The sequence below is a fragment of the Stenotrophomonas sp. Ps181 genome (genome assembly GCF_025697425.1).
Classification (GTDB): domain Bacteria; phylum Pseudomonadota; class Gammaproteobacteria; order Xanthomonadales; family Xanthomonadaceae; genus Stenotrophomonas; species Stenotrophomonas sepilia.
This window is the reverse complement of record NZ_JAHWBI010000002.1, coordinates 563870-677377: the sequence shown is the minus strand read 5'-3', so window position 1 is coordinate 677377 and position 113508 is coordinate 563870. Positions and strand designations below refer to the sequence as shown.

At 67.1% G+C, this 113508-nt stretch carries 104 protein-coding genes (2 of these 104 only partly in view); 35 read left to right on the top strand and 69 right to left on the bottom strand.

Annotation, left to right across the window (positions count from 1 at the left end):
- From KXV01_RS06800 to KXV01_RS06775, 6 genes are all read right to left on the bottom strand, one after another.
- Nucleotides 1–270 carry the start of a GGDEF domain-containing protein gene (locus KXV01_RS06800; RefSeq protein WP_049415267.1) on the bottom strand. 1176 nt of this gene lie to the left of the window's left edge, so the window shows 270 of its 1446 coding nt (coding positions 1–270); it begins with the start codon at nt 268–270; the stop codon falls past the left edge of the window.
- A gap of 309 nt (nt 271–579) precedes the next feature.
- On the bottom strand, nt 580–1410 hold the full coding sequence (gene fghA, locus KXV01_RS06795) for an S-formylglutathione hydrolase (RefSeq protein ID WP_099485818.1): 831 nt from the start codon (nt 1408–1410) through the stop codon (nt 580–582).
- 22 nt (nt 1411–1432) lie between these two features.
- A complete protein-coding gene (locus KXV01_RS06790; RefSeq protein WP_164284402.1) occupies nt 1433–1780 on the bottom strand; it encodes a YqcC family protein in 348 nt (115 codons plus the stop codon).
- Between the two features lie 8 nt (nt 1781–1788).
- Nucleotides 1789–2898, bottom strand: a complete 1110-nt coding sequence (locus tag KXV01_RS06785; RefSeq protein ID WP_049415260.1) for an S-(hydroxymethyl)glutathione dehydrogenase/class III alcohol dehydrogenase — start codon at nt 2896–2898, stop codon at nt 1789–1791.
- A 58-nt stretch (nt 2899–2956) separates the two neighbouring features.
- Nucleotides 2957–3232, bottom strand: coding sequence for a formaldehyde-responsive transcriptional repressor FrmR (gene frmR / locus KXV01_RS06780; RefSeq protein ID WP_005411009.1), 276 nt, complete (start codon nt 3230–3232; stop codon nt 2957–2959).
- Nucleotides 3233–3468: 236 nt separating this feature from the next.
- Nucleotides 3469–4146, bottom strand: a complete 678-nt coding sequence (locus KXV01_RS06775; protein ID WP_099495297.1) for an SMI1/KNR4 family protein — start codon at nt 4144–4146, stop codon at nt 3469–3471.
- A 114-nt stretch (nt 4147–4260) separates the two neighbouring features.
- Here KXV01_RS06775 and KXV01_RS06770 point away from each other — a divergent pair, with 114 nt between their 5' ends.
- Nucleotides 4261–4677, top strand: a complete 417-nt coding sequence (locus tag KXV01_RS06770) for a VOC family protein (protein WP_049438547.1) — start codon at nt 4261–4263, stop codon at nt 4675–4677.
- A gap of 125 nt (nt 4678–4802) precedes the next feature.
- Here KXV01_RS06770 and KXV01_RS06765 read toward each other — a convergent pair whose 3' ends face one another.
- Nucleotides 4803–5687, bottom strand: coding sequence for a LysR family transcriptional regulator (locus KXV01_RS06765; RefSeq protein WP_049415256.1), 885 nt, complete (start codon nt 5685–5687; stop codon nt 4803–4805).
- A gap of 108 nt (nt 5688–5795) precedes the next feature.
- On the opposite strand from KXV01_RS06765, the gene KXV01_RS06760 reads away from it, so the two are divergent.
- Nucleotides 5796–6854, top strand: coding sequence for an NAD(P)-dependent alcohol dehydrogenase (locus KXV01_RS06760; RefSeq protein WP_049415254.1), 1059 nt, complete (start codon nt 5796–5798; stop codon nt 6852–6854).
- A gap of 92 nt (nt 6855–6946) precedes the next feature.
- Here the strand turns inward: KXV01_RS06760 and KXV01_RS06755 are convergent, their stop codons facing one another.
- On the bottom strand, nt 6947–8311 hold the full coding sequence (locus KXV01_RS06755) for a glutamate--cysteine ligase (protein WP_099495298.1): 1365 nt from the start codon (nt 8309–8311) through the stop codon (nt 6947–6949).
- Nucleotides 8312–8463: 152 nt separating this feature from the next.
- Between KXV01_RS06755 and KXV01_RS06750 the strand changes: the two genes are divergently transcribed.
- The 3 genes from KXV01_RS06750 (at nt 8464) to KXV01_RS06740 (ending at nt 11616) form a co-directional block, all read left to right on the top strand.
- On the top strand, nt 8464–9168 hold the full coding sequence (locus tag KXV01_RS06750; RefSeq protein WP_049415248.1) for a VIT family protein: 705 nt from the start codon (nt 8464–8466) through the stop codon (nt 9166–9168).
- Nucleotides 9165–9989, top strand: coding sequence for an AraC family transcriptional regulator (locus tag KXV01_RS06745; RefSeq protein WP_049438546.1), 825 nt, complete (start codon nt 9165–9167; stop codon nt 9987–9989). Before KXV01_RS06750 ends, KXV01_RS06745 begins: the two co-directional genes overlap by 4 nt.
- A 652-nt stretch (nt 9990–10641) precedes the next feature.
- Nucleotides 10642–11616, top strand: a complete 975-nt coding sequence (locus tag KXV01_RS06740) for an MBL fold metallo-hydrolase (RefSeq protein ID WP_263467620.1) — start codon at nt 10642–10644, stop codon at nt 11614–11616.
- A 98-nt stretch (nt 11617–11714) separates the two neighbouring features.
- On the opposite strand, the gene yihA is transcribed toward KXV01_RS06740, so the two are convergent.
- Nucleotides 11715–12317, bottom strand: a complete 603-nt coding sequence (yihA, locus tag KXV01_RS06735) for a ribosome biogenesis GTP-binding protein YihA/YsxC (protein ID WP_049414655.1) — start codon at nt 12315–12317, stop codon at nt 11715–11717.
- A 156-nt stretch (nt 12318–12473) separates the two neighbouring features.
- Between yihA and KXV01_RS06730 the strand changes: the two genes are divergently transcribed.
- The 4 genes from KXV01_RS06730 (at nt 12474) to KXV01_RS06715 (ending at nt 15765) form a co-directional block, all read left to right on the top strand.
- The gene (locus tag KXV01_RS06730) at nt 12474–13274 is read left to right on the top strand and encodes a cytochrome c4 (protein ID WP_263467619.1); all 801 of its coding nucleotides are present in this window, start codon (nt 12474–12476) and stop codon (nt 13272–13274) included.
- Nucleotides 13275–13380: 106 nt separating this feature from the next.
- Entirely contained in the window at nt 13381–14031 is a 651-nt protein-coding gene (locus KXV01_RS06725) for a thiol:disulfide interchange protein DsbA/DsbL (RefSeq protein WP_263467618.1), read from the top strand.
- Between the two features lie 106 nt (nt 14032–14137).
- Nucleotides 14138–14974, top strand: coding sequence for a thiol:disulfide interchange protein DsbA/DsbL (locus KXV01_RS06720; protein WP_049414651.1), 837 nt, complete (start codon nt 14138–14140; stop codon nt 14972–14974).
- A 53-nt stretch (nt 14975–15027) separates the two neighbouring features.
- A complete protein-coding gene (locus tag KXV01_RS06715) occupies nt 15028–15765 on the top strand; it encodes an endonuclease/exonuclease/phosphatase family protein (RefSeq protein ID WP_181453911.1) in 738 nt (245 codons plus the stop codon).
- Between the two features lie 110 nt (nt 15766–15875).
- Here KXV01_RS06715 and KXV01_RS06710 read toward each other — a convergent pair whose 3' ends face one another.
- Nucleotides 15876–16745 carry an EamA family transporter gene (locus KXV01_RS06710; protein ID WP_099495799.1) on the bottom strand — a complete coding sequence of 290 codons (870 nt, stop codon included), beginning with the start codon at nt 16743–16745 and terminating at the stop codon, nt 15876–15878.
- Between the two features lie 72 nt (nt 16746–16817).
- On the opposite strand from KXV01_RS06710, the gene KXV01_RS06705 reads away from it, so the two are divergent.
- The 3 genes from KXV01_RS06705 to fhuE all read left to right on the top strand — a co-directional run bounded on the left by KXV01_RS06705 (nt 16818) and on the right by fhuE (nt 20274).
- Nucleotides 16818–17300: an Lrp/AsnC family transcriptional regulator gene (locus KXV01_RS06705; RefSeq protein WP_049414645.1), complete on the top strand. Its 483-nt coding sequence runs from the start codon at nt 16818–16820 to the stop codon at nt 17298–17300.
- A gap of 77 nt (nt 17301–17377) precedes the next feature.
- Complete coding sequence (locus KXV01_RS06700; RefSeq protein WP_099495797.1) at nt 17378–17929, top strand: M23 family metallopeptidase; 552 nt, start codon at nt 17378–17380, stop codon at nt 17927–17929.
- Nucleotides 17930–18114: 185 nt separating this feature from the next.
- Nucleotides 18115–20274 carry a ferric-rhodotorulic acid/ferric-coprogen receptor FhuE gene (fhuE, locus tag KXV01_RS06695; RefSeq protein WP_099495796.1) on the top strand — a complete coding sequence of 720 codons (2160 nt, stop codon included), beginning with the start codon at nt 18115–18117 and terminating at the stop codon, nt 20272–20274.
- 132 nt (nt 20275–20406) lie between these two features.
- On the opposite strand, the gene KXV01_RS06690 is transcribed toward fhuE, so the two are convergent.
- The 3 genes from KXV01_RS06690 to KXV01_RS06680 form a co-directional block, all read right to left on the bottom strand.
- On the bottom strand, nt 20407–23268 hold the full coding sequence (locus tag KXV01_RS06690) for a TonB-dependent receptor (RefSeq protein ID WP_263467617.1): 2862 nt from the start codon (nt 23266–23268) through the stop codon (nt 20407–20409).
- Nucleotides 23269–23539: 271 nt separating this feature from the next.
- Nucleotides 23540–23947, bottom strand: a complete 408-nt coding sequence (locus KXV01_RS06685) for a biopolymer transporter ExbD (protein WP_263467616.1) — start codon at nt 23945–23947, stop codon at nt 23540–23542.
- A gap of 57 nt (nt 23948–24004) precedes the next feature.
- Nucleotides 24005–24412, bottom strand: coding sequence for a biopolymer transporter ExbD (locus KXV01_RS06680; RefSeq protein ID WP_099495794.1), 408 nt, complete (start codon nt 24410–24412; stop codon nt 24005–24007).
- Between the two features lie 151 nt (nt 24413–24563).
- On the opposite strand from KXV01_RS06680, the gene KXV01_RS06675 reads away from it, so the two are divergent.
- Together KXV01_RS06675 and KXV01_RS06670 are read left to right on the top strand one after the other, a co-directional pair.
- Nucleotides 24564–26549, top strand: coding sequence for a transglycosylase SLT domain-containing protein (locus KXV01_RS06675; RefSeq protein WP_099495793.1), 1986 nt, complete (start codon nt 24564–24566; stop codon nt 26547–26549).
- 206 nt (nt 26550–26755) lie between these two features.
- Nucleotides 26756–27976: a multifunctional CCA addition/repair protein gene (locus KXV01_RS06670; RefSeq protein ID WP_263467615.1), complete on the top strand. Its 1221-nt coding sequence runs from the start codon at nt 26756–26758 to the stop codon at nt 27974–27976.
- Between the two features lie 43 nt (nt 27977–28019).
- On the opposite strand, the gene KXV01_RS06665 is transcribed toward KXV01_RS06670, so the two are convergent.
- The 6 genes from KXV01_RS06665 to KXV01_RS06640 all read right to left on the bottom strand — a co-directional run bounded on the left by KXV01_RS06665 (nt 28020) and on the right by KXV01_RS06640 (nt 30922).
- A complete protein-coding gene (locus tag KXV01_RS06665; protein WP_139727662.1) occupies nt 28020–28217 on the bottom strand; it encodes a hypothetical protein in 198 nt (65 codons plus the stop codon).
- Nucleotides 28218–28319: 102 nt separating this feature from the next.
- Nucleotides 28320–28754, bottom strand: coding sequence for an SseB family protein (locus KXV01_RS06660; protein ID WP_005419309.1), 435 nt, complete (start codon nt 28752–28754; stop codon nt 28320–28322).
- 84 nt (nt 28755–28838) lie between these two features.
- Nucleotides 28839–29198 (bottom strand): transcriptional regulator, encoded by a 360-nt coding sequence (locus tag KXV01_RS06655; RefSeq protein ID WP_049414635.1) that lies wholly within the window; start codon nt 29196–29198, stop codon nt 28839–28841.
- Nucleotides 29195–29497: a type II toxin-antitoxin system HigB family toxin gene (locus KXV01_RS06650; RefSeq protein WP_064239187.1), complete on the bottom strand. Its 303-nt coding sequence runs from the start codon at nt 29495–29497 to the stop codon at nt 29195–29197. Before KXV01_RS06650 ends, KXV01_RS06655 begins: the two co-directional genes overlap by 4 nt.
- Nucleotides 29498–29546: 49 nt before the next feature.
- Nucleotides 29547–29885 carry a hypothetical protein gene (locus KXV01_RS06645; RefSeq protein ID WP_049414632.1) on the bottom strand — a complete coding sequence of 113 codons (339 nt, stop codon included), beginning with the start codon at nt 29883–29885 and terminating at the stop codon, nt 29547–29549.
- The gene (locus tag KXV01_RS06640) at nt 29882–30922 is read right to left on the bottom strand and encodes a S41 family peptidase (RefSeq protein WP_049440309.1); all 1041 of its coding nucleotides are present in this window, start codon (nt 30920–30922) and stop codon (nt 29882–29884) included. Before KXV01_RS06640 ends, KXV01_RS06645 begins: the two co-directional genes overlap by 4 nt.
- Before the next feature lie 373 nt (nt 30923–31295).
- Here KXV01_RS06640 and KXV01_RS06635 point away from each other — a divergent pair, with 373 nt between their 5' ends.
- Nucleotides 31296–31730: a hypothetical protein gene (locus KXV01_RS06635; RefSeq protein ID WP_263467614.1), complete on the top strand. Its 435-nt coding sequence runs from the start codon at nt 31296–31298 to the stop codon at nt 31728–31730.
- A gap of 155 nt (nt 31731–31885) precedes the next feature.
- Here KXV01_RS06635 and KXV01_RS06630 read toward each other — a convergent pair whose 3' ends face one another.
- The 6 genes from KXV01_RS06630 to KXV01_RS06605 all read right to left on the bottom strand — a co-directional run bounded on the left by KXV01_RS06630 (nt 31886) and on the right by KXV01_RS06605 (nt 40841).
- Nucleotides 31886–34912: an autotransporter outer membrane beta-barrel domain-containing protein gene (locus KXV01_RS06630; RefSeq protein WP_099495789.1), complete on the bottom strand. Its 3027-nt coding sequence runs from the start codon at nt 34910–34912 to the stop codon at nt 31886–31888.
- Between the two features lie 278 nt (nt 34913–35190).
- Nucleotides 35191–36258, bottom strand: a complete 1068-nt coding sequence (locus KXV01_RS06625; RefSeq protein WP_099495788.1) for a heparan-alpha-glucosaminide N-acetyltransferase domain-containing protein — start codon at nt 36256–36258, stop codon at nt 35191–35193.
- Nucleotides 36258–37406, bottom strand: coding sequence for an N-acetylglucosamine-6-phosphate deacetylase (nagA, locus tag KXV01_RS06620; protein WP_263467613.1), 1149 nt, complete (start codon nt 37404–37406; stop codon nt 36258–36260). The genes KXV01_RS06625 and nagA overlap by 1 nt, the downstream gene beginning before the upstream one ends.
- The gene (locus KXV01_RS06615; protein ID WP_111190637.1) at nt 37406–38434 is read right to left on the bottom strand and encodes an SIS domain-containing protein; all 1029 of its coding nucleotides are present in this window, start codon (nt 38432–38434) and stop codon (nt 37406–37408) included. The genes nagA and KXV01_RS06615 overlap by 1 nt, the downstream gene beginning before the upstream one ends.
- 7 nt (nt 38435–38441) lie before the next feature.
- Nucleotides 38442–39509: a LacI family DNA-binding transcriptional regulator gene (locus KXV01_RS06610; RefSeq protein ID WP_005411045.1), complete on the bottom strand. Its 1068-nt coding sequence runs from the start codon at nt 39507–39509 to the stop codon at nt 38442–38444.
- A gap of 39 nt (nt 39510–39548) precedes the next feature.
- Nucleotides 39549–40841: a sugar MFS transporter gene (locus KXV01_RS06605; protein WP_049414623.1), complete on the bottom strand. Its 1293-nt coding sequence runs from the start codon at nt 40839–40841 to the stop codon at nt 39549–39551.
- Nucleotides 40842–41216: 375 nt separating this feature from the next.
- On the opposite strand from KXV01_RS06605, the gene KXV01_RS06600 reads away from it, so the two are divergent.
- From KXV01_RS06600 to KXV01_RS06590, 3 genes are all read left to right on the top strand, one after another.
- Nucleotides 41217–42233 (top strand): glucokinase family protein, encoded by a 1017-nt coding sequence (locus tag KXV01_RS06600; RefSeq protein ID WP_049414622.1) that lies wholly within the window; start codon nt 41217–41219, stop codon nt 42231–42233.
- 143 nt (nt 42234–42376) lie between these two features.
- Entirely contained in the window at nt 42377–45040 is a 2664-nt protein-coding gene (locus tag KXV01_RS06595) for a TonB-dependent receptor (RefSeq protein WP_099496216.1), read from the top strand.
- Nucleotides 45041–45151: 111 nt separating this feature from the next.
- Complete coding sequence (locus KXV01_RS06590) at nt 45152–47509, top strand: family 20 glycosylhydrolase (RefSeq protein WP_099496217.1); 2358 nt, start codon at nt 45152–45154, stop codon at nt 47507–47509.
- Between the two features lie 119 nt (nt 47510–47628).
- Here KXV01_RS06590 and KXV01_RS06585 read toward each other — a convergent pair whose 3' ends face one another.
- Nucleotides 47629–48021 (bottom strand): VanZ family protein, encoded by a 393-nt coding sequence (locus KXV01_RS06585; protein ID WP_099496218.1) that lies wholly within the window; start codon nt 48019–48021, stop codon nt 47629–47631.
- Nucleotides 48018–49202: an SAM-dependent methyltransferase gene (locus KXV01_RS06580; RefSeq protein ID WP_049440323.1), complete on the bottom strand. Its 1185-nt coding sequence runs from the start codon at nt 49200–49202 to the stop codon at nt 48018–48020. The genes KXV01_RS06585 and KXV01_RS06580 overlap by 4 nt, the downstream gene beginning before the upstream one ends.
- A 59-nt stretch (nt 49203–49261) precedes the next feature.
- Between KXV01_RS06580 and KXV01_RS06575 the strand changes: the two genes are divergently transcribed.
- Nucleotides 49262–49999: a pteridine reductase gene (locus KXV01_RS06575; protein WP_263467612.1), complete on the top strand. Its 738-nt coding sequence runs from the start codon at nt 49262–49264 to the stop codon at nt 49997–49999.
- 31 nt (nt 50000–50030) lie between these two features.
- On the opposite strand, the gene folK is transcribed toward KXV01_RS06575, so the two are convergent.
- Complete coding sequence (gene folK / locus KXV01_RS06570) at nt 50031–50516, bottom strand: 2-amino-4-hydroxy-6-hydroxymethyldihydropteridine diphosphokinase (RefSeq protein ID WP_049414615.1); 486 nt, start codon at nt 50514–50516, stop codon at nt 50031–50033.
- Between the two features lie 92 nt (nt 50517–50608).
- Here folK and KXV01_RS06565 point away from each other — a divergent pair, with 92 nt between their 5' ends.
- Complete coding sequence (locus KXV01_RS06565; protein ID WP_049440329.1) at nt 50609–51352, top strand: 20S proteasome subunits A/B; 744 nt, start codon at nt 50609–50611, stop codon at nt 51350–51352.
- A 255-nt stretch (nt 51353–51607) separates the two neighbouring features.
- On the opposite strand, the gene KXV01_RS06560 is transcribed toward KXV01_RS06565, so the two are convergent.
- From KXV01_RS06560 to KXV01_RS06545, 4 genes are all read right to left on the bottom strand, one after another.
- Nucleotides 51608–53119, bottom strand: coding sequence for a hybrid sensor histidine kinase/response regulator (locus KXV01_RS06560; RefSeq protein WP_111191249.1), 1512 nt, complete (start codon nt 53117–53119; stop codon nt 51608–51610).
- Nucleotides 53120–53123: 4 nt separating this feature from the next.
- Nucleotides 53124–53564 carry a response regulator gene (locus KXV01_RS06555; protein ID WP_005411057.1) on the bottom strand — a complete coding sequence of 147 codons (441 nt, stop codon included), beginning with the start codon at nt 53562–53564 and terminating at the stop codon, nt 53124–53126.
- The gene (locus KXV01_RS06550) at nt 53561–55378 is read right to left on the bottom strand and encodes an ATP-binding protein (protein ID WP_049410580.1); all 1818 of its coding nucleotides are present in this window, start codon (nt 55376–55378) and stop codon (nt 53561–53563) included. The genes KXV01_RS06555 and KXV01_RS06550 overlap by 4 nt, the downstream gene beginning before the upstream one ends.
- A 231-nt stretch (nt 55379–55609) precedes the next feature.
- Complete coding sequence (locus KXV01_RS06545) at nt 55610–55996, bottom strand: BON domain-containing protein (RefSeq protein WP_049410577.1); 387 nt, start codon at nt 55994–55996, stop codon at nt 55610–55612.
- Between the two features lie 171 nt (nt 55997–56167).
- Between KXV01_RS06545 and KXV01_RS06540 the strand changes: the two genes are divergently transcribed.
- Entirely contained in the window at nt 56168–57211 is a 1044-nt protein-coding gene (locus KXV01_RS06540; RefSeq protein ID WP_049410575.1) for an oxidoreductase, read from the top strand.
- A 147-nt stretch (nt 57212–57358) separates the two neighbouring features.
- Here KXV01_RS06540 and gnd read toward each other — a convergent pair whose 3' ends face one another.
- The 7 genes from gnd to KXV01_RS06505 all read right to left on the bottom strand — a co-directional run bounded on the left by gnd (nt 57359) and on the right by KXV01_RS06505 (nt 64773).
- Entirely contained in the window at nt 57359–58264 is a 906-nt protein-coding gene (gene gnd, locus KXV01_RS06535) for a phosphogluconate dehydrogenase (NAD(+)-dependent, decarboxylating) (RefSeq protein WP_049437930.1), read from the bottom strand.
- Between the two features lie 10 nt (nt 58265–58274).
- On the bottom strand, nt 58275–59528 hold the full coding sequence (locus tag KXV01_RS06530; protein WP_263467611.1) for a hypothetical protein: 1254 nt from the start codon (nt 59526–59528) through the stop codon (nt 58275–58277).
- A 2-nt stretch (nt 59529–59530) separates the two neighbouring features.
- Nucleotides 59531–60121, bottom strand: a complete 591-nt coding sequence (locus KXV01_RS06525; RefSeq protein ID WP_099488348.1) for a DUF2242 domain-containing protein — start codon at nt 60119–60121, stop codon at nt 59531–59533.
- A gap of 233 nt (nt 60122–60354) precedes the next feature.
- Nucleotides 60355–62532 carry a carboxy terminal-processing peptidase gene (locus tag KXV01_RS06520; protein WP_049437926.1) on the bottom strand — a complete coding sequence of 726 codons (2178 nt, stop codon included), beginning with the start codon at nt 62530–62532 and terminating at the stop codon, nt 60355–60357.
- A 234-nt stretch (nt 62533–62766) separates the two neighbouring features.
- Nucleotides 62767–63777: a lipoyl synthase gene (lipA, locus tag KXV01_RS06515; protein WP_049410563.1), complete on the bottom strand. Its 1011-nt coding sequence runs from the start codon at nt 63775–63777 to the stop codon at nt 62767–62769.
- A gap of 19 nt (nt 63778–63796) precedes the next feature.
- Complete coding sequence (lipB, locus tag KXV01_RS06510) at nt 63797–64507, bottom strand: lipoyl(octanoyl) transferase LipB (RefSeq protein ID WP_099488350.1); 711 nt, start codon at nt 64505–64507, stop codon at nt 63797–63799.
- Nucleotides 64495–64773: a YbeD family protein gene (locus tag KXV01_RS06505; RefSeq protein WP_005411067.1), complete on the bottom strand. Its 279-nt coding sequence runs from the start codon at nt 64771–64773 to the stop codon at nt 64495–64497. Before KXV01_RS06505 ends, lipB begins: the two co-directional genes overlap by 13 nt.
- Before the next feature lie 350 nt (nt 64774–65123).
- On the opposite strand from KXV01_RS06505, the gene KXV01_RS06500 reads away from it, so the two are divergent.
- Nucleotides 65124–66182, top strand: coding sequence for a lipid A deacylase LpxR family protein (locus tag KXV01_RS06500; protein WP_080352985.1), 1059 nt, complete (start codon nt 65124–65126; stop codon nt 66180–66182).
- Between the two features lie 169 nt (nt 66183–66351).
- Here KXV01_RS06500 and KXV01_RS06495 read toward each other — a convergent pair whose 3' ends face one another.
- The 9 genes from KXV01_RS06495 to KXV01_RS06455 all read right to left on the bottom strand — a co-directional run bounded on the left by KXV01_RS06495 (nt 66352) and on the right by KXV01_RS06455 (nt 78408).
- Nucleotides 66352–67572, bottom strand: coding sequence for a D-alanyl-D-alanine carboxypeptidase family protein (locus tag KXV01_RS06495; RefSeq protein ID WP_099496221.1), 1221 nt, complete (start codon nt 67570–67572; stop codon nt 66352–66354).
- A gap of 100 nt (nt 67573–67672) precedes the next feature.
- Complete coding sequence (locus KXV01_RS06490) at nt 67673–68944, bottom strand: septal ring lytic transglycosylase RlpA family protein (RefSeq protein WP_049410553.1); 1272 nt, start codon at nt 68942–68944, stop codon at nt 67673–67675.
- A complete protein-coding gene (gene mltB / locus KXV01_RS06485; RefSeq protein ID WP_058982400.1) occupies nt 68941–70086 on the bottom strand; it encodes a lytic murein transglycosylase B in 1146 nt (381 codons plus the stop codon). The genes KXV01_RS06490 and mltB overlap by 4 nt, the downstream gene beginning before the upstream one ends.
- A 1068-nt stretch (nt 70087–71154) precedes the next feature.
- On the bottom strand, nt 71155–72249 hold the full coding sequence (gene rodA, locus KXV01_RS06480; RefSeq protein ID WP_049415527.1) for a rod shape-determining protein RodA: 1095 nt from the start codon (nt 72247–72249) through the stop codon (nt 71155–71157).
- A gap of 100 nt (nt 72250–72349) precedes the next feature.
- Complete coding sequence (rodA, locus tag KXV01_RS06475; protein ID WP_263467610.1) at nt 72350–73462, bottom strand: rod shape-determining protein RodA; 1113 nt, start codon at nt 73460–73462, stop codon at nt 72350–72352.
- Nucleotides 73459–75537: a penicillin-binding protein 2 gene (mrdA, locus tag KXV01_RS06470; RefSeq protein ID WP_049415531.1), complete on the bottom strand. Its 2079-nt coding sequence runs from the start codon at nt 75535–75537 to the stop codon at nt 73459–73461. Before mrdA ends, rodA (KXV01_RS06475) begins: the two co-directional genes overlap by 4 nt.
- A gap of 3 nt (nt 75538–75540) precedes the next feature.
- A complete protein-coding gene (gene mreD, locus KXV01_RS06465) occupies nt 75541–76026 on the bottom strand; it encodes a rod shape-determining protein MreD (protein ID WP_005419400.1) in 486 nt (161 codons plus the stop codon).
- Nucleotides 76023–77240: a rod shape-determining protein MreC gene (gene mreC, locus KXV01_RS06460; RefSeq protein ID WP_111096208.1), complete on the bottom strand. Its 1218-nt coding sequence runs from the start codon at nt 77238–77240 to the stop codon at nt 76023–76025. Before mreC ends, mreD begins: the two co-directional genes overlap by 4 nt.
- Nucleotides 77241–77361: 121 nt before the next feature.
- A complete protein-coding gene (locus KXV01_RS06455) occupies nt 77362–78408 on the bottom strand; it encodes a rod shape-determining protein (protein ID WP_005419402.1) in 1047 nt (348 codons plus the stop codon).
- Between the two features lie 283 nt (nt 78409–78691).
- On the opposite strand from KXV01_RS06455, the gene KXV01_RS06450 reads away from it, so the two are divergent.
- Complete coding sequence (locus tag KXV01_RS06450; protein ID WP_005411078.1) at nt 78692–79630, top strand: carbohydrate kinase family protein; 939 nt, start codon at nt 78692–78694, stop codon at nt 79628–79630.
- Between the two features lie 186 nt (nt 79631–79816).
- Here KXV01_RS06450 and KXV01_RS06445 read toward each other — a convergent pair whose 3' ends face one another.
- The 4 genes from KXV01_RS06445 to ubiE all read right to left on the bottom strand — a co-directional run bounded on the left by KXV01_RS06445 (nt 79817) and on the right by ubiE (nt 84169).
- Nucleotides 79817–80449 carry an HAD family hydrolase gene (locus KXV01_RS06445; RefSeq protein ID WP_099495348.1) on the bottom strand — a complete coding sequence of 211 codons (633 nt, stop codon included), beginning with the start codon at nt 80447–80449 and terminating at the stop codon, nt 79817–79819.
- A complete protein-coding gene (locus KXV01_RS06440; RefSeq protein WP_049415538.1) occupies nt 80437–81168 on the bottom strand; it encodes a lipoprotein in 732 nt (243 codons plus the stop codon). The genes KXV01_RS06445 and KXV01_RS06440 overlap by 13 nt, the downstream gene beginning before the upstream one ends.
- Nucleotides 81169–81295: 127 nt before the next feature.
- Nucleotides 81296–83224 (bottom strand): M1 family metallopeptidase, encoded by a 1929-nt coding sequence (locus tag KXV01_RS06435; RefSeq protein ID WP_263467609.1) that lies wholly within the window; start codon nt 83222–83224, stop codon nt 81296–81298.
- Between the two features lie 183 nt (nt 83225–83407).
- Entirely contained in the window at nt 83408–84169 is a 762-nt protein-coding gene (gene ubiE, locus KXV01_RS06430) for a bifunctional demethylmenaquinone methyltransferase/2-methoxy-6-polyprenyl-1,4-benzoquinol methylase UbiE (protein ID WP_005419407.1), read from the bottom strand.
- An 81-nt stretch (nt 84170–84250) separates the two neighbouring features.
- Between ubiE and KXV01_RS06425 the strand changes: the two genes are divergently transcribed.
- The 5 genes from KXV01_RS06425 to KXV01_RS06405 all read left to right on the top strand — a co-directional run bounded on the left by KXV01_RS06425 (nt 84251) and on the right by KXV01_RS06405 (nt 86627).
- A complete protein-coding gene (locus KXV01_RS06425; RefSeq protein ID WP_005419409.1) occupies nt 84251–84703 on the top strand; it encodes a nucleoside deaminase in 453 nt (150 codons plus the stop codon).
- Between the two features lie 199 nt (nt 84704–84902).
- A complete protein-coding gene (locus KXV01_RS06420; protein ID WP_099495722.1) occupies nt 84903–85163 on the top strand; it encodes a hypothetical protein in 261 nt (86 codons plus the stop codon).
- Between the two features lie 75 nt (nt 85164–85238).
- A complete protein-coding gene (locus tag KXV01_RS06415) occupies nt 85239–85574 on the top strand; it encodes a hypothetical protein (RefSeq protein WP_005411085.1) in 336 nt (111 codons plus the stop codon).
- Nucleotides 85575–85644: 70 nt separating this feature from the next.
- Nucleotides 85645–86067 carry a low affinity iron permease family protein gene (locus KXV01_RS06410; protein ID WP_099485376.1) on the top strand — a complete coding sequence of 141 codons (423 nt, stop codon included), beginning with the start codon at nt 85645–85647 and terminating at the stop codon, nt 86065–86067.
- Between the two features lie 107 nt (nt 86068–86174).
- Nucleotides 86175–86627, top strand: coding sequence for a transposase (locus tag KXV01_RS06405; RefSeq protein WP_099485375.1), 453 nt, complete (start codon nt 86175–86177; stop codon nt 86625–86627).
- A gap of 108 nt (nt 86628–86735) precedes the next feature.
- Here KXV01_RS06405 and smeF read toward each other — a convergent pair whose 3' ends face one another.
- From smeF to smeD, 3 genes are all read right to left on the bottom strand, one after another.
- Nucleotides 86736–88136 carry a multidrug efflux RND transporter outer membrane subunit SmeF gene (gene smeF, locus KXV01_RS06400; RefSeq protein ID WP_141653560.1) on the bottom strand — a complete coding sequence of 467 codons (1401 nt, stop codon included), beginning with the start codon at nt 88134–88136 and terminating at the stop codon, nt 86736–86738.
- A gap of 91 nt (nt 88137–88227) precedes the next feature.
- The gene (smeE, locus tag KXV01_RS06395; RefSeq protein WP_100478785.1) at nt 88228–91350 is read right to left on the bottom strand and encodes a multidrug efflux RND transporter permease subunit SmeE; all 3123 of its coding nucleotides are present in this window, start codon (nt 91348–91350) and stop codon (nt 88228–88230) included.
- Nucleotides 91351–91362: 12 nt separating this feature from the next.
- Nucleotides 91363–92547, bottom strand: coding sequence for a multidrug efflux RND transporter periplasmic adaptor subunit SmeD (gene smeD, locus KXV01_RS06390; protein WP_049414357.1), 1185 nt, complete (start codon nt 92545–92547; stop codon nt 91363–91365).
- A gap of 207 nt (nt 92548–92754) precedes the next feature.
- Here smeD and smeT point away from each other — a divergent pair, with 207 nt between their 5' ends.
- Complete coding sequence (gene smeT / locus KXV01_RS06385) at nt 92755–93414, top strand: efflux transporter SmeDEF transcriptional repressor SmeT (RefSeq protein WP_049414358.1); 660 nt, start codon at nt 92755–92757, stop codon at nt 93412–93414.
- Nucleotides 93415–93459: 45 nt separating this feature from the next.
- Nucleotides 93460–94452 (top strand): Gfo/Idh/MocA family oxidoreductase, encoded by a 993-nt coding sequence (locus tag KXV01_RS06380; RefSeq protein WP_263467607.1) that lies wholly within the window; start codon nt 93460–93462, stop codon nt 94450–94452.
- 97 nt (nt 94453–94549) lie between these two features.
- On the opposite strand, the gene hslU is transcribed toward KXV01_RS06380, so the two are convergent.
- The 8 genes from hslU to KXV01_RS06340 form a co-directional block, all read right to left on the bottom strand.
- Complete coding sequence (gene hslU, locus KXV01_RS06375) at nt 94550–95923, bottom strand: ATP-dependent protease ATPase subunit HslU (RefSeq protein WP_263467606.1); 1374 nt, start codon at nt 95921–95923, stop codon at nt 94550–94552.
- Nucleotides 95924–96026: 103 nt separating this feature from the next.
- Nucleotides 96027–96578, bottom strand: coding sequence for an ATP-dependent protease subunit HslV (hslV, locus tag KXV01_RS06370; RefSeq protein ID WP_005411093.1), 552 nt, complete (start codon nt 96576–96578; stop codon nt 96027–96029).
- A gap of 85 nt (nt 96579–96663) precedes the next feature.
- Nucleotides 96664–97560, bottom strand: coding sequence for a tyrosine recombinase XerC (gene xerC / locus KXV01_RS06365; protein WP_049438989.1), 897 nt, complete (start codon nt 97558–97560; stop codon nt 96664–96666).
- Nucleotides 97561–97576: 16 nt separating this feature from the next.
- Complete coding sequence (locus KXV01_RS06360; protein ID WP_049414366.1) at nt 97577–98251, bottom strand: DUF484 family protein; 675 nt, start codon at nt 98249–98251, stop codon at nt 97577–97579.
- Entirely contained in the window at nt 98248–99099 is an 852-nt protein-coding gene (gene dapF / locus KXV01_RS06355) for a diaminopimelate epimerase (RefSeq protein WP_049414367.1), read from the bottom strand. Before dapF ends, KXV01_RS06360 begins: the two co-directional genes overlap by 4 nt.
- The gene (locus KXV01_RS06350; RefSeq protein ID WP_061479704.1) at nt 99092–99364 is read right to left on the bottom strand and encodes a lipoprotein; all 273 of its coding nucleotides are present in this window, start codon (nt 99362–99364) and stop codon (nt 99092–99094) included. The genes dapF and KXV01_RS06350 overlap by 8 nt, the downstream gene beginning before the upstream one ends.
- Nucleotides 99365–99446: 82 nt before the next feature.
- Entirely contained in the window at nt 99447–99875 is a 429-nt protein-coding gene (locus KXV01_RS06345) for a YbaN family protein (RefSeq protein WP_099495716.1), read from the bottom strand.
- 54 nt (nt 99876–99929) lie between these two features.
- Nucleotides 99930–102041, bottom strand: coding sequence for a S9 family peptidase (locus KXV01_RS06340; protein WP_099485379.1), 2112 nt, complete (start codon nt 102039–102041; stop codon nt 99930–99932).
- 206 nt (nt 102042–102247) lie between these two features.
- Between KXV01_RS06340 and KXV01_RS06335 the strand changes: the two genes are divergently transcribed.
- Entirely contained in the window at nt 102248–103441 is a 1194-nt protein-coding gene (locus tag KXV01_RS06335; RefSeq protein WP_134709719.1) for a pyridoxal phosphate-dependent aminotransferase, read from the top strand.
- Between the two features lie 74 nt (nt 103442–103515).
- On the opposite strand, the gene KXV01_RS06330 is transcribed toward KXV01_RS06335, so the two are convergent.
- The gene (locus KXV01_RS06330; RefSeq protein WP_005419457.1) at nt 103516–105612 is read right to left on the bottom strand and encodes a prolyl oligopeptidase family serine peptidase; all 2097 of its coding nucleotides are present in this window, start codon (nt 105610–105612) and stop codon (nt 103516–103518) included.
- A gap of 69 nt (nt 105613–105681) precedes the next feature.
- Nucleotides 105682–105981, bottom strand: a complete 300-nt coding sequence (locus KXV01_RS06325; RefSeq protein ID WP_263467605.1) for a hypothetical protein — start codon at nt 105979–105981, stop codon at nt 105682–105684.
- A 128-nt stretch (nt 105982–106109) separates the two neighbouring features.
- Here KXV01_RS06325 and KXV01_RS06320 point away from each other — a divergent pair, with 128 nt between their 5' ends.
- Nucleotides 106110–106709, top strand: a complete 600-nt coding sequence (locus tag KXV01_RS06320) for a lipocalin family protein (protein WP_164284258.1) — start codon at nt 106110–106112, stop codon at nt 106707–106709.
- 95 nt (nt 106710–106804) lie between these two features.
- Here KXV01_RS06320 and KXV01_RS06315 read toward each other — a convergent pair whose 3' ends face one another.
- The 3 genes from KXV01_RS06315 to KXV01_RS06305 form a co-directional block, all read right to left on the bottom strand.
- Nucleotides 106805–107494 carry a methionine ABC transporter permease gene (locus KXV01_RS06315; protein WP_049435613.1) on the bottom strand — a complete coding sequence of 230 codons (690 nt, stop codon included), beginning with the start codon at nt 107492–107494 and terminating at the stop codon, nt 106805–106807.
- Nucleotides 107491–108498: a methionine ABC transporter ATP-binding protein gene (locus tag KXV01_RS06310; RefSeq protein WP_033834529.1), complete on the bottom strand. Its 1008-nt coding sequence runs from the start codon at nt 108496–108498 to the stop codon at nt 107491–107493. Before KXV01_RS06310 ends, KXV01_RS06315 begins: the two co-directional genes overlap by 4 nt.
- Nucleotides 108499–108690: 192 nt before the next feature.
- On the bottom strand, nt 108691–109587 hold the full coding sequence (locus tag KXV01_RS06305) for a DMT family transporter (RefSeq protein ID WP_263467604.1): 897 nt from the start codon (nt 109585–109587) through the stop codon (nt 108691–108693).
- 120 nt (nt 109588–109707) lie between these two features.
- Here KXV01_RS06305 and KXV01_RS06300 point away from each other — a divergent pair, with 120 nt between their 5' ends.
- From KXV01_RS06300 to KXV01_RS06290, 3 genes are all read left to right on the top strand, one after another.
- Nucleotides 109708–110190 (top strand): YajQ family cyclic di-GMP-binding protein, encoded by a 483-nt coding sequence (locus KXV01_RS06300; RefSeq protein WP_049411069.1) that lies wholly within the window; start codon nt 109708–109710, stop codon nt 110188–110190.
- Between the two features lie 100 nt (nt 110191–110290).
- Nucleotides 110291–110857, top strand: coding sequence for a DUF1415 domain-containing protein (locus KXV01_RS06295; RefSeq protein ID WP_049411072.1), 567 nt, complete (start codon nt 110291–110293; stop codon nt 110855–110857).
- Entirely contained in the window at nt 110854–111657 is an 804-nt protein-coding gene (locus KXV01_RS06290; RefSeq protein ID WP_263467603.1) for an SDR family oxidoreductase, read from the top strand. The genes KXV01_RS06295 and KXV01_RS06290 overlap by 4 nt, the downstream gene beginning before the upstream one ends.
- Nucleotides 111658–111759: 102 nt before the next feature.
- On the opposite strand, the gene KXV01_RS06285 is transcribed toward KXV01_RS06290, so the two are convergent.
- Nucleotides 111760–113508: the 3' portion of a M3 family metallopeptidase gene (locus KXV01_RS06285; protein WP_263467602.1), read on the bottom strand. It continues 282 nt past the right edge of the window; 1749 of the gene's 2031 nt are visible here — the last part of the coding sequence; the start codon falls outside the window, past its right edge; its stop codon occupies nt 111760–111762.

Below are 113508 nucleotides of genomic sequence, written 5' to 3'. Positions count from 1 at the left end.
GCTGGCGTGGGGAGTGAAATCGGCCCGCCCGGCGCCCAGCGCGTCGATCATGTTGAACGCCATGCCGCCGGCCCACAGCAGCAGCGCCAATGCCATGGCCCGCCACCCCAGCGCCGCGCGGTCGCGGCGGGCCCGCCACAGGCAGGCCACCGCAGCCAGCAACGGGGCGCCGGTCAGAAAGACGAAGGAGCCCGCCCCGGCGGGACCGGGCCACAGGGCCAGCACCAGCCCATGGCACAGCACATACAGCAGCGCCAGCACTACCGGCATGCATCCCCCCGATCCGCGAGGCCGTCTGAGCGCACGATAGCGCGCCGGCACGCCACAGCGGCGTGATCCACTGCGGCAAAACGACACTCCGCGTGCGTCGCCGTTGCCGGCCAGCGGCCGGCACTACCGGAACGCCCTCAAGCGTGCAGGGCGCGGGCGTGGTGGGCCAGCACGCCGCAGCGGCGTGATTCGTTGCGGCAAAACGACAGTCTGCATGCATCACCATGGTAGTGCCGGCCGCTGGCCGGCAATCCCAGGGAATCGCAGGGCTGCGGTTGCCGGCCAGCGGCCGGCACTACCGGAACGCTCTCAGGCGTGCAGGGCGCGGGCGTGGTGGGCGATGTGCTCACCGATGAAGCTGGCGATGAAGTAATAGCTGTGGTCGTAGCCGGGCTGCAGGCGCAGGGTCAGTGGATGACCGGCGGCCGCGCAGGCCTCCTGCAGGCGCTGCGGCTGCAGCTGGGTCTGCAGGAACTCGTCCGCCTCGCCCTGGTCGACCAGCAATGGCAGGCGCTCGCTGGCCGCCTCCAGCAGCGCGCACGTATCCCACTGCGCCCAGTCGGCCGGATTGTCACCCAGATAAGCCGTGAACGCCTTCTGCCCCCACGGTACGTGGCTGGGCGCGACGATCGGCGAGAACGCCGACACACTGCGGTAGCGCCCCGGGTTGCGCAGCGCGATCACCAGCGCACCGTGGCCGCCCATTGAATGGCCGCTGACAGCACGCGCGCCGGTGACCGGAAAATTCGCTTCGATCAGCGCCGGCAGCTCCTGCGCCACATAGTCGTGCATGCGGTAGTGCTTCGCCCACGGTGCACGGGTGGCGTTGAGGTAGAACCCTGCGCCCTTGCCGAGGTCGTAGCCTTCGGCATCGGCCACATCATCGCCGCGCGGGCTGGTATCCGGCGCGACGATGATTACGCCGTGCTCGGCTGCATAGCGCTGCGCACCGGCCTTGGTGATGAAATTCTGCTCGGTGCAGGTCAGGCCGCTCAGCCAGTACAGCACTGGCAGCGGCTGCACTTCCGCCTGCGGCGGCAGGTACACGGCGAACTGCATGTCGCAGCCCAGCGTGGTCGAACGATGGCGGTAGACGTCCTGCCAGCCGCCGAAACAGGCGCGGTGTTCAATGCGTTCCATGGTGCTCTCCTGCGTGCCGGCGTCAGCCGTCACGTGTGTTGATCAACTCATCCAGCTGCGACAGCAGGCGCAGAAGCGATTCGACGCCAGGCTGGCCACCCAGATTGCGGTACGCCGCCACCGCCACGTCGCTGCGCGGTGGCCATTGGCCGTCAGCGCGGGCTTCGTGCAGGCGCGGCAGGAATACCTGCGCAAGCCACTGCTCGAACGGCATGCCATCGTCGCTGCCGAAGGCCGAAGTCACCGCACGCGGTGGCCCCACCTCGCCGTCGACCCAGCCCAGCGAACGCAACGCCTGCTCGATCGGGTCGACCAGGGCCGCGCGCGGGTCTTCCGCACGCGGCCTGCGAAGGGCGTCGAACCAGCCCACGCCGCCGCTCAGTAGTGGACCACCGAACGGATCGACTTGCCTTCATGCATCAGGTCGAAGGCGTCGTTGATCCTGTCCAGGTCCATGGTATGGGTGACGAACGGGGCCAGTTCGATATCGCCCTTCATCGCGTCTTCCACCATGCCCGGCAGCTGGCTGCGGCCCTTCACGCCACCGAAGGCGGTGCCCATCCACTTGCGCCCGGTCACCAGCTGGAACGGGCGGGTGGAGATCTCCTGCCCGGCACCGGCCACGCCGATCACCACGCTCTGGCCCCAGCCACGGTGCGCGCATTCCAGCGCCGCGCGCATCACGTTGACGTTGCCGATGCACTCGAAGCTGTGGTCCACGCCCCAGGTGGTCATCTCGACGATGACCTGCTGGATCGGCGTGTCGAAGTCCTTCGGGTTGACGCAGTCGGTGGCGCCGAATTCGCGCGCCAGTTCGAACTTGGACGGATTGGTGTCCACCGCGATGATGCGGCCGGCCTTGGCCTGGCGCGCACCCTGGATCACCGCCAGGCCGATGCCACCAAGGCCGAACACCGCCACGCTGTCGCCCTCCTGCACCTTGGCGGTGTTGTGCACCGCGCCGATGCCGGTGGTGACGCCGCAGCCGAGCAGGCAGACGTGTTCCGGGTTGGCGTCCGGATTGATCTTCGCCAGCGAGACTTCGGCCACAACGGTGTACTCGCTGAAGGTCGAGCAGCCCATGTAGTGATACAGCGGCTCGCCGTTGTAGCTGAAGCGGCTGGTGCCATCGGGCATCACGCCCTTGCCCTGGGTGGCGCGCACCGACACGCACAGGTTGGTCTTGCCGCTCTTGCAGAACAGGCATTCGCCGCACTCGGCGGTGTACAGCGGAATCACGTGGTCGCCCGGCTTGACGCTGGTCACGCCCTCGCCCACTTCCACCACGATGCCCGCGCCTTCATGGCCCAGCACCACCGGGAACAGGCCTTCCGGATCATCGCCGGACAGGGTGAACGCATCGGTGTGGCAGACACCGGTGTGGGTGATCTTCACCAGCACTTCGCCCTTCTTCGGCGGGGCGACGTCGATCTCGACGATCTGCAGCGGCTGGCCGGGACCAAAGGCGACGGCGGCACGGGACTTCATGGTGGCTTCTCCAGAGACGGGCAATGACAGGATGGGCGGCGCAATGTTGCGCCGTCGTCTATTTCAGGTACGAGCGGATCAACGCGCTCATGTCGCGCACGCGTTCGGCGCGTTGTTCGTCGGAGGCGGCGGGCTGGCCGAATTCCTCGCGCAGATGGGCCTCCATCACCTCGGACATCAGGCCGTTGACCGCACCACGGATGGCGGCGATCTGCTGCAGCACCGGCCCGCAGTCGGCGCCGGCTTCCAGCGCACGGTCCAACGCATCGCACTGGCCGCGGATGCGGCGCACGCGGGCCAGGACCTTCTTCTTTTCTTCGGGGGAGTGCGGCATGGCGGGCCAGCTCGGAACTATACTGGGGGATAGTATATATGCAAAAACAGAAGGGTTGGCGCAATAGGCTGCTTGGCAGCTCTACGCCGGGTGCCTGCAGAAACCAGATGCAGCCACCGCGCTGTCCTAGATGCACGTCATCCGCCGCGAGCTGGCCCAGCTGCCGCCATGCCATCTGGTCGTTCGATGATAGGTAGCTGGAGCACGACCGATGGCGGCGCTCCGGCCTACCGGATTCAGGCATCCTCGCGCACGTAGGCGAACGACTCGTCCAAACGCTCGAAACCGATCACTTCAGCGACGATGGCCTGTGCGTCGTCGTCGCTGATGTTTCCTTCCTCAATATCGTCAACGCGGGCGAACAGCCGCTGCAACGCCGCGAACTGGTCGCCGCGCAGGAACGACTGGTGGCTCTGCAGCCAGCGCTGCAGGTTGCTGGCCAGCTCGCCGTGCGACAGCAGCGTATACGGCGCTTGGTAGTCGGCAACCGCTTCAACCATCTTGCGGAACAGGAAATCCTGGTAGTTGGCGGCCAGCACATCGGCACGATCATCGTCATGCCACACCAGCACGACGGGCGGCTCGGCAGAACCGGGCGCGTTGCTCCAGAAGCAGTAGCTGTCGCCGCCGCCGGTCCGCGCAAACGGCAGGAGCTGCAGGTCGGGACGCAGGGGATTGTAATGATCCTCGGCGGTCAGCTCCTGCCACGCTTCGAGCAGCTCATCGTGTTCCAGTGGTTCGTATTCCTGCGCGTACAGCAGCACCGGCGGATCCGCCTGCAGCGTCGGGAACACCACCTCGGACCATTCCGGATGCGGACTGCCCCAGCTCAACCGGCCTGCTGCCTGCAGCTGCTTGAACAAAGGGGGGAAGGCCTGGCCGGTGGCCTGTTCGATGTCGGATAGTGCGCTCATGGAAGTCCTTGTCGATAGAGGTCGCCCAGCTTGCCCGAATCCGCGCAGGAGATGAACCGGCCGCAGCAGGTGGCGGGACTAGACTGCAATCACCGGATGCAGGAAATCACTGCCATGAACGCCACTGCCCGCAACTTCATCGTCAACATCGACGTGCCCGACCTGGCCGCCGCCGAAACGTTCTACCTGGCCGCGTTTGGATTGCGCATCGGTCGTCGGCTCGGTACCGGCGCGGTGGAACTGCTCGGCGGGCCAACACCGCTCTACCTGTTGCAGAACGAGGCTGGCAGCGCCGCCACCGAAGACGGCGACGTGCGTGACTACGAGCGCCACTGGACCCCGCTGCACCTGGACTGGGTGGTGGAGGACATTGATGCCGCGTTGATGCGTGCGGTCGCGGCCGGGGCGATGCTCGAGCAACCGGTGCGCGAGCGCCGCTGGGGCCGTATCGCCGTGCTGGCCGATCCGTTCGGGCACGGCTTCTGCCTGATCCAGTTCAGTGGCGAAGGCTACGACGCGCTGGTCGAATGAATTGCCGGCTGCTTTGCGGGCGCCAATCACGCATGGCGCGGATCTACTGATCCGCTTCAAGCAACGCGTGGCGGCTGTCATTCGGGAGTAGATCCACGCCATGCGTGGATGCGAACCACCGCACCTCACTCCCGCAGCATGTCCACGAACGCGCGCAGCGCACCGGGCATCTGCCGCTGCTTCGGGTAGTACAGCGCGAACCCGGCGAACGGCTCGCTCCAGTCTTCCAGTACCGCCACCATCTGCCCCGATTCGATATACGGCCGCGCGGTGTCTTCCAGCACGTAGGCCAGGCCGATGCCATCAAGCACTGCACCGACCACGGTGCCCTGCTCGCTCAACGTGAGCCGGCCCGGCACGTCGATTTCCAGCGCCTGCCCGCTACGCTCGAACTGCCATTTGTACAGATGCCCGCTGGCAAAGCGGAAGCGGATGCACTCATGCGAGGCCAGGTCGCGCGGATGCTGGGGCGCCGGATGCCGCCGCAGGTAATCCGGCGAGCCGACGATCAGCCCACGCAGCGGCGGCCCCATCGGCACCGCCACCATGTCCTCGGGCACGAATTCGTGCAGGCGCACGCCCGCGTCGTAGCCCTCGGCGACGATATCGACCAGCCCATCATTTTCGGTCAGCTCGACGCGCACATCAGGATGGGCATGCAGGAAGCGCGCCAGCCGAGGCCGCAGCTGGGTCGCCACCGCCGCCCGGGTGGCGTTGATGCGCAGCAGGCCGGCCGGGGCGGCGCGGAAGTGGTTCATTTCTTCCAGCGCGTCATGCACCTGCCCCAGCGCGGGCTGCAGGCGTTCCAGCAGGCGCTGCCCGGCCTCGGTCAGGGCCACGCTGCGGGTGGTGCGATGGAACAGGCCCACGCCCAACCGTTCCTCCAGCGCGCGGATCGCATAGCTCACCGCCGAGGTCGACAACGCCAGCTCGGCACCGGCGCGGCGGAAGCTGCGGTGGCGGGCAACCGCCGCGAACGCGGCCAGGTGGGAAAGGTTGTCAGTGGCCATGATTGTGCAGTTTTACTTGATGAATCATGCCGATATCCACGCTTCTTGCCATTGGGAACGCGGCGTATTGTAAAGCGCCTTTCGATAAACCCTGCCAAGGATTCCCCCATGTCCCTCGCCCGTGGTTACGCCGCCCATTCCCATACCGCCCCGCTGGTCCCCTTTGAGTTCGAACGCCGTGCGGTCGGTCCCGACGATGTGCGCATCGAGATCCTCTACAGCGGCATCTGCCACTCCGACCTGCACCAGGCCCGCGATGACTGGGGTGGCTCGATCTACCCGATGGTGCCGGGCCACGAGATCATCGGCCGCGTCACCGAGGTCGGCAGCAACGTCACCCGCTTCAAGGTCGGCGACCACGCCGGCGTGGGTTGCATGGTCGACTCCTGCCGCCACTGCGACGCCTGCCAGCACGACCTGGAGCAGTACTGCGCCGAGGGCGCGACCTGGACCTACAACGGCCGTGAACGCGAAACCGGCGCACCGACCTACGGCGGCTATTCCGACCACGTGGTGGTCGAGCAGCGCTTCGTGGTGAAGGTGTCCGACACCCTCGACCTGAAGGCGGCCGCACCGCTGCTGTGCGCCGGCATCACCACGTGGTCGCCGCTGCGCCATTGGAAGGTCGGCCCGGGCCAGAAGGTCGGCGTGATCGGCCTCGGCGGCCTGGGCCACATGGGCGTGAAGTTCGCCAAGGCGCTCGGTGCGCACGTGGTGATGATCACCACCACCCCGGAAAAGGGCGCCGATGCCAAGCGCCTGGGCGCCGATGAGGTGCTGGTCTCGCGCGATGCGGCGCAGATGAAGGCGCACGCCGGCAGCTTCGACTTCCTGCTCAATACCATCCCGGTCAGCCATGACACCAATCCGTACATGGGCCTGCTCAAGCGCGAAGCCACCATGTGCCTGGTGGGCGTGCTGACCGAACTGGACCCGCCGCTGACCGGCGGCAGCGTGATCTTCGGCCGCAAGCACCTGACCGGCTCGGCGATCGGCGGCATGGCCGAAACCCAGGAAATGATGGACTTCTGTGCCGAGCACGGCATCGTCAGCGATGTGGAGATGATCGACATCAGGAACGTCAACGAAGCCTGGGAGCGCATGGCGAAGAACGATGTGCGCTACCGCTTCGTGATCGACATGGCGACGTTGAAGAACGTGGCCTGAGCCAGGACGGATCTGGAAATGAAAAACCCCGGCAATGCCGGGGTTTTTCTTTTGGGTAGTGCCGGCCGCTGGCCGGCAACCCCGCATGACGATCAATACGCGAACTCGCGGAACACCGGATCGACGTCGCCATGCCAGCGGCCATGGAACAGCGCCAGCTTGCGCTCGGCCGGGGTCAGGCCGGATTCGACGATCTCCTGCAGCACGTCCAGGAACTTGCTCTCGTCCTGGCCGTCGGCATTGCGCGCCGCACGGCGCTTGAGGCCTTCCACGGAAATCCTGACCGCTTCCCGGGCCAGGTCGCGCACCGTGCCGTTGCGGAACGGCAGGTTCATTGCATGCTTCGGCACGCCGTCACGCAGCGCATGGCGCTCGTCCAGGGTGAAGTCACGCACCAGGTCCCAGGCAGCATCCAGCGCAGTGTCGTCGTACAGCAGGCCCACCCAGAACGCCGGCAGCGCACATAGGCGGCTCCACGGGCCACCATCGGCGCCGCGCATTTCCAGGTACTTCTTCAGGCGCACTTCCGGGAACGCGGTGGTCATGTGGTCCGACCAGTCGCGCAGGGTCGGCAACGCGCCCGGCAGCACCGGCAGCTTGCCCTGCATGAAGTCGCGGAAGCTCTGCCCGCTGGCGTCGTGGTAGATGCCGTCGCGGTAGGAGAAATACATCGGTACGTCGAGCAGGTAATCGACATAGCGCTCGTAACCGAAGCCCTCCTCGAACACGAAGTCGAGCATGCCGGTGCGGTCGGCGTCGGTGTCGGTCCAGATGTGCGAGCGATAGCTCAGGTAGCCGTTCGGCTTGCCTTCGGTGAACGGCGAATCGGCGAACAGTGCGGTGGCGATCGGCTGCAGCGCCAGCGACACGCGGAACTTCTTCACCATGTCCGCCTCGGTGGCGTAGTCCAGGTTCACCTGCACCGTGCAGGTGCGGGTCATCATGTCCAGGCCCAGCGAGCCGACCTTGGGCATGTACGCGCGCATGATCTTGTAGCGCCCCTTCGGCATCCACGGCATTTCATCGCGCTTCCACTTCGGCTGGAAGCCCATGCCGAGGAAACCCAGCTGCAGTTCGCCGGCCACCTGCGCCACTTCGTTGAGGTGGGTGCCAGTCTCCACGCAGGTCTGGTGGATGGTCTCCAGCGCCGCGCCGGACAGTTCCAGCTGGCCAGCCGGTTCCAGCGTCACCGAGGCACCGTCGCGCAGCAGCGCGATCGTGTTGCCGTTTTCCTGCACCGGCTCCCAGCCGAAGCGGACCAGGCCGTTGAGCAGTGCTTCGATGCCGCGCTCCCCCTCGAAGGTCGGCGGGCGCAGGTCATCCAGACGGAACCCGAACTTCTCGTGCTCGGTGCCGATGCGCCACTGCGCGCGGGGCTTCTCGCCGGAGGCGATCACCTCCACCAGCTGCGAGCGGTCGGTAATGGGGGTATCGGCGACGTGGCTGGGGCTCGACAAGGGGAAAGCTCGCTGGACGGTGGCGGGGGATGTGGGGCTCGCGGCCTTCCATCGCAAGGGCGCACTATAGCGTGGCACCCCGTTGCGTCATGCGACGGTGACGGGTTTCAGCATCCTACCGACGCCCTCTTGACCCTCGTACACTCAACGTCATGAGCCGCCATTCACGACACCCCGAACTGCACCGCTCCGAGCGCGTCGGCTGGCTGCGTGCCGCCGTGCTGGGCGCCAACGATGGCATCGTCTCGGTGGCCGGCCTGGTGGTTGGCGTGGCTGCCGGCGGTGCCTCCGCTGCGACCATCCTTGCCACCGGCGTGGCCGGCACCGTGGCCGGCGCAATGTCGATGGCTGCCGGCGAGTACGTCTCGGTACAGACCCAGGCCGACACCGAAGACGCAGACCTGGCAATGGAAAAGCGCGAGCTGCGCGATAATCCGCACAGCGAGCTGGAGGAGCTGGCTGCGATCTACCGCCACCGCGGCCTGGAGCCTGCATTGGCACGGCAGGTGGCCGAACAGCTCACCGCCCATGATGCGCTGGGTGCCCACGCCCGCGACGAACTGGGCATCACCGATACCCTGCGCGCCCGCCCGCTGCAGGCAGCATTGGCCTCGGCCGGTGCGTTCACCTGCGGCGCGGCGCTGCCGGTGCTGACCGCCCTGCTCGCGCCGGTCGACAGGGTGGCACTGATGACCACGGCCAGTACCCTGCTCGGCCTGTGCCTGACCGGCGCAGTGGCGGCCAGGGCCGGCGGCGCACCGCCGGTTCGCGGCGCGATCCGGGTGATGTTCTGGGGCGCATTGGCGATGGCCGCGGCGGCCGGTGTCGGTCGCCTGTTCGGTGCCCACGTGTCATGACCGCCATGCTGCCACCGGCCACCGCACTGCTGGCCGAGATGGCCAGCCTGGCCGGCTGCGCACGCGCCGAAGGTTATGCGTGCATTACCGCTCGGCGCGAACATGGCGCCAGCTCGGTGGAGATTCCACAACCACAGTTCGCGATCCTGCTGGAAGGCCGCAAGCAGGTGCGTACCGCGCACCAGTCGCTGGAGTTCATCCCCGGCGACATCCTGCTGCTGACCCAGCGCTGCCGCATTGATGTGGTCAATACCCCCGACCCACGCAGTGGCCGTTACCTCAGCGCCATCGTGCCGCTGTGTGCCGAAGTGCTGGCGGCCGCACGCACGCTGTGGAGCGGAGAGCTTCCCGCCGCCGGTCATGCGATGGCGCGACTGCCGTTGATCGATCATGGCGCGGTGCTGCGCCAGTGGCGGCAATCGCTGCAGGACGGCCGTTACAGCGAAGCGCGGCTGGCCCTGGCCTCGTTGGTACTGACCCTGTGTCGGCAGGGCCACGGCAACCTGCTGCTGCCGCAGGCGCCGAGCCTGGGCGAACAGATCCGCGACCGCATCGCCGCCGAACCGGCTCGCGACTGGCAATCGCGTGATGTGGAAGCGCTGTTCGCGCTGAGCGGCGCGACCCTGCGCCGTCGGCTCGCCGCCGAGGACACCAGCCTGCGCCAGCTGCTCACCGAGGCCCGGCTGGCGCATGGCATGCAGCTGCTCTACACCACCGACCTGCCGCTGAAGACCGTGGCCGCACGCGCGGGCTACCGCTCTGCGGCCAGTTTCAGCAAGCGCTTCGCCGAGCAGTACGGGCTGGCTCCCACAGATATTTGAGGGGGTTCGGCAGGGCTTGCAGCCCTGCACCTGCAGAGGCAACGGCAACAGCGAAAGCAACAGCAACAGCAACAGCGGGCTATCCGTGGGATGGCGGGGCGGTGTGGGTGGGCAGGACCGTTGGCGCCATGGATGGCGCCATCGAGCCCCCATGGATGGGTTTACGGCGTGTCCTGCCCACCCACACCGCCCCACCTCTGACAGATCTTCGCGACTGTTGGTAGGTGTCGACCTTGGTCGACACATCTGTCAGATATCGAAATCGATCTGGGGTCAGATCCGTTTTCCTCCGGAAAACGGATCTGACCCAAAGAGAATTTCCAACAGATCGCGGAAAACTGTCGAAGGCGGGGTGGGTCCGGTTGCGGGAGTGTCCGCGGCATGGATGCCGCGGCCAAGCCCCCAGGGATGGGTTTACGGCGTCTCCCGCAACCGGACCCACCCCGCCATCCCACGGATAGCCCGCTGTTGCTGTTGCTGTTGCTGTTGCTGTTGCTGTTGCTTCGGCTGCGGCCGTTGCCTCTGCGGGTGCAGGGCGCAGCCCTGCAGCCCCCCCCCTGAGCATTCCACGCAGTGGTTTGAGCGCCGCGCACACGCCGGCCACGGCACGCTATGCGGCAACGGAATCGTCCGTCGCCCACCGAGAACCATCATGACCCTGCGCCACCTGCCGCTGCGCACCGCCCTGCTGCTGGCCCTGTCCGCCCTGCCACTGGCCGCGCTGGCCGAAGCCACCTCGCCCGCCCCCACCCGACAGGTACCGGGCGTCTACCACCAGCGCGTCGGCGCCTTGCAGGTCACCGCCCTGTTCGATGGCGTGGTCGCGCTGGGCCGGCAGGAAGTGGTGGACGTGCCGCCCACCCTGGTCAGCCGCCTGCTGGAAGGCCGCTACGTGCCCGAAGACAGGAAGGGCCTGCAGACCGCGATCAACGCGTTCCTGATCCGGCAGGGCAACCACCTGACCCTGGTCGATACCGGCACCGCGCAGTGCTTCGGCCCGGGCCTGGGCCAGGTGCTGGGCAACCTGCGCGCCTCCGGCGTGGATCCGGCCGAGGTGGACGAGGTGCTGCTGACCCACGCCCATCCGGACCACCTGTGCGGCGTACTCGACGCGCAGGGCAAGCCGGCCTACCCGAATGCCACGGTGTGGCTGTCCAGGGCCGATGCCGATTACTGGCTCAACCCGGCCAGCGAGGCCACCGCGCCGAAGGGCGTGCGCTTCGCCTTCCCGCTGGCGCGCAATGCGGTAGCCCCGTACCAGGCCAGCGGCCACCTGCGCACGTTCAACCCTGGCGATGCCCTGCCCGGCGGTGCGGTGGCAATGGACACCCATGGCCACACCCCCGGCCACGTCTCCTACCGGTTCGACAGCCAGGGCCAGTCATTGCTGGTGTGGGGCGACGTGCTGCACTTCCACGCGGTGCAGTTCGCGCACCCGGAGGCCGCGTTCGAGGCCGATTCGGACCGCAAGGCGGCCATCGCCAGCCGTCGGGGGCTGCTGCAGCAGGCCACCGCCAACGGCTGGTGGGTGGCCGGTGCGCACCTGCCGTTCCCGGGCCTGGGCCATGTGCGCAGCGAAGGCCAGGCCTATGCCTGGGTGCCGGCGGAGTATTCGCCGCTGAAATGAGGTGCCGAGCGCGGTCGGTGAGGCTGCCGGCCAGCGGCCGGCACCACCAGGAAGCAGATCGGTAGCGCCCGGCTGCCAGCCGGGCGACCGGAAATCCCTTATTCCAGCCCCAGCCAGCCGCCGATCACGGCGCGGGCTTCGTCCACGCCGGTACGGTCTTCGCCGGAGAACACCTGCACGCTGACGCTGTCACCGTAGGCCGATTGCAGCTCCTTGCGCACCTTCTGCAAGGACTGCATCTGCTGGCTGCGGCTGAGCTTGTCGGCCTTGGTCAGCAGGGCGTGCGCCGGCAGGCCGCGCTGCACGGCATAGGACAGCATCTGCCGGTCGTAGTCCTTCAGCGGATGACGGATGTCCATCACCACCACCAGCCCCTTCAGGGCCTCGCGGGTGCGGAAGTACTTGTCGATGAAGGCCTGCCAGTGCGCCTGCAGGTCCAGCGGCACCTTGGCGTAGCCGTAACCGGGCAGGTCGACCAGATGCGCCTCCGGGGTGACCTGGAAGAACACCAGCTGCTGGGTACGGCCGGGGGTCTTGGAGACACGCGCCAGGGCGTTCTGGCGGGTCAGCGCGTTGAGCGCACTGGACTTGCCGGCGTTGGAGCGGCCGGCGAAGGCCACTTCGGCCCCTTCGTCGGGCGGCAGCTGCCGCACGTTATGGGCCGAAAGGTGGTAACGGGCGCGTTCGATGAGCAATGACATGTGCCTAGGATCGCATGTTGCGGCGCCGCGCGCCCGTGCCGGCGGCCTTTGCGGGCATTTTGCTGCACTGCTGCGTTGACCGTGCGCGGAAACGGCGTTGATAATCCGGGCGATGCCGGCGGCCACCGCCCGGCCCGGTCCATACGGAGCTTCAGCATGCGCCACGCTCGCGTTCTTGCCGTATCCGCCCTTGCCACTGCTGTAGTCGTTGCCGCTGCTGCGTTCGCGCAGACCACGTTGATCCCGCTGCCCGACAATGGGCCGATCAACACCGCCTCGCTGGAGGTGGATTTCAGCAAGACCCACTGGGGCGATGCCAAGGCCGGCCAGGCCAAGGCCTCGGCCTGCGCGGCCTGTCATGGCGTCGACGGCAATTCCACGGTGGAGATGTATCCGTCCATTGCCGGCCAGAGCGAACGCTACGTGGCCCAGCAGATGGCCCTGATCGCCAATGGCCAGCGCAGTTCCGGCGCGGCGGTGGCGATGGTGCCGTTCGTGCAGAACCTCACCCCACAGGACATGCGTGATATCGGCGCCTACTTCGCCACGCAGAAGGCCAACGCCGGCATCGCCGATGACACGGCGGTCACCGAGGGCCCCTACAAGGGCATGAAGTTCTACGAGATCGGCCAGCAGCTGTACCGCGGCGGCGATGCCAAGCGTGGCCTGCCGGCCTGCATGGCCTGCCATGGCCCCAGCGGTGCCGGCAATCCCGGCCCGGCCTATCCGCATCTCGGTGGCCAGCACGCCAGCTATGTCGCGCGCCGCCTGCAGGAGTACCAGGCCGGCCAGACCAACGAGACCGACAAGGCGCACTTCCAGATCATGGCAACGGTCGCGCAGAAGCTCAGCGAGCAGGAGGTGCAGGCGCTGTCGAGCTACCTGCAGGGCCTGCACAACAAGGCCGACGATGTGGCCACCACGGCCACGCCAACACAACCGGCTGCCGCCCCCTGACCACCACTGGTCGGCCCGGGCCGCGACGTTGGCCCACGGCTGCGGTATGTTTCCTTCACGCCGGCGGCTGCGCCGGCGTTGCTTTTTTCAACGGAGATGCGTGTCGATGAGGTTGATTTCCCGCCTGCTGTTGTCCGTGCTGGTGCTGCTGCCGCTGGCAGCCTGCGCCGCCACCCCCGCCAATGCCCCGCTGGTCGAGGGCAAAGACTACGAGCGCATCGCCCAGCCGGGCCCGTTCCAGCCGCTGGCCGGCAAGATCGAGGTGGTCGAAGTCTTCGGCTACACCTGCCCGCACTGCGCCCATTTCGAACCGCAGCTGGAAGCCTGGGCGGCCAAGTTGCCGGCCGACGTGCGCTTCACCCCGGTCCCGGCGGCCTTCGGCGGTGCCTGGGATGCCTGGGCCCTGGCCTACTACGCCGCCGAGGAAGTCGGCGTGGCCAAGCGCAGCCATGCCGCCGTGTTCAAGGCCCTGCACGAACAGGGTTCGCTGCCGATGCAGAACGTCTCGGCCGATGAGCTCGCCACCTTCTACAAGGCCTACGGCGTGACCCCGGACCGCTACATCCAGGCCCTGCGCGGCGATGCCGTGCAGAAGAAGGTCGAGGCCGCGCGCGCGTTCGTCCAGCGCACCAAGATTCCGGGCACCCCGGCCATCATCATCAATGGCCAGTACCTGGTGCGCGGCAACAGCTTCGACGACCAGCTGCGCATTGCCTCCGCACTGATCGCGCAGGCGCGCGCCGCCCGCGGCCGCTGAACCAACACCCACCACCGACACGGCGTTGTCGCCGCCGCGTGTCATCATTTCCCCTTGGCCGGCGCCTGCCGCCGGCCCCACCTTTCCAGATGCTGGAGACGTTTCCATGAAGATCCGTTACGCCCTCGCCCTCGCAGCGCTGCTGCCGATCCTGGCCGCCTGCAAGGCCGACGACGGCAGCACCAACACCACCGCGGCCCCCGCCGAACCGGCAGCAACCCCGGCAACCACCACCGAACCGGCTGCCGCGCCGGCGGCGGGCAGCGAAGGCGCCGCACCGGCTGCCGCTGAAGGCGAGAAGGCCCCGGCCGAAGCAACTCCGGCCGCCGCGCCGGCCCCGACCACCGCCGCACTGACCGGCCCGGCTCCGGTGGAAGGCGCCGACTACCAGGTGATCCCGAACGGCCAGCCGTTCCAGCCGGCCGCCGGCAAGATCGAAGTGACCGAGATCTTCGGCTACGTCTGCCCGGCCTGCGCCGCGTTCCAGCCGCTGGTCGGCCCGTGGAAGGCCGGCCTGCCCAGCGACGTGAACTTCGTCTACGTGCCGGCCATGTTCGGCGGCACCTGGGATGACTACGCCCGTGCCTTCTACGCCGCGCAGACCCTGGGCGTGCAGGAGAAGACGCACGAAGCGCTGTACGCCGCCATCCACTCGCAGAAGACCCTGAAGGGCGAGCGCGGCCGTGACTCGGTGGAAGACATCGCCAAGTTCTACGCCGCCTACGGCGTCGATCCGAAGCAGTTCGCGGCCACCATGGGCAGCTTCGCGGTGAATGCCAAGACCAACTCGGCCAAGCAGTTCGCCCAGCGCAGCCAGATCAGCGGCACCCCGTCGATCATCGTCAACGGCAAGTACCTGGTGAAGGGCAAGAGCTTCCCGGACATGCTGCGCATCGCCGATCACCTGATCGCCCGCGAACGCGGTGCGGCCCAGGCTCACTGATCCAAGAGAAGCATTTCCCGGCCGTGAATTCCCCCCGTACACGGACCCTGCGCTTGCTGACGGCCAACATCCAGGCCGGCTCAAGTACCCGCCGTTACAGCGACTATGTGACCCGCAGCTGGTCACATGCGCTGCCGGCGGGTCGCAAGCGCAGCAGCCTGGACGCGATCGCCACCCTGGCGCGCGACCATGACATCGTCGGCCTGCAGGAGGCCGACCCGGGCAGCCTGCGCTCGGGCTTCACCAACCAGACCCACTATTTGGCCCAGCGCGCCGGCTTCAATTACTGGAGCCACCAGCCGAACCGGCGCATGGGTGGGGTCGCCTCCAGCGCCAACGGCCTGCTGAGCAGGCTGGAACCGGTTGAAGTGCAGGATCACGCCCTGCCCGGCCGCATCGGCGGGCGCGGCGTGCTGCTGGCCAAGTTCGGCGACGGTGCCGACGGCTTGGCGGTAGCGGTCGCCCATCTGTCATTGGGCGCAGGCTCGCGGATGTCGCAGCTGGGCTTCATCGCCGAGCTGCTGTCCGACCACCCCAACGCGGTGCTGATGGGCGACTTCAACTGCCTGGCAGAACGCCCGGAAATGCAGGTGCTGTACCAGAAGACCCGGCTGCAGCCGCCCGGTTGCATCGTGCCGACCTTCCCAAGCTGGCGCCCGGACCGCGCCATCGACCACATCCTGGTCAGCAGTGGCCTGCAGACCCGTACCGTGGAAGCCATACCGGCCGCGTTCTCCGATCATCTCGCACTGGCAATGCAGATCGACGTCCCGGCCGACGCCCTGCGCTGAACCGCCCCCCTGGTAGGTGCGGACCGTTGGTCCGCACGCTTCGCGCCGGCCGCCGCCTGGCGCCCCCTAAATCAGGGCATGAACGACTTAATCCCCTCCGTCCCCTTTTTTCAGGCGGTGGCCGACGCCTTCAACCCCCGCGCCGTCATCGTGCTGCCCACCGAGGCCAGCACCGTGCAGCCGATCGCCAGCCACTGCAGCCCGTGCAGGTGTTCGTGCAGCAGCAGCATCGCCCACAGCGCGGCCACCGCCGGTTCCATGCTGATCAGGATGCCGAAGGTCTCCTTCGGCAGGCGCTTGAGCGCCATCATCTCCAGCGACATCGGAATCGCACTGGACACCAGTGCAATCAGCAGGCCGGCTGCCAGGATCTCCGGATCGAGCAGCGCGGCACCGGCATGCACCACGCCCACCGGCACCACCACCAGCGAAGCCGCCAGCAGCCCCAGCGACACCGAATGCCCGGCGTGCAGGTGGCCGGCACGCTTGCCGAACACGATGTACAGGCCCCAGCACGCCGCTGCGCCCATGGCATACAGCACGCCGGCCGGATCCAGCGCCGGTCCACCGCCGATCGGCAGCAGCAGCAACAGCCCCACCGCCGCGCAGCCCACCCAGAGGAAATCGATCGGGCGTCGTGAGGACAGCATCGCCACCGTCAGCGGCCCGGTGAACTCGATGGCCACCGCGATGCCGAAGGGAATCGTACGCAGGGCCATGTAGAACAGCAGGTTCATCAGGCCCAGGGTGAGCCCGTAGCGCAGGATGGTGATCGCATCCACGCGGCGGGTCTTCCAGCGCCACGGCCGCCAGAACAGCAGCAGCAACAGCGCCGAGAAGCCCACGCGCAGCGCACTGGTGCCCTGGGCGCCGATCAGCGGGAACAGGTGTTTGGCGTAGGAGGTGCCGATGGCCAGCGAGGTGACCGAGCCGAGCACCGCCAGCGCCGGCAACATCGGCGCAAGTCGTGAGGTCTGCATGGGCAAAGTCTATTGCGCCGGCGCCGAGCACTTGGCTCAATTGACAGCCTGTTCGTGCAACTTCTGCTCGCCATGGCCACCGCCCCCGTGCTCGACAGCTTCGACCGCGCCATCCTCGACCTGCTGCAGCGGGACAACACCCTGCCGCAGCGCGAGATCGCCGAGGCCGTGCACCTGTCCACCCCGGCCGTGCAACGCCGCATCAAGCGCCTGCAGGACAGCGGCGTGATCGCGGCCAATGTGGCGGTGGTTGCCGCAGCAAAGGTCGGGCGGCCCCTCACCATCATCGTCGAGGTGCGCGTGGTCAGCGAGCTGCGTGAACGCGTGGCGCCGTTCAAGCGCCGCGTGCAGGACGACCCGGCGGTGCAGCAGTGCTACTCGATCACCGGCGATGGCGATTTCCTGCTGTTGCTTTCGGCCGCGTCGATGGAGGAGTACGAAGCGATCACCGAGCGCCTGTTCGGTGGCGATGACAACATCGAGCGCTTCCGCACCTCGGTGGCACTGGGAACGTTGAAGCGCAGTTTCGAAGTGCCGCTGGCTCCGGTTCTGTAGCGCTGAGCCATGCTCGACTGCGCCTTGACCGCAAAGCAACAGCCGCCGAGCATGGCTCGGCGCTACAGTCGGAGACCATGAACACATCGCCTTCCCCCGCCCGTCGCCTGCGCCGCTGGCTGCTGCGCGGCCTGTGGCTGGCCATCGCGATCATTGCCGCGATGACGCTGTGGAACAGCCCATGGGCCGCTGCACCGAAACTGCTGTGGACACTCTCGCGGATGCCGCCGGCCACGCAACTGGCGGTGCCGGTGGACGGCGTGCGGCCACGCCAGATCGCCGACACCTTCGGCGCACCACGTGGCCGTGACCGCTCCCACGCCGGCATCGACATCTTCGCCAAGCGCGGCACCGCGGTGCGCAGCGTCACTGCCGGCGTCATCGCGGACGTCAGCGAGCGCGGCCTCGGCGGCCGCCAGGTGTGGGTGATCGGGCCCGGGCGCGAACGTTACTACTACGCCCATCTGGACGACTGGGCCGAGGGCCTGGCGCGCGGCCAGGTGGTCCAGGCCGGCGACCTGCTCGGGCATGTAGGCGACAGCGGCAATGCCAAGGGCACGCCGCCCCACCTGCACTGGGGCATCTACGGCGCCGATGGCGCGCGCGATCCGCTGCCGCTCCTGCGCTGAACGCCATGTGCTGCGTCGAGCCCTGCGTGAGCGCCTTCGTCGTTCATGACTTGTAAATAGGAATAGTTCGTATTACCATTCCTTTCGTTTCCGGTGGTGCCAGGACGGCCTGCCCGCCCGTTTCCCACCCGTAGCGCCTCGCCTTCTGGATGCCGGCCGAGCGCGCGTGCTCGTCCAGGACCCCCATGAACCGTTCCGCCCTCCGTATCCCGCAGCCGCAGCGGCTGTCCGTTGCCGTGCTCGTTGCACTCTGCGTCGTGGCCCCGGCCGCCTTCGCCGACACCGCCGCCGACCCCACCACGCTCGACAAAGTGGTGGTCAAGGGCGAACGCGCCGAAGGCTATTCGGTGCGCCGTACCTCGGCCGGCACCCGCTTCGACCTGGCACCGCGCGAGATCCCGCAGTCGGTCAGCATCATCAGCCACCAGCGCATCGAAGATCAGAACCTGGACGACATCATCGACGTGCTGGCCAACACTACCGGCGTGACCAGCACCCAGTCCGACAGCGAGCGCACCGAGTTCTACGCGCGTGGCTTCTACATCGATGCCTACCAGTTCGATGGCCTGCCCACGCAGATGGTGCAGAACTGGAGCTATGGTGATTCCGGCCTGGACCTGGCGCTGTACGACCGCGTGGAAGTGGTGCGCGGCGCCACCGGCCTGCTCAGCGGCGCCGGCAATCCGTCCGCATCGGTCAACCTGATCCGCAAGCACGCCGACAGCGCCGAGCTGGCCGGCAGCGTGTCGGTGAACGTGGGCAGCTGGGGCCGCACCCGCACCACGGTGGACGTGGGCAGCGCACTCAACGCCAGCGGCACCGTGCGCGGCCGCGTGATCGGCAGCTACCTGGACACCGACGGCCAGATGGACCGCTACAACCAGCGCAAGACGCTGGGCTATGCGGTGATCGATGCCGACCTGACCCCGGACACGCAGCTGAGCGTGGGCTACGACTACCAGCAGAAGCGCGCCAATGGCGCGACCTGGGGTGGTTTCCCGATGCTGTATTCGGATGGCTCGCGCACCGGCTACGACGAATCGTTCAACGCCAGCCCGGAGTGGACCTATTGGGACACCACCAGCAAGCGGGCCTTCGCCACCCTGCAACACGCCTTCAGCAACGGCTGGAAGTTCAAGGTCGGCGCCACCCACGACGAGACCAAGGCCGACGACAAGCTGTTCTACCCGGCATACAACGACTGGACAACGGGCGAATCGAACTTCGACCGGACCACCGGCGCGGGCATCTCGCCATCCGCGGGCTTCTACAACACTGAGCGCAAGGTCACCGGCGTTGATGGCTACATTGACGGCCCGTTCCAGCTGTTCGGCCGCGAGCACCAGCTGATGGCCGGCCTCAGCTACAACAAGCGCGAGTACGCCAACTACGGCGACTACCAGGTCGGTGGCCCGGGCCAGACCTGGGATCCGTTCGCCAGCTATCTGAACTGGACGGGCAAGATCGGTGAGCCGAACTGGAACCCGCTGGCCCTGGCCAGCGAGGGCACCATCACGCAGAAGGCTGGTTACGCGGCCGCGCGCCTGTCACTGGCCGACCCGCTTAAGCTGATCATCGGCGCACGCTATACCGACTGGAAGAGCGAAGGCGAAGGCGCCGACCGCGCGCACAAGGTCACCACGCCGTATGCCGGCCTGGTGTTCGACATCAACGACACCTACTCGACCTACGCCAGCTACACCGAGATCTTCCAGCCGCAGACGCTGAAGGACCGCAACGGCAGCTACCTCGATCCGGTCGACGGCAAGAGCTACGAAGTGGGCGTCAAGGGCGCGTGGTTCGACAACCGCCTGAACGCCTCGCTGGCGGTGTTCCGCATCGAGCAGGACAACGTCGGCCAGGCCACCGGTGAGCCGGTGCAGGGCAGCCAGAACGAGTTCGCCTACCGCGCCGCGCGTGGCACCGTCAGCCGTGGCTTCGAGTTCGAAGTGAACGGCGAACTGGCCCCGGGCTGGAATGCGACCTTCGGTGCTTCGCGCTATGTGGCCAAGGACATCAACGGCGCCGACATCAACACCAACCTGCCGCAGACCGCGCTGAAACTGTTCACCAGCTACACCCCGCAGTCGCTGCAGGCGCTGACCGTCGGCGGCGGCGCCAACTGGCAGAACCGCATCTACTACCCGGTGCCGGCCTACGGCCGCATCGAACAGAGCGGCTACGCGCTGGTCAGTGCCTTCCTGCGCTACCGCATCTCGCCGGAGTTCAGCGTGCAGGCCAACCTCAACAACCTGCTGGACAAGAAGTACCTGTCGCAGATCAACGGCTACGGTGCCTACGGCGATGGCCGCAATGGCTCGCTGACGTTCACCTGGGCGTTCTGATCAGACGCGGGGTACGTCCACCCCGTAACGGTAGAGCCGAGCCCATGCTCGGCTCAGAGAATCAGCCGAGCGCGGGCTCGGCGCTCCATCCGCAAGGCAGCGCCGGAACTGGCCGGCGCTGCCACCCTCACATCAGAACCGCAGGTCCGCGCGCAGGTACCAGTAACGGCCACGCGGGATGTCGTAGGTCGAGGCGTCATACCCGTTCAACGAGCACGACAGGCAGATCGGCGGATCCTTGTCGAACACATTGTTCAGGCCCGCGGTCAGCTGCAGCCCCTTCATCCAGTCGATCTTGTAGCCCACCTGCATGTCGTGGAAGGTGGTGGCCGAGAGCGTGTTGGTGCCGGCGGCCGGGTTGCTGCACACCGGGAAGGCCACGGCATCGCCGCAGTTCTCGGTCAGCTCGGAGATGTGCCGCACCGTCCAGTTCGCACTCCAGCGGTCCATCGTCCAGGCGATGCTGGCGTTGCTGGTCCACTCCGGAATGGAGCTGTCGGCCACTTCCACGCCCGGCTTCTGCGGCTGCTTCTGCCCGGCCGCACCGGTGGCTTCGTAACGACCGACGAACGTGTTCTTCCAGGCCAGCTTGAACTGGCCGACCGAGGTCTGCGGCAAGGTCCAGAACAGGTCCACGTCCCAGCCGTCGGTCTTGATCGAGCCCAGATTGGTCAGGCGGTTGTTGAAGCTGCTGACCGCACCCGTGCTGGCGCGGGTGATGCCATCGCAGTACACCGGGTCGAGCGTGTCCACGCACAGGTCCAGCTGGGTCTGCGCGTTGATGGCCTGGATCGCACCATCGATGGCGTGGCGGTAGAAGGTCACTTCCACGTCGAAGCGCTCCGACCACGAGGCGTTGTTTCCGAACCACGGGCTCCACACGAAGCCGGTGCTGAAGCTGCGCGAGCGCTCCGGTTCCAGATCACGATTGCCGCCGGTGGTCACCGAGATCTGCGAGTTGGCCTGCTGGAAGCCGGCCGGCACGCCCAGCGCGGCACAATTGGCGGCACTGCCGCGCGGCGGCGTACCGCCCAGGCCCACCGAGCACGGATCGAACAGCTGCAGGTCCGCGCGTGCGGCCGAGCCATACAGTTCGCCGATGGACGGTGCGCGGAAACCCTCGGCGTAGGTGGTACGCAGCACGAAGTCATCGGTCACCTGCCAGCGCAGGCCGTACTTGGGCGTGAACTCGCCACCGAAAGTGGAGTAGTCCGAATAGCGGCCGGCCAGGCTCAGGTCCAGCTTCTTGCCGAACGAGGAGTCGGCGAAGATCGGAACGCTCAACTCCAGGTAGGCCTCGTTGACGTCGTAGGAACCGGAGGTCGGCTGCGACGGCACGCCGTTGTAGTGGCCGATCACCGTCAGCGGATCGGGCTGGTAGGCGCCCTTGTACTTGCGGTACTCGAAGCCGGTGGCGAAGGACACCGGACCGGCCGGCAGCGAGAACAGCTCGCTGGACAGGTTGGCGGTGAACAGGCTCAGTTCGTTCTGGCTGCGGTCGCGCACCACCGGCTGGATCCACTTCAGCATGTCCGGGGTGATCGAACCGGCGCCACCGAAGATGTTCAACGGCACGCAGCCAGGCGTGGCCGCGCACACCGCGGGATCGCCCAGCGCCATGTTCACCTTGTAGATGTCATAGCTGCCGTAGTTGGTCTGCTCGGCCTTGTTCTTGCTGTACATGCCGTTGACGTCCCAGTACCAGCTGCGGTCGGCGGCATGGAAGTCACCGACCAGGCCGGTGGCGAAGTAGGTGGTGTCCACTTTCTGCTTGAACACGCGCGCACCGCCCTCCACCGGGCGACGACCGATCAGGCTCATGTTGTCGCCGGAGACGAGATCGAAGCCGAACGGGTTGTACGGGTTCAGGCGCGAGACCACGATATTGTCGGCCAACGGATTGCCGGTGGCGCCATCGGGGCCGAAGAACAGCGGCTCGGGGCCGGCCTGGTTGGTCGACTCGCGGCGGTTGCCCAGCGCCTTGATGTACCACTGCACGTTGTCGGTGATGTCAAAGCGGAACTGGCCGAACAGGCCTTTGCGCTCCGACGGCGTCAGCACCATGTTGTATTCGGCGAAGTTGAAGCGGTCGGCGGTGGTAAAGCAGTGATAGTCATCCGTGCGGCTGCAGCCGGCACTGCCGTCGTACCGCGGATTGCTCACGCCGGTATTGGGCACGATGTTCTGCACCGCACCGGTGTTCGGGTCGGTGAACATGAAACGGCCCTGCGGAATACCACCGCTGCCGAACGCCAGGCCGGTACCGGGAATCGGGAAGCGTGACTGCTCGCGATCCTTGGCGAATACCGGGTCCTGCTTGGTCCAGCTGGCGCCCAGGAACAGGCTGAAGCGATCGCCACTCTTGCCCCAGGCCAGGTCCACGCCCTTCTGGGTGCCGTCGCCCTTGCTGTACTCGCCGTAGTTCAGCGTCACCTGCCCACCATCGAAATCGCGGCGGGTGATGATGTTGACCACGCCGGCGATGGCATCGGAGCCGTACAGCGACGAAGCACCGTCCTCCAGCACCTCGATGCGCTCGACGATCGCCAGCGGAATGGTGGTGAGGTCGGTGGCCGAGCCCACACCGGACGCCGACGATTCATTGACCCAGCGGATGCCGTCGACCAGCACCAGCACGCGCTTGGCACCCAGGTGGCGCAGATCGACCTGCGCCGAGCCGGCACCCACGCCACTGCCATCGGGCGGGAAACCGAAGTTGCCCGACGAGTTGAACTTGGCGTTGAGCGCAGAGCCGGAACCGGTGAGCTGCTGCAGCACTTCGCCGATCGAGGTCAGGCCGGTGCGTTCGATGTCGCCACGGGTCAGGGTCTGGATCGGGACCTGGCCCTCGACTTCAGCGCGCTTGATGCGGGTACCGGTGACTTCCACCGCGTCGAGGTTGGTGGTGGATTGTGCAGCGGCACCCAGGGGTGCCAAGGCCATCACGCACAGCGCGACGGCAACCGCCAACGGGCGGTGGTGCAGGTGATTCATTCGCTCTCTCTCCAAAGGAATGTCGGGACAAGGACTGCCGCGCTCCCCCCTGCATGGCGGCAGCGTCTCCTTTGTAAACAAGCGGTAAAAATCAAGGCGTGACGATCGACACTCTTTCACGCGGACTTGACGCAATTGACGGCCATTTGCGTCAGATGAGGGCCATTTAGAACCGGACGGTACTGTTCACCGCCCTTCGCGGTGATGTCGGTGGCGACAGCGCGCGCCGAGATCCGCCACGGCTCATCAAGGGGCCTTGTCGATGCCGACGCTAGTGGCCGGGCGCTTCGACGCGCAGCCCATGCTGGCTGACGGCCAGCAGCACGCGCGCCATATCTTCATAGTCGGTGTCATCGGTGGTCGCCAGATGCACCGAGGAGCGATGCTGCTGCGGCATCTGCTGCGCCTGCACCAGGTGCCGCTGCAACGCGGAAGCGTCCAGCGGCTGGCCCTTCCAGAACATCGCGCCCGCCGCGTCGATGCGCAGGTTGATCGGCTGGGGTGAAGACGCCGGCCACGGCGGGTACGCGGTGCGCTGCTGGAACGCCAGGAGTCCGGTTGCCTGCGCCATCGGCAGCGTGGTGATCACCAGCGCCAGCAACACCAGCAGCACATCCACCAGCGGTGCCAGATTGGGGGTGGCCATCAGTGAAGTCGCGCGCTCTGTCCCGTTTCGCATCCCACGTTCCTTCGCAGCAGGAGCGGCCTGTCGATGGCAGGCCGCCCGTTGCCGGACTCAGCGCACGAAGGCGATGCGCTCCATGCCGGTGGCCTCGGCCGCAGCCAATATCCGCGCCATGCCTTCGTACTCGGCCGACGGATCGGCGGCGATGCGCAGTTCCGGCAGGTTGCCGGCATGTTCTCCGGCCTGCGCCTGCAGGCGCGCCTGCAGATCGCCGATGGCCATCGGCTGGCCATCCCAGCTCAGCTGGTTCGAGGCATCCAGGCGCAGCTCGATCGGCGGGGGCGGTTCGGGGCGATCGACCACGCGATCGGTGGCCTGTGGCAACTGAATGGCAATCGGCCGGGCCACGATCGGCGCGGTCACGATGAAGATGATCAACAGCACCAGCATCACATCCACCAGTGGCGTGACATTGATGTCCGCCAGCGGGCCGCTTCTTCCTGCGCTACTGAACGCCATGTGCCGCTCCCTGCAGCCGGGCCGTTCGCCCAGGGCCGACGTTACGACGCCTGCGCCCGCCTGCGGCAGGGGCCTGTGCGGAGTCATTCAGCTGTCGTTGCCGACGCCGGGCGTGCACGCAATGCGAAACTGAATTCAGCCATTGCCCGCTATGCTGCCCGCCATGACCCGACGCACTTCGACCGCCCTGTCCCTGCTGCCCTTGGCCACCACGCTGCTGATCGGTTGCGCCAATGCCCAGTCCCTCGACGCCCAGAACGCGCAACTGAAAGCCGCGATCGCAGCCGCCGAACGCGGCCAGTTCGATCCTGGCCAGGCCGCGGCGCTCAGCCGTCACCCGGCCTATGGCTGGCTGGAGTACGCCAACCTGCGCCGCAACATCGACGCCGTCGACACGGCGCAGGCCCAGGCCTTCCTCAAGCGCTACGACGGCCAGGCCGTGGCCAACACGTTCCGCAGCGTGTGGCTGCCCTCGCTCGCCCGCCGCCAGGACTGGCCGACCCTGCTGGCCAACTGGGCGCCCACTGACAACACCGGACTGCGCTGTGCGCAGCTGACCGCGCGCCAGGTGACGGGCAAGGTCGATCCGCAGTGGATCAGTGAAGCGCAGGACCTGTGGCGCAAGAACGGCAAGTCGCTACCGGACGGCTGTGATGCCGTTTTTGCCGTGCTGCAGGCACAGGGTGGCCTGAGCGACGCCCTGCGCTGGGAACGCATCGATGCCGCCGCCGACGCGCAGCAGCCCGCCGTGATGCGCAGCGCGGCCCGCGGCCTGCCCGCCACCGACCTGGCGCTGGCGAACACTTACGCCGCCTTTGTCGACAAGCCCAACGCCAGCGCGTTGAACTGGCCGCGCAACGAGCGCAGCCGGCGCATCGCCACCGATGGCCTGGCCAAGCTGGCCAAGGCCGATCCCGGCGCCACCGAGCAGCAGCTGCCGCAGTACGCCCAGGCGCTCGGCCTGAGTGCCGACCAGCAGGGCCAGGTGCTGTACCAGATCGCGCTGTGGACAGTGGCCTCCTACCTGCCCGATTCGGCACGCCGCCTCAACGCGGTACCCGAATCGGCCTACGACGAGCGCCTGCACGAATGGCGCGTGCGCGAAGCGATGTCGCGCGGCGACTGGCCGGCAGCGCTGGCCGCGATCCGCAAGATGGGCAGCAAGCAGCGCAGCGACCCACGCTGGCGCTACTTCGAAGGCCGCATGCTGGAGAAGACCGGCCAGGCCCAGCAGGCGCAGCCGCTGTTCCGCGAAGCCGCGCGCGCGCCGACCTTCCACGGCTTCCTCGCCGCCGACAAGCTGCAGCAGGGCTACACCCTGTGCCCGTGGAAGCCGAACGACAGCGCGCAGGCACAGGCAGCGGTCGCGCGCGACCCGGCCATCCAGCGCGCGATGGCGCTGTACCAGATCGACCGCGCCGGTTGGGCCGTGGCCGAATGGAACAGCGCGCTGTCGCGCTTCGATGACACCCAGCGCCGCCTCGCCGTGCGCGTGGCGCAGGACAATGGCTGGTTCGACCGCGCCGTGTTCGCGCTCGGCAAGCAGCCGCAGGAACAGCGCCTGTACGACCTGCGCTTCCCGCTGCATCACGACGCCACCATCCGCCGCGAATCGGCGCGCAACGCGATCGACCCGGCCTGGGTGGCGGCGGAGATCCGCGCCGAGAGTACCTTCACTCCGCGTGCGCGCTCGCCTGCCAACGCCATGGGCCTGATGCAGGTGCTGCCGGCCACTGGCGCCAGCGTGGCCAAGTCGATCGGCCTGACCGGCTACGGCGGCGCCGACAGCCTGTACGACCCGGACACCAACATCGCGATCGGCACCGCCTACCTGCGCCAGCTGATGAACAAGTACGACGGCCTGCCGTACGTGACCATCGCCGCCTACAACGCGGGGCCGACGCCGACAGCACGCTGGCAGAGCCAACGCCCGGGCTTCGATCCGGATCTGTGGATCGAGACCATCAGCTACAAGGAAACCCGCGAGTACGTCGCCCGCGTGCTGGCCTTCAGCGTGATCTACGACTGGCGCCTCAATGGCGATGCGCTGCCGCTGAGCGACCGCCTGATGGGCCGCCTGGTGGACAAGCGCAAGCGCTTCAGCTGCGCGGCCGACGCCGAGCAGGGCGGCGATTGACCGCAACACGGTACTGCCGGCTGCTGGCCGGCCTTCCCCGGTGTCCACGCCCTGGGGAGGGAAACGATGAGCCTGCTGGTCTGGATCAGGCTGGCCGCTGTATCGGTAGTGTCGGCCGCTGGCCGGCAGCTTCGGGGTGACTGCGGTTGCCGGCCAGCGGCCGGCACTACCGGTGCATCTGCGCCGGGCATGCGATGATCCCAGCCATGAAGATCTATCTTGTCGGCGGCGCCGTGCGTGACCGCCTGCTGCAGCGACCTGCCGGCGACCATGACTGGGTGGTGGTCGGTGCCACGCCCGCGCAGATGGAAGCGCAGGGCTACACCGCCGTGGGCCGCGATTTCCCGGTATTCCTGCACCCGGAGACCGGCGAGGAATACGCACTGGCGCGCACCGAGCGCAAATCCGGCCGTGGCTACCGCGGCTTCGTGGTCGATGCCGATCCGGCGGTGACGCTGGAAGAAGACCTGCAGCGCCGCGACTTCACCCTCAACGCGATTGCCTGTGACGAAGATACCGGCACGCTGGTGGATCCCTATGGCGGTGTGCGTGATATCGAGCAACGCGTGCTGCGCCATGTCGGCCCTGCGTTCGTGGAAGATCCGCTGCGCGTGCTGCGCGCGGCGCGCTTCATGGCGCGCTTCGCGCCACTGGGCTTCACCGTCGCCGACGAGACCATGGCGCTGATGCGCGAGGTCGCCGCCAGTGGCGAGCTGGACGCGCTGGTGCCCGAACGCGTCTGGCAGGAGCTGCGCAAGGCGCTGGTCAGTGAGCGGCCCTCCGCCTTCCTGCGCACGCTGCACGATGCGCATGCCCTGGGCCCGATCCTGCCCGAGCTGGAAGCGCTGTACGGCGTGCCGCAGCGTGCCGAATTCCACCCCGAAGTCGATACCGGCATCCACCAGGAAATGGTCAGCGACATGGCCGCGAAGCTGGCCCCCGGCGATGACCTGGTCGGCTTCGCAGCCCTCACCCACGATCTCGGCAAGGGCCTGACCCCGCCGGAGGAATGGCCGCGCCACATCATGCACGAGCAGCGCGGCATCAAGCCGTTGAAGGCCTTGTGCGCACGATTGAAGATTCCCGCCGAGCACCAGCAGCTGGCCGAAGCAGTCTGCCGCGAGCACTTGAACGTGCACCGCATCGACGAACTGCGCGATGCCACTGTGCTGGAACTGCTGGGCCGCTGTGATGCGCTGCGCCGGCCGGAACGGGTGGCCCGCATCGCACTGTGCTGCGAGGCCGACAAGCGCGGCCGGCTCGGCTTCGAGGACGCCGACTACCCGCAGGGCGAAACGCTCAAGCGCCTGCACCAGGCGGCGCTGTCAGTGCAGGCGCGGGACCTGGATACCACGCATCTGAAGGGCCCGGCCATCGGTGAAGCACTGGCCAAGGCACGGGTGAAAGCCATCGCCGCCGCCCGCTGAAGCACCTGGTAGTGCCGGCTGCTGGCCGGCACCTATCACCCGTCTATCGACGACGCTTGCGCGAGAAGTGGTCGACAGCATGAGCACCCAACATGATGGGTTGCATCAAGAGGAACAGCCATCCACCCAGCCGGAGCGTCTCCACCGGATTGAACCGGGTGATGAACGCAGCTGCCAGAGTCAAACCCACAAGAAGGCCGATCTCATAGACCCACAGCGATCGGTTAGAACGCTTGCCCACGATGCTCCTCCCCATTGAATAGGACGCGCTTGCAAGCCATCGCAGCCGTCCTGCACCACGGGTAGTGCCGGCCGTTGGCCGGCAACCACGCAATCGCTGGATTCAGTGCGCCATGCCGCGGGTAATCGCCGCCGCACGCTGCTTCAGCTGGGCCACGGCATCGGGAATCATCTCCATGCCCACGTCCAGGCCCGGGTTCAGGACCAGGCCGACGCCGTCGCCGATACCGGCCAGCAGCGCGTGCACCGCGATCGGCATGGCATGCGCAAACTGCGGCAGCTGCTCGTGCCACAGGCCGGCACGCTCCGGCGCGGTGAACACCGCGAACATCGGCTCGCCGCTCTCGCTGGTCAGCACCAGCGGCGAGATGCTTTCGTCCCAGGCGCCATCCTCACCAATGGCCTTGTCCAGCAGCACGAACGCCGTCGAAGTCAGCAGGCCATCGAGGAACTGCGCTGCGGTCAGCGTGCCGTCCTGGGCCTGCAGCAGGCGCACCTCGAGGTCGTTGAGGGGTTCGAACGGGGTGTCGTGGTCCATGGTCGGTTCCGGTACGTGGTTGCAGGCTGCAACTTTAGCAGGCCGGGCACGAGGCACGGCAGCGCCTCGGCAGGGACACCGGCTTCAGCGGCCGATGAGGCTTTCCGCGGGAATGCCCAGGTTGCGGTGAAGCTTCCGGATCATTTCCAGAGTCAGACCGCGCTTGCGATTCAACACCTCATAGACACGGTTGAGCTGGCCGATGGACGGCACCAGATCCTTCACGGTCAGACCGCCCTGCTCCATGCGGAAGCGGATTGCGTCGATGGGATCTGGCGGTTCGATCGGGAAGTGCTTCGCTTCGTAGGCTTCAACCAGCGTTACGAGAATTTCGAATCGATCGCCCTCCTCGCTGCCCGGCTCCGGCTCGTTGTCCACGTAGGCCGAAATCTCGCGCAGCGCATTTTCGTAGTCGTTTTCCGTACGGATGGGCTGGATGTTCATAGAAGCTCCACAGTGTCGGCGTCGATCCGGTCGTACTCGGCGTGGGTGCCAATGAACTTGATGTAGACCACCTGAAACCTGTAACTCACAGCGACGATGAGCCGGTAGCTGTTGCCCTTTATGTTGAACACCACACGACTGTTCGCCACGAAACTTGCGCTTGCATAACGTTGGCGTACGTCGTGCGGCGTGTCCCATACGGCGTGCCTGACTTCGTCGTACCAGGACCTGAGCACTGCTTCCGAATCAGGGTGACGTTCCCAGAATCGTTTCAGCGTCGCCAAAGCAACCACCTTCATCCGTACATCCTAGTCCCAATATGGGACATAAGCAACCGTTTCATCTTCATCAGCGGCCGATATAGCCGTGCCGCCATAGCCAGCCCAGCGCGGCCAACCCGGCCACCCCCACCAGCATCAACGGCAGGCCGAAGCGGTGCCGCCACGGGATCGGCACCCCACCGAGCTGCTGGTCCATGGTCTCGGTATCGAGCACCCAGCCGTGCTCGCACCGGGTACAGGCCAGCTCGTAGCGGCGCTGGTAGGTGAACCCGAACAGCAGGTCGATGCGCGCCATCTTGTAGCGCAGCTGCGGAGCGAACTCGGTTTCCGTCTGGCAGCGCAGGCAGTGGTGCGCTTCGGTGGGGCCGACGATCAGCACCCGTTCCTGTTGGCCGATCAGGATCATGTCCGGTTGCCCCGGCAGGTGGGCTGGGCCAGCAGCCAGGCCTGGGCGGCGGCCACGGTGGCGGCATCACCCTCAGTAAGCTGGTCGGGCTCGATCTTCAAGCCATCGCCACGATCATTGCGGTCCCGCATCACGCTGGTGGTCAGCAGCAGCGCGCTGCCATCAGCCAGCGGCCGCATCACGTTGGCGGTGGACAGCCCCGAGGTGGGCTGGCCGAAACTGCGCGTCTGCGGCCGACCGCGGAAGGAAAGTACGGTGGCCTCTCCGGAGCTGGCAGTGCGCGGCCCGGTCAGCACGGCGACGGGCGCGCCCGGATGCTTGAGCAGATAGCCGGGCCCACCAAGATCGATCCGCACGCGATCGCCAAGACGCACGCTGGACGAGGTCAGCTGCCAGAGCGACGGTCCATCTGCGGCAGCGAAGGAACCCACGTTCTCGTCGGCGCTGGGCGTGACGCGCAACAGCGGCGCCACGCCCAGCAGCATAGGCCACATGTTGCCACCGGTGTTGCCGCGCAGATCGACAATCCAGCCGCAGCGGCTGCCGTTGTCCTGATCATCGATGATCGCCTGCCAGCGCTTGGCACGCTCCTTCATCTGCTGGTGCGCCGTCGGGCCCTGCATGACACCGTAGCCCTCGATCTCCACCCGGCCGATGCGCGGGTCAAGTGCTTCGGCCGGGGCCGTCGTTGCTTTCTGGGCCGCTGTTGCTGCGCCATTGGCGCGCGCCAGGCGTTCTGCCTTCGCCTGCAGCTGCTTTGCGCTGATCCAAGCCCCGTGCCCGCCGGAACTGCGGCCGATGGCCTGCCGGAGCACCGCGCGAGCCTCAGCCGGGTCGTTCTGCGCCGCCTTCAGGCGCATGCGGATGGCCCGCCAGTCCACGCGGTCGCGGTACAGCGATTCCTTCTCCAGCATGTCCAGCAACTGGGCCTGTGCCTGTGCTGTCGGCAGGTCGATGGCGTCTGGTGCCACGGCCTGTGCGGTGGTGCAGAACAGGGCGCCCAGTGCAGTGGCCATCACGCGGAGATCAATAGACATTCGACGTTCCTTCGTCGTGAGCAGGTACCGCAGCATACGCGCTTGCCGCCGTCGTTGTGTGTCGGCTTTGGCACTCCCCATGCGGGGCGTGATTTACAACTTTGCTCATGTCGTTGCTCGAGTGAAAGCGCGAAGGTGGCTGCGCCAACGTACTTTGCGCTGGCCGGGATTGGCGTCCTGAATCAAACATCGAAGCGATCGATTTGCCGCATCAACGGCAATCGCGACAATGCACCGGCTTGCCCATGGTGGGCGGTGCGTGGGGATCCTCGTGATCCGTCGGCTTTTTCGCTTTGATTTTGACCGGCACGCCAACCCGCACCGCCCGCCACCTTGCGCTTCACAGGTGGCCTTGCCTCGTGAGGTTGCCGCCATGAACACGCCCTACTCCGCCTATCCACGCCTGCAGGCGCTGCTCGGCACTGCATTGCCCGGCCTGCAGCTGTCCAATGCCGCCGCCGAAGCGTTGGAAGATGCACTCGCCGAAGCCAACGAACAGGCGCCGCCCTCCGCGTTCTTCGCGCGGTTGCGCGGCATCGCACACAACCACGGAGCCGACGGCCAGGCGTGGCGCGAGCGGCAACTCAGCGAGGCGCGCGGCCGGGAACTGGCCGAGGCGACGCGCTGCCTTGCCGCATTGTCCGCGTGCGGCGGCGTGTTGCTGGCCGCACAGTCGGCGCGCGAGATGGAGGATGCGTCCGTACAGTGTCCGCCGCAGGTGGAGGAAGGCCTGCTGCATGCGGTGGTGGTGTTGGCCGATCATGCCGGGGCGTTGGTGGAACCGGATGCGTGCGCACCGCTGTTGTAGAGCCGAGCCTATGCTCGGCTGCGCGGAGGTCATGGCGCCGGTGGATTCGTGCCGACCAAGGTCGGCACCTACCAGAGCAACGTCATGGCGCCGTTGGATCTGTGCCGACCAAGGTCGACACCCACCAGAGCGGGTCATGACCTCTGCACCGCGCGCTACCAGTCCGCGCGCAGGCCGATGTTGCCTTCGATGACGCGGCGCTTCTCGTTGCGGTCGCCGCCCAGCTCCCGCGTGTAGTCGGCCACGGCATAGGCGCTGATGGTGCGGTTGAAGCGCCCGACCACACCCACGCCGGCTTCCAGCGCGCGCGAGCGCTGCGAATTGACGATCACGTCGCCGTCGAAACGGATGCGGTCTTCGCCGGAACGCCCGTGCCAGTAGTTGAGCTTGAAATACGGCTGCCAGCCGTTGTCGGCCAGCTGGTAGTCGCCGGCCAGGCGCAGGCCGATGCGGCCGGTCCAGTCATTGTCGTTGTCGAAGCGCACGCTCGATACTTCATCGCGACGGTCGTCCAGCGCGGTGCGCTGCCAGATCACCTGCAGCTGCGGTTCCAGCCACCATGCGGACTGACCGACATGCAGCAGCGGCTTGCCGGCCTCCACCGACACGCTGGTGCCGTCGCCGCTCAGGCCGAAGCCGAGCCCGCGCGAGGAACGCACGCGGCCGTCGTAGCGGCTCTGCATCGCCACGGCGTCGATGTAGGCGCCGCTGCTGTCGGTGAAGGTCCAGTACAGGCCCACGTGCTTGTCGTCCAAACGGTTCTGGCCCACCTGCACATTCTCCCAGCCCAGTGCCAGGCCGGTGGTCTTGCCCTGCGCACGGGTGCGGCCGACGAACACGCCGATCTGGTTGCGATGGCTATCAGACGCCGCAGCCCATACGTCGATGCCGGCCTGCAGGCCCATCACATCGCCATCGAAGCCCGGCTGCGCATCCCCCTTCCAGTGGATCTCGCTGCTCTGCCCCACCAACCGGCCCCAGGCGGTGCGGAATGCGCCCTGGTTGTAAAGCAGGCGCTGTTCGCCCTGCCGCTCGTGGAAGGTACCGAGGCTGGCCAGCGAGGTCTCGCGCAGCAGCGGCGGCACCACCGTGTAGGCGGCGGTTTCCACGCGGTACAGCGGTACCACCGCACCTTCGGCCGGCCGTGCACCCGGCGTCGGCGGTGCACCGGTACCGGGCAATGCACCGCCGGCCACGGGCACGTCCGGCACCGCCGGATCGCTGGGCGGTGCCACCGGCGCCGGTTCCGGCGGTGGTGGTGGTGGTGCGGTCTCGCCTGCGGTCAGGTCCGGATCGGTGGCGCCTTCCGGCGGCGGCGGCGGTGCCGGGGTAATCGGGGGCGGTGGTGCCACCGGCGGCGTCAGCGGCGGTGGCGTGGCGCTGCCACCACCGTTGGGTGCCGGCGTCGGGCCGGTCACCAGCGTCGAGCGCAGGTACCAGTTCTCGCTGGTGCCGGCACTGACACCGCCCTTGAACAGGAAGTACTCGTAGGCGCCGGCCGCGACCGGTGCGAACAGCGAGAACGCGCCCGGCGCGGTGCGGCCACCATTCAAGGCCTGCACCACCAGGATGCCGTCGGCCAGCGTGGCCGCGCCGCTGCCGCCGGCATTGAGCACGCCGATGCCGGTGGTACCGGTGGCGGTACCGCCGTCGATCACCAAGCGGTCGCTGGGGGAGTTGTCCGCGCCCAGCACGGTACGCAGGTACAGGCCCCCGCCGTCACCGCGGTAGTTGCCACGCACGGTGAACACGTCGCCTGCGCCGGTACCGGTCAGGTCGATGCGCCCGGCATTGACCATCTCCACCAGTGCACCACTGTTGAACGGACGGATGGCATGGCCGCCACTGCCTGCATAGACCGTACTGGTGTCATCCACCGTCAGCGTGCCGGTGCCGGTACTGCTGTCGCCCAGCACCAGATCGCCATCGAAGGTCAGCTCGGTGCTGTTGGCCAGGCGGATCGACTCCCAGTTCTGGAAACGGCCCACGCCTGCGGTCTTGACGTTGCTCAGGCTGAGCTGGTCGAAGCCACTGCCACCGTCGAACAGCGGCACCGCACCGAGGTTGCCCTGGTTGAGGTTGCCGAGGTTGGCGACGTCGTTGTCCGGGCCCATGTCGATCGCGCCGTAGACAATGCCACCGCCGCTCCAGTTGAAGGTGTCATCGCCGGTACTGAGCAGTACCTGCCCGCGCACGGTGCCGTCGGTGATGGTCACGCTGTCGTTGCCGCCGCTGACGCTGATGTTGCCGCCGATGTAGGCCGTGCCAGAAATGATGATGGTGTCGGTGTCGAAGCCGGTCACCACGTTGCCGTCCACGGTACCGCCAGACTGGTCCCACAGGTTCTTGTCCAGCTTCATGTTGACGCGGCCGATGCGGCCAGCGGTCATCCACGCCTGGTCGCCATCCTCGAACGCGCCGACGATGCGGCCACCGCTCATGCGGAAGGTATCGATGTTGTCGCCCTGCTGCAGCGCGCCGATCGTGCCGCCACTCATGACGAAATCATCGCGGCCACTGCCCTGCGCCACCACGCCGGTGACGGTGCCGCCGGTGACGGTCATCTGGTCATCGCCACTGCCCTGGTCAACGCTGTCGATGGTGCCATTGCCCAGCAGCAGCACATCGTTGCCATCCCCTTGAAGGACGCCGCCGCTGATGCTGCCGGCCTGCATCTCGAGGCGGTCGTTGCCCGAATCGAATTGCACGCCGGTGCGCCCGCTGATCGTTCCGCGGTTGACCAGCACGCTGTCACCTGCGCCGACGAACTGCAGCGCGGTGTTGTTGCCGGTGCTGATGCTGCCCGGATTCTCGACACGGCTGCCGCCACCGAGCTGGACCGCCACACCTCCCACCGAACTGATCGTGCCTTGGTTGGTCAACAGGTGGCCACTTGCACCGACCAGGGTAACGGCCGACGCCCCACCGCTCTGCTGCAACTGGGCACCGCTGGCGACGTTGACGGTGATGCCCGCTTCGCCGCTGGCTGTGATGGGCACCGTCTGCGGATTCGGCGCGTTGGCATCGCAGGTGACCGTCTGGCCGGCGACCGGCGCGACGGTGCTGCAGCCGGCCCAGGCGACGCTGGCGGTCAACAGCACCATGGACGGGACAGCCAGTGCCTGAAGCACGGAAACGGTGAGGCGGCGCGGACGGAAAGCGCGCGGGACGGCACGGGTCATACAGTTCTCCTGGACAGGGAATCAGGAACTGCAAATGCACGCTGCTGCGTGTGCAGTCTGCCGTGATGTGAACCGTTTCGATAGGTGAACTTGCGTGCCGAAAATCACACTTCGGATGCGAAATCGCCGGGGCCTCACGCCCATGTGATGTAGCTGAAATCGTTCATATTTTCTGGGCATCGGGGGCCGCGCGCAGAGCATCCACGCATGGCGTGTGGATGCCGTTGGCGGATCGGGTCAGAGCCCTTTCCTGCGGAAAGGGATCCGCCCCGGAGCCGTCAAATCTTCAGATAGATCTTCCGCCGGTCCAGCCACCACGCCACGCCCCACCACAGCGCGACGAATGCCAGCGCCTGCAGCATCGATGCCAGCTCGAGCGCCTGCGGCATCGCGGCGGCAAGCTGCTGCCAGATCCAGTTCCAGGCACCGCTGACCATCAACGCCACCGACATCACCGAGGCCCCCAGATACGCGGTGATCGCATTGACGCCGAAGCGCCGGCCCAGCGCCGGCCATCCCTTCAGGTCGATCAGCACGTGGCCCAGCCACAGCGCCAGCGCGGCCAGGCCGCCGGTCCACAGCACGTAACTGGGCGTCCACAGCTGCTTGTTCAACGGCAGCACCCCGGCCAGCAACAGGCCCAGCACGGCGGTCGCCACGCCCAGCCCGGCCAGGGCCGTCGAACGCCCGCTGCGCAGCAGGGCACCGGCCAACAGGCCGAGCACGGTACTGGCCAGTGCACCCAGCGTGCTCAGCAATCCTTCCGGGTCATGGCCGAGGCCGGTATCGGCATGCCATTGATAGATCCAAGGTGCGAACAGCGTGGTGTCCAGACGGCTGGCCGGGTTGGTCCACGGCGTCAGGTCGCCCATGCCGAGCAGCAGCATCGTGTACCCCACCAGCAATCCAACAAGCACGCCGGCCTGCATGCGCGGCCGTGCATACACCGCCAGCACGCCCACCAATGCCGCGCACACGGCGATCCGTTGCAGCACGCCCCAGATGCGGAAGTGATGGGTATGCAGTGCCCACCAGATCAGCAGGTGCAGCAGCGCACCGGCCACCAGGATGCGCAGCGCGCGCTCCAGTACGCCGCGCACCAACGCAGGCCGCGCCGCCGCATCCTGCGCACGCGGTGCCACGCTGAAGGCCATCGACACGCCCACCAGGAACAGGAAGAACGGGAACACCAGATCGGTCGGCGTACAGCCATGCCATTCCGAATGGCGCAGCGGTGCGAACACCGCACTCCAGTCGCCGGGGTTGTTGACCAGCAGCATCGCCGCCACGGTGATGCCGCGCAGGGCATCGATCGAGCCCAGACGGCGTGGCGGCGTACTGTTCATCAGGCGGCCTCGTACTGTCCGGCAATCCAGGTACCACGCACCTGCAGGGCGTCGTCCAGCAGCACCAGGTCGGCCTGGTAGCCCTCGGCGATATGGCCCAGGCGGTCGTCGACGTTGAGGAACTGCGCCGGATAGGTCGAGGCCATGCGTGCGGCTTCGGCCAGCGGTTGGCCGAGCAGCTGTACGGTGTTGCGTACCGCCGTGGCCATGTCCAGCGCAGAACCGGCCAGCGAACCGGCGGCATTGCGCACCACGCCATCGATGGCGGTGATGGTTTCGCCATACAGCACGTAGCTGGGATCGTCGGCACCGACCGGCGGCATCGCATCGGTCACCAGCAGCAGGCGACCGCGCGGCTTGGCCGCCAGCGCCACGCGCAGGCTGGCCGGATGCACATGCACGCCATCGACGATGATGCCGATCCAGCTGTCGCGGTCTTCCAGCGCAGCGCCCACCGCGCCGGGCTCACGCCCTTGCAACGGCGACATCGCGTTGTACAGGTGGGTGAAACCGCGCACGCCCCCATCCAGGCCGGCGCGGATCTCTTCGTAGGTGCCTGCGGTGTGGCCGGCGGCGACGATCACGCCACGTTCGACCAGCGCACGGATGGTCTCCAGCGGCACGCGCTCCGGCGCCAGCGTCAGCAGCGTCACGCCATTGTCCAGCGACGCGGCCAGCGCGATCTCTTCTTCGTCCGGCACGCGGAACTTGCTGGCATCGTGCGTGCCCTTGCGCGCCGGCGCGATATAAGGCCCTTCCAGATGGATGCCGATCACCCCCGGCACGCCCTGCGCGATCGCATCGCGCATCGCACCGATGGCTTCGCGCATCACGCCCACGTCATCGCTGATCAGCGTGGGCAGCATCGCGGTGGTACCGAAACGACGGTGGGCCTGCGCGATGGTGCGCAGCGCCGCCACGTCCGGCGTGTTGTTGAACAGTGCGCCGCCACCGCCATTGACCTGCACGTCGATGAAGCCGGGCAGCAGCCAGCCGCCGCCCAGATCCACCTGCTTGGCAGCGTGGCCCAGCTGCGGTGCGGCGTCGGGCAACAGCGCGGTGATGCGGCCGTCCTCGATCACCACCGCCAGATCGTCGCGGAACTCATCGCCTGCCAGGATGCGGGCATTGCGCAGCACGGTTGCCATCACACCGTCTCCGTAACCTTGTTCAGGTGCGGCGGCAGATCCGGGTTGAAGCCACGGCGCAGCGCCAGCGCGTTGATCGCGCGATAGAAGCTCTGCACGGTCAGCAGCGGTGCGCACAGCGGGTGCGGCGCGGGCGCCACCGGCAGGTTCCCGCCGGCACCGGCCAGCCACACCTGTGCACCGCGCGCGGTGAATTCTTCGACAACAGCACGGGTACCGGCGCCGGTCTCGTCGGGCTGGGCAAAGGCCAGTACCGGGAAACCACGGTCGACCAGTGCCATCGGGCCGTGCTTGACCTCGGCCGAGCTGTAGGCTTCGGCGTGCAGGCTGCAGGTTTCCTTGAACTTCAGCGCCGCTTCCTGCGCCGCACCCAGGCCAAGGCCACGGCCGAGCACGAACAGGTTGGTGGCCTCGATCAGGCCTTCGGTCACCGCGCTCCAGTCGCACTGCCAGGCTTCACGCATCGCGTCCGGCAGCAGGTCCAGCGCGTTGCGCAGGCTGCTGTCCTGCTTCCAGTAGGCGGCCAGCTGCAGCAGTGCAGCCAGCGAGGCCAGGTAGCTCTTGGTCGCCGCCACGCTCTTTTCGGCACCGGCATGCAGCGGAATGACCGTGTCGGCCAGCTGCGCCAGCGGCGAATCCTCGACGTTGACCAGCGCGATCACGCGTGCGCCAGCGGCCTTGGCCGCCTCGGCGTTGCGCAGCAGGTCCGGGCTCTTGCCCGACTGCGAAATGACGATGAACAGCGCACCGCGCAGCTGCAGCGGTGCGGCATAGACCGACCCCACCGACGGCGAGGCCGACGCAACCACCAGGCCCAGCTGTGTTTCCAGCAGGTACTTGCCGTAGGTGGCGGCATGGTCGGAGCTGCCGCGTGCACAGGTGACCACGAACGGCGGCGGCGCCGCGCGCAGGCTGGCGGCCAGGGTTTCCATGGTGGCGTGGTTGCGCGAGAACTGGCGGGCAACCACGTCGGCCGCTTCGGCGGCCTCGGCGAACATCAGGGTGGACGTGGGGTCTGACAGCGACATGGCAGGCTCAGGCAGGATCGGAAGGAAGGGGGCGTGCGCCGGCCGGGCGCATCGGCGCGGTCGAGCCGCGCACCACCAGCTGCGGCACGAAGCCCTGGTTGTGCAGCGGTGCCGGCGCATCGTCGTAGGCGTCGCTGCGCAGTTGTGCGATCAGCAGGCGCGCGGCATGACGGGCGATGTCCTCGGTGGCCTGCTTGGCGGTGGTCAGCGGCGGCCACGACTGGCGCGAGAACGGGCTGTCCTCGAAACCGGCGATGGACAGGTCGTACGGCACGTTCATGCCGGCCGACTTGGCGGCGGCCAGCACACCGGCAGCGATTTCGTCGTTGGAACCGAAGATGGCGGTGGGCGGTTCGCGCAGCGCCAGCAGGCGGCGCGCCCCACGGAAACCATCGTCGAAGGTGTAATCACCCTGCACCACCAGGTGCTTGTCCACGGTCATGCCGTAGTCCTTCAGCGCGGCTTCGTAACCGGCGTAGCGTTCGCCCGAGGAGCGGTGCGAGCTGCCGCCCCAGAGGAAGCCGATGCGCTGGTGGCCCAGCTGGATCAGGTGCTCGGTGATCTCGTAGGCCGCCTCGCGGTCGTCGACGAACACGCAGGCGCCGTCGGCCGGGTCTTCAGTGGCGGCGATGATGCGCACCAGCTTGATGCCACGCGCGGTCAGCGCCTGGATCAGGTCGCGGCGCTCGGACATCGGCGCGGTCAGCACCAGCCCGGCCAGGCGCGAGCGCTGCACCCAGTCGGCCAGTTCATCGGCCAGCAACGGCGAGCTCGAATCACAGGGATGGATCTGCAGGCCGAAGCCGGTCTCGCGGCACGCGGCCAGCACGCCGTTCTGCACGCCGATGATGTGGTACGGGTTCGGGTTGTCGTAGACCAGCCCGATCACGAAGGTGGTGCCGCTGCGCAGGTTGCGCGCGGACGGATCGGGCTCGTAGTCGAGCTCGGCGATGGCACGCAGCACCCGGGCACGGGTGGCCTGCATCACCGAGGGCTCGTTGTTGATCACCCGTGAGACCGTCTTCAGCGAGACCTTGGCCTTCTCCGCAACGTCCTTGATGGTCGCTCTGCGCATGGGTTTTCCCTGGGGTTGGCTGCCGTCCATCATCGCCGATCAGGCCTTGTCCTGCGGCAGCCCGGCACGATGGCCGATCACCGAGTAGAACAGGATGTACAGGTAGCACGGCACCATCAGCAGCACGAACACCAGCTGGAAGTCGATGTGCTGCTTGAGCACGGCGAACAGCTGCGGAATGATCGCGCCGCCGGCGATGCCCATCACCAGCAGGGCCGAGCCGGTCTCGGTGAAGCGGCCCAGGCCGCGGATCGCCAGCGGGAAGATGGCCGGCCACATCATGGCGTTGGCAAAGCCCAGCAGCGCCACGAAGCCCACCGAGACGTAGCCGTGCGTAGCCCAGGCGCCCAGGCAGAACACCACGCCCATCACTGCCGAAATGGTCAGGTAGCGCGACTGCGAGACCAGGCCGGGGATCGCCAGCAGGCCGACCACGTAGCCGGCCAACATCGCACCCAGCGTCAGCGAGGTGAACATCTTGGTCTGGTCCAGCGGCAAGCCGAAACCGTGGCCGTAGGTGCCGATCGCATCACCAGCCATGACCTCCACGCCTACGTACACGAACAGGCACAGCACGCCCAGCCACAGATGCGGGAACTGGAAGATGCTGCGGCGCTCGGCGGTTCCTGGTGCACCTGACGGCGTTGCATTGGCTTCGGAGGACTTGATCTCCGGCAGAGGCGAGAACAGCACGGCCACCGCCAGCACCACCAGCAGCGCGGCCATCGCCAGGTACGGCGCATGGATCTTGGCGGCGAATTCGTTGAGCAGCGCGACCTTGGTGACCGCGTCGGCGGCCTGCACCTGCTTGTCCAGGTCGCCGATGCCATGCAGCACCAGGGTGCCGATCAGCACCGGCGCCAGCATGCCGGCGATCTTGTTGCAGATGCCCATCAGCGCGATGCGGCGTGCCGCAGTTTCAATCGGGCCGAGGATGGAGATGTAGGGGTTGATCGCGGTCTGCAGCAGCGCCAGGCCGCTACCGATCACGAACAGGCCGCCGAGCGCGCCCGGGTACCAGCGCTGGGTGGCGAATTCACCGAACAGCGCGGCACCACCGGCCATCACCAGCAGGCTCAGGCTCAGGCCCTTCTTCATGCCGGTGCGGCGAAGGATCCAGGACGCCGGCAGGGCCAGGAAGAAATAGGACAGGTAAAACACCATCAGCACCAGGAAGGCGCCGACCTCGCTGAGTTCGAAGGCCAACTTGACGAAGGTGATCAGCGGGCCGTTGAGCCAGGTGAAGAAGCCGATCAGGAAGAACAACACGCCAACGATGGCGATGGAGGTGGCCACGTTCGGGCGCGCGCTTGCAGCGGGGACGGCGGACATCAGGAGGGCTCCTGCGGCGACGGCCGCAGAACGCGGCGTCGGAGAGTGGCTGGGAACAACGTTGTCACATTCTTTCGATGGACAACGGCGGTTTGTCAACTTCCATGCACGCCTGCATGACCCTTGTGCTGCACTGCGCAAGCCCACGGCGGTGCGCCCCGATGAATGCGCGGCAGGCCTAGCGCCCCGTGCGCCAATGGTTCCCACGTGAAACCCGCACTCACATCATGTAAACGTTTACGGCATACCGCATTCGTTGCGACGCAGCAACGAAAGTGTCACGAACTCGTTGACATCGTTGTCAGCGCAGTTACAGACTCCGCCCCAGTGCCGCCCCCGATCCCCGGGCCGGCCCCACCTGCAGCAGGAGCCCGCGTGACCGCCAGCCACCCCGCCCCGTCGCATGTCCTGTCCCGCGTCGCGCCCTCGTTCCTGGCCGCCGACGTCGGTGGCACCCATGTGCGCGTGGCCCGGGTCCAGGCCAGCGGTGACGCTGCCCATCCAGTGCAGGTGCTGGAGTACCGCAAGTACCGCAATGCCGACCATGCCGGCCTCAGCGCGATCCTGTCCGACTTCCTGGGCGAAGGCCCGCGGCCCACGCATTGCGTGGTCGCCAGCGCCGGCTATGCCCGCGAAGACGGCACGGTGATCACTGCCAACCTGCCGTGGCCGCTGTCGGCGCGCCAGGTGGAAGCCGATGTCGGCCTGCAGCGGGTCTACATCGTCAACGATTTCGAAGCGGTGGCCTACGCCGCCGCGCAGGTGGACGCCAGCGGCGTGCTGCACCTGTGCGGACCGGAAACTGCCGCACGCGGCCCGACCCTGGTGGTCGGCCCCGGTACCGGTCTGGGCGCCGCGCTGTGGATCCCCACCGCGCACGGCCCGGTGGTGCTGCCCACCGAAGCCGGCCAGCCGACCCTGGCGGCCAGCACCGAACTGGAAATGGCCATCGTCCGCTACATGCAGCGCGACCGCGCGCACGTGTCGATCGAGCATGCGATCTCCGGCCCCGGCCTGATGAACCTGTACCGTGCGGTGTGTGCACTGCAAGGGCAGGCGCCGACCCTGGCAAGCCCCGACGCAGTCACCGCTGCGGCCATGGCCGACAGTGATGCGCATGCGCGCCAGGCGCTGGACGTGTTCTGTGGCCTGCTCGGCAGCACCATCGGCGACATGGCCCTGTTCTACGGCGCCCACGGTGGCGTCTACCTGGCCGGCGGCATCCTGCCGCAGATCCGCGAATACCTGCACGCCAGCACCTTCGTCGAACGCTACCTGCAGAAGGGGCCGATGGGCGAAGCGCTGGCACGCATCCCGGTGAAGGTCGTCGAACACGGCCAGCTGGGCGTGGTCGGCGCTGCCAGCTGGTACCTGCAGCAATCGGCCGCCTGACACCGCAACAGGCTTCAACGCAATCGCAGCACGCAGTACGTGGCACGCCAACGCACGGGACTTCGCCGCCGCCCCGCGCATGTCATCGCAACCGTAACCGAACACCGCCGCCGGCACCCAATCGAGTGATGAGGAGAGACATCATGAACACCCGCAAGACCCTGCTTTCGGCCGCCATCGTCAGCTGCATCGCCTTCAGTGCGCACGCGCAGCAGGCGGCCCCGACCGCCACCGATCTGGACACCGTGACCGTTACCGGCATCCGTGGCTCGATGGAAAAATCGCTGGACACCAAGCGCGAAGCCAATGCGCGCGTGGAAGTGGTCACCGCCGAAGACGTGGGCAAGCTGCCCGCGCACAACGTTGCCGATACCCTGCAGCGCCTGCCGGGCGTCAACATCAGCTCGTCCAGCGCCGACGAGGGCGGCTTCGATGAAGCCGACCGTGTCAGCCTGCGCGGCACCAGCCCGAGCCTGACCCAGACCCTGATCAACGGTCACACCGTCGGCTCGGCCGACTGGTTCGTGCTCAGCCAGGGCAACAACGTCGGCCGCAGCGTCAGCTACTCGCTGCTGCCGTCGGAACTGGTCAGCTCGGTGGAAGTGAACAAGTCCTCGCAGGCCAAGCTGCAGGACGGCGGCACCACCGGCACCGTCAACATCATCACCCGCAAGCCGCTGGAGTTCTCCAAGCCGTTCACCGCGGAAGGCTCCATCGGTGCGGTGCGTTCGGACCTGGCCAAATCGACCGATCCGCAGTACTCGGCATTGTTCAATTACAAGAACGACGAAGGCACCTTCGGCGTGATGGTGCAGGGCTTCAGCCAGAAGCGCGAACTGCGCCGTGAAGCTCAGGAAATCCCGGGTGGCTTCTTCAAGATCGGCGCAAACGATCCGGTCGCCAGCACCAATCCGGACCTGATCGGCGTCAACGTTCCGGGCCTGCTGGGTTCGACCCTGTTCGAACAGACCCGCGAGCGCAAGGGCGGCCTGGTCTCGCTGCAGTTCAAGCCGAGTGACAGCCTCACCCTGGGCCTGAACGGTTTCAGCTCCGAACTGAAGGCGAACAACTACAACCGCAACTTCATGATGTTCGGCAACAACTTCGCCAAGTCGCAGGCGCCCAATCCGGGCTATGTGGTCAAGGACGGCGTGCTGACCAACGCCACCTATGCAGGCGTGCCGGGCACCAACTACGCGGTGTACGACATGATCTACCGCGAGTCGAAGGCCAAGTCGAGCTATGTCACCTTCGATGCCGACTGGCAGATCAGCGACAGCCTGACCGCCACGTTCCAGGCCGGCAGCACCAAGGGCACCGGTGAGACGCCGCGCCAGTACATCGCCGAAGTGACCCTGGCCGGCGGCGGTGGCGCCAGCTGGGCCACCCACGGCAATGGCTCGCCGATCGACTGGAACGTAGGCGGCGACATCTCGCCCAACGGCGTGACCAGCTTCGGCACCTGGGGCAACCAGCAGGTCACCGCTGAAGACAAGGAGAAGTGGGCCACGCTCGACTTCAACCAGTACTTCAACGATGGCGGCGTGCTGAGCTCGATCGACTTCGGCCTGCGTTTCGCCGACCACAAGCGCGAAGCACTGTCGCCGGAAGGCGCAACGCCGGGTGACATCTGGAGCGCGCTGAAGAACGGCGCGACGGCCAACTATCCCAGCGGCTTTGCCGGTGACATCGGCGGCACCTTCCCGCGCAACCTCTGGTACTTCACCCCGGGCGCGCTGAAGGACGCGGTGACCAACAACTCCACCTGGCTGGCCGGCAATGATGGCCCGACCGGTCGCCACAACTACGGCGCCGAGTGGAAGGTGAAGGAAAAGAACTTCGCCGGCTACGTGCAGGCCAACTTCCGCGGCGACTGGTGGAGCGGCAACGTCGGCCTGCGCTACGTCAACATCAAGCAGGACATCGACACCTACAACGCCGTCAGCAAGGCCGCAGATGCCGATGTCAGCAGCCTGTTCGGCATGTGGGAGCGCCTGGCCTTCCAGAACAAGCGCAACCGTGTTCTGCCCAGCGCCAACATCAAGTTCGACCTGGACGACTCGCTGGTGCTGCGCGTCGCCGCCTCGCAGACCCAGACCCTGCCGGACTACTCGGCACTGGGTGCCTCCTCGTACGGTTCGGACCTGAACCGCACCGGCGGCGGTGGCAATCCGAACCTCAAGCCGACCCTGTCGACCAACCTGGACGCCAACCTGGAGTGGTACTTCATGCCGCGCGGTCTGCTGTCGGTGGGCGCGTACCACATGAAGCTGAAGGACTACATCGCCTTCGACGTGGTCTCGCGCCAGCTGTACAGCGAACTGACCAACCAGCTTGAGACCTACCAGATCTCCACCCCGATCAATGCCGACGGCAAGGTCACCGGCGTGGAAGTGGCGTACGAGCAGCCGATCGGCGAGTACTTCGGCATCAATGCCAACTACACCTACGCCAACGGCACCACCTCGCATACCTGGTCGGATGGCTCGCACAACCTGCTGGGCACCTCGAAGAACACCTACAACGTGGGTGCCTACTTCGAGAACGAGCGCTTCGGTGCCCGGGTCAGCTACACCCGCCGTTCCTCGTTCCTGATCAGCCTGTCCGGTACCAATCCGTACTACCAGGATGACTTCGGCACGCTGTCGGCATCGCTGAGCTACAAGGCCACCGATTGGCTGAGCATCAGCCTGGATGGCCTGAACCTCAACAACCCGACCTACAAGTACTACCAGACCGCGGCCATCCCGACCTCGTTCTACAGCAACGGTCGCCAGTACTACCTCAACTTCCGCTTCAAGTACTGATCCAGCGGCAGCAACATCGCCGAGTCGTGCACGCACGCCGGGCCTGGGTCATTCCGGGCCCGGCGTTTTTCATGTATAGCGTTCATCGCACCGTTCCAAGGAGTCGTACCGATGGTCAAGCCTTCCCGCGCCCGGATGCGCAGCGCACTGCTGCTGGGCAGCCTGCTCGCGATGTTGCCGGCACTGCCGGCACTTGCCGCCGACCCCACGCCGGCCGCTGAGGCACCCGGCCCGCAGCTGCGTGCCGGCAGCCTGATGCTGATTCCCGCCCCGGCCACGGTGCAGCGCGGCCAGGGCAGCGGCATCACCGTACGCGCCGATACCGCGCTGCAGGCCGAAGGCGAAGCCGCGCAGCGGGTCGCCACCCAGTTCGCCGACCTGCTGGCGCGCAGCGGCGGTCCGCGCCTTACGCCTGCCCAGGGCAAGGCGGCAGGCAAGTCGGGCAGCATCCGCTTCGAGATCATCCCGACCTTCCGCGACAGCGGTGAGAGCTACACGCTGGAAAGCACCGCACAGGGCGTAGTGGTACAGGCCGGCAACGAAACCGGCCTGTTCTATGGCGCAACCACCCTCGCCCAGCTCGCCACCGGCGGCAGCAACGGCGTGCTGCCAGCGGTGCAGATCCAGGACGCGCCACGCTTCAGCTGGCGCGGTTTCATGCTCGACTCGGCGCGGCATTTCCAGAGCCTGGACGAGATCAAGCGCGTGCTCGATGCCATGGCCGCGCACAAACTCAATACCTTCCACTGGCACCTGACCGACGACCAGGGCTGGCGCATGGAGATCAAGCGCTACCCGAAGCTGACCGACGTGGGCAGCTGCCGCCTGCCGGCCGGTGATGGCGGCGCCGACCCGGTCACTGGCCAGGAGCATCCGTATTGCGGCTTCTACACGCAGGAGCAGATCCGCGAAGTGATTGCCTATGCCGCAAAGCTGCATATCCAGGTGATTCCGGAAATCGATGTGCCGGGGCACGCGACCGCAGCGATTGCCGCGTACCCGGAACTGGGTTCGATCAATACCCCGCTGAAGCCGATCAGCGAATGGGGCGTATTCCCGAACCTGTTCAACGTCGAAGACAGCACTGTCACCTTCCTCGAAAACGTGCTGGAAGAGGTGATTGCGCTGTTCCCGGCCAAGTACGTGCACGTCGGCGGCGACGAGGCGGTCAAGGACCAGTGGGAAGCCTCCAGGCAGGTCCAGCAGCGCATGCGTGCGCTGGGCATCAAGGATGAAATGGCCATGCAGAGCCACATCATCAAGCGCCTGGAGACCTTCCTGGAGGAACACGACCGGCGCCTGATCGGCTGGGATGAGATCCTCGAAGGTGGGTTGCCGCCACAGGCCACGGTGATGTCGTGGCAGGGCACCGAAGGTGGCCTGGCCGCGGCCCGTGCCGGCCATGACGTGGTCATGTCGCCGGTGGGCTACCTGTACCTGGACTACCTGCAGACGGCCTCGCCGAATGAACCTCCCGGCCGCCCGACCCAGGTCAACCTCGGCAAGCTGTACAACTTCGAGCCCGTGCCGGCCGAGCTGGCCGATGACAAGCGCCAGCACATTCTCGGCCTGCAGGCCAACATGTTCACCGAACACACGCGCACCTACGCGCGCCTGCAGCACAACCTGTTCCCGCGCCTGGCCGCAGTGGCCGAGACCGGCTGGAGCACGCCGGAACATCGCGACTTCCGCGATTTCCTCGCGCGCCTGCCCGCGCAGCTGCAACGCTACCGCGCCTGGGGTCTGGCCTACGCGCAGACCCCGTTCGAAGTGGGCGTGGACTACACCGACGATCGCGCGAAGAACTCCGTGACCGTGTCGCTGGTCAACCCGCTGGGCTATGAGGTGCGCTACAGCACCGATGGCCAGCCGGTGACGGCGCAGTCGCCGCTGTACCAGCAGCCGCTGACCGCGCAGCTGCCCGCTACCGTGCAGGCCGCCGCGTTCTACCAGGGCCAGATGCTGGCGGCGAAGCCGACGGTCGCGGCGTTCAGCGCACAATCGCTGCTCAGCCGCCGCAGCGATGAACTGCTCAGCTGCGTGGGCAAGAAGGGTCTGGTGCTGCGCCTGGAAGACGATGGCCCGCGCGAGGGAACGCGTGCGGTGTTCAACGTCGACATTTTCCAGCCCTGCTGGCGCTGGCCGCAGGTACAGCTTGACGGCATCGGCAGTGTGGAAGTCCGCGCGGGGCGTATTCCGTACTACTTCCAGCTGGCCCACGACGAACCCAAGCGTCGCTACGAAAAGGCCAAGCGCGCGCATGGCGAGATGCAGGTACGCCGTGGCGACTGCAGCGGCAAGGTGCTGGCCGAAGTGCCGCTGCCGGCCAAGCCGGATGCCGATGGCTTCGTGACCCTGCGTGCGGCGCTGCCGAAGGGTACGCAGGGCACGGGTGACCTGTGCATCAACTTCACCGGCGATACACGCCCGGCGATGTGGGTGCTGGATGAGGTCACGCTGGGGAAGTAACCACAAGCCTGTCCTGGCGCAATCCATCCACGCATGGCGTGGATCTACTGTAGAGCCGAGCCCATGCTCGGCTGCCTTTCGGGAGGAAGCCGAGCATGGGCTCGGCTCTACAGGAAACCTTATCCCCGCCAGCGCAGCAGCAGATCGCGCAGCGGTGTGTACGCGATGCCCATGCCGGCCAGCACACCGATCGTGTTGGCGAGCGCATCCATCGGATCAGCCATGCGGTTGCGGGTCAGCGCGCCCTGGGCGAACTCGATGCCGATGCCCATCAGCACCAGCCCCACGCCCACCCACAGCAGCGAGCGCCCCGGCCGGAACAGCTGTACTGCGCTGCTGGCCAGAATGAAGTAAGCGAGGAAGTGTTCGCCCTTGTCGTCGTTTTCCGGCAGCGCGATCGGCGGCGGCGGGATCAGGCAGGCCACGATCACCAGCACCACCGCCAATGTCCAAAGCGCGGTCCACAGCCGCGGCCGCCGCAGCGGCTTGATCAGCGGCAGCGCATCGCTCACAGGCGCCAGCTCAGGTCACCCAGCTCGAAGGCGGGCTCGAAGTCGACGCCGCGCTGCAGGCCGATCGCCTGGAAGCGCTCCCCCATCTCGGTCGGCAGGGTCAGCTTCTTCACCTGGTCACGCAGCTGGATGCGGCCGACCTCATCCGTACGCTCTTCGGCCAGCAGCAGCACCTGGTCCAGGCCGTTGCCGAGCAGGAAACTGGCCTGACTGCAGTACCCGGCCAGCTCGAAACCACCGTGCATGCCCGCCTCGGCCATCGCGGTGAAATCCACCGACGCGGTGATGTCCTGCAAGCCCGGCCAACGGTGCACGTCGTTGTGCACGTGGTGGCGGTAGAACGCGCGCACCGTGCCATCATCACGGTCGTGCTGGTAGAACTCGCTGCGGCTGTAACCGTAGTCGACGAACAGCATCGCGCCGCGCTGCAGGCCACCAGCCACTGCCTGCAGCCAGTACGGCAGCTGCGGCAGCACCTCGGAGCGGTAACCGTCGGCAAAGGGCTTTTCCAGGTAACGCTCGATGTGGCGCACCGCACCGTTGAGCAGGATGTCAGCCGGCTGCGCGCCACGGATGAAGTTGCCTTCGCCATCAAGCTCGACGGTTTCCTCGTAGACCTCGCCGTCCCGGATCAGGAAGCGCGGGGTCGGCAGCGCGTCGATCACCTCGTTGGCGAACACCACGCCCTCCCAGTCCTCTTCGAACGGACGGTCGATCCACTCCACGCGCACGGCCAGCTCGGCCGGCAGGTTCTGCTGCAGGCGCTGCTGCTGGCGCTCGCGCAGGTCGGCACTCGGTTCGAGGATGGCATAGCGCGACGGCAGCGCATCCAGTTCGGCCAGGCGCAGCAGCACGGCCTCGGCGAAGGCGCCGGTGCCGCCCCCCAGTTCCAGCATGCGCGCCTGCGCGCCGAGCTGGGCGAACACCGGCGCCAGCGCATTGGCCACGCTGCCGGCGAACAGGCTGCCGAGCTCGGGTGCGGTAGTGAAGTCGCCGCTGCCACCGAACTTGCTGGCGCCGGCGCTGTAATAGCCCCAGCCGGGGGCATACAGGCACAGTTCCATGAAGCGGGAAAACGGCATCGCCCCGCCCTGCGCAAGGATTTCGGCGCGCAGGGCGGCCGCCAGCTGGTCGCTGTGGGCCAGGGCATCGGCTTCGGGCAGGGGGAAGGTGGGCTGCATGGCGTCTTCGAATGCGGTGACAATGGTGCACAGGATAGCCGAGCCTTGGAGGACCCTCGATGAGCGATACCCACCCCGTGGTCCTGATCACCGGCAGCGCGCGCCGGATCGGTGCGGCCATCGCCCGCCAGTTCCACGCCTGTGGCTGGTCGGTGGTACTGCATGCCAACACCTCCAGCGCCGAACTGCAGCAGGCCGCGTTCGATTTCGACAATGTGCGGCCGGGCAGCGTGCTTGCGCTGCAGGCCGACCTGCGTGACGCCGACGCCCTGCCCGACCTGGTGGAACAGGCCGTTACCCACTTCGGACGCCTGGACGCGCTGGTCAACAACGCCTCCAACTTCTATGCCACCCCGCTCGGCCAGGTCACCGCCGAGGCGGTGGACGCGCTGTATGCGGTCAATGCGCGCGCGCCGCTGTTGCTGTCGCAGGCGGCGGCACCCTACCTGCGCCGCCAGCAGGGCTGCATCGTCAACCTCACCGACCTGCACGGCACCAATCCGATGCGCGACCACATCGCCTACACCATGGCCAAGGCCGCGCTGGAGATGGCCACCCGTTCGTTGGCGCTGGAGCTGGCGCCGAATGTGCGGGTCAATGCGGTGGCACCCGGCGCGATCCTGTGGCCGGAACAGGGCAAGGACGATTTCGCCCGCGAGGCCCTGCTGGCGCGCACGCCGCTGGCGCGGATCGGTACGGTCGAGGAGATTGCCGAAGCGGTGTACTGGCTGGTGGCCGAAGCCAGCTTCGTCACCGGCCACACATTGCGCGTGGATGGCGGGCGCACGGTCAGTTGAGGTAGTGCCGGCCGCTGGCCGGCAACCGCCATCATTCCAGGTCCACCACCTCGAACGCTTCGCCAAACTGCGCGTGCGCGCGCCACAGCGTGGCCAGGTCCAGCCTGCTGACCGGATCGATGAAGTCCGGCGCGATGTCGGCCAGCGGCTTCAGCACGAAGGCATGCTTCAGTTCGGGACGGGGAATGCGCAGGTGGCCGGGGCCTTCCACCACCAGGTCGCCGTAGAACACCACGTCGATATCCAGGGTCCGGTCGGAGAAGCGCGGCCCGCTACGGTCGCGGCCGTGCGCGTCTTCCAGCGCATGCAGCCAGTCGTCCAGTTCCTGCAGCGGCAAGTCAGTCTCGATCGCCACCGCATTGTTGAGGAAGGCCGGGCCGTCGAAGCCGACCGCGGCAGTACGGTAGGCGGGCGAGACCTGCAGCGCGCCGAAGCGCTCGCGCAGGGCCGTCACCGCGGCGTGGAGGTAGCGGCGGGGCTGGACGTTGCTGCCCAGGCTCAGGAGCACGGTGGTCATGCGGTTCAGGTGACGGCACTTGGGGGGGCGTGGACATGCCGTCGTCACGGCGGCCTGCCTACAATCCGGGACGCACATGATAGGGCACCGACATGACCTATTGCGTTGGAATCGAGGTGGACGAGGGCCTGGTCTTCGCTGCCGACACCCGGACCAATGCCTCGCTGGACGATGTGCGCGTGCATCGCAAGCTGCACGTGTTCGAGTATCCCGGCCAGGCAGCCTACGTGCTGATGGCGGCTGGCAACCTGGCCACCACCCAGCTGCTGGTGTCGCGCCTGGGCCGCGACGCCGCAGAGCGGCGCGTGCCCAACCTGCGCGACATGGCCCACCTGTTCGAAGCAGCCGCGTATGTGGGTCAGCTGCTGGTGGACAGCCAGGTGCACAGCAGCCACAGCGAACACGGCCATGACGGGGTCAACACCCAGGCCACGCTGATCTTCGGCGGCCAGATCGCCGGCGAGCGGCCCGGGCTGTACATGATCTACCCGCTCGGCAACGCCATTGCCGCCTCGCCGGAGACGCCCTACCTGCAGATCGGCGAGTCCAAGTACGGCAAGCCGATCCTCGACCGCATCCTCAGCCCGGCCACGCATTTGGAGGATGCAGCGCGTACGGCGATCGTGTCGCTCGATTCCACCATCCGCTCCAATCTGTCGGTGGGCCTGCCGATCGATCTGGCGCTGCTGCGCGACGGCGAACTGCGCATCGGCCAGCAGCTGCGGCTGGGCGCGGATTCCACGCTGTATGCCGACATCCACCAGAACTGGTCGCGGCGGCTGGAACAGGCGGTGGACGCGCTGCCGCGCTTCCCCTGGGAAACCCTGGACCGGTAGTGCCGGCCGCTGGCCGGCAAGCGCATTGACCCCACCACAGGGGATGCCGGCCAGCGGCCGGCACTACCGCGAGATCAGCCCAGCGCTTCGGCCACCGCGCGGAAGACCAGATCATCTGCTGCGGCTGAAACAGACGGTGGACGCGCTGCCGCGCTACCCCTGGCAATCCCTGGACCGGTAGTGCCGGCCGCTGGCCGGCAAGCGCGTTGATCCCACCACAGGGGATGCCGGCCAGCGGCCGGCACTACCGCGACATCAGCCCAGCGCTTCGGCCACCGCGCGGAACACCTGCTGCATCTGCAGCGGCTTGCGCAGCACATGCACCTCCACGCCGGCCGGGAAGGCATCGGCAGGCACCGCCACCGCCGCGTCCTCCAGCACCAGCGCCGGGCCGCGATAGCCCAGCGCGGCCATCTCGCCCAGCAGCTGGCTGGCCGGCAGCAGCTTTGAGCCGGCGTCGGCAATCACCAGCGCCGGCATCGCCTCCTGCTGCATCCAGCGCAGCGCCGCCGGGCCATCGGAGGCCAGCTGCAGCTGATACCCCTGGCTGGACAGCGCGTTGCCGAGCAGCGACAGGCGCGTGGCTTCGCCGTCGACCACCAGGATCGACTGGCCGCTGCCCAGGGCCACCAGCTGCTCGATCGGCTCGCTGCCGTCGCTGGCTTCGTGCATCGGCAAGCGCAGCTCGAAGCAGGTGCCCTGCCCCGGCTGGCTGCTGACATGGATGCTGCCGCCGGCGCCTTCGACGATGCGCTTGCAGGAAATCAGGCCCAGGCCGGTGCCATCGGCCTTGGTGGTGAAGAACGGATTGAACAGGTGCGACAGCGTATCCGCATCCATGCCGATGCCTTCATCGGCCACGCAGATGCGCATCCAGTCCACGCCATCGCGCTGCCCGGCATGGCTGGCGGTCAGGCTCAGGCGGCCACCGTTTGGCATCGCCTGGATTGCGTTGAGCGCCAGGTTCAGCATTACCTGCTGCAGTTCGGTGTAATTGGCGTCGACCGCCAAGCCTTCGTCCTGCACCTGCAGTTCCAGGCGCACGGCATCGGGCACGTTGCTGCGCAACAGCAGCGCCACCGCATCGAACAGGCCGTCGATCTCGATGCGCTCGCTCGGCTTGCGCGAACCACGCACGAACGACAGCATCGACTCGGCCATCTCATGGCCGCGGCGGCCACACTCGGCGATGACGTCGGCCAGGTGGTGCAGCTGCGGATCCTCGGTACGGGCCTTCAGCAGGTCCGGCATGATCAGCAACGGCTGCAGGATGTTGCGCAGGTCGTGGCTGAGCCCGGCGGCGAGCAGCGAGAGGCTTTCCAGCCGCTGCGCGCGCATCAGTTCGGTTTCCACCCGCGCGCGCTCGACCGCACTGCGTGCATCGCGGATCGCACGCGCCACCGCCGACGGCAGGCGCGCAGGCTGGTGCTTGATGATGTAGTCGTTGGCGCCTTTCTGCAGCGCCGCCACCGCATTCTCCTCACCCATCGTGCCGGAGACGAAGATGAAGGGCACCTCCGGCGAGGTCTCGCGCACGATGCGCAGCGCGTCGTCACCGGAGAACCCCGGCATGCTCAGGTCGGACAGCACGATGTCCGGCTGGAACACAGCCAGCGCCTGGCGCAGTTCCGCCTCGCTCTCGACACGCTCGAAGCGGGCGTCCAGGCCCGCGTCGAGCATCTGTTCGGACATCAGCTCGGCATCTTCCGGTGAGTCTTCCACCAGCAGGATGCGCAGCGCCCCCAGGGCGGGACCGGTCAGGGGCATGGGCTCACTCGAGTTCCGGTGCCTGGTTGATCAACGCCCAGAACTTGCCCAGGGTCTGCACCGCGCCGAAGAACTGGTCCACGTCCACCGGCTTGACCACGTAGGCGTTCACGCCCATGTCCCAGCTGCGGGCCAGGTCGCTTTCCTCGCGCGAGGACGACAGGATCACCACCGGCAGGCGCTTGAGTTCTTCGTGCTCGCGGATCTGCCGCAGCACTTCCAGGCCATCCATGCGCGGCATCTTGATGTCCAGCAGCAGCACCGCCGGCAGGCCTTCCTCGCGGTTGGCGAAGGCACCTCGACGCAGCAGGTAGTCCATCACTTCCACGCCGTCCTCGACGTGCACAATGGGATTGGCCAGACGCGCTTCTTCCAGGGCGTCGATCGCCATTTCGGCGTCCGCCGGGCTGTCTTCGGCGAGAAGGATGGTGCGCAGAGTCGTCATGCAGAGGGACCTTGTTTGTCCGCGTCGGTCGCGGGGGGCAGGTAGAAGTGGAAGGTGGCGCCGACGTCCGGTTCGGCCTCGGCCCAGATACGGCCACCATGGCGGGTCAGCACGCGGCGCACGCTGGCCAGGCCAATGCCGGTCCCCGGGTAGTCACTGGCCTTGTGCAGGCGCTGGAACACACCGAACAGCTTGCCGGCGTAGGCCATGTCAAAGCCTGCACCATTGTCGCTGACCGTGAACTGATGGCCGCCGTCGGGCTGCTGCTGGTAGTCAACGCGGATCTTCGCCGGCTCGCGGTTGCCCGAGTACTTCACTGCGTTGCCGAGCAGGTTGAGCCAGACTTGGCGGATCATGTTCTCGTCGCCCACCACGATCGGCAGCGGCGCGATGCTCCACTCCACCTGGTGCGCATGGCCGCTGTTCTCGGCCTCGGCCTGCAGGTTGGAATCGAGCATGGCCCGGGTGTCGGCCACCAGCGACTGCATGTCCACCGCCTGCTGCCGCATCGCCGCGCGGCCAAGGCGCGAGTAGACCAGCAGGTCATCGATCAACGCTGCCATGCGCCGGGCCGAACTGGAAATCACGTCCAGATAGTGGAGGCTCTTGTCATCGGCCTGATCGCCGAGGTGGCGCGACAGCTTGTCGGAGAATCCGGCCACGTGGCGCAGCGGTGCGCGCAGGTCATGCGAGACCGAATAGCTGAAGGCCTCCAGCTCGCGGTTGACCTCGGATACCTGCGCAACCTTGCCTTCCAGCTGGCGGTTCAGGTCTTCGACGCGCAGCTGCACTGCGCGCTGCATGGTGACGTCGCTGATGGTCAGCAGCACCACCTCGTCATCGGTGTCGGGCAGCGGCATGCGCCGCGCGTTGAGCAGCATGTAGCGCACCATGCCGTCGGCGGTGCGCTGCTCGTGCTCGAAGTCCCACAGTTCGCGACCGCGCGACAGTACGTCGGCCAGGCGCTGTCGGACCACCGGATCCTGCCATGCGTTGTCGCCAACGTTTTCCAGCAACAGGCCGTCGGCGCGCTCGTCCTGCAGGCCGTACAGCTCAGCGAATGCTGGATTGTGCAGCTGCACGCGCAGGTCGCGGTCGAGCAGCACGATCGGTTCGCGTACGGTCTGCAGCACCGACGCCGCACGTGCAGCCGAGCGCAGCGACTGCCGCTCCGCATGCAGGCGACGGCCGATCTGCCGCTGCAGCAGCCACAGCACCAGGCCGAGCAGCGCCAGCTGGATCACCAGCGAACTCCACGACACCAGTTCGGTCTGCTTGCGTTGACGCGCCGCCTGCTCGCCGCGCAGTGCCAGCAGCTTCTGCTCGCTGGCCTGCAGTTCTTCCACCAGCCCGCGGATGGGATAGCGCGTACTCAGGTCCTGCACCAGCTCGCGCTGGTCGCTGTTCGGTTCGGACCTGGCCAGCTCGCGGGCAAGTGCCATGCGGCCTTCCAGCATCGATTCGATCCGACCGATGCGGATCAGCTGGTCGGGATTGTCGCGGGTCATCCGGCCCAGTTCGGCCAGGCGCCCGGGTATTTCATCGGCCCGCGCCATGCGCTCGCGCAGGCCGGGGGCATCCACGCCCTTGGACAGGGTCAACGCGGCCGATTCAACATCGCGCACATCGGCCTGCAGCTGCTGCAGTGCCACGCCCACGGCCTGGGTGTGGTTGACCCAGGCCATCGCTTGTTCGCTGTCCTGCTGCAGTTTGCGCAGGGTCAACCACGGCACCACGATGATCGCGGCGGCGGCCAGCGCCAAGGCCGGCAACCGCCAGCGGTCCCAGATGTCGTCACTGAAAACCAGCGCCATAGTCCCTCATCAGCTCTGCCGCGACGCGTTGGCCGGGCCGAGCCCGGTTGCGGCGGAACCGGCAATATAGCGCAGGCAGTCACAACTCTGGAATTTCCAGCGCGGTCGGCTGAACGGGTTGGCAATCAGACCTGTAGGGCCGAGCCCATGCTCGGCTGCCTTGGAGTTCCAGCCGAGCATGGCTCGGCTCTCAAGGTCAGCGGGCGCCCCGCGCGGGGGCGCCCAACCGATTCAGCGCTTGGCGGCAGCGCTGACCTTCAATGCGGCGGCATCGACGCGGGTCACGCCCTTGATGCCCTTGGCGGTAGTGACCGCCTTGTCCTTCTCGGCCTGGGTGGCCACGGTGCCGCTCAGGCTGACTACGCCGTTCACCGTTTCCACCTTGATCTCGGTGCCCGGGACGTTGCTGCTGGTCAGCAGGTCAGCCTTCACCTTGGTGGTGATCCAGCTGTCGGTCACCGGTTCGTTGGAATCATGGCGATCAGCGTGGGTAGCCGGATGTGCGCTGGTGGTCGGCGGGCTCTTCGCGGCCGGGTCCTTGGCGAATGCGGTCGAGGAGGACAGCGCCAGGCCCAGCGTCAGGGCAGAAGCAATCAGCGTGCGAGTGGTATTGCTCATCGTGTCGTTCTCCTTCGGGATGTGCTGCCAGTCTGGACAAGCGCACGTAGAGCAGGCGTGGCGTCGCGGTCATGCCGCCGTGAATCGAAGCGTTTCCAACGGCAACGGTTCAGTTTTGGGCTGTCCGCATCCGTCGTTTACCCTGCCCTTCCCCCCTGCCGGAGCTCTGCCATGCGCCCCGACCTGCACCTGGCCCTGATCGGCTACGGCCTCGCCGGCCGCGTCTTCCATGCGCCGCTGATCCAGCACACGCCCGGCCTGGCCCTGCACAGCATCGTCAGCTCGCAGCGCGACACGTTGCTGCGCACGTTCAGCAACGTACACGTGCGTGCAACGCCACAGGACGTGTTCGACGATCCAGCCGTGGATGCGGTGGTGATCGCCACGCCGAACGAACAGCACGCGCCACTGGCGATGGCCGCGCTGGCCGCCGGCAAGCACGTGCTGGTCGACAAACCCTTTGCGCTGGATGTGGCCGAGGCGGAAACGGTACTGGCCGCAGCACGCGACGCCGGCCGCATCGCCACCGTGTTCCAGAACCGGCGTTTCGATGCCGACTTCCTCACACTGCAGGCGCTGCTGGCCGAAGGCACGCTGGGCGAGGTGGCCGAGTGCCATGCGCATTTCGACCGCTACCGGCCGCAGGTGCGCGACCGTTGGCGTGAGCGGGACGTGCCAGGCAGCGGCCTGTGGTACGACCTCGGCCCGCACCTGCTGGACCAGATGCTGGTGCTGTTCGGCTGGCCCGACGCCATCGATGCGGATCTGGCCGTGCAGCGCCAAGGTGGCGCCGGCATCGACTACTTCCATGCCGTACTGCACTACCCGCGGCATCGCGCCATCGTGCATGCCGGTTCGCTGGTGGCTGCCCCTGCCCCGCACTTCAGCGTGCATGGCAGCAAGGCCAGCTGGATCAAGTACGGCCTGGATGTGCAGGAGGCCCAGCTGCGCCGCGGCGTAGCACCGGGTGCGCCCGGATGGGGCATCGATCCGCGGCATGGCGAACTGGTGCGCTGTGATGCAGAAGACAATGTTCTGCGCAGCACCGTCGACAACCTGCCCGGCGACTATCGTCGGTTGTATGCGCAGTTCGCGGCGGCGATGCACGGCGACGGCGAAGCAACGGTCAGCCCGATGCAGGCACTGCAGTTGATGCGGCTGCTGCAGGCGGGCATGGACAGCGCGCGCGAAGGGCGGCGGATCGCGTTGGACTGACCAGTAGATCCACGCCATGCGTGGATGACGTGGCAACGATCGGAGAAGGCTTTTGTAGAGTCGAGCCATGCTCGACTGGCTGCATGGGCTCTGCCTGGGGCCGGATCCCTTCGGCAACGCCGAAGGGCTCTGACCCCACCGCAGTGCTTACGACTTCCTGATGGCGTGGCCGCCGAATTCATTGCGCATCGCCGACAGCAGGCGATCGGTGAACGAATTCGATTCGCGCGAACGCAGGCGTTCCAGCAGCGACAACGTGATCACCGGTGCCGGCACGTCCAGTGCGATGGCTTCGGCCACGGTCCAGCGGCCTTCGCCGGAATCCTCCACGTATGGCGCGATGCCATCCAGCGACGGATTGCGCTTGAGTGCTTCGGTACTCAGGTCCAGCAGCCACGAACGCACCACGCTGCCGTGGCGCCAGACTTCGGCCACCTGGGCCAGGTCCAGCGCCATCTCCTGCTTGCGCTCCATCAGCGCGAAGCCTTCGGCATAGGCCTGCATCATCCCGTACTCGATGCCGTTGTGGACCATCTTGGTGAAATGGCCGGCGCCGGACGGGCCGACACGCGCCCAGCCACGATCTTCTGCCGGTGCCAGCGTGCGCAGCAGCGGTGCGATCTGCTCCACCACCGGCGCTTCGCCACCGACCATCAGGCTGTAGCCTTCCTGCAGGCCCCACACGCCGCCGCTGGTGCCGCAGTCGACGTAGCCCAGATCGTCCTCCGCCAGCGCCTTGGCGCGACGGATCGAGTCCTGGTAGTTGGAGTTGCCGCCGTCGATGACGATGTCACCCTCGGCCAGGTGCGGGGTCAGCTGGCCCAGCGTCTGGTCGACGGTTTCGCCGGCCGGTACCATCAGCCACACCACGCGCGGCACCGGCAGCGCGGCCACGGCGGCGGCCAGCGAATCAACCACCTCCAGGCCGGCCTCGGCGGCGCGCTGGCGGGCGCCTTCGCCCGGGTCGTAGCCGACCACGCGGTGGCCGCCGCGATGCAGGCGCTGGGCCATGTTGGCGCCCATGCGGCCGAGGCCGATCATTGCAATATCCATTGTTTCACCTTCAGTTGGGGTCTAGGGTCAGGCTGCCTGGCCTGCCGGTAGCCGCGCAGTGGCGCAGTTGCGCCTCGCGCCAACGCCGGTAGAGCGTGGTATGCAGATTGTGCACCGCCAGGTCGATCGAAAACGGCGTTCTCGGGTTGCGATCGAGCAGGCGGACGATGTGGTAGCCGATAGGACGTATACCGCGCGGATGCACGTAGATCACGAACTGCTGGTAGAACGGATCGTCCAGCAGCTGATCCATGCGCACCAGAGCCGCGTGGTAGCGCGGCGCCAGGCCTGCGCGCAGCTGTGGATCGCGCTCGAACAGCAGGCGCTCGAAATAGCGCTGGCCGATGCGCGGGATGTCCTGCGCCAGTTTCCAGAGCTCGGCGTTGCGCTGGTCGTACCAGGCCAGGCCGGCGTGCAGTGCCAGCGCCTGCGCAGCGCCCTCGCCCACATCGACCACCACGAAGTTCTCGGCCTGGTTGCTCAGGTCGTCCAGCGTGCCTTTGTCGTACACATGTTCGATGAAACCGGGCACGCCCACGAACGCCTGCCGCCCCATCGCCGAGGTGCGCACCGCCTTGCCATCGGCGAAGAGGTCGCCCGCATGCGCGCCGAGCAGGATGCTGTCGGTGTCGTGCAGCGCGAGAAAGGTGCCGATCGACAGTTCCTCCGCTGCGAACCCGGTGTCGAACGCAGCATCGCCATACAGCTCGCGCTGGGTGGCCAGCTGTGCGACCTGGCGGCCGACACCGCATTCGGCACGCACGGCACCGCTGTAGAACGCCTGCAGCGCATGGCTGTTCCCCGCGCGGGGCACGAAGCCACGACCGAAACTGCGCGTACGCTGCCAACCCTGTGCCGGTGCGCCCTGCAATCCGAAGCCGATCCATCCCAGCTGCGGGCCGGAGAAACGGAACGTGGGATTGCCCTGCAATGCCGAAGTTGCGCGCCGCGTGGCCGCCCCCAGCTCGAAGGCATAGGCGCAGACGGTGGCGGGGTCATCCAGCAGCTGCTGCAGCAGTGCCTGCCGAGCGGCAGCAGGCAGCGCCGCCGGCCACCGCACCTGCAGGTCGCCGGCCGCTTGTGAATCAGCCAGCGAAGCACGCGTACATACGGGACCACCGCGCACCTGCGGCGCAGTGAGGGACGCTTCTTGGAAGCGCCACCCCAACCGTTGCAGCAGGCCCTGCGTACAGTCCAGGGATGGCGCTGCCGCGACCCACGCGGGCGCCAGCAGCAGGGCTGCAATCAGCCACCTGCCGCGCACACTCAGCCCTGGTCCGTGACCGCCGGTGCGGGTTCCGGCGCCGCTGCCGGCGATGGCGATGGCGTGCCCGTCGCGGCCGGCAGATACTGCTGCAGGCGCTGGAAGAAGCGACGATAGAACTCGGCATCCGTGACCGTGCTGCTGGCCACCTTCACCAGCGAGTCGTCGTTGCTGCCGAACGGCAGCGACACCGAGCCCAGCGCACCCACACCGACACTGGCCGAGGTCGGGCTCTTCTTCAGCGCGTAGCGATCCTGCACTGCACTGACGAATACCAGCGTCTGGCTGCCGCGCGGGGCGCAGGAGATGCGCAGCACCAGCTGCTCATGGTCATCCTCGCGCGGCTGGAAGTTCTTGTTGCCCTCCACCTGCGCATCATCGGAACGGGCGATGGCATAGCCTTGGCTGAGCAGCGTGCGGCGCGCGGCCTCGCAGGCTTCGCCGGGGCGTCCCTCAACGGTGCGCGAGAAGGTATCGCCGGAATCGAAAGACTCGCGCAGCACGGTGCTGTCGGCGGCGTGGCCACCACAGGCCGAAATGATCAAGGCGCTGGCGCACGCCACGGCAGCGCTGGAAAGACGGGAGGCCCGCATGGGTACTCCTGCGAGAACGGAAACACCAAGGGTAGTCCCGCCCCCGTGTGCGGCAGGTCGATATGCCCCCCCACGTTGCTCCCGGTTCATGCACGTAAAAGGGGACGGAGGGGATTAAGTCGTTTGCGGCACTTCACTGGCCCGGGCATGGCCCGGCGCGACCCAGATCGGCTTCCCAAACAGAAAGGGGCCGGCAATGCCGGCCCCTGCGGATGTCGCGCGCCGTCTCCGGCTCAGTCCGCCCAGCGCCCCGCGCCGGTGGACTGCGGCAGCACCTGGGCCGACAGCGGACGGTCATTGGCCAGCAGGTTCACCGCGTCGGCCAGGATCGAGGCCGACTCGCGCAGCAGCGGGTCCGGACGCTTCTCGGCAGCCTTCTCGCGGGCGGCATCCTTCACGATGTCGCGCTCGTTGCCGGTCAGGCCATCATCACTGCTGTCATCGGCCAGCGGGTCCAGGGCCAGGCCCAGCTCCTTGCGCTGCAGCTGGCGTTCCTTGCGCTGGGCGTCCTGGCGCTCGCGTTCGGCGCGACGGGTGGCCTCGTTGAGCGAGATGTACTTCTTCGCCGCCTCGGCACGGAACTGTTCGACGTCCTCGTTCCACCACTGGAATTCCTTGTCGGTCGCGATGCGCGCGTCGTGACGGGTTTCCAGCTTCGGCAGCAGCGGCGCGAAGTTGCCGTACTGGGTATGCGGCACGGCAGCGATGCGGGTCCACGGCAGTGCGTTGTCGTAGGTGCTTTCGCCGAACTCGGTGGCATCGACGCTGGCCGGGAAGGCCAGGTCCGGCACCACCCCCTTGTGCTGGGTGCTGCTGCCACTGATGCGGAAGAACTGGGCGATGGTCAGCTTGACCTGGCCGAAGCGCTGGGTTTCGCCGCTCGGCCAGCGGTCGAGGTCGACGATGTTCTGCACGGTGCCCTTGCCGAAGCTGGTTTCACCGATCACCAGGCCACGGCCGTAGTCCTGGATGGCACCGGCGAAGATCTCCGAAGCCGAGGCCGAACCGCGGTTGATCAGCACCGCCAGCGGGCCGTCCCACGCCACGCCCTGGTTGCGATCGCTGTTGACGGTGACGCGTCCACCGGACTCGCGCACCTGCACCACCGGGCCCTGCTCGATGAACAGGCCGGTCAGTTCGATGGCTTCATCGAGCGAACCGCCGCCGTTGTTGCGCAGGTCCAGCACCACGCCGTCCAGCTTGTCGTTCTTGAAACCAGCCAGCAGCTTGGCCACGTCGCGGGTGGCCGAGGCATAGTCGGCGGCATTGCGGCGACGGCCTTCGAAGTCCTGGTAGAAGGTCGGCAGCTTGATCACGCCGATCTTCCGTGCCGGCTCGCCGTTGGCGGCCGGAATGGTCATGGTCTCGCCCTTGGCGGCCTGTTCGGCCAGGCGCACCTTCTGCCGGGTCAGCACCAGCGTGTGGTGCTTGCCGTCCACGCCCTCGGCGGCCGGGATGAATTCCAGCTTGACCTGGGTGTCCTTGGCGCCACGGATCTTGGCCACCACATCGTCGATGCGCCAGCCGATCACGTCCTCGACCTGGCCGGACTTGCCCTGGCCAACGCCGACGATGCGGTCACCCGGCTTCAGCGTGCCGTCCACCGCAGCCGGGCCACCGGCGATGATCTCGCGGATCACCACCACGTCGTCCTGGCGCTGCAGCTGCGCACCGATGCCTTCCAGCGACAGCGACATCGCCTGGTTGAAGTTCTCGGCCGTGCGCGGGGTGAAGTAATCGGTGTGCGGATCAACCGCGCTGGTGTACGAATTCATGAAGAACTGGAAGACGTCTTCGCCCTTCAGCTCGTTGACCGACTTCTCCAGCGTCGCGTAGCGCTTGTCCAGCGTCTTGCGGATGTCGTCCGGCTTCTTGCCGGCCAGCTTCAGGCGCAGCCAGTCGTTCTTGACCGACTTGCGCCACAGCTCATCCAGCTCGGCGCTGCTGGCCGCCCACGGCACCTTCTTGCGGTCGTACTCGAAGCGTTCGTCGGTGGTGAAGTCCGGCTCCTGCTTGAGCAGCTTGCGCGCAAAGGCCACACGTTCACCGACACGCTGCTTGTAGACCGCGAACACCTGGAACGCCGGCTCAAGCTCGCCGCCACGGATGGCCGAGGAGATGTTGGCTTCGAAGGGCGCAAAGCGCGCCACGTCGGCCTGGGTGAAGTACTGCTTGGCGCCGTCCAGCGTCTCCAGATAGCGCTTGAACACGTCCTTGGAGGTGGCCTCGTCCAGCGCACGCGGGCGATAGGCGTAACGACTGTCGGACAACAGGCCATACACCAGCTTGGAGGTGGTCACCTGATCGGCGGTTGCCGCAGCGGGCAATGCAGGCGAGTCGGCCTTGGCCGCCAGCGCCAGCGGCGCGACCAGCGCCAGGGCCATCAGGAATGCGGGGGCTTTGAATTTCATTGACGTGCTCGAAGGCGCCTTGCCAAGGGGGAGACTGCAGGGTGTTCAGACACCCCGACAGTGCCGAAAGTTGCCGGGTTTGTCACCCGGCCGCGCTCGGTGGAAAACCAGCCTAGCCGGGCCGGTGTAGCAAATTGTGAATGCAGGCGAAGGCGTGCGGACCAACGGTCCGCACCCACCAGAATGGTGATGACACCCATTGGCAGCGCCGGGCCATGGCCCGGCGGCAACCGCTTACCGGACGCCGGCGCCCTTGGCCTGCACGTCTGCGTGGTACGACGAGCGCACCATCGGGCCGGACGCCACATGGCTGAAGCCCAGCTCGTAACCGTAGTCTTCCAGCGCCTTGTAGTCCTCGGGGGTCCAGTACTTCAGCACCGGGTGGTGGTGCGCGGTCGGCTGCAGGTACTGGCCGATGGTGATCATGTCCACGTCGTGCGCGCGCAGGTCACGCATCGTGGCCTTGATCTGTTCGAAGTCCTCGCCCAGGCCCAGCATGATGCCGCTCTTGGTCGGCACGTCCGGGTGCTGCGCCTTGAAGTTCTTCAGCAGGTTCAGCGACCACTGGTAGTCCGCACCCGGGCGCACGTTGCGGTACAGGTCCGGCACGGTCTCGATGTTGTGGTTGAACACATCCGGCGGGTTCTGCGCCAGGATCTCCAGCGCACGCTCCATGCGGCCCTTGCCGCGGAAGTCCGGGGTCAGCACTTCGATGCGGGTACCCGGCGACTTCTCGCGGATGGCGGTGATGCAGTCAACGAAGTGCTGGGCACCACCGTCGCGCAGGTCATCGCGGTCGACGCTGGTCACCACCACGTACTTCAGGCCCATGTCGGCCACGGTCTGGCCGAGGCTGGCCGGCTCGTTGGCATCCGGCGGCTTCGGGCGGCCATGGGCCACGTCGCAGAACGAGCAGCGCCGGGTGCAGACCTCACCGAGGATCATGAAGGTGGCGGTGCCATGGCCGAAGCATTCGTGGATGTTCGGGCAGCTGGCTTCCTCGCATACCGTCACCAGGCGGTTCTCGCGCAGCTTGGCCTTCAGGTTCTGCACGGCATTGCCCGAAGGAATGCGCACGCGGATCCAGGACGGCTTGCGCAGTACCGGCGCATCGGCGAACTGCACCGGCGAACGGTTGATCTTGTCACCGCCCAGCTGCTTGACCCCGGCCTGCAACGGCGCGGCGGACGGAGAATCGCCCTGCACGATCTGCAGGGGAATGGAACGGGCGGTGGTTTCAGTCATGGCAGTTCCGGGGGGGCGGTCAGGCGGCCGCAGAAAGATCGGGCAGTTCGGGCGTGTGCTGCAGCAGCAGGCCGAACTGGCGGGCCAGGTGGTCCAGCAGCACCGGCTTGACGGCCTCCATCCCGGAGGGGCCGCCCAAGTCCAGCACCGAGGTCACCTGCAACCCCTGATAGCCACAGGGATTGATGCGGTGGAAGGGTTCCAGGTCCATGGCCACGTTGAAGGCCAGCCCATGGAAGGTGCAGCCGCGGCGCACGCGGATGCCGAGCGCGGCGATCTTGGCACCACCGACGTAGACGCCCGGGGCGCCCTCGCGGCGTTCGGCGCCGATGTTCCACTCGGCCAGGGTATCGATGAGCGCCTGCTCGATGCGGCACACGTAGTCGCGCACACCGATGCCCAGCCGTGGCAGGCGCAGCAACGGATAGATCACGATCTGGCCGGGACCGTGATAGGTCACCTGGCCGCCGCGGTCCACGTGCAGCACGGGGATGCCCCCCGGCGCCAGCACATGCTCGTCCTTGCCGGCCTGGCCCAGGGTGAACACCGGATCGTGTTCGACCACCCACAGCTCGTCGGCATCGGCGTCGCTGCGCTGGTCGGTGAAGCGCTGCATGGCGCGCCACACCGGTTCATAGGGCTGGCGGCCGAGGTCACGGACCAGCGCCGGACGCGGCGCACGGTTCTCCGGGGCGGCTTCGGCCGGGCAGGTGTCGGCTACAGCGTCCACTTCACTTCCGGGTGGTCACGCAGCGCCTGGTGCGCCAGGTCGTACTGTTCGCGGCTCTCGGCCTTGAACACGATGCGGACGGACACGTACTTGCCGTTGGAGGAGTGCTTCCAGCTGATGCGTTCGTTCACCACATCGATGCCGGCGGCCAGCAACAGGCGGGGAAGCTCATGCTCCAGGCCGCGGTTGGCCGGGCCCATGGCGCTGAGCTCGAACTGGCCGGGGAACTGGAAGCCGTGGTCGGGGTTGTCGGACTTGATTTCCATGGCCCCATTATCGGGCCGCAGGGCAACAAACCCAAGAGTATTCATCAACGCCAGGACGGCACCGGCGGTCTGCTGCGTTGCAGGCGGCCCAAAGGGACGGGCCTGAGGCCCAACGGCAGCTGACTGCAATTTCCTACCGCCACCCACGCGAACATCGTACGGGCGGCCCGCGACCGCCTTCACGCCAGGCCTGCGGCGCGTGCGCGGGTAGCAAATTGTGCCCGCCGGACAATGTTGTTTTCGGAACAGACAAGTGACCCGGACGTGCTCGTTCCGACGCGCGGGCACGAGTACCGTAGCGTTGCAGAAAACGACTGAAAACCGCCCCCTTCCCCATGAGCATTCCATCCATGCGTAGTGTCGCAGCCCTCGGGCTCGCCGGCCTGCTGGCCTCTGCCCTCCCCCTTGCCGCCCAGGCGGCCGAACAGTGTGGCCCGGACGCCATGCGCGACCACCCGCCGCAGGTCAATTTCCGCGTCGACAACGACCTGTTCGGCGGCCGCCACCAGGATCAGGGCTATACCAACGGTGCGCTGTTGACCCTGGTCTCCCCCAATCTGGTCGATTACACCGACGATCCCTGCCTGCCGCGCATGGCGCGCTGGGTGAACCGGTACCTGGAAGGGCTGCATCCGGGCAAGTTCGAACAGCAGAACATGATCTTCAGCATCGGCCAGGGGATCTTCACCCCGACCGATTTCAGCCGCAGGGACCTGATCGAGGACGACCGCCCTTACGCCGGCGTGCTGATCGCGAACTTCGGTTTCAATGCGCGCAGCGGCGACCGCCTGCAGACCACCCAGCTGACACTGGGCGTGGTCGGCCCGTGGGCACAGGGCAAGCAGGTGCAGGATGCCGTGCACGAAGTGCTGGGCGACGAAAAATTCAAGGGTTGGGACAACCAGCTGCACAACGAACCACTGTTCATGCTGACCCATGAGCGCATGCGCCGCTGGCCGGGCGATGCCAGCGTCAATGCCGACGGTTGGGGTTGGGACGCGATCAGCCACTACGGCGGGTCGATCGGCAACCTGGAAACCAAGGCCAATTTCGGCGGTGAAGTGCGCTTCGGCTGGAAGCTGCCGGACGACTTCGGCAGCACGCCGCTGCGCCCGGCCGGCGAGAACACCGCGCCGAGCCGCCGCGGCCGCCCCAGTGGGTGGTCCTGGCACCTGTTCGCGACCTCGGACGCTGCCTGGGTGATCCGCGACATCACGCTGGATGGCAACACCTTCCGCAACAGTCACAGCGTGGACAAGCGCCATGTGGTGGCCTACGGCGGGTACGGCGTGGCGGTGATGTACGGCCGCTGGAAGTTCGCCGCCGCGCGCTACCACAGCACGCGCGAGTTCAACGGCCAGCGCGAGGCGCCGGTGTTCGGCAGCTTCACCATCAGCCGGTCGCTGTAAGCGAGGGGCTGAGGGTAGTGCCGGCCGCTGGCCGGCTGTTGGCACATCCGGATGGGTTCAAGCGGAGCCGGCCAGCGGCCGGCACTACCCGCATCCGCACGGAACCGGCATCCCGAAACGAAAAGGCCGGCATTCGCCGGCCTTTTCGTTCACCACGCCGGGGCGTGGATCATTCCGATTCCCACCACATCCAGAAGCTGTCCCACAGGCGCTTGAAGAAGCCAGCCTGCTCGACGGCGGCCACAGCGACCAGCGGCGCCTCGGCGATGACCTTGCCATCCAGCGTGACCTTCACGGTGCCGATCTGCTGGCCTGCAGCGAACGGCGCCTCCAGGGTCTTGGGCACGTCGATGCTCGGCTTCAGGTCGTTGTAGCGGCCGCGCGGCACGCTCACCAGCATCGGCTGGGCCACGCCCAGCTGCACCTTGTCGGTGGTGCCCTTCCAGACCTTGTGCTCGGCCACGGCCTTGCCCGGCTCGTACAGGCGGTGGGTCTCGAAGAAGCGGAAGCCCCAGTTCAGCAGGGCCAGGCTGTCATCGGCACGCTGCTTTTCCGACGCACCGCCCAATACCACGGCGATCAGGCGCTGGTCGCCGCGCTGCGCCGAACTCATCAGGCAGTAACCGGCTTCGGAGGTGTGGCCGGTCTTGATACCGTCCACGCTGCCGTCGCGCCACAACAGCAGGTTGCGGTTCGGCTGCTTGATATTGCCGACCTGGAATTCCTTGATCTTGTTGTACGCGTAGGTTTCCGGGTAATCACGCACCATCGCGCGGCCCAGCAGCGCCAGGTCGTAGGCAGTGCTGTGGTGGCCTTCGGCAGTCAGGCCGTGGGCGTTGACGAAGTGGGAGTTCTTCATGCCGATCTTGGCGGCGTAGCTGTTCATCAGCGACGCAAAGGCTTCTTCGCTGCCGGCCACGTGCTCGGCCAGGGCGATCGCGGCGTCATTGCCGGACTGGATCGCCATGCCCTTTTCCATGTCTTCCAGGCGTGCGGTCTGGTTGACCGGGAAGCCGCTGTAGCTGCCATCGGTGCCGGCGCCGCCTTCGCGCCACGCGCGCTCGCTCATCATCACCTGGTCATCCGCACGGACCTTGCCGTTCTTGACCTCGGCGGCAACCACGTAGGACGTCATCACCTTGGTGATGCTGGCCGGCGCGAGCTGCTCGTGGATGTTTTCGCCAGCCAGCACCTGGCCGGTGGCGTAGTCCATCAGCACCCAGGCCTTGGATACGCTCGGCACCGGCGCCGGCGGGGTGGCAACGGTGGCCGGGGCGGCAGCGGCAGCGGCGGGCGCCGGCGTGGCCGGGGTCGGCAGCGGGGTCTGGGCGGAAGCCAGGCCCACCACCAGGGTGGCGGCCAGGGCGGTGGCGGCGGAACGGAAATTCATTGGACAGCAGGCTCCAGGGGACGGCCAGGAATGGAGGGTGGAACGTAGTGGCCATTGTAAGGCCGGGGCAGCATGGGCCGGCAGCACCGGCCCGGGCGGGTCAATCCTTGACGATCTGCGGCGAACCCAGGCCCAGACCGGCTATGCGGCCGACAAGTTCCGCGGCACTGGCATGGTCGCTGGCGGGAACGCGCAGGCGGAACAGGGTGCGGCCACCGGCGGCGATGTCGCTGATGGTCGCGCCGACGATGCCGGCGGCGTTGAGCTGGCCCATTGCGCGGTTGGCATTGTCGCGGCTGGAGAAGCTGGCGACCTGCACCATCACCGCGCCCACCACCTGCTGCGACAGGCTGGGGGCTGCTGCGGTGGCGGGCACCGTACGCACTGCTGCCGGCGCGACCGCGCGCGGCGCGGCGCTGGCGACGACAACCGGTGCCGCAGGGGTGCTGCGCACCGGCGGTGCGCTCGGCGGCAGGCTGCTGACCGCCACGTCCGGCACGGCGCTGGCCACGCCCTGGGTGGTGGCCGGCTGGCCACGCGCAGGCATGGCGTCGGCCGGCAGGCGCTTGACCAGGCGATCGATGTCGCTGTCGGCGGTGGCACGCGTGGCCGGTACCGGGCGCGCGCCGGCCACCGCGACCGCGGTTTCGGCGGCACGGCGCTCGCGGCGCGACGGCTTCTGCGCCAGCAGGTTGCTCTCGCCCGGCTGCAGCGCACGCACTTCCACGTTGCCGGTGCCGCGCTGGGTGATGCCCAGGCGCACTGCGGCAGCATAACTGAGATCGACCACGCGGCCGTCATGGAACGGGCCACGGTCGTTGACGCGCACGATGACCGATTCGCCGTTGTCCAGGTTGGTGACACGGGCGAAGCTGGGCAGCGGCAGTGTCTTGTGTGCGGCGGTGAACTGGTACATGTCGTAGACCTCGCGGTTGGAGGTCAGGCGGCCGTGGAACTTGGCGCCGTAGTACGACGCCGTACCGCGCTCGACATAGTTGCGGGTGTCGTCGAGCACCTTGTACGACTTGCCCAGCACCACGTAGGGCGATTTGTTGCCGATCGCCGAACGCTCTTCGGCGGTCACTTCCGGCTCGGGAATGCAGGCGACGTTGGGAATGTAGTCCGGGGTGCTGTCACGCACGCCGGGTTTGTACAGGCCGCCGGCGGTGTAGTTGCCGCGCGTGTTCGGGTCTTCCTTGGCCGCCGCATACGGCGAGCCCTCGGGGCAATGTGCCGGGCGCGCGCCGCGGCCCTGCACCACCGTGCCGCTGGGCTTGCCACCGTGGCCGGCCGTGGCCGGCTTCTTCGGCGCGCTGCTGCAGGCGGCCAGCGCGAAGACGATCAAGCTCGGGACCAGCCATCTGATGTTCATGCCGGGGGCAGCTCCTGTCCGGCGATGGCCTGCGACAACTGGAACACGGCCATCGCGTACATCTTCGAGAGGTTGTAGCGGGTGATCGCGTAGTAGTTCTGGAAGCCCAGCCAGTACTGCTTGCCCGTGCTGCCTTCCAGCGTGATCGGCGTGGCCGTGGCGCCCGGCTGCACCGGTGCGCTGGGCTGGTAGCCGCGCTCGGCCAGGTCGGCCAGCGACCAGGTCGGCATCCATTCGGTCGGGTTGAACTCCTCGCGCCCCGGCGCCAGCGTGGCCGGTACGGCCACCTGGCCACCCCGGACCCAGCCGCCCTTCTTCACGAAATAATTGGCGATGGAGGAGAACACATCGTCATAGCTGGTGAACAGGTCACGACGGCCATCGCCATTGCCGTCCACGGCGTAATCCAGGTAGCTGGACGGCATGAACTGGCCCATGCCCATCGCACCGGCATAGCTGCCCTTGAGCGTGGTGATGTCCAGCTTCTCCTCGCGGCCCAGCTCGAACAGCTTTGCCAGTTCGTCACGGAAGAACAGCTCGCGGCGCACTTCGCGTTCCAGCTTGGCCGGGTCGCCACTGCGCGGGTAGTAGAACGCCAGCGTGTACAGCGCATCGAGCACGCGGTGGTTGCCGGCATTTTTGCCGTAACTGGTCTCCACGCCGATGATCGCCACGATCACTTCGGCCGGCACGCCGGTGCGCTGCTGCACGCGATCCAGTTCGGCACGATGCTGGGCCAGGAACGCGCGGCCGCCATCAATGCGTGCCTTGCTGATGAACATCGGCCGGTATTCGTTCCACGGTTTGACCCGTTCAGCCGGGCGCGACATGGCAGCGATGATCGGCTGGCGCACCTGCGCCTGGTCGAGCACGCTGCTGATCTGCTCCGGCTTCAGCCCATAGCGCTTGGCCGTATCGGCAACAAAGCGGGCCCGTGCGACCTCGAACGGCACCGGGGTGAGATCGACCGGCGGCGCTGTAGCAGCGGCCGCTTCGGGCGCGGCCTCGGCCGGGCCGTGGGCCTTGGTGGCGGGCTGGCGCGGCGTACTGCTGGCCTGGGGCGAAGACGGTGGGGACTTCGGCTGGGTCGCGCAGGCGACCAGGCCGAGGGTGAGCATGCAGGCCAGAGTGCGTCGAATCATCGTCGCAGGTTAGCAGGTCATGGATGAATTAAAACCCCTAACACCATGAATCACAACGATTTGCCCGCGTTCAGCGAGAAATGTGAAGACGTCGTGATCGGGCTTCCCCATTCAGATAGAGGTGGCCGGTTGCGTCCCCATCCCCGCAGACGCAACCGGCGACCGGATCCGGTCGGTACCTGCGCGGCTGCCGCTCCCCAGTGACAGTTCCCCGCGCTCCCTGTACCCGTTGGATCAGTACTGCTCCCGCCCGACGCCCCCTCGCGCTGCATCGATTGACGGCGCGCCGTGCCGAACGGGCCGCCATTGTGCAGGCCGATTACGACAAGTCCATTGATCAAGATCAACGCGGTGTAAAAATGTGAACCAGCTAACGTTTTTTTCGGACTTTCGTCCGGGAGCGTGTTGCGTCGCATTGTGGTGAGAACGCTTCCACAACAGGCACTGCGCAACGTCAGAGAGTTTCCAGCCAACGGCGCAACCCCTCGTGGGTGGTGTCTGGGTGGTCGCGGAAAGCAGAAGCCGCGGGTGGGCCGGTCGGGTTGGGTACGCGGGGGACGCCGTGAATCCGTCCATGGAGGCTTGGCAGCCGCATCCAGATCAGACACCCCCCGCGTACCCAACCCGACCGTCCTCTGACAGATTTCGGAGGTCTGCCACCCACGGAGAAGAAAGAGAAGATCAAAAGCGGATCGCGGCGCTGCGCTTGCTCGTGATCCGAGCATGGCTATGCCGGTCGTCCTGACCGTCACCCTTCGCGCCGTCGCCATGGGTGACGTTGGCAGCGGCTCCTGCCGCTGCCTTCGGCTTTACAGGAAGCAATGAAGCGGGCGGCCAAGCTGCGTTTGCTTTTGATCCTTTTTCTTTCCGTGGGTGGACGAACACGGAATCTGCCAGCGGCCGGGTGGGTGGGCAGTGCGGGGTGTCCGCGGCATGGATGCCGCGGCCAAGCCCCCATGGATGGGTTCACGGCGTCCCCGTACTGCCCACCCACCCGGCCAGCCCTCAGCAATCCGGCTTTCAGCGACCCATTCCACCCACGAGGGGCTGCGCCGTTGGCTGGAAGCCCTATCCCCCGTGCACGGGCCGGTGCCCGCGTACCGCCATCACCAACCCGACGCCGGCCAGCAACGAGACAGCGGATGTCCCGCCATAACTGATCAGCGGCATCGGAATGCCCACCACCGGCAGCAGGCCGGAAATCATTCCGCCGTTCACCAGCACGTAGACGAAGAACGCCAGCCCCAGGCTACCGGCCAGCAATCGCGCGTGCGTGTCGCGCGCGTGCACCGCAATCCACAGGCAACGCCCCACCACGAACAGGTACAGCGCGAACAGCGTCACCACGCCGATCCAGCCAAACTCTTCGGCCAGCACCGAGAACGCAAAGTCGGTGGTGTACTCGGGCAGGAAATCCAGCGTGGCCTGCGTGCCCTGCCCCCAGCCGCGTCCCTGCCACCCCCCGGAGCCGATCGCGATGCGCGATTGCAGGATGTTCCAGCCGGTACCAAGCGGGTCGGCCGCCGGGTCGAGGAAGGTCAGCACACGATCCTTCTGGTATTGCCGCAGCAAGCCGAACCACGCCAGCGGTGCAGCCACTGCCAGCCCTGCCACCCCGGTCGCCAACCAGCCCCAGTGCAGGCCACCCAGCAACAACGCGAACACGCCACTGGCAGTAACCAGCGTGGCGGTGCCGAGGTTGGGCTGCATGAGGATCAATACCGCCGGCACGCCGATCAGCAGCCCGGCAGTCAATACCGTGCGCGGCGAGGGCGGCAGTGGTTGCCGATGCAGGTACCACGCCATCATCAGCGGCAGGCTGAGCTTGAGCAGCTCGGACGGCTGCAGGTAGAACACGCCGAGGTTCAGCCAGCGCTGCCCGTACTTGCCGGTGCCGATGACGTACACCGCCATCAGCGGCAGCATCGACAGCGCGTAGATCGCAGGGGTCCACGCACGCAATCGCAGCAGCGAAACACGCGACAGCAGCCACATTGCCAACAGCCCACCGGCAAAGCGTGCCGCCTGCCCGGCCACCGGGCCGGACACGCTGTGCAGCACCGCCAGGCCGGCGCCCATCAGGATCAACAACGCGCCCAGCAACGGCAGATCGATCGTGCGCAGCGCCTCACGGCAGCCGCCAAGCAGTCGTTTCCATTCCACGCGGGCACGGTAGCAACGGGTGCTTGCGTGAAGCTGTCATTGTGGTTCTGCGTTTGTAGAGTCGAGCATGGCTCGACTCTACAGAAGCGCGCAGCCGATGCTACCCGTAACCCCCGTGCACCGGGTTGTGGCTGCGCACCGCCATCACCAGGCCGAAACCGGCCAGCAGCGACACCGCCGAAGTACCACCGTAGCTGATCAGCGGCATCGGCACGCCTACCACCGGCAGCAGGCCGGAAATCATCCCGCCATTCACCAGCACGTAGACAAAGAACGCCAGGCCGGTGGCACCAGCCAGCAGGCGCGAATAGGAATCGCGTGACTGGCTGGCGATCCACAGGCAACGCCCGATCACCACCAGGTACAGCGCCAGCACGGTGGCCACGCCGATCCAGCCGAACTCCTCGCTCAGTACCGAGAACGCGAAGTCGGTGGTCTGCTCGGGAATGAAGTTCAGGTGCGACTGCGAGCCTTCGCCCCAGCCCTTGCCATCGAAGCCGCCGGAACCGATCGCGATCTTCGACTGGATGATGTTCCAGCCGGCGCCAAGCGCGTCCATCTCCGGGTCCAGGAACATCATGATGCGGTCCTTCTGGTACGGCCGCAGCAACCAGAACCAGGCCACCGGCGCGACCGCAGCCACGCCGCCCACGCCCAGCCCAACCCACCACCACGGCAGGCCCGCCAGCAGCAGCACGAACACGCCGCTGGCGGCGATCAGCACGCCGGTACCGAAGTCCGGCTGCAGCATCACCAGGCCGGTGGGTACGCCGATGATGACCAAGGCCACGAGCACGGTATTGAAGCGCGGCGGCAGCGGCATCTTGTGGAGGTACCACGCCACCATCATCGGCAGGCTCACCTTCAGCAGCTCGGCCGGCTGCAGGTAGAAGAACTTCAGGTCCAGCCACTGCCGGCCATATTTACCGGTGCCCAGCACGAACACCGCCAGCAGCGGGATCATCGAGATCGCGTAGATCATCGGCGAGGCCGAGCGGATGCGCAGGATCGGCACCCGCGAGATGCCCCACAGTGCGGCCATGCCCACCGCGAAACGCGCGCCCTGCGCCATCACCAGGCTGTCGCCACCAGCGCTCTTCAGGGTCGCCAGGCCAATCACCATCAGCGTGCCCAGGGCCAGGCACAGCACCCAGTCCAGCGTGCTGAAAAAGCGGCGCAGCATGTCGCCGGCCCAGCGCAGGAACACTCTCATCGTGCGGGCTCCGCAGGGGCCGGGCGCGGCGTGGCTGGCAGCGCGGCGGCGGGCGCACCCGGCTGCGGCGCAGGCGCCGGCTCCGGTGCGGGTGCGGGTGCACCGATCAGCACCGGATGCTCTCCCACCTGTGCAGCGGCGAGGTCACCGGCCTGGCGTGCGCCCGCGTCTTCGTTGTCGAACGCGGTGGCGCCGATGGCGGTGGTGCCGCGCTCGCTGTCCAGCGGCTGCATGCCTTCGGGCAACTTGCCCAGCAGGTAAGCGTCGAACACCTTGCGTGCGATCGGCGCCGCGGCCGAACCACCATAGCCACCACCTTCCACTGCCACCGCAATCGCGATGACCGGGTTGTCCGCCGGCGCAAAGCCGACGAACAGTGCGCGGTGACGCAGATGCATCGGCAGGCTCTTCGGATTCACGGCGGCGGTGCCCTTGCGGCTGATGACCTGCGCGGTACCGGTCTTGCCGGCCATCACGTACGGCGCACCGACGGCCACGCGCCAGCCGCTTCCGCCAGGCCGCATGGTTGCCATCATGCCCTCGCGCACGGCCTGCACGTTGTTGGGATTGGGGCTGACCGGCTTGCTCTCGCCGGGCGGCGTCGCCGTCCAGTCGCTGTCGAAGCCGTCGCGCTGCTGGATCACCAGGTGCGGGGTGCGCAGCTGGCCGTCGGCCAGGCCGCTGACGCCGCGCGCCAGCTGCAGCGGGGTGACCTTCCAGTCACCCTGGCCGATGCTGATGTTGACCGTATCGCCGGGATACCAGGCTTCCTTGCGGGTCTTCCGTTTGTAGGCCGGCGACGGCAGGATGCCGCCGATCTCGCCGGTGAGGTCGATGCCGGTCGGCTGGCCGAAGCCGTAGTACTCCATGTAATGGTCGAAGCGCTCGATGCCCAGGTCCAGCGCCAGCTTGTAGTAATAGGTGTTGACCGACTCGGCGATGGACTTGCGCAGATCAGTCCAGCCGTGACCGCCACGGTGGGCGTCACCCCAGCCGCGCGAGGTGCCCGGCAGGTAGAACATGCCGGTGGACAGCACCTTGTCTTCCGGGCGGCGCACGCCGGAGTCCAGTCCCGCCAGGCCGATCAGCGGCTTCAGGGTGGAACCGGGAGCGACGCCACCGAGCACCAGGCGATTGAACTGTGGCCGCGACGGGTTTTCGTTCAAGGCCTTGAAGTCGGCATGGGAAATGCCGTTGACGAACAGGTTGGGGTCGTAGGACGGCAGGCTGACCATCGCCAGCACTTCGCCAGTGCGCGGATCCATCGCCACCGCCGAACCTTCCTGGTCGCCAAACGCGGCCACCATCGCGCGCTGCAGGTCAGCGTCGATCGACAGCCGCAGGTCGGCGCCGGACTGCGCGGCGACGCGGCCGATGGTGCGGATCGCGCGACCCTGCACGTTGGTCTCGACCTGCTCGTAGCCGACCTTGCCGCGCAGCTGCTGCTCGTAATAGCGCTCCAGGCCGGACTTGCCGATGTGGGTCAGCGCGGCATTGCCTTCGCCGAGGATCTCCAGGTCCTTGTCATCAACGCGGCCGACGTAGCCGATGATATGCGCGAACAGGTCGCCGTACGGGTAACGCCGGGTCAGGTAGGGTTCGAGCTCGACACCGGGGAAGCGCCAGCGGTCGACGGCAAAGCGCGCCATCTCCTCGTCGCTCATGCGCAGCTTCAGCGTGACCGGCAGGAACTTGCGGCGCGCCTTGCGCGACCTGTTGAATGCTTCCAGCTCTTCCGGGCTGATGCTGATGATCTTCGCCAGCCCTTCCAGGGTGGCATCCATGTCCCTGACCTTGTCCGGGGTCACGTCCAGGCGGAAAGCCGGCACGTTTTCGGCCAGCAGGCGACCGTTGCGGTCGTAGATCATGCCGCGCCCCGGCACCACCGGCCGCGGCTTGATGCGGTTGGCTTCCGAGCGCGTGGCGTAGACGTCGTGGTCCAGCACCTGCAGCTTGAAGTACCAGCCGCCCAGGCCCAGCAGGCAGACCAGCACGCCCAGGAAACCCAGCGCCGCACGGCGGCGGAACTGTTCGGCTTCGGCATGCGGATTCTTGACCTGGCGGCGCGGGATCATGGCTCAGCGCCCGCGCTTGCCGAAGCGCACCGCGTCCAGCAGCACGAACACCAGCGGCCACAGGCCCATGCCCAGCAGCGGTGCCCACCAGTACGACCACGGCAGGGTCGGCTCATCCACCACGATGTGGACCAGCGCGCTGACGATGCGGTCGTTGAACAGCAGGCCGCCGATGGCCAGCATCTGCTGGGACATCGGGAAGAAGCGGATGCGCGCGCGGAAGCGCTGCAGGATGAAGGCCAGCATCACCAGCCGCAGCGCCTGTTCGCCCAGCACGCCGCCGTACAGCAGGTCGGCAACCACGCCGCTGGCGAAGGCGATGCCCAGGCCGACGCGCTCGGGGGCTTCGATGACCCAGTACGCCAGCACCAGCGCCAGCCAGTACGGGCGCAGCGGCTGCAGCAGCGCCGGCAGCGGCAGCAGGCCCAGCAGCAGCGCCACCACCAGGCTGGCCGGCAGCACCCACGGGTTGTCGCGCAGGCGGCTCATCGCTGCGCCTCCGGCGCGGTCGGTTGCCGGCCAGCGGCCGGCACTACCGTGGATCCAGCTGGGGGAGAGCCCCCCTCTTGTTGAGGGGGGGGCGCCGAAGGCGCGGGGGTAAGGGAGGATGCGCGGGGCGGTTGTGCCGAAGGTGCAGACGGCTCAAGGGGGCGCGCCAACGGCGCGGGGTTAAGGGAGGATGCGGGGGCAACAGTCCTCGTTTGCGACGAGGGCTGTTGCCGGCCAGCGGCCGGCACTACCGGGGCGCTGACCGGAGCCGGCGTCGTTGCCGCTGGCGCGGCTCCCGCAGGCACGCTGGCGCCGGTGGCCGGCCCCCCCGGGGCGGTTTCTTCCAGCTGCAGGCGCAGTTCCGGCGGAATGCGGATCGCCGCGCCCGGGCGCAGCAGCAGCACGTCGCGGCCGCGGTCGAGCTGGGCCGCCGGCTTCAGTTCGCCGACCAGGAAGGCATGGGTGTCGTCCGGGCGCAGGCCGGTGATGGTGCCGACCGGGAAGCCGGCCGGGAAGCGCCCGCCGAGGCCGGAGGTGACGATCTCATCGCCCACTTCCACGCCGGCGCTGAGCGGGATGTCGCGCAGCTCCAGCGTGTCGCCGCGGCCATAGACGATCAGGCGCACGCCGTTGCGGGCCACGGTGACCGGCACCGCGTGGTCGGGATCGGTCAGCAGCAGCACGGTGGAGGTGCCGCCGGTGACGCTGATCACCTGCCCCATCAAGCCGCCGGCGTCGATCACCGCCTGGCCGACGTGCACGCCCTCGCGGCTGCCTGCGTCGAGCACCAGGCGCTGCTTCACCGGGTCCAGGTCGATGTCCAGGATCGGCGCCAGCTGCACGTCCAGGCCACTGCGCTCGGCCACGTTCAGCAGTTCGCGCAGCTGGGCGTTGTCCAGCGCGGCGGTCTGCAGGCGGGTCAGGCGCGCGTTGGCCAGCAGCAGCTGGTTGCGCAGTTCACGGTTTTCAGTGACCAGCTGGGTATGGCTGGCGGCGGAATCCTTGACCTGGTTGCCGAGCTTGCCGGGCAAGCCAGCCAGTGCCCACACCGGCTGTACCAGGCTGTTGGCCTGCTCGCGCAGGCGTGCCAACCAGCCGGCCTGGTCATCGAGCACGATCAGGGTGATGGCCAACGCGAGATAGGCCAGCAACCGCAGGGGGCTGGCGGCATCACCGGATCGGGAGGCGACGGGAGGACCGGCGTAGGGCGGCACGGCAACGATTCAACTGGCAGAAGGCGGAAGGGAAACACGCGGGCGCCCCGCCGGTGCCGGCCCGCCATCACGGCGGGCCGCACCCCGGAAGGGCGCGGCGGGCAGGAACGGCCGGGACGGCTTATTCCGGCGCAAAGAACTCGTTGCCGTGCATGTCCACCAGCTCCAGCGCACGACCGCCACCGCGCGCCACGCAGGTCAGCGGATCGTCGGCCACCTGCACGTGCAGGCCGGTCTCCTCGGAGATCAGGCGGTCCAGGTCGCGCAGCAGGGCGCCACCACCGGTCAGCACGATGCCACGCTCGGCGACGTCGGCGCACAGTTCCGGCGGGGTCTGCTCCAGCGCCAGCTTGACCGCGCTGACGATGCCCGACAGCGGTTCGTGCAGGGCCTCGAGCACTTCGTTGGAGCTGATCTTGATCATCTTCGGCACGCCCTCGGCGAGGTTGCGGCCGGAGATTTCCATCTCGATCACTTCCGCCTGCGGGTAGGCGCAGCCCAGCTCGACCTTGATGCGCTCGGCGGTGGCTTCACCGATCAGCATGCCGTGGTTGCGGCGCACGTAGTTGGTGATCGACTCGTCGAAGCGGTCGCCACCGATGCGGACCGACGCCGAGTAGACGATGCCGTTGAGCGAGATCACCGCCACTTCGGTGGTGCCACCGCCGATGTCGATGACCATCGAGCCACGGGCTTCGGTGACCGGCATGCCGGCGCCGATCGCGGCGGCCATCGGTTCTTCGATCAGGAACACGTCACGGGCACCGGCTTCCTCGGCCGATTCCTTGATCGCGCGGCGCTCGACCTGGGTCGAGCCGGCCGGCACGCAGACCAGGACGCGCGGGCTCGGGCGCAGCACGCGCGACTTGTGCACCTTCTTGATGAAGTGCTTGAGCATCGCCTCGGTATAGGTGAAGTCGGCGATGACGCCGTCCTTCATCGGGCGGATGGTGGTGATGTGGCCCGGGGTACGGCCCAGCATCTGCTTGGCTTCGGCGCCGACGGCTGCCACCGAGCGGGTGCCACCGATGGCACGGTCCTGGCGCACGGCCACGACCGACGGCTCGTTCAGCACGATCCCCTGCCCGCGCACGTAGATGAGGGTGTTGGCCGTGCCCAGGTCGATGGACAGGTCGTTGGAGAACATGCCACGGAGTTTCTTGAACATCTGAGGAAGGAGTCCTGAGGGGTGTCGTGCCCGCCGCGGGATGGCGAAAAAATGGGCAGAAATCGAGGCCGACAAGCCTAGCAACCCGCCTGCCGCCGAGCAAGGAAAAAACTAGCTGAACCCGCGTCTTCACAGGCTTTCGGCCTGATCGGGTCTCACCCGGTTCTGGCCCTGAGCGGCACCAGCGGGTAACCTTTGCGCCGTCGGGCGCCCAAGGGCGCCGTTTGCTTGCCCGCTGAACCGGGCCGGCCCACCCCAAAATTCACCGCATAGGCTTACATCGATGTCCGCTCTGATCTGTGGTTCTCTTGCCTTCGACACCATCATGGTGTTCCCGGACCAGTTCAAGAATCACATCCTGCCGGACAAGGTGCACATCCTGAACGTGTCCTTCCTGGTGCCGCGCATGCGCCGCGAGTTCGGCGGCTGCGCCGGCAACATCGCCTACAACCTGCACCTGCTGGGCGGCCAGCCGATTCCGATGGGCACCGTGGGTTCGGACTTCGGCCCGTACCGCGAGTACTTCGAAGGCCTGGGCATCGACCTGTCGCGCGTGCGCGTGATCGATGAGCTGTTCACCCCGCAGGCGTTCATCACCACCGATCACGACAACAACCAGATCACCGCCTTCCACCCGGGCGCGATGATGCGTTCCTACGAAAACCACGTGCGTGGCGTGCCGGGCGTGACCCTGGGCCTGGTCGGCCCGGACGGCCGCGAAGGCATGATCCAGAACGCGCAGGAATTCCACGAGGACGGCATCCCGTTCATCTTCGACCCGGGCCAGGCCATGCCGCTGTTCAACGGCCCGGAACTGCGCGCCTTCATCGACCAGGCCGACTACGTGGTTGTCAACGACTACGAGTCGAACCTGCTGCAGGAACGCACCGGCTGGGACGAAAAGGAGATCGTCAGCCGGGTCAAGGCCTACATCACCACCCGCGGCCCGAAGGGCGCGGTCATCCACACCCCGGAAAAGAGTTACGACATCCCGCCGGCGCACGAGCGCCGCGTGGTCGACCCGACCGGCTGTGGCGACGCCTTCCGCGCCGGCCTGATCTACGGCATCCAGAAGGGCTACGACTGGCTGACCATCGGCCGCATGGGCAACCTGATGGGCGCGCTGAAGGTCGAGCACCCGGGCACGCAGAACCAGCGCTTCACCTTCGACGAGTTCAACGAGCAGTTCAAGCAGCAGTTCGGTTACGCGCTGGGCGCGTAAACCGAACTGCCCGCGCATCTGATCGGTGGTGTCGACCTTGGTCGACACTGCCGGCCCGCGGCCGGCACTACCGGAACCTCCGACCGACACGTGGCCTGCTCTCTGTAGAGCCGAGCCGTGCTCGGCTTGCGCGCGCCAGCGCGATCTGACCGGAGTGCAGCCGAGCGTGGGCTCGGCTCTACATCATCAGCCGCCCTGCCAGGCCGCCAGCAAGGTGCGGCAATCGGCGAAATGCCAGTCGGCGCGGCCCGGCCACGGGTTTTCCGGCAGGTTGACCAGTACGGTATGGGCGCCCGCGGCGCGGCCGCACTCCAGGTCGTAGGCGTGGTCACCCACCATCACCGCCTGCGCAGGCCCGATGCCCCATCGCCGCAGATGCTGCTGCAGGCCATCCGGCGAGGGCTTGGGCACCGCTTCATCGCGACCAATGATGTCGGCATCGTCGAACAACGCCCCGATCCCGATCGCCTCCAGCGTCAGCTTCGCCAGCGCATGATCATTGCGGGTCAGGATGCCCAGCCGGCAGCCAGCCGCCGCCAGCGCGCGCAGCAGCTTCACCGCACCCGGCGCGGGCAGCGCGTCCTCGGCCAGCGCGCGTTCGTGATCCAGCAACCACTCACGCTTGGCCTGCGCCGGTGCGTCGGGCAACGCCGCGATATGGTCGAGGATGTCTTCCTCGGCGGCGATCTGCAGCGCGCGGCGGATTGCGGCGAAATCATGCACGGCGACGGTCAGCGTGCCGTCCATGTCGAACACCCAGTGCCGGATCGCGGACAACGCGTGCACCGCGCTGCCCGCCGCACCCGTCACTGCCACCACTGCGGCATGCGGCTGGCGTCGACGCCGCCGGTTTCGAACACCGCCGTGCGGGTGCCGCCGGCCTTGACCGGGAACTCGATGCTGATCGACCTGCCCTTGCGCGCCAGCTTCCACAGTGCCTTCTGGTCGGTGATGAACAGGGCGATGGCCTCATCGGTCTTCGGGCGCCAGGCGGCCATCGACACCGGCTTGCCGTCGTCCACGGTCACTTTCACCGTGCACTGCGGGCAGCGGAAATCACCGGCCTGCAGCACCAGGTAAGCGTGCCGCTTCCACTCCGGGTGATCGCGGAACACCAGCTGCACCGGCTTGGCACCGCTGCCATCCACGTCCACCCGTTCCTTGCTGTAGATCTGCGCCGAAACCTGGTTGCCCTTGTTGCCCACCGGGATCTGGTTGTACTGCCACAGCGCCTGCATGCGGCGCAGGTCGCGCGCGGCATCGCCCTTGGCCTTGACCTCGTCGAAGCCTGCGGCGATGCGCTCGGCGGCGGCGGTGTCCTTGTACTGGTCCAGCAGCGAGGCGCCATGCAGGCGCGCGCGTTCCCAGTCCTGCGCGGCCACGGCCATGTCGTACTGCTTGGCCACGTCTTCGGCCTTGGCCTCCTTCTGCGCCTGCACGGCGGCCGCGGCGGCTTCCTGCGCCTTGCGTTCTTCCTCGGGGTTGCTGCAGGCGGCCAGCGCCAGGGTGCAGGCGGTGAGCAGGATCAGTCGTTTCATGGCGGAGGTCCTTTGCGAGTGCATCCCGATTCTATCGGCAGCGAAAAGCGGATACACCAACGGCGGGTTTCCCCGCCGTTGGTGGTGAAGCAGTGACCGGTTGCCGGCCAGCGGCCGGCACTACCGCTTACTTGGCTTCAGCCTTGGCCAGCATGTCCTGCACCGAGGCGGTGGTGATCGGGTGGTAGCCCGGCTTGGCCTTTTCAAAGGCCTGCTTGGCCAGCTCCAGCCCCTTCGGGGTCTTCACCAGTTCCGCGTAGATCGGCAGGATCAGCTTGCGACGGCCGACGCGCTCGATGAACGCGGCAGCACCTTCGTTGGCCTGCTCGTAGCCGCTGCGGATCGCCAGCGGGTACCAGCGCATGGCGATCTCGCCATTCGGGGTGCCAGTGAAGTGGAACGCCTTGTCCAGCGTGGCCAGCTTGTCCAGCGGCTGGGTCGCACCCAGGCCGTCGATGAAGCGCACCCATTCCTGCGTGCTCCAGTCGGCGATGACCTGGCTGCTGGGCACGGTGCCGGCGCTGGCGAAGGCAATACGTGCGGTATCGACGCTGCTGAAGTTGCGCGACTGCGCCTTGGCCGCGAACGCCGGGATACCCGGCTCGTCCAGCCAGGCCTTCAGTTCGGCCTCGGTCACGGCCGACGGATTCTTCGGCAGCAGGTTCTTCTTCATGTAGTCGACGAACTGGTCGGTGTTCGCGCTCTGGAAGGCGTGGTCATCGAACCAGCCCCGCAGGAACGGATCGAAGGTCTCGCGGCCGAAGCGCTGTTCCAGGAACTCCAGGAACCATGCACCCTTGACGTAGGCGACCTGGCTGAGCGCTTCGTCGGGGTCGCGCTCGTTCAGCGGCGGCAGCGCCAGCGCCTGGTCGGTCGGGCTCATGTCCTTCACCTCGGCCAGCAGGTCGGTCTGGTCGATCTGCTTCTCCATCTCGGCCATCTCCTTGCCGTACAGGGCTTCGGTGATGCGGCCCTGGACGTAGGTGGTGAAGCCTTCATTGAGCCAGATGTCCTTCCAGCTGGCGTTGGTCACCAGGTTGCCCGACCAGCTGTGCGCCAGTTCGTGGGCGACCAGCGAGACCAGCGACTTGTCGCCGACGATCACGGTCGGGGTGGCGAAGGTCAGGCGCGGGTTCTCCATGCCGCCGAACGGGAACGACGGCGGCAGCACCAGCATGTCGTAGCGGCCCCAGCGGTATTCGCCGTAGAGCTTCTCGGCGGCACCGATCATCTTCTCGGTGTCTTCGAATTCCTTGGCGGCCTTGTTGACCATGGTCGGCTCGGCCCAGACGCCGGAGCGGCCGGAGATCGGCTCGAACACCAGGTCACCGGCGGCGATGGCCAGCAGGTAGGACGGAATCGGCTGCGGCATCTTGAAGGTGTAGTCACCATCACGCGCGGCCTTCGGATCGTTGTCGGCGCTCATCAGCACCATCACGTCCGGGCGCGAGACCACGTGCGCGCTGTAGGTGAAGCGCACGCTCGGGGTGTCCTGCAGCGGCACCCAGGAACGGGCATGGATGGCCTGCGACTGGCTGAACATGAAGGGCAGCTTCTTGCCCTCGGTCATCGACGGCGCCAGCCACTGCAGGCCCGAGGCGGTCGGTGCGGTGTGGTAGGTCACTTCCACCTTGGCCGGCTGCTCCGCAGCCTCGATGGTCAGCTTGCTGCCGAACACCTTGTCGGCCGGGGCCAGCTCGAACTTCAGCGGGCTGCGTGCGCCATCGGCGGCGACGGCCTCGACCTTGGACACGGTCAGCTCGCGGGTGTCGAGCACCAGCTGCCTGGCGTCCTTCTGTTTCCATTCCAGGGTGTAGGTGGCGGTGCCGCCGATCTGCTTCTGGTCGAAGTCCAGCTTCAGATCCAGCGCGATGTCCTTGATGACGACCTTGTCCGGCTCGGCGTACGAGCTTTCGTCGTGGCTGCGGTTCTCGGCGTTCACGGGGGCGGCGGGGGCCTTTGCGGCAGTCGGGGCGGCGGCGGGCGCGGCCGCCTCCCGGGAGCAGCCGGCGGCCAGGGCCACGGCCAGCGGAAGGAGCATCAGCGGATTACGCATGAATCGGGACCGTTACGGGGATCAAACCCCAATGGTACCTCCCTCGGGCCCGGCAGGCGTTGCGCGGTGCGGGGTAATGGCGGCCCACAGCACCGGTCGTGCCGGCCGCTGGCCGGCATCCGCACGGACGATGACCGGGCACGGGGATGCCGGCCAGCGGCCGGCACGACCGGAACACCGGGCTTACAGCTTGTAGCCGGAGTGGATCGAAACGATGCCGCCGGTCAGGTTCTTGTAGTGGCAGCGCTCGAAGCCGGCCTGCCCCATCATCGCCTTCAGTTCGTCCTGCGGCGGATGCTTGCGGATGCTCTCGGCCAGGTACTGGTAGCTGTCCGAATCGTTGGCGAACAACTTGCCCAGCCTGGGCAGGATCTTGAACGAGTGGAAGTCGTAGATCGGCTTGAACCAGTCCGCAGTGACTTCGGAGAACTCCAGCACGCGGGCCTGGCCGCCCACCTTCAGCACGCGGTACATCTCGCGCAGGCCGGCGTCCTTGTCGGTCACGTTGCGCAGGCCGAAGGCAATGGTGACCAGGTCGAAGCTGTTGTCCGGGAACGGCAGGGCTTCGGCGTTGCACTGCACGTAGTCCAGGCCAAGCACCAGGCCGCGGTTGGTCAGGCGGTCACGGCCGACCGACAGCATGCCGGCGTTGATGTCGCCCAGCACCACCGAGCCCTCGGCGCCGACGCGCTCCTTCAGCAGCGCGGCGATGTCGCCGGTGCCGCCGGCCAGATCGAGCACGCGGTCGCCCGGCTTCACCTGCGCGGTCGCCACGTAGTAGCGCTTCCACGCCCGGTGCACGCCCAGGCTCATCAGGTCGTTCATCAGGTCGTAGTTGCGCGCGACCGAGGTGAACACCTGGCCGACCAGCTTCTGCTTGTCCTTGGCGGCGACGTCGCGGAACCCGAAATGGGTGGTACCGGCTTTGTAGGGGGATTCGCTCATGGCCCCGATTATCGCACCGCCGGGGGCCAGCGGCACCCCCTGCCCGTATCATGGTGGGCCACGACTGACCGGAGCCCCCGCATGATCACCACGCCCGACTACCAGGCCCTGCTGCAGACCGCCATCGCCGAAGCCCGTCAGGGTCTGGCCGAGGGCGGGGTGCCGATCGGCGCGGCGCTGTACCACAACGACGGCCGCCTGCTCGGCTGCGGCCACAACCGCCGCGTGCAGGAAGGCGACCCGTCGGTGCACGGCGAAACCGACGCCTTCCGCAAGGCCGGCCGCCAGCGCCGCTACCAGGACACCATCATGGTCACCACGCTGGCCCCATGCTGGTACTGCTCGGGCCTGGTGCGCCAGTTCAACATCGGCACCGTGGTGGTGGGCGAATCGCGCACGTTCCAGGGCGGCATCGACTGGCTGCGCGAAAACGGCGTCAACGTGATCGACCTCGACAATCAGGAATGCGTGGATCTGCTGGGCGATTTCATCAGCCGTCATCCCGACATCTGGAACGAGGACATCGGCGAATGAGCCACACGCACTCGTCTCTGCAAGACATTTAATGAACGCTTCAGCGCCGGTGCGCCCTTGTGCCGGCGGCCTTTGCGGGCATCGGCGTGACCCCGCGCACAGTCAGCCAGGTCACGCGCACACGCTGCGGTAACACCCCACGGGGCTGACACGCCTACGGTGGGGTCACCGGGGCACCCTTCCCCCGGCGGAGCCAGCCATGTGCGCGCACGCCGTACGCCCTACGACAGACCCGATCCTCGATCCGATCCGCGAACGCTTGCAGCGGCAATATGCACTGCACCGGCGCGGCGCGCTGTTCTGGACTGCCTATCAGCACATGCAACTGGAGCTGGTCCGCCGCCACCCGCTCGACCACGAACGCCTGTGCAATGCGATGGCCGCTCTGGCCGAAGACCTCGGTGCGGTCGAACACGCCCAGTTGATCGGCCATGCCAACGCAGGCTCCACATTCCGCTGACGCGGCATGCACCGCCATATACGCCACACTCCGATGAACCCCCACTCCCTTTCCACTCAACCGAACTGGATTGTCATGCACGCTGAAGTCCCCACCATTCCTCCGGTCATCAATGTAGACGCCGAGCTTGACCACTGGCGCCGCCAACATGCCGAAGGCGCACTGCCGCACAACTCGTTCGGCTCGTACGTGCCGTGGATCAAGTTCGCCTGTGATTCGCTGATCACCCAGCCGCGCGCCAGCGAGGCCGAACGTGATGAGATGTTCCAGACCCAGTACGCCCTGCAGATCATGCCGCGGCTGAGCGAAGCCCAGGCCCGTGAGTTCGTCGACCGTTGCTGGCAGCACGTCTACCAGAGCAGCCCGGTGCGCAGCCTGCAGGCGCCACGACTGCAGCGCATGCGCGCCTGACCGGCGCTGCACGGCGCCTGCACGGGTCACTGCCGATCATCCTCGTCACCTGAGTGGGAACACGACGACGATGAAAGCGCGCAACCTGTTCAATACGATCGCCAAGAAGGCCGCGACAGCCACCGGCTCACCGTGGACCTTCCTGGCTGCGGTAGGGATCGTGGTGATCTGGGGCATCAGTGGTCCGGTGTTCGGTTTCAACGACACCTGGCAGCTGGTGATCAACACCGGCACCACCATCATCACCTTCCTGATGGTGTTCCTGATCCAGCACACGCAGAACGCGGACACCGCCGCGATGCAGATCAAGCTGGACGAGCTGATCCGGGCGACGGCCGAGGCCAACAACGAACTGCTGGATCTGGAAGAACTGGACGAAGCGCGCCTGGAAGAGATCCGTGCCGAGTACGAGCAGATGGCCCGCGAAGCAGGCGATGCGCTGGCGCGCGTTCGCGCCTGCCATGCTGCGCGGCGCGACGATGAAGCGATCTGACGGTAGCGCCGGGCCATGCCCGGCGAGCGCGATACCCGGAAGAATCCCACACGGGCCATCGCCCTCGGCTGATAACGGCGGACATCCCATCAGTGCAGACTGGCGCCATGTCCAGCCGTCACCTGGAACGCGGCCGCCACTCCCGTATCGGGGGCTACTACGTCCTCACCACGGTCGTACGCCACCGGCGTCCGGTGTTTGAAGATCCACGTTGTGCAACGTGTCTTGTGGATGCATTGAGGTATGTTGAACGCATGGGCCTCAGTCGGTCCTTTGCTTGGGTCGTCATGCCTGACCATCTGCACTGGCTGATGCAGCTGCGCGACGGATCACTGGCGCGCATGATGGGAACGGTGAAATCCCGCAGCGGCCGGTTGCTGGGGCAGCAGTTCGGCATACAGACGCCTTTGTGGCAGCCGAGCTATTTCGATCACGCGGTACGCAGCGAGGAAGCCTTGAGGCGCCATGCGTTGTACATCCTGGGCAACCCCATCCGAGCAGGGTTGACCCTGCATCTCGATGAATATCCGTTTGCATGGTGCCGTTGGCCCATGCGGTAGCGCCTGACCATGCCCGGCGAGCACGAAGTGCGGTCCGCCCAGACGTCAGGCATGCAGGAACGAAAAGCCGCCGGGCGTGGCCCGGCGCTACCGGTATCGAATTGCTGCTCAGCCGCGCTCGTGCCAGCCACCACCCAGCACCTTGTACAGGGTGATGCGGTTGGCCTGCTGGGCCAACTGCGCCTGCAACTGGGTCTGCTGCGCGTTGTAGGCAGTACGCCGTGCGTCCAGCAGGGTCACGAAGCTGTCCAGGCCGGCGTCGTAGCGTGCCTGCGACAGGCGGTTGGCCTGTTCGGCCGCTTCCACCAGGCGCTGCTGTGAACTCACCTGCTCATCCAGGCTGACATTCAACGCCAGCGCATCGGCGGTTTCGCGGAAGCCCACCTGGATCGACTTCTCGTACTGCGCCAGTGCGATATCACGATCGGCGTTGGCGACGGCCAGGTTGGCGCGCAGCTTGCCGCCCTGGAAGATCGGCAGGGTGATCTTCGGCAGGAAACTCCATACGCGAGTGCCGCTGTCGAACAGGCTGGACAATTCGCTGGAGCCACTGCCAATGCTGCCGGTCAGCGAGATGCTCGGGAAGAACGCGGCACGTGCCGCGCCGATGTTGGCATTGGCGGCCAGCAGCTGGTGTTCGGCGGCCATGATGTCCGGGCGCTGCAGCAGCACATCGCTGGGCAGGCCGGCCGGCGGCGGCGCCAGTGCCAGCAGCTGCGGTTCGATGCCGTCCGGCAGCAGCGCTGGATCCAACTGGCCACCCGCCAGCAGCGCCAGCGCGTTGCGGTCCTGGGCCAGCTGGCCACGCAGGCGCGCGGCATCGGTGCGCGCGGTTTCGACCAGCGTGCGGGTCTGGGTCAGTTCCAGCGCCGAACTGCCGCCACGCTCGTGGCGGGCCTCGGCCAGGCGCAACGAATCCTCGTAGGTCTTCAGCGTGGCATCGGCGATCTTCAGACGCTGGGCATCGGCACCGTAGGTCAGCCACGCCGTCGCTGTCTCGGCCACCAGGCTCAGCTGCGCGTTGCGACGATTGGCAGCCACGGCAAAATACTGCTGCAGTGCCGCTTCGCTGAGGTTGCGCACGCGGCCGAACAGGTCCAGCTCGAACTCGGCCACGCCGACACCGGCGGTGAACTGCTCGGTGACGCCGGCGTCGGTGCCTTGGCGCTGCATCTGGCCGGTGACGGCCACGCCGGGCACGCGGTCGGCGCGCTGTACGCGGTACTGGCCGCGCGCGCGTTCAACGTTGAGCACGGCCACGCGCAGGTCTCGGTTGTTCTGCAGCGACTGCTCGATCACCTGCTGCAGGCGCGCATCGGTGAAGAAGTCGCGCCAGCCGACGGCGGCGACATCGGCCACCTGGCCCTGTACAGCCTCGGCCGGCCACTGCGCCGGAATTGCCGGAGCGACGGCGGTGTTCTTCGGCACCAGAGTGGAGCAGCCGGCCAGCGCGAGCGCGGCGGCAATGGAAAGGAACAGGGATGCACTTTTCATGGGAATGACTTCCATCGGTACTGCCGGATGGCAGGAGGCGATGCCGGCCAGCGGCCGGCACTACCGTTTCGATAACGCCAGCCTGAGGCCGGCATGGCCGTTTCGCTTACGTCGCGGATTTGCGCTTGAACACGCGCTGCACCACCACGAAGAACAGCGGCACGAAGAACACGCCGAGCACGGTGCCGACGATCATGCCGCCGAGCACGCCGGTGCCGATCGCCTGCTTGGCGCCGGATCCGGCACCGGTGGAGATCGCCAGCGGTACCACGCCCATGCCGAAGGCCAGCGAGGTCATCACGATCGGACGCAGGCGGTCGCGCACGGCGTGCATGATCGACTCGATCAGGCTGGCGCCCTTTTCCAGGTTTTCCTTGGCGAACTCGACGATCAGGATCGCGTTCTTGCTGGTCAGGCCCACCGTGGTCAGCATCGCCACCTGGAAGTAGATGTCGCGCTCCAGGCCCTTGAAGGTGTTGGCCAGCACCGCGCCGAGGATACCCAGCGGGGCCGCCAGCAGCACCGCGGTCGGCACGCTCCAGCTTTCGTACATCGCGGCCAGGCACAGGAACACGATCATCAGCGACAGCGTGTACAGCAACGGCGTCTGCGAGCCGGCCTGGCGTTCCTGGTAGGACATCGCCGTCCATTCGATGCCGAAACCCGCGGGCAGTTGCTTGGCCAGCTGTTCGATCTCGGCCATGGCATCACCGGAGGCGACGCCCGGGGCCGGCTCGCCCTGGATTTCCATTGCCGACACACCGTTGTAGCGCTCCAGGCGCGGCGAACCGTAATCCCAGTGCTTGGTGGCGAATGCACTGAACGGCACCATCTCGCCCTTGTCGTTCTTCACGGACCAGAGGTCGAAGTCCTCCGGGACCATGCGGAACGGCTGGTCGGCCTGCACGAACACGCGCTTGACGCGGCCACGATCGACGAAGTCATCGATGTACGAGCTGCCCCACGCAGCGGCCAGCGTGCCGTTGATCTGGTCGATCGACAGCCCCAGCGAGGTCGCCTTGGCCGCGTCGATGTCGATGCGGAACTGCGGCGTGTCCTCCTGGCCGTTCGGGCGCACGTTGGCCAGCTTCTTGCTGCCGGCGGCCAGGCCGAGCAGCTGGTTGCGTGCGGCCACCAGTGCCTCGTGGCCCTGGCCGCTGTTGTCCTTCAGGAAGAAGGTATAGCCCGAGGCAGTACCCAGTTCCGGAATGGCCGGCGGCGGGAAGGCAAAGATGAAGGCATCCTTGATCTGGCCCAGGGCTGCCATCGCACGACCGGTGATCGGCATCACGCCATTGTTGGCGTCACGCTCGCTCCAGTCCTTCAGCTTGACGAACGCCATGCCGGCGTTCTGGCCCATGCCGGCGAAGCTGAAGCCCTGCACGGAGAACACCGAATCCACCGCATCCTTCTCGTTCTGCAGGAAGTGGTTCTCCAATGCCGCGATCGATTCCAGCGTGCGCTCCTGGGTGGCGCCAACCGGGGCCTGCACCAGCGCCATCAGCACGCCCTGGTCTTCGTTGGGCAGGAACGAGCTGGGCAGGCGCACGAACAGCACGCCCATCAGCACGAACAGTGCCGCCACGATGCCCATGAAGCGCCACGGACGATGGATGATGCCGCGCACACCACGCTGGTAACTTTCGCTGGTGCGGTCGAAGCCACGGTTGAAGCCGTTGAAGAAGCGACCGGCCAGGCCGCGGTGGGCAACATGATGCTCGCCCTTCTTCAGCGGCTTGAGCATGGTCGCGCACAGTGCCGGCGTCAGCACGATCGCCACCAGTACCGACAACGCCATTGCAGAGACAATCGTGGCCGAGAACTGCCGGTAGATCACGCCGGTGGAGCCGCTCATGAAGGCCATCGGCACGAACACCGCCGACAGCACCAGGCCGATACCCACCAGCGCACCGGTGATCTGGCCCATCGACTTGCGGGTCGCTTCAAGCGGCGACAGTCCTTCCTCGGACATGATGCGCTCGACGTTCTCCACCACCACGATGGCATCGTCCACCAGCAGGCCGATCGCCAGCACCATCGCGAACATGGTCAGCATGTTCACCGAGAAGCCCAGCATCGCCAGCACGCCGAAGGTACCCAGCAGCACCACCGGCACGGCGATGGTCGGGATCAGGGTGGCGCGGAAGTTCTGCAGGAACAGGTACATCACCACGAACACCAGCACGATCGCTTCAAGCAGGGTCTGCACCACGCCCTTGATCGACACGCGCACGAACGGGGTGGTGTCGTACGGGATCTCGGCCTTCAGCCCGGCCGGGAAGAAGCTCTTCATGTCTTCCAGCGCAGCGTCCACGCCGGCAGCGGTATCCAGCGCGTTGGCGCCGGTGGCCAGGGTGACCGCCAGGCCGCTGGCCGGCTGGCCGTTGTAGCGGGTGACGAAGTCGTAGGACTCGGCCCCCAGTTCGACGCGGGCGACATCACCCAGGCGCAGCTCGGCACCGTCCTGCGCGCCGCGCACGATGATGTTGCGGAACTGTTCCGGGGTCTGCAGGCGCGACTGCGCGTTGATGGTGGCGTTGAGCTGCTGGCCCTTCACCGACGGCGCACCGCCGAGCTGACCGATCGCCACCTGGGCATTCTGCGCCTTGATCGCCGCAGTCACTTCCGCGACGGACAGGCCATAGGTATGCAGCTTGTTCGGGTCCAGCCAGATGCGCATGGCGTACTTGCCACCGAATACCTGGATGTTGCCCACGCCCGGCACACGGCTGAGGCGGTCGACGACATTGGAACCGACGTAGTCGGCGATGTCATTGGCGTCCATGCTGCCGTTCTCGGACACGAACGCGATGACGTTCAGGAAGCCCGAGCTGGACTTGGCCACGTTGATGCCCTGCCGCTGCACTTCCTGCGGCAGCAGCGGCATGGCCAGCTGCAGCTTGTTCTGCACCTGCACCTGGGCGATGTCCGGGTTGGTGCCGCTCTCGAAGGTCAGGGTGATGGTGGCCTGGCCGTTGGACGAGCTGTTGGAGGAGAAGTAGATCAGGCCATCAAGGCCCTTCATGTTCTGCTCGATGATCTGCGTCACCGAGTCTTCGACCACCTTGGCCGATGCACCCGGGTAGGTGGCGCTGATTTCCACCGCCGGCGGCGCGACGTTGGGGTACATCGAGACCGGCAGCTTGAACAGGGCCAGGCCGCCGGCGAGCATGATGATGATGGCGATCACCCACGCGAAGATGGGTCGATCGATGAAAAAGCGTGCCATGGGGTTCTCCGCTTACTTCGCGTCGCCGGCCGGGGCGGCAGGCTGGGCGACGGCCGCCGGCTTGGCCGGTGCGTCGCCCTTTTCGGTGGCCTTGACCGGCATGCCGGGGCCGATCTTCTGCAGGCCTTCGACGATGACCTTGTCACCGGCCTTCAGGCCCTCCTCGACCAGCCACTTGTCGCCGACCGTGCGGCTGACCTTGACCGGGCGTACTTCGACCTTGTTGTCCTTGCCGACCACCATCGCCGTGGTGTCGCCCTTCGGATCGCGGGCGATGCCCTGCATCGGCACCAGCACTGCATCACTGCGCACGCCGCCGCCGATCACCGCACGCACGTACATGCCCGGCATCAGCAGGCCGTCCGGGTTGTCCACCTTCACGCGCAGGCCGAAGCTGCCGGTGGCCGGATCGACGCTGACTTCGGAGAACTCCAGCGTGCCCTTGTGCTCGAAGGTGCTGCCGTCTTCCATCAGGATGCTGACCGGCAGGGTCTGGTTGTCCTGCAGGCGGCCGGCGGCCAGTTCGCGGCGCAGCTGCAGCAGCTCGGCCGAGGACTGGGTCAGGTCGACATAGATCGGATCCAGCTGCTGCACCGTAGCCAGTGCATTGGCCTGGCCGGCGCTGACCAGCGCACCCTGGGTGACGCTGGACTTGCCGATGCGGCCGCTGATCGGCGCGGTGATGCGGGCGTAGCCCAGGGTGACGTTGGCCGCGTCCAGCGATGCCCTCGCGGCACCGACATCCGCCTCGGCCTGCTTCTGCGCGGCCACGGCATTTTCCAGGTCCTGCTGGCTGACCGCATCGACCTTGGCCAGCTCGGTGATGCGCTTGGCGCTCAGCCGGGCGGCATTGGCGGTGGCCTCGGCGCGGGCCAGCTGGGCGCGGGCACTGTTGGCCTGGGCGCGGTAGCTGGCGTCCTCGATCTGGTACAGCGGCTCGCCGGCCTTGACCATGCCACCTTCGGTGAACAGGCGCTTGGCGACGATGCCGTTGACCTGCGGCCGCACTTCGGCGACCAGGAAGGCGTTGGTACGGCCCGGCAGTTCGCGGGTCAGGCCCACGGTCTCGGACTTCAGCGTGACCACAGTGACGTCACCCGGGCCCTGCTCGGGGGCCTGGGGTTGGCCGCCGCAGGCAGCCACGGTCGCGGCGATCGCCAGCGACAGTGCAAAGGGTCGGATTCGGCTCAGCAACATGACGGAAAGGCTCATAGGGGAAGGAATCTCAAATCGCGCTGATACAGGCCGAAAGCGCCAGCAGGCAACGCTCACCAGCGGGGAGTGGGAGCCGGACCGGCCTGCCACGCACACGACGGGAATGATGGGAGCGAAATATACATACATGCTTGTTTGTTTGTAAACCGGTACAATTCAGCCACGTTTCACCCGCACTCGTACCCATCCATGGCCCGCAAGACCAAAGAGGACACCCAGGCAACCCGGGAAGGCATCCTTGACGCCGCCGAAGCCTGCTTCCATGAACACGGCGTGGCCCGTACCACGCTGGAGATGATCGGTGCCCGCGCCGGCTATACCCGCGGTGCGGTCTACTGGCACTTCAAGAACAAGAGCGAGGTGCTGGCCGCGATCGTCGAGCGCGTGCATCTGCCTTTCATGCAGGAGCTGGAGCGCACCTCGACCGACCAGCGCGACACGCCGGTGCACGACCTGCGCGCGGTGATGATCCACTCGTTCATCGAACTGTCGGAGGACGAGCGCCTGCGCAAGACCATGGAGATCATGCTGCGCAGCGATGCGTCGGCTGATACCAGGGTGCTGACCGAACTGCAGCAGGCCGGTTTCCGCGATGGCCTGGACCGGATGGAACGTGCCCTGCGCCGGGCAAAGGACCTGGGCCAGCTGCGCGAGGGTGCAGACCCGAAGATCGCCGCACGCATGCTGCACGCCACCGTGCTGGGCGTACTGCACGGTGCGATGGTCGAACCGGATCTGATGGACCTCAAGCGCGATGGCATGCTCGCACTGGACATGACCCTGGCCGCCTACGTAAAGGACGGGGTGTTCGTTCCCGGCACCGTGCCCGAGCCGCTGCCCGAGGCATGAGCGGGGTCGCTGCCGCCACCGCAGCCCCAATGTGAGGACAGACCCATGATCCTGGACAACGTGGTGTGGGGCTTCATCGGCTGCGGCAGCGTCACCGAGAAGAAGAGCGGCCCCGCCCTGGCCAGCACACCGGGCTCACGGGTGGCGGCGGTCATGCGCCGCAATGCCGCATTGGCCGAAGACTATGCGCGGCGCCACGCGGTGCCACGCTGGTACACGGATGCCGACGCGCTGATCGCCGATCCGGACGTGAACGCGGTGTACGTCGCCACGCCGCCCTCCACGCACATGCAGTACGCATTGCAGGCGATTGCCGCAGGCAAGCCGGTCTACATCGAAAAGCCGATGGCAATGGACCATGGCGAATGCGAGCGCATCCTGGAAGCCAGTGCACGCCGTGGCGTGCCCGTGTTCGTCGCCTACTACCGCCGCGCCCTGCCCCGATTCGCGCAGGTGAAGCTGCTGCTGGACAGCGGCGCGATCGGTACACCGCGCAGCGTTCGCGCCACCCTGCATCGGCCGCATTCGGTGGATGCCGCATCGCCGGACTTCTGGCGGACCAATCCCGCGATCTCCGGCGGCGGGCTGTTCGTCGATCTGGGCTCGCACACCTTGGACCTGCTCGATCATCTACTGGGTCCGCTGAGCGATGTGCGCGGCCTGGCCAGTTCGTTGGCCGGCGCTTACGCCGCCGAGGACAGCGTTTCAATGTGCTTCCGCACTGGAGCGGGCGCGCACGGCATCGCGCAATGGTGCTTCTGCGCGTTCCGCCGCCAGGATGAGATCGAGATCACCGGCGACCGCGGGCAGCTGCGCTTTGCCACCTTCGAGGATGTTCCGGTGGTGCTGGAGACCGAAGCCGGCGTGCAGACGTTCGACATCCCCAACCCGTCGTCGATCCAGCAACCGTTGATCGCCTCTCTCGTGGACGAACTGCGCGGCAACGGGCACTCGCCCTCGAACGGCATCAGCGCCGCTCGCACCAGTGCAGTGATCGACCAGGTACTGCAGGCGTACCGCGCCCGGCAATCGTGCTGAGCGCCAACGCAGAAGGCCGCCCTGCGGCGGCCTTTTGCGTTGCAGCGAGGGGGGGGCAGAGCCCTCGCCACGGCGAGGGATCCGACCGGATCGGGCGTTACAGGATGTAGCGGCTCAGGTCCGGGTCCTGCACCAGCTCGCCCAGGTGTGCATCGACGTAGGCTTTGTCGATGGCCAGGGTTTCGCCATCGCGGTCCGGTGCCTCGTAGCTGAGCGAATCCAGCAGGCGCTCCAGCACGGTATGCAGGCGGCGAGCGCCGATGTTTTCCTGGCGCTCGTTCACCTGGAACGCGATCTCGGCCAGGCGCTCGATGGCATCGGCGGTGAAACTGACCTTGACGCCCTCGGTGGCCAGCAACGCTTCGTACTGCTTGGTCAGCGCGGCCTTCGGCTCGGTCAGGATACGCACGAAATCATCCTTGCTCAGCGCCCCCAGTTCCACGCGGATCGGGAAGCGGCCCTGCAGCTCCGGAATCAGGTCGCTGGGCTTGGCCAGGTGGAACGCGCCCGACGCGATGAACAGGATGTGGTCGGTCTTGATCGTGCCGTACTTGGTGGACACGTTGGAGCCTTCCACCAGCGGCAGCAGGTCGCGCTGCACGCCTTCGCGGGACACGTCGCCACCGCCCACGTTGTCACCACGCTTGGCGACCTTGTCGATCTCATCGATGAAGACGATGCCGTGCTGCTCGCACGCCTCGATTGCGGCAGTACGGATGTCATCCTCGTTGACCAGCTTGCCGGCTTCTTCCTCGATCAGCAGCGGGCGCGCGGCCTTGATGGTCAGCGTGCGCTTGTGCGCCTTCGCGCCGCCACCCAGGTTGGCGAACATCGACTTCAGCTGCTGGCCCATTTCCTCCATGCCCGGCGGGGTCATGATGTCCATGCTGACATTGGCCGCCAGGTCGAGCTCGATCTCGCGCTCGTCCAGCTCACCGTTGCGCAGCATCTTGCGGAACTTGATGCGGGTCTCGTTGTCCTGCGCCGACGGTTCGTTGCGGGCGACTTCCGGATCGAAACCGATGCCGCCGCTACGACGCGGCAGCAGCGCATCGAGGATGCGGTCTTCGGCGCGTTCTTCGGCCTGGGTACGCACGCGCACCTTGGCCTGTTCGCGATAGAGCTTGACCGCGGTGTCGGCCAAGTCACGGATGATCTGTTCGACGTCCTTGCCGACGTAGCCGACTTCGGTGAAGCGGGTGGCTTCGACCTTCACGAACGGTGCGTTGGCCAGCGTCGCCAGGCGGCGCGCGATCTCGGTCTTGCCGACACCGGTCGGGCCGATCATCAGGATGTTCTTCGGCATCACTTCATTGCGCAGCTCCGCCGGCAGCTGCATGCGGCGCCAGCGGTTGCGCAGGGCGATGGCCACCGCGCGCTTGGCGTCGTGCTGGCCCACGATGTGCCGGTCCAGTTCCTGCACGATCTCGCGCGGGGTCATGGTGGCGGAGGAAACTTCGATCTTCGACATGGATGTGCTCACGGATTCTTTGTCGGTAGTGCCGGCCGCTGGCCGGCAACCAGGCACGCGTGCGGGGGATCATGAGGTCGCCGGCCAGCGGCCGGCGCTACCCTCACAGTTCCTCGACCACCACGTTGCGGTTGGTGTAAATGCAGATGTCGCCGGCGATGCCGATCGCTTCACTGGCGATGGTGCGTGCATCCAGTTCGGTGTGCGCCATCAACGCGCGCGCGGCCGACAGTGCATAGGAACCACCGGAGCCGATGGCGATGATGCCGTCCTCCGGCTCGATCACATCGCCGGTGCCGCTGATGATCAGCGAGGTTTCCTTGTCAGCCACTGCCAGCAGGGCTTCGAGCTTGCCGAGGCGGCGCTCGGTGCGCCAATCCTTGGCCAGCTCGACCGCAGCGCGCTGCAGCTGGCCGTGCTTTTCCAGCTTGGCCTCGAACAGCTCGAACAGGGTGAAGGCATCGGCGGCGGCACCGGCGAAACCGGCCAGCACCTGGCCGTCGCGGCCAAGGCGGCGCACCTTGCGCGCGTTGCCCTTCATCACGGTGTGGCCCAGCGTGACCTGGCCGTCGCCGGCAATGGCCACGTGCTCGCCGCGACGGACGCAGACGATGGTGGTGGCGTGGAAAACGTTGGGGTTCTGACTGGGGTCCATGATGCCTCCGGGGTGACAGAACCAGAGGTGGGGACTGCGCTGCGCCCTTCAAGCCACCCGCGACCGGCTGACGCAGGGGCAACGTTCAGCTTTCTCCGCTGCCCTCGTTGCTGCGTCGGCGCTTGGCGCGCGGATGCGCGGCGTCGTAGACCTTGGCCAGGTGCTGGAAATCGAGGTGGGTATAGATCTGCGTGGTGGCGATGTCGGCATGGCCCAGCAGCTCCTGCACACCACGCAGGTCGCCGGACGATTCCAAGATGTGGCTGGCAAAACTGTGCCGCAGCATGTGCGGATGCACGTGCTTGAACAGGCCCTGGCGCTGCGCCAGCTGGCGGATGCGGATCTGCACCGCACGCTGGCTGATCGGCCCGTTGCGACCGGGGAACACCGGCGATGCCGGACCACCGCCACTTTCCGCGCGCCACGCCTGCAGCGCTTCGCGTGCCGGCCGGCCGAACGGCACCCGGCGCTGGCGGTTGCCCTTGCCCAGCACGTTGACCAGCCCGCTGTCGAAATCCAGGTCGCGCCAGGTCAGCGCGCAGACTTCGCTCAGGCGCAGGCCGGAGGAATAGAACAGTTCCAGCAGCGCGCGGTCACGGCGGCCGAGCTCACCTTCCGGTTCAAGCTCGACCAGCTGTACGGCTTCGTCGGCATCGAGCACCTGCGGCAATCGGCGCGGTGCGCGCGGTGCCTTCAGCGTCGCTGCAGGGCTGACCTCGATGCGGCCGTGCTTGAGCAGCCAGGCATAGAAGCTGCGGCAGGCCGACAGGCGGCGCTGCAGGCTCTTGGCCGACAGGCCGCGGCGATGCTCGTCGGCGACGAACTGGCGCAACGCATCGGCATCGAGCGCCTCCACCGCCACGCCACGCGGTTCGGCCCAGACCGCTAGCGCGTCCAGGTCGCGGCGGTAGGCGTCAAGCGTATGCGCCGACATCCGCCGCTCCACCTGCAGGTGCTGCAGGAAGGCCTGTACCGCGCTCATCGTCGTCCGGTCCTGCTCAGTCGTGGAAGCGCTTCAGGCCAGTGGCCAGGGCGTCGCCCATCATGCGCAGGAACAGCGTGCCCATGCCCGGGTAGAAGCGGTTCGGGTCGTGGCTGCCGACTGCGATCAGGCCGACGCCCGGCAACGGCAGCAGTGCGGTGGTCTGCACTTCCTCGCTGCGCACGCCGTACAGGACGGCATTCTTTTCCGGCTGCAGGCGGCCGCAGATCGGCTCGCCGTCGTTCAGGCAATCACGGAACGGGCCCAGTTGCGGATCATCGGCAGCAATCACCTGCAACCAGTCGGCCTGTTCCAGCCCGGCCACCGGCGCATGCACCACCAGCCGCACCAGGTCGCCGGCGAAGTCTTCCTGCAGCGATGCGGCCATCGCGCGCAGGGTATCGGCCGCGTTGTCCTGCTTCATCAGTGCCAGGGTCAGCTGGTGCGTGCGCACCGCAAGGCGTTCATTGACCTGGGCGGTCGCGCCCAGGTCGGCCAGCCGTCGTGCCAGCTCGCGGTTCTTCTCGCGCAGCACTTCCAGCTGGTAGCTGGCCAGCGATGCGGTCGGGCCGTCATCGCGCGGCACCACCAGGGTCAGGGCCAGGTCCGGGAACTGCTTGAGGAAGCCGGGATGACGCCGCAACCAGGCAGCGACTTCATGGGCCCCGAGCTTGTCGACGGTTTCGCTCATGCCATCCACTCCCCTTCGAAGACGAATGCGGTCGGGCCCGCCATCACCACCGGCTGGCCATCGCCCGGCCACTGGATGCGCAGGTCACCTCCGGGCAGGCTGATGCGCGCATCGCGCTGCAGGCGGCCGCGCTGCATCAGGGTCACGGCGGCGGCGCAGGCGCCACTGCCGCAGGCCAGGGTCTCGCCGACACCGCGCTCGAACACGCGCAGGCGGGCGTGCGCCGGGCCCATCACCTGGGCGAAGCCCACGTTCACCGAGCGCGGAAACGACGCGTGCTGCTGCAGCAGCGAACCCACGCGTTCAACCGGAGCGGCATCGATCAGGCCGACTTCGATCACCGCATGCGGGTTGCCCATCGACACCGCAGCGAAGCGTACGCTCTCGCCCTGCAGCGGCAGCAGGTATTCCTCGCGCGGGTGGGCGAAACCCATCAGCGGCACGTTGGCCGGCTCGAAAGCAGGCACGCCCATCGTCACCGCAAACTGCCCTTCGCCCAGCGCCTTCACCTCATGGCTGGCCAGCGGGCTGTCGATGACGAACGCATCGCCCTGCGCACTGCCCTCGCGCACCAGCCAGGCCGCGATGCAGCGCGCGCCATTGCCGCACTGCTCGGAATTGGAACCGTCGGCATTCCAGATGCGGTACGAGGCCACCGAGCCTTCCGCACGCGGCGCCTCGATGGTCAGGATCTGATCGCAGCCGACGCCGGTGTGGCGGTCGGCCAGGCGCGCGGCCAGTTCAGGCGTGGGCGGCGCAGTGCCGTCACGCAGGTCGATCACTACGAAATCGTTGCCCGCGCCATGCATCTTGCTGAAGCGCAGGGCCCTGGAACCGGCCTTACTCATTCCCGCTGCCCGCCTTCTTCGCTGGCGCGGGTGCCGGCTGGGTGGTCGTTGCAGCCGGGTCGACGGTCGTGGCCGGGGCAACGGCACCCTGGGCCTCCGCCGGGGTCGCCTCGGTGGCGGGCTCGGCAGCGGGTTCGACGGTTTCTTCCACCGGCACCGGCTTCTGCGGCAGTACCAGCGGGCCCTTGTTGCCGCAGGCGGCGAGGAGCAGCAGCGAGGCCGCTGCCAGCGGAATCAGGATGGCGTTTCGATGGGGGATCTTCATGCCCCGAGTATAGCCATTGGCGGCTGAGCGGTTGGTGCAGGGAATCGGGTTGCCGGCCAGCGGCCGGCACTACCGCCGGCGCTCAATCCGCGGGCGGTGGCGGCAACGGCCGCGTCCACAGCCAGATTGCGACCACGGTCATGCTGCCGATCGAGAACCACTTCACCCAGGCGATCGGCACGCACCACAGCATGATGGCGGCACACACCGCCATGGTGATCGTGGCCATCCACTTGCCATAGCGGCTGACCGCCCCGTGTGCCTGCCAGTTGGCGATGGCCGGGCCGAAGCGCGGGTGCTGCAGCAGCCAGGTGTGCAGGCGTTCGGACCCACGTGATGCAGCCCACGCCGAGATCAGGATGAATACGGTGGTCGGAAGGCCCGGCACGAAGATGCCGACGATGCCGGTGCCCAGGCTGACGTAGGCCAGCAGCCACCACGCCCAGCGGAAACGCACCACGCGCGGTGGCGTGGCGGTATCGCGGGACGCGGTGGGCTCGGGCAGGCTCATGGCCGCAAGGATAACGGTTCGGGGTGCCCGGCAACGCCCGGCCCCCCTTCGCCGTTACGGCTGAGCGATGCCCAGCTGCTGCAGCACGAACGCGTACGACTCGGACAGCTCGCGGTAGCGCTGGAAGCGCCCGGACTTGCCACCATGCCCGGCCTCCATGTTGGTGCGGAACAGGATCGGGTGGTGGCCGGTGTTGTCGTCACGCAGCCTGGCCACCCACTTGGCCGGCTCCCAGTACTGCACCTGCGAATCCCACAGTCCGGTGCCCACGAACAGCGCCGGGTAGGCCTGCTGCTTCACGTTGTCGTAGGGGGAGTAGGACAGCATGTAATCGTAATACTGTTTCTGTTCCGGGTTGCCCCACTCGTCGTACTCGTTGGTGGTCAGCGGAATGGTCGGGTCGAGCATGGTGGTGACCACGTCGACGAACGGGACCTGCGCCACCATCACCCGGTAATCCTGCGGGGCCTGGTTGGCCACCGCACCCATCAGCAGGCCACCGGCACTGCCGCCGGACGCGGCGACGCGATCCTTCGCCGCCCAGCCCTGTGCGACCAGGCCGCGGGTGACGTCGATGAAGTCGTTGAAGGTGTTCTGCTTGTGCAGCAGCTTGCCGTTCTCGTACCAGTCGCGGCCCATTTCCTGGCCACCGCGGATATGGGCAATGGCATACACTACGCCGCGGTCGAGCAGGCTCACCGCGGTCTGGTTGAAGTACGGATCCATCGACATGCCATAGCTGCCATAGGCGTACTGGAACAGCGCGCCCTTGCCATCCTTCTGGTAGCCCTTGCGGTAGACCAGCGACACCGGCACCTTCACGCCATCGCGCGCGGTGATCCAGACGCGGTCGGTTTCGTACTTCGAGGCGTCATAGCCGATCACCGGCTGCACCTTCAGTTGGCGGCGCTCACCGGTGGCGGTGTTCAGTTCGAACACGGTGGTCGGGGTGGTCATCGAGGTGTAGACGTAGCGCAGCCACGGCGTATCGGCCTCGGTGTTGTCCCCCAGGCCCATCGAGTACGCCGGCTCGTCCGCCTTCACGTAGTCGCTGCGGCCATCCTTGAACAGCAGGCGGATGCGCTCCAGGCCCTCGGAACGTTCGGCGATGGCGGTGTAGCTGTCGAACAGCTCGAAGCCTTCGATGAACACCGCATCGTCATGCGCGATCCAGTCCTTCCACTGCGCACGCGAGGTGGCATCGGTCGGTGCGGTGACCAGCTTGAAGTTCTTCGCACCGTCGTTGGTGCGGATCACCCAGCGGCCGTCGTAGTGGTCGGCGTCGTACTCGACGTCACGCTGGCGCGGGGCCAGCACGGTGAAGGTGGTCGGATCGCTGGCCGGTGCGTAGCGCTCTTCCGAGGACACGGTGCTGTGCACGCCGATGGTGATGAAACGATCGTCGCGGGTGCGGCCGATGCCCATGTAGAAGCTGTCGTCCTTCTCTTCGTAGACCACGGTGTCGGCGCTGACCGGGGTGCCCAGCACGTGCTTTTTCACCCGCACGGTCAGCAGCGTTTCCGGATCGTTCTCGACGTACAGCACGGTGCGGTTGTCGTCGGCCCAGACCAGGTCGCCGGAGCTGCCGGTGATCACATCGGGCAGCACCTTGCCGGTGGCCAGATCCTTGAAGCGGATCGTGTACTGGCGGCGGCCGACATCATCATCGGCCCAGGCCAGCAACTGGTTGTCCTGGCTGACCTCCATCGAGCCGACGCTGAAATACCCCTTGCCAGCGGCCATGGCGTTGACGTCCAGCAGGATCTCCTCGGCGGCCTCCATGCTGCCCTTGCGGCGCGCGTGGATCGGATAGTCCTGGCCGGTCTCGAAGCGGCTGTAATACCAGTAGCCGCGTTCGCGCGCCGGCACGCTGGAATCGTCCTGCTTGATGCGGCCGACGATCTCCTTGTACAGGGTGTCTTCGAGCGGCTTGAGCGGCGCCAGCACCTGGTCCGCGTAGGCATTCTCGGCCTGCAGGTAGGCCAGCATGTCCTTGTTCTCGCGCTTGTCGTCGCGCAGCCAGTAATAGTCATCGTTGCGGGTCGCGCCGAACGGCGCCTTGACCACATGCGGATGCCTGGCGGCATCCGGCGGAACGGGCGGAGTGGCGGCGGTAGCAGTCGTGGTCATCAGGCTGGCGAGCAACAGGCAGAGGGTGGACTTCATGAAGTAGGGTTCCTTGAACTGCAATGCAATGGCGTCCTTGTGCCCGAGTCTGGGTTGCAGGAGGGTTGCGGGCAACCCTGCGGATCGTCATGGGGTAGTGCCGGCCGCCGGCCGGCAACCTCACGAACCCGGAGACGGTCGGAATGCGGGCCGGCGGTCGGCACTACCAGAACGCATGACCCCGACGCGCGGCGTACCATGGGCACATGAGTACCCTGCCCCACCCGCCGGGCTACAGCCGGCGCAGCCATGAAATCGCCCCGTTCCACGTGATGTCCCTGCTGGCCCGCGCGCAGGCGCTGGAACAGGCCGGCCACGATGTGATCCACCTGGAAATCGGCGAACCGGACTTCACTACCGCCGAACCGGTCGTGCGGGCCGGCCAGGCCGCACTGGCCGCCGGTCACACCCGCTACACCGCCGCGCGTGGCCTGCCGGCGCTTCGCCAGGCGATCAGCGGTTTCTACCGCAGCCACTACGGTCTGGACATCGATCCTGAACGCATCCTGGTCACCCCGGGTGGGTCCGGTGCGCTGCTGCTGGCCAGCAGCCTGCTGGTCGATCCCGGCCGCCACTGGCTGCTGGCCGACCCCGGCTATCCGTGCAACCGCCACTTCCTGCGCCTGGTGGAAGGCGGTGCGCAACTGGTACCGGTCGGGCCGGAGACCGCCTACCAGCTGACCCCGTCACTGGTGGAACAGCACTGGAATGCCGACAGCGTCGGCGCGCTGGTCGCCTCGCCGGCCAACCCGACCGGCACCGTGCTTTCCGCCGCCGAGCTGGCGGCACTGTCGAAGACCCTGCACGCGCGTGGTGGTCACCTGGTGGTGGACGAGATCTACCACGGCCTGACCTATGGCCTGGATGCGCCCAGCGTGCTGCAGGTGGACGACAGCGCGTTCGTGCTCAACAGCTTCTCCAAGTACTTCGGCATGACCGGGTGGCGGCTGGGCTGGCTGGTAGCGCCGCCGTCCGCCGTACCGGATCTGGAGAAGCTGGCGCAGAACCTGTACATCAGCGCGTCAAGCATCGCCCAGCACGCCGCGCTCGCCTGCTTCAGCGAGGAATCGATGGCGATCTTCGAGCAGCGCCGCGACGCGTTCCGCCAGCGCCGCGACTTCCTGCTGCCGGCACTGCGCGAGCTGGGCTTCCGTATCGAAGTCGAGCCACAGGGCGCGTTCTACCTGTACGCCGACGTCAGCGCCTTCACCGACGATGCGCAGGCGTTCTGCGCCCACTTCCTGGAAACCGAGCACGTAGCGTTCACCCCGGGCCTGGATTTCGGCTTCCATCGCGCCAACCAGCACGTGCGCCTGGCCTATACCCAGGAGGTGCCGCGATTGCAGGAGGCGGTGGCGCGGATTGCGCGCGGATTGAAGCGCTGGCAGGGATCACGCTGACGGCGGTGCCGGCCAGCGGCCGGCACTACCGGATAATGAAAAACGCCGCCCTGAGGCGGCGTTTTCCGTTCTGCTTACTTGCCGCCCAACCGCTCCCACAGGAAGCTGTATGCCAGTGCCGACATGTGCGCGGCCTGCGCATTGTTGGCGGCGCCGCCGTGACCCCCTTCGATGTTCTCGTAGTAGGTCACGTCCTTGCCGGCGTCGATCATCTTCGCCGCCATCTTGCGGGCATGGCCCGGGTGCACGCGGTCGTCGCGGGTCGAGGTCGTGAACAGCACCGGCGGGTAGTTCTTCTTCGCGTTGAACAGGTGGTACGGCGAGAAGGTCTTGATGAACTCCCAGTCACTGGTATCCGGGTTGCCGTACTCGGCCATCCACGAGGCACCGGCCAGCAGGTGGCTGTAGCGCTTCATGTCCAGCAAGGGCACCTGCACCACCACCGCACCGAACAGCTCCGGGTACTGGGTCAGCATGTTGCCGGTCAGCAGGCCACCGTTGCTGCCGCCCTGAACGCCCAGGTGCTTGGCGCTGGTGATCTTGCGCTTGACCAGGTCCCGCGCCACCGCGGCCATGTCTTCGTAGGCCTTGTGGCGGTTCTGCTTCAGCGCCGCCTGGTGCCAGCGCGGGCCGTACTCGCCGCCGCCGCGGATGTTGGCCACCACATACACACCGCCCTTCTCCAGCCAGGCGCGGCCCATGCCACCGGAATAGCTCGGGGTCAGCGAGATCTCGAAGCCACCGTAGCCGTACAGCAACGTCGGATTGGAGCCATCGAGCTTCATCGCCCTGTCGTGCACCACGAAGTACGGCACGCGGGTGCCGTCCTTGCTGGTGGCGAAGTGCTGCTCGATCACCTTGCCCTTGGCATCGAAGAAGGCCGGCATGGTCTTCAGTGTTTCCGGGGCCTGGCCGATCTCGGCCAGCGCCAGCGTGGTCGGGGTCAGGTAGTCGGTGGCGGTCAGCCACACTGCGTCGCTGTCATTGCTGTCCACTGCAGCCACGCCCAGCGTGCCGAAGGCAGGTGCGCCGACGAAGCGGCTGGTCTGCCAGCCATTGGCACCCGGGGTCAGCACCGACAGGCGGTTCTTGACGTCGTCCAGCACGTTCAGCACCAGGTGGCTCCTGGTCCAGGTGGCGCTGGCCAGCGAGGTGGTCGCGGTCGGGGTGAACAGCACCTCGAAGTCGCGCTTGCCGGCCAGGAAGTCGTCCAGCTTGGTCGCCAACAGCGAACCGGACGCGTAGGTCTTGCCGCCCACGGTCCACGGGTCGCGCAGCTCCAGGGTCAGCCACTGCTTGTGCAGGCCCTTCTCGGCCGAATTCGGCGCGTCGATCTTGGTCAGCGTGCCGTCGTCGCCACGCAGGTAGAGTTCGTTGTTGTAGAACGCCAGCGTGCGGCTGACCAGGTTGCGCTCGAAGCCCGGCGTGTCATCGTGCATCGCCGCGATGTACATGTCTTCCGGCTTGCCTTCGTACACCGTCGTGGCCGAGGCCATCGGCGTGCCGCGCTTCCACAGCTTGGCTACGCGCGGATAGCCGGAGGTGGTCATCGTGCCGGCACCGAAATCGGTGTAGACGAACACGGTGTCGCGATCGACCCAGTTGAGGCCGCCCTTCGACTCCGGACGGAAGAAGCCGTCCTTGATCCAGGTCTTGTTGGCCAGGTCGAATTCGCGGGTGACGTCGGCATCGGCGCCGCCGCGCGACAACGCGATCAGGCAACGGCTGTAGTCCGGGCGCAGGCAATCGGCGCCGTGCCAGACCCAGTTCTCACCCTCGGCCTTGTTCAGTGCATCCAGGTCGAGCACGGTCTCCCACTGCGGCGAGGCCTTGCGGTACTCGGCCAGGGTGGTGCGCCGCCACAGGCCGCGCTCGTGCTGCTGGTCCTTCCAGAAGTTGTAGTAGTAGTCACCGATCTTCTGCACGCCGGGAATCTTGGCATCGGAGTCGAGCACCTCGCGGATGCGGGTCTCCATCTGCTTGAAGGCCGGGGTCTGCGCCAGGCGCGCCTCGGACTTGGCATTCTGTTCCTTGACCCAGGACAGCGGCTTGTCGCCGGTGACGTCCTCCAGCCAGGCGTAGCGGTCGGTATCTTCAGCGGCCACGGCGGTCCCCACCGACGCAGCGGTCATCATGCCGGCCAGCAGGCAGGCGGAAGCGAGTCGTGACATTGCAGCTCCAGGCAGTCATAAGCCGTGGAACGCTAGCACGGAATGTCGTGGCCTCCCCCGTGTCGAAGGTCAGGCCGTGGCGGCCGGGCTGCGTCGCCGACGCGCCTGTCCACCGGTACGCCGCACCTTCGGCAGCCCCGACAGGCGCGGCAGCGGGAAGCGCAGCAGCGCCCACCAGGCCGCGAGCGGCATGCCGATCAGCCACATCGGCAGCCAGCCCAACCACACGCTGCTGCCACGTGCCGCTGGCCAGACCAGTACCAGCGCCAGTCCGGCCAGCGCCAGTTGCCGCACGCCACGCAGCAGGCGCGGGTCGGCGCGTTCGATGATGCGTTCAGTTGCAGGGTGACGGACGGAACGTGTGTTCATGGGCCTTCTCCGGTAGACAATGCAACACAGCTTGGGCAAGCCCCTTCTCACAGATTGCGACACCATTGACGGATCGCGCACGCTCAGTCGACCATGCTCAGGCAAAGCCCTCCTGAGCCCGCTCCCGCATGACTTCGATCCGCCCGCTCTGCGCCGTGTTGCTGGCCCTGTCCCTGGCGGGTCCCGCCATGGCGGTCGGTGAGCCGCCATCGCCCCGTGCCAGCGCCCCGCGCGCCGATCCGGATGCCCCGATCGACCTCAAGCGCTTCATGGGCACCTGGTACGTGATCGGCCGCGTGCCGAACTTCATCGAACGCGGGCACGTCGCCAGCGTCAACGAGTACGAGTTGCGCGATGAGCACAAGGTCGGCATCACCTACCGCTACCGCGACGGCTTCGGCGAACCCCTGCAGGAGATCCGCGCACGCGCCAGCGTCGACCCGGACAGCGGCAACCACGGCTGGCGCACCTGGTTCTACCGCGTGGTGCCGACCCACTCTCGGGTGCTGGACGTCGCCCCGGACTATTCGTGGGCACTGATCGGCTACCCGGGCCGCGAGATGGCCTGGATCTTCTCGCGCACGCCGGACATGGACAAAACCCTGTACAAGGAGCTGGCCGAGCGCCTGCGCGACGAGTACGGCGTGAACACCGACAAGCTCAAGCGCGTGCCGCAGCATCCGGAACAGGTCGGCAAGCTGGGCTACGAAGTACCGAACGCGCGTTGATCGTTCGTGGGATTGCCGGCCAGCGGCCGGCACTACCGTTTTTTCCCGGCAATCGGGTAGAGCCAGCCGCTGGCCGGCTGCCGCCCGGCATTCTGCTATCTGCGGCTGTAATGCGCGACCAGGCGGTCGCCGAGCATCTGCAGCAGCTGCACCAGGATCAGCAGCAGGACCACGGTGACCAGGGCGACGTCGGTGTGCGAACGCTGGTAGCCGTCGCGGAACGCCAGGTCGCCAAGGCCGCCCGAGCCGATCGCACCGCCCATCGCGGTGAAGCCGATCAGGGCCACGGTGGTGACGGTGGCACCGGCGATCAGGCCGGGACGCGCTTCCGGCAGCAGCACGCGGGTGACCAGCTGCCAGGTGGTGGCGCCCATCGCCTGGGTCGCCTCGATGACGCCTCGATCCACTTCGCGCAGCGCGGTCTCGACCAGGCGCGCGTAGAACGGCGCTGCGCCGATCACCAGCGGTACGATCGCGCCGCGCACGCCCAGCGAGGTTCCCATCAGGAACAACGTGACCGGGATCAGCACGATCATCAGGATGATGAAGGGCACCGAGCGCAACAGGTTCACCACCAGTGCCAGCGCGCCATAGGCGAACGGCCTCCGCTTCATCTGTGGTGCGCCGAACAGGTACAGCAGCACGCCCAGCGGCAGGCCGATGGCGAGGGTCAGCGGCAGCGAACCGAGCAGCATCAGCAGCGTGTCGAGGGTGGCCTGGCCGATGTCGGCCCACTTGCCCGCATCCAGGTGGCGGAAGAAGCCGCCAGCAGCAGCAATGATCATCGACGCAGCTCCTCGACGTGCACGCCGGCGGCCACGAAGGCAGCCTGCGCGGCGGACTGGTCGCCGCCCACCAGGGCGACCACCAGCTGGCCATACGGGGTGTCCTTGATCCGGTCGATACGACCGGACAGGATGTTGTAGTCAACCCCGGTCTGCCGCGCGACGCTGCCGAGCAGGGGTTCATAGGTGTCGCCACCGAGGAAGGTCAGGCGCACGATACGGCCGCCAACGGCATCGAAATCACGGTGCAGCGCCCCCTCGTCCACATGCTCCGACTCACTGACGAAACGGCGCGTGGTCGGATGCTGCGGGTGCAGGAACACCCGGGTGACCGGACCGGTTTCGACCATCTGGCCGGCATCGAGCACCGCAACGCGGTCGCAGACACGGCGGATCACGTCCATCTCATGGGTGATCAGCACGATGGTCAGGCCGAGCTCGCGGTTGATCTTCGACAGCAGCGACAGCACCGATGCAGTGGTCTGCGGGTCGAGCGCACTGGTGGCCTCGTCGCACAGCAGGATCTGCGGACGGGTCGCCAGTGCGCGGGCGATACCGACGCGCTGCTTCTGGCCACCGGACAGCTGCGCCGGATACTTCTGCGCATGCGCTTCCAGGCCCACGGTCTGCAACAGCTCGGCCACGCGCGCGTCGATTTCCGTCTTCGGCGTGCCGGCCAGTTCCAGCGGGAAGGCGACATTGCCCGCCACCGTGCGCGAGGACAGCAGGTTGAAGTGCTGGAAGATCATGCCGATGCGCCGGCGCAGCGCGCGCAGGCCGTCCGCGTCCAGCGCGGTGACATCCTCGCCACCGATCAGCAGCCGGCCACCGCTGGGTTCTTCCAGGCGGTTGATCATGCGGATCAGGGTCGACTTGCCGGCGCCGGAATGGCCGATGATGCCGAAAACCTCACCGGCCTCGATGGTCAGGTCCAACGGTTGCAGCGCGCTGATCTCGCGGCCGGCAACGGCATAGGATTTGTGCAGGCGCTGGAACTCGATCACGGGCGTGGCTCACCGGCTGGGTGACGGAAGGGGGCGTGCAGCCTACCAGCGCAGGCGGTCGCGCGCCCGCGCCATGGGCCAGAATGTTATTCCTTTTGGTTCTAAGCCGCTGCCCACGGTAGTGCCGGCCGCTGGCCGGCACCTGCAGCAGTGCCTCCGGCGCAAGGGGTTGCCGGCCGACCCTACCCCGGCTCAGGGGTGGTCCAACGGCTTCGGCGGCTCCTGCCGGTTCACCCGCTCACGGTGCAGCAGGTAAAGCCCCGAAGCCACGATGATCGCCGCGCCCACCCAGGTATAGCCATCGGGCAGCTGACCCCAGAAGGCCAGGTCCCAACCGATCACCCAGACCAGCCCGCTGTACTCCAACGGCGCGATCATCGAGGCCTCGCCCAGCTGGAAGGCCTTGGTCAGGGCGATCTGGCCCAGTGCCCCGGCCAGGCCCATGCCGGCAATCAGCGGCGCATGCGCCAGCTGCAGCGGCACCCAGCCGGGAAGGGCCAGCAGGCCGGCACCGATGGCCATGATCACCAGGAACCAGACCACCATCGACTGCGAGGTATCGGTGCGGGTCAGCAGGCTGACCGTGATCGCCGCAATGGCGTAAGCGGTGGCCGCTGCCAGCACCATCAGCCCCGGCACCGAGATGAAGCCATCGACGCCCGGCCGCAGCACCACCAGCACGCCGACCAGGCCGATACCGATGGCGACCCAGCGCCGTGGCCCGACCCGCTCGCCCAGCAACGGCACCGACAATGCGGCAATCAGCAGCGGGGCAACGAAATAGATGGTGTAGGCAGTGGACAGCGGCAGGTCGCGCAGCGCGAACACGAAGCAGCCGATCATCGCCATGCCCAGCGCACCACGCAGCAGGTGCAGCCCCCAGCGGCGCGGCACCAGCGAACGCGGCCCGGCGCTGGCCAGCACCCAGACCAGCACGAACGGCAACGAGGTCGCGCCGCGCAGGAAGGTTACTTCCAGCGTGGGATAGCTGGCCGACAGCTGCTTCATGCCAGCATCCATCAGCGAGAAGCAGGCGACCGCAGCGACCATCCAGGCCACTGCGCGCGAGGGGGAGCGTTGCACGTTCATGGCCCATTATCGCCCGGTCGTCGCTTTCTGTAGAGCCGAACCCGCGCTCGGTTCTACAAAGGGCGGGCATGGGGTCCTCGCGATAGAATGGCTGCCACTGAATCCTGCGGAGCATCGCCCATGCCTTCCTTCGACGTCGTGTCCGAAGTCGACACCCACGAACTGACCAACGCCATCGACCAGGCCAACCGCGAACTGGCCACCCGCTTCGATTTCAAGGGCGTGGATGCCAAGTTCGAACGCGATGGCGATGTGATCAACCAGTTCGCGCCGACCGAATTCCAGCTCAAGCAGATGAACGACATCCTGCGTGCACGCCTGGCCGCGCGCGGCATCGATGTGCTCAGCCTCGAATTCGGCGACATCGAGACCAACCTGGCCCAGGCCCGGCAGAAGATCACCGTCAAGCAGGGCATCGAGCAGAAGGTCGCCAAGAAGATCGCCGCTGCACTGAAGGAGGCCAAGCTGAAGGTTGAAAGCCAGATCAACGGCGACAAGCTGCGCGTGCAGGGCAAGAAGCGCGATGACCTGCAGGACGCCATCGCGGTGCTCAAGGCCGGCAAGTTCGAGCTGCCCCTGCAGTTCAACAATTTCCGCGATTGATCTGGCCGCCGGGCAGGGCCCGGCGCCGGCACCTGCGGTACGACGGCGCGTTGCAAGCGACGCGCCTACAATGTCCGCCCCGCCAGCCGACGTGCCCGCCATGACCGACGCCCAACTGCCCACCGAGGACCCGATCGCCGCCACCCGCCTGTGGCTGGAACGCATCGTCATCGGCCTGAACCTGTGCCCGTTCGCCAAGGCGGTCTACGTGAAGGACCAGGTCCGGATCGTGCTGAGTGATGCGACCACGCCGGAAGCGTTGGTCGAGCAGTTGGCCGAGGAACTGGTCCTGCTGCGCGATACGCCGGCCGAGCAGATCGACACGACGCTGATCGTGCACCCGCAGGTGCTGACCGACTTCCTCGACTACAACGACTTCCTCGACAACGCCGACGCGGCGATCGAGGCGCTGGACCTGCAGGGCATCCTGCAGGTGGCCAGCTTCCACCCGGACTACCAGTTCGAAGGCGTGGCGGCGGACGATGCCAGCAACTACACCAACCGCTCCCCCTTCCCCACCCTGCACCTGCTGCGCGAAGACAGCGTGGCGCGCGCGGTGGACGTCTATCCGGATCCGGACGTGATCGTCGAGCGCAACATCCAGACCCTGGACCGCATCGGCGTGGACGGCTGGCATCGCCGCCTGCGTGGCGAAGACCTGTCGTGAGCACGGTGCCGCCGATTGCCACTTGGCCGGCCGCGCCGCTGTCGGGCAAGGTGGTGCTGGTCACCGGCGGCGCCAACGGCATCGGCCGTGGCATCGCGCAGGCCGTGCTCGGCGCCGGTGGCCGCGTGTTGATCGGCGACCTCGACGTGGAGGCCGGCGAGGCGTGCCTGGTGGAATGGCAGCGTGGTGAGGACGCCGTGTTCCAGCGCCTGGACATCACCGACGAAGCCAGCGTGCGCGCCTTCATCGCCGTGGCCCTGCAGCGTTACGGCCGCATCGACGGGCTGGTCAACAACGCGGGGATTGCCAGCCCGCACGGCACGCTGCTGCAGGACATGGACTGGGACGAGTGGCAGCGCCGGCTGTCTTCGCTGCACGGCGCGTTCCTGTGCAGCAAGCATGCGTTGCCCGCGCTGACCGCCAGCGCCGCCGGTGCGATCATCAACATCGCCTCGACCCGCGCCTGGCAATCCGAAGCACACAGCGAAGCCTATGCCGCAGCCAAGGGCGGACTGGTGGCATTCACCCATGCGCTGGCGATCAGCAGCGGCCCGGCGGTGCGGGTGAACAGCATCAGTCCGGGTTGGATCGGCACCTGCGAGTGGCAGGCACCCTCACGGCGACACGCACCGGAGTATTCGGCCACCGACCATGCGCAACACCCGGCCGGCCGCGTCGGCCAGCCGGAGGACATCGGTGCGTTGGCCGTGTACCTGCTGTCATCACTGTCCGGTTTCAGCACCGGCCAGGATTTCATCGTCGACGGCGGCATGACCCGGAAGATGATCTACGCCGAATGACCCGCCACCGGTAGTGCCGGCCGCTGGCCGGCATTCCGGTAGGTCCACGCCATGCGTGGATGGCGGTGAAGTGCCAACCAAGGTTGGCACCTGCCCGATGCCTTACGCCATGCCCGAGTGGCGCAGCAACGCATCGATCTGCGGAGCACGGCCGCGGAAGGCCTTGAAGTTGTCCGCCGCCGGGCGGCTGCCACCGCGCGACAGGATCTCATCACGGAAGCGTGCACCGGTTTCAGCCAGTGCCTGCGGCGCTTCCTCGAAGGCGGCATAGGCGTCGGCGCTGAGTACCTCGGCCCACTTGTAGCTGTAGTAACCCGCGGCGTAACCGCCCGCAAAGATGTGGCTGAACTGGTGCGGGAAGCGATTCCAGGCCGGCGGGTGGTTCACCGCCACTTCCGTGCGCACGCGGTCGAGCAGCGCCAGCACGCTGTCCTGCGCTGATTCGAACTGGCTGTGCAGCAGCATGTCGAACAGGCCGAACTCCAGCTGGCGGACGGTGGCCATGCCGCTGTGGAAGTTGCGCGCGGCCAGCATGCGCTCGTACAGCGCGCGCGGCAGCGGCTCGCCACTGTCCACGTGCGCGGTCATCGCCTGCAGATGGTCCCATTCCCAGCAGAAGTTCTCCATGAACTGGCTGGGCAGCTCCACCGCATCCCATTCCACGCCGTTGATGCCGGCCACGCCCAGTTCGCCGACGCGGGTCAGCAGCTGGTGCAGTCCGTGACCCATCTCATGGAACAGCGTGGTCACTTCGTTGTGGCTGAAGGTGGCCGGCTTGCCGTTGGCACCCCGGCCGAAGTTGCACACCAGGTAGACCAGCGGCGTCTGCACGCTGCCGTCGGCGCGCACGCGACGGTTGCGGCAATCATCCATCCACGCCCCGCCGCGCTTGCCCTCGCGTGCGTACAGGTCCAGGTAGAACTGGCCAACCAGCGCGCCCTGCGCATCGACCAGGCGGAAGAAGCGCACATCCTCGTGCCACACCGGCGCGCTGTCCTCCTGCACGCGCAGGCCGTACAGCTGCTCGATCACCGAGAACAGGCCGCCCAGCACCTTCGGCTCGGTGAAATACTGCTTCACCTCCTGCTCGGAATAGCTGTAACGCGCCTGCTTCAGGCGGTCGGCGGCGAAGGGCAGGTCCCAGGCCTGCAGGCTGTCGATGCCGAGCTGTTCGCGCGCGAACTGCTCCAGTTCGGCGCGGTCCCTGGCGGCGAACGGCTTGGCGCGCGAGGCCAGGTCACGCAGGAAACCGAGCACTTCGGCCGGGTCCTGCGCCATCTTGGTCGCCACCGAGTAATGGCCGTACGAATCGAAGCCGAGCAGCGCAGCCAGTTCGGCGCGCAGGGCAAGGATGCGGTCGATGTTGCCGCTGTTGTCCAGTGCGTCATCGCCGAATTCGGACGCACGCTGGGCGCTGGCGCGGTACAGGATCTCGCGCAGATCGCGGTCCTCGCCCCAGGTCTGCACCGGCAGGTAGCACGGCATCTGCAGGGTCAGTTTCCAGCCGGCCTTGCCGTCCTTCTGTGCTGCGGCATGCGCGGTGGCCTTCACGTCTTCCGGCAGGCCCTTCAGCCGCGCTTCGTCTTCGATGATCAGCGACCAGGCATCGGTAGCGTCGAGCACGTTCTGCGAGAACTTCGCCGACAGCGCCGACAGTTCTTCCTTGATCGCAGCAAAACGCTGCTGCGCCTCGGGCGCCAGCTCGGCGCCGCCCAGGCGGAAGTCGCGCAGGGTGTTGTCCAGCACCTTGCGCTGGGCTTCATCGAAATGCGCCGCCTCCGGGCTGGCGGCCAGCGCCTGGTACTGGCGGTAAAGCGCCAGGTTCTGCCCCAGCGCACTGGCGAAGCGGGT

Bases quoted from the DNA above. Each gene is read 5' to 3' on its own strand.
- folK (WP_049414615.1), bottom strand. From the start codon at position 50,516: ATGACCACCGTGCTCCTGAGCCTGGGCAGCAACGTCCAGCCCCGCCGC.
- KXV01_RS06330 (WP_005419457.1), bottom strand. From the start codon at position 105,612: ATGTCACGACTCGCTTCCGCCTGCCTGCTGGCCGGCATGATGACCGCT.
- KXV01_RS06765 (WP_049415256.1), bottom strand. From the start codon at position 5,687: ATGGCCACTGACAACCTTTCCCACCTGGCCGCGTTCGCGGCGGTTGCC.
- KXV01_RS06705 (WP_049414645.1), top strand. From the start codon at position 16,818: ATGGCCACCGCCCCCGTGCTCGACAGCTTCGACCGCGCCATCCTCGAC.
- KXV01_RS06750 (WP_049415248.1), top strand. From the start codon at position 8,464: ATGAGCCGCCATTCACGACACCCCGAACTGCACCGCTCCGAGCGCGTC.
- yihA (WP_049414655.1), bottom strand. From the start codon at position 12,317: ATGTCATTGCTCATCGAACGCGCCCGTTACCACCTTTCGGCCCATAAC.
- KXV01_RS06680 (WP_099495794.1), bottom strand. From the start codon at position 24,412: ATGGCGTTCAGTAGCGCAGGAAGAAGCGGCCCGCTGGCGGACATCAAT.
- KXV01_RS06670 (WP_263467615.1), top strand. From the start codon at position 26,756: ATGAAGATCTATCTTGTCGGCGGCGCCGTGCGTGACCGCCTGCTGCAG.
- KXV01_RS06550 (WP_049410580.1), bottom strand. From the start codon at position 55,378: ATGGCGCTGGTTTTCAGTGACGACATCTGGGACCGCTGGCGGTTGCCG.
- KXV01_RS06690 (WP_263467617.1), bottom strand. From the start codon at position 23,268: ATGAATCACCTGCACCACCGCCCGTTGGCGGTTGCCGTCGCGCTGTGC.
- mltB (WP_058982400.1), bottom strand. From the start codon at position 70,086: ATGATTCGACGCACTCTGGCCTGCATGCTCACCCTCGGCCTGGTCGCC.
- KXV01_RS06450 (WP_005411078.1), top strand. From the start codon at position 78,692: ATGTCCGCTCTGATCTGTGGTTCTCTTGCCTTCGACACCATCATGGTG.
- KXV01_RS06760 (WP_049415254.1), top strand. From the start codon at position 5,796: ATGTCCCTCGCCCGTGGTTACGCCGCCCATTCCCATACCGCCCCGCTG.
- KXV01_RS06640 (WP_049440309.1), bottom strand. From the start codon at position 30,922: ATGTCTATTGATCTCCGCGTGATGGCCACTGCACTGGGCGCCCTGTTC.
- smeT (WP_049414358.1), top strand. From the start codon at position 92,755: ATGGCCCGCAAGACCAAAGAGGACACCCAGGCAACCCGGGAAGGCATC.
- KXV01_RS06345 (WP_099495716.1), bottom strand. From the start codon at position 99,875: ATGAGCCTGCCCGAGCCCACCGCGTCCCGCGATACCGCCACGCCACCG.
- KXV01_RS06425 (WP_005419409.1), top strand. From the start codon at position 84,251: ATGATCACCACGCCCGACTACCAGGCCCTGCTGCAGACCGCCATCGCC.
- KXV01_RS06435 (WP_263467609.1), bottom strand. From the start codon at position 83,224: ATGCGTAATCCGCTGATGCTCCTTCCGCTGGCCGTGGCCCTGGCCGCC.
- KXV01_RS06775 (WP_099495297.1), bottom strand. From the start codon at position 4,146: ATGAGCGCACTATCCGACATCGAACAGGCCACCGGCCAGGCCTTCCCC.
- smeF (WP_141653560.1), bottom strand. From the start codon at position 88,136: ATGGAAGTCATTCCCATGAAAAGTGCATCCCTGTTCCTTTCCATTGCC.
- KXV01_RS06340 (WP_099485379.1), bottom strand. From the start codon at position 102,041: ATGAAGTCCACCCTCTGCCTGTTGCTCGCCAGCCTGATGACCACGACT.
- KXV01_RS06410 (WP_099485376.1), top strand. From the start codon at position 85,645: ATGAAAGCGCGCAACCTGTTCAATACGATCGCCAAGAAGGCCGCGACA.
- mrdA (WP_049415531.1), bottom strand. From the start codon at position 75,537: ATGATCCCGCGCCGCCAGGTCAAGAATCCGCATGCCGAAGCCGAACAG.
- KXV01_RS06700 (WP_099495797.1), top strand. From the start codon at position 17,378: ATGAACACATCGCCTTCCCCCGCCCGTCGCCTGCGCCGCTGGCTGCTG.
- KXV01_RS06580 (WP_049440323.1), bottom strand. From the start codon at position 49,202: ATGCAGCCCACCTTCCCCCTGCCCGAAGCCGATGCCCTGGCCCACAGC.
- frmR (WP_005411009.1), bottom strand. From the start codon at position 3,232: ATGCCGCACTCCCCCGAAGAAAAGAAGAAGGTCCTGGCCCGCGTGCGC.
- KXV01_RS06420 (WP_099495722.1), top strand. From the start codon at position 84,903: ATGTGCGCGCACGCCGTACGCCCTACGACAGACCCGATCCTCGATCCG.
- KXV01_RS06745 (WP_049438546.1), top strand. From the start codon at position 9,165: ATGACCGCCATGCTGCCACCGGCCACCGCACTGCTGGCCGAGATGGCC.
- KXV01_RS06295 (WP_049411072.1), top strand. From the start codon at position 110,291: ATGACCGACGCCCAACTGCCCACCGAGGACCCGATCGCCGCCACCCGC.
- nagA (WP_263467613.1), bottom strand. From the start codon at position 37,406: ATGGCAACCGTGCTGCGCAATGCCCGCATCCTGGCAGGCGATGAGTTC.
- fghA (WP_099485818.1), bottom strand. From the start codon at position 1,410: ATGGAACGCATTGAACACCGCGCCTGTTTCGGCGGCTGGCAGGACGTC.
- KXV01_RS06635 (WP_263467614.1), top strand. From the start codon at position 31,296: ATGAACACGCCCTACTCCGCCTATCCACGCCTGCAGGCGCTGCTCGGC.
- KXV01_RS06320 (WP_164284258.1), top strand. From the start codon at position 106,110: ATGACTTCGATCCGCCCGCTCTGCGCCGTGTTGCTGGCCCTGTCCCTG.
- KXV01_RS06540 (WP_049410575.1), top strand. From the start codon at position 56,168: ATGCGCCCCGACCTGCACCTGGCCCTGATCGGCTACGGCCTCGCCGGC.
- KXV01_RS06675 (WP_099495793.1), top strand. From the start codon at position 24,564: ATGCTGCCCGCCATGACCCGACGCACTTCGACCGCCCTGTCCCTGCTG.
- KXV01_RS06560 (WP_111191249.1), bottom strand. From the start codon at position 53,119: ATGCCCCTGACCGGTCCCGCCCTGGGGGCGCTGCGCATCCTGCTGGTG.
- KXV01_RS06565 (WP_049440329.1), top strand. From the start codon at position 50,609: ATGACCTATTGCGTTGGAATCGAGGTGGACGAGGGCCTGGTCTTCGCT.
- KXV01_RS06725 (WP_263467618.1), top strand. From the start codon at position 13,381: ATGAGGTTGATTTCCCGCCTGCTGTTGTCCGTGCTGGTGCTGCTGCCG.
- fhuE (WP_099495796.1), top strand. From the start codon at position 18,115: ATGAACCGTTCCGCCCTCCGTATCCCGCAGCCGCAGCGGCTGTCCGTT.
- KXV01_RS06520 (WP_049437926.1), bottom strand. From the start codon at position 62,532: ATGAAATTCAAAGCCCCCGCATTCCTGATGGCCCTGGCGCTGGTCGCG.
- KXV01_RS06650 (WP_064239187.1), bottom strand. From the start codon at position 29,497: ATGAAGGTGGTTGCTTTGGCGACGCTGAAACGATTCTGGGAACGTCAC.
- KXV01_RS06545 (WP_049410577.1), bottom strand. From the start codon at position 55,996: ATGAGCAATACCACTCGCACGCTGATTGCTTCTGCCCTGACGCTGGGC.
- KXV01_RS06575 (WP_263467612.1), top strand. From the start codon at position 49,262: ATGAGCGATACCCACCCCGTGGTCCTGATCACCGGCAGCGCGCGCCGG.
- KXV01_RS06360 (WP_049414366.1), bottom strand. From the start codon at position 98,251: ATGAGCGAAACCGTCGACAAGCTCGGGGCCCATGAAGTCGCTGCCTGG.
- rodA (WP_263467610.1), bottom strand. From the start codon at position 73,462: ATGAGAGTGTTCCTGCGCTGGGCCGGCGACATGCTGCGCCGCTTTTTC.
- KXV01_RS06615 (WP_111190637.1), bottom strand. From the start codon at position 38,434: ATGTCGCTGTCAGACCCCACGTCCACCCTGATGTTCGCCGAGGCCGCC.
- hslU (WP_263467606.1), bottom strand. From the start codon at position 95,923: ATGTCGAAGATCGAAGTTTCCTCCGCCACCATGACCCCGCGCGAGATC.
- KXV01_RS06380 (WP_263467607.1), top strand. From the start codon at position 93,460: ATGATCCTGGACAACGTGGTGTGGGGCTTCATCGGCTGCGGCAGCGTC.
- KXV01_RS06315 (WP_049435613.1), bottom strand. From the start codon at position 107,494: ATGATCATTGCTGCTGCTGGCGGCTTCTTCCGCCACCTGGATGCGGGC.
- KXV01_RS06740 (WP_263467620.1), top strand. From the start codon at position 10,642: ATGACCCTGCGCCACCTGCCGCTGCGCACCGCCCTGCTGCTGGCCCTG.
- KXV01_RS06300 (WP_049411069.1), top strand. From the start codon at position 109,708: ATGCCTTCCTTCGACGTCGTGTCCGAAGTCGACACCCACGAACTGACC.
- KXV01_RS06335 (WP_134709719.1), top strand. From the start codon at position 102,248: ATGAGTACCCTGCCCCACCCGCCGGGCTACAGCCGGCGCAGCCATGAA.
- KXV01_RS06720 (WP_049414651.1), top strand. From the start codon at position 14,138: ATGAAGATCCGTTACGCCCTCGCCCTCGCAGCGCTGCTGCCGATCCTG.
- KXV01_RS06325 (WP_263467605.1), bottom strand. From the start codon at position 105,981: ATGAACACACGTTCCGTCCGTCACCCTGCAACTGAACGCATCATCGAA.
- KXV01_RS06605 (WP_049414623.1), bottom strand. From the start codon at position 40,841: ATGTCCGCCGTCCCCGCTGCAAGCGCGCGCCCGAACGTGGCCACCTCC.
- KXV01_RS06770 (WP_049438547.1), top strand. From the start codon at position 4,261: ATGAACGCCACTGCCCGCAACTTCATCGTCAACATCGACGTGCCCGAC.
- KXV01_RS06525 (WP_099488348.1), bottom strand. From the start codon at position 60,121: ATGCGGGCCTCCCGTCTTTCCAGCGCTGCCGTGGCGTGCGCCAGCGCC.
- KXV01_RS06440 (WP_049415538.1), bottom strand. From the start codon at position 81,168: ATGAAACGACTGATCCTGCTCACCGCCTGCACCCTGGCGCTGGCCGCC.
- KXV01_RS06655 (WP_049414635.1), bottom strand. From the start codon at position 29,198: ATGAACATCCAGCCCATCCGTACGGAAAACGACTACGAAAATGCGCTG.
- KXV01_RS06630 (WP_099495789.1), bottom strand. From the start codon at position 34,912: ATGACCCGTGCCGTCCCGCGCGCTTTCCGTCCGCGCCGCCTCACCGTT.
- KXV01_RS06785 (WP_049415260.1), bottom strand. From the start codon at position 2,898: ATGAAGTCCCGTGCCGCCGTCGCCTTTGGTCCCGGCCAGCCGCTGCAG.
- ubiE (WP_005419407.1), bottom strand. From the start codon at position 84,169: ATGAGCGAATCCCCCTACAAAGCCGGTACCACCCATTTCGGGTTCCGC.
- mreD (WP_005419400.1), bottom strand. From the start codon at position 76,026: ATGAGCCGCCTGCGCGACAACCCGTGGGTGCTGCCGGCCAGCCTGGTG.
- KXV01_RS06660 (WP_005419309.1), bottom strand. From the start codon at position 28,754: ATGGACCACGACACCCCGTTCGAACCCCTCAACGACCTCGAGGTGCGC.
- xerC (WP_049438989.1), bottom strand. From the start codon at position 97,560: ATGAGCGCGGTACAGGCCTTCCTGCAGCACCTGCAGGTGGAGCGGCGG.
- KXV01_RS06305 (WP_263467604.1), bottom strand. From the start codon at position 109,587: ATGAACGTGCAACGCTCCCCCTCGCGCGCAGTGGCCTGGATGGTCGCT.
- KXV01_RS06350 (WP_061479704.1), bottom strand. From the start codon at position 99,364: ATGAAGATCCCCCATCGAAACGCCATCCTGATTCCGCTGGCAGCGGCC.
- KXV01_RS06685 (WP_263467616.1), bottom strand. From the start codon at position 23,947: ATGCGAAACGGGACAGAGCGCGCGACTTCACTGATGGCCACCCCCAAT.
- KXV01_RS06730 (WP_263467619.1), top strand. From the start codon at position 12,474: ATGCGCCACGCTCGCGTTCTTGCCGTATCCGCCCTTGCCACTGCTGTA.
- KXV01_RS06710 (WP_099495799.1), bottom strand. From the start codon at position 16,745: ATGCAGACCTCACGACTTGCGCCGATGTTGCCGGCGCTGGCGGTGCTC.
- dapF (WP_049414367.1), bottom strand. From the start codon at position 99,099: ATGAGTAAGGCCGGTTCCAGGGCCCTGCGCTTCAGCAAGATGCATGGC.
- smeD (WP_049414357.1), bottom strand. From the start codon at position 92,547: ATGTTGCTGAGCCGAATCCGACCCTTTGCACTGTCGCTGGCGATCGCC.
- KXV01_RS06415 (WP_005411085.1), top strand. From the start codon at position 85,239: ATGCACGCTGAAGTCCCCACCATTCCTCCGGTCATCAATGTAGACGCC.
- KXV01_RS06610 (WP_005411045.1), bottom strand. From the start codon at position 39,509: ATGCGCAGAGCGACCATCAAGGACGTTGCGGAGAAGGCCAAGGTCTCG.
- hslV (WP_005411093.1), bottom strand. From the start codon at position 96,578: ATGGACCCCAGTCAGAACCCCAACGTTTTCCACGCCACCACCATCGTC.
- KXV01_RS06645 (WP_049414632.1), bottom strand. From the start codon at position 29,885: ATGATCCTGATCGGCCAACAGGAACGGGTGCTGATCGTCGGCCCCACC.
- lipA (WP_049410563.1), bottom strand. From the start codon at position 63,777: ATGACTGAAACCACCGCCCGTTCCATTCCCCTGCAGATCGTGCAGGGC.
- smeE (WP_100478785.1), bottom strand. From the start codon at position 91,350: ATGGCACGCTTTTTCATCGATCGACCCATCTTCGCGTGGGTGATCGCC.
- KXV01_RS06495 (WP_099496221.1), bottom strand. From the start codon at position 67,572: ATGAATTTCCGTTCCGCCGCCACCGCCCTGGCCGCCACCCTGGTGGTG.
- KXV01_RS06555 (WP_005411057.1), bottom strand. From the start codon at position 53,564: ATGACGACTCTGCGCACCATCCTTCTCGCCGAAGACAGCCCGGCGGAC.
- KXV01_RS06490 (WP_049410553.1), bottom strand. From the start codon at position 68,944: ATGAACATCAGATGGCTGGTCCCGAGCTTGATCGTCTTCGCGCTGGCC.
- KXV01_RS06590 (WP_099496217.1), top strand. From the start codon at position 45,152: ATGGTCAAGCCTTCCCGCGCCCGGATGCGCAGCGCACTGCTGCTGGGC.
- KXV01_RS06405 (WP_099485375.1), top strand. From the start codon at position 86,175: ATGTCCAGCCGTCACCTGGAACGCGGCCGCCACTCCCGTATCGGGGGC.
- KXV01_RS06500 (WP_080352985.1), top strand. From the start codon at position 65,124: ATGCGTAGTGTCGCAGCCCTCGGGCTCGCCGGCCTGCTGGCCTCTGCC.
- KXV01_RS06455 (WP_005419402.1), bottom strand. From the start codon at position 78,408: ATGTTCAAGAAACTCCGTGGCATGTTCTCCAACGACCTGTCCATCGAC.
- KXV01_RS06595 (WP_099496216.1), top strand. From the start codon at position 42,377: ATGAACACCCGCAAGACCCTGCTTTCGGCCGCCATCGTCAGCTGCATC.
- KXV01_RS06505 (WP_005411067.1), bottom strand. From the start codon at position 64,773: ATGGAAATCAAGTCCGACAACCCCGACCACGGCTTCCAGTTCCCCGGC.
- gnd (WP_049437930.1), bottom strand. From the start codon at position 58,264: ATGGATATTGCAATGATCGGCCTCGGCCGCATGGGCGCCAACATGGCC.
- KXV01_RS06625 (WP_099495788.1), bottom strand. From the start codon at position 36,258: ATGAACAGTACGCCGCCACGCCGTCTGGGCTCGATCGATGCCCTGCGC.